123 protein-coding genes, 1 tRNA gene and 1 other RNA gene (1 of these 125 running past the window's edge) are annotated in these 110,461 nt (G+C 63.3%); 65 read left to right on the top strand and 60 right to left on the bottom strand.

Going from position 1 to position 110,461, the window contains the following annotated elements:
- The first annotated feature begins 176 nt into the window (after positions 1-176).
- Positions 177-1,157, top strand: a complete 981-nt coding sequence (locus tag BUC08_RS11745; protein WP_037923583.1) for a M23 family metallopeptidase — start codon at positions 177-179, stop codon at positions 1,155-1,157.
- 212 nt (positions 1,158-1,369) lie between these two features.
- On the top strand, positions 1,370-1,921 hold the full coding sequence (locus BUC08_RS11740; protein WP_037923586.1) for a 2OG-Fe(II) oxygenase: 552 nt from the start codon (positions 1,370-1,372) through the stop codon (positions 1,919-1,921).
- A 69-nt stretch (positions 1,922-1,990) separates the two neighbouring features.
- On the opposite strand, the gene BUC08_RS11735 is transcribed toward BUC08_RS11740, so the two are convergent.
- The 5 genes from BUC08_RS11735 to BUC08_RS11715 form a co-directional block, all read right to left on the bottom strand.
- Entirely contained in the window at positions 1,991-2,320 is a 330-nt protein-coding gene (locus BUC08_RS11735; protein WP_037923589.1) for a hypothetical protein, read from the bottom strand.
- A 24-nt stretch (positions 2,321-2,344) separates the two neighbouring features.
- Complete coding sequence (locus BUC08_RS11730) at positions 2,345-3,079, bottom strand: Hint domain-containing protein (protein ID WP_051694069.1); 735 nt, start codon at positions 3,077-3,079, stop codon at positions 2,345-2,347.
- A 29-nt stretch (positions 3,080-3,108) separates the two neighbouring features.
- Positions 3,109-3,885: a hypothetical protein gene (locus tag BUC08_RS24605; RefSeq protein ID WP_037923591.1), complete on the bottom strand. Its 777-nt coding sequence runs from the start codon at positions 3,883-3,885 to the stop codon at positions 3,109-3,111.
- Complete coding sequence (locus tag BUC08_RS11720; protein ID WP_037923594.1) at positions 3,882-4,400, bottom strand: sigma-70 family RNA polymerase sigma factor; 519 nt, start codon at positions 4,398-4,400, stop codon at positions 3,882-3,884. The genes BUC08_RS24605 and BUC08_RS11720 overlap by 4 nt, the downstream gene beginning before the upstream one ends.
- A gap of 71 nt (positions 4,401-4,471) precedes the next feature.
- On the bottom strand, positions 4,472-4,984 hold the full coding sequence (locus BUC08_RS11715; RefSeq protein ID WP_073194213.1) for a cell wall hydrolase: 513 nt from the start codon (positions 4,982-4,984) through the stop codon (positions 4,472-4,474).
- 290 nt (positions 4,985-5,274) lie between these two features.
- Here BUC08_RS11715 and BUC08_RS11705 point away from each other — a divergent pair, with 290 nt between their 5' ends.
- Both BUC08_RS11705 and BUC08_RS11700 read left to right on the top strand, forming a co-directional pair.
- On the top strand, positions 5,275-5,673 hold the full coding sequence (locus BUC08_RS11705) for a SpoIIAA family protein (protein ID WP_037923599.1): 399 nt from the start codon (positions 5,275-5,277) through the stop codon (positions 5,671-5,673).
- Between the two features lie 149 nt (positions 5,674-5,822).
- Positions 5,823-7,778, top strand: a complete 1,956-nt coding sequence (locus BUC08_RS11700) for a DNA topoisomerase IV subunit B (RefSeq protein WP_037923602.1) — start codon at positions 5,823-5,825, stop codon at positions 7,776-7,778.
- On the opposite strand, the gene BUC08_RS24330 is transcribed toward BUC08_RS11700, so the two are convergent.
- Positions 7,775-8,416 carry a hypothetical protein gene (locus tag BUC08_RS24330; protein WP_073194211.1) on the bottom strand — a complete coding sequence of 214 codons (642 nt, stop codon included), beginning with the start codon at positions 8,414-8,416 and terminating at the stop codon, positions 7,775-7,777. The two genes, BUC08_RS11700 and BUC08_RS24330, sit on opposite strands and share 4 nt — an antisense overlap.
- Positions 8,417-8,418: 2 nt before the next feature.
- Entirely contained in the window at positions 8,419-8,643 is a 225-nt protein-coding gene (locus BUC08_RS11690) for a DUF2188 domain-containing protein (protein ID WP_073194230.1), read from the bottom strand.
- A gap of 222 nt (positions 8,644-8,865) precedes the next feature.
- Between BUC08_RS11690 and BUC08_RS11685 the strand changes: the two genes are divergently transcribed.
- The 4 genes from BUC08_RS11685 (at position 8,866) to BUC08_RS11670 (ending at position 11,289) form a co-directional block, all read left to right on the top strand.
- Positions 8,866-9,276: a PaaI family thioesterase gene (locus BUC08_RS11685; RefSeq protein WP_037923604.1), complete on the top strand. Its 411-nt coding sequence runs from the start codon at positions 8,866-8,868 to the stop codon at positions 9,274-9,276.
- Between the two features lie 107 nt (positions 9,277-9,383).
- A complete protein-coding gene (locus BUC08_RS11680) occupies positions 9,384-9,884 on the top strand; it encodes an alkylphosphonate utilization protein (RefSeq protein ID WP_037923606.1) in 501 nt (166 codons plus the stop codon).
- Between the two features lie 56 nt (positions 9,885-9,940).
- Positions 9,941-10,624: a hypothetical protein gene (locus BUC08_RS11675; protein WP_037923608.1), complete on the top strand. Its 684-nt coding sequence runs from the start codon at positions 9,941-9,943 to the stop codon at positions 10,622-10,624.
- A complete protein-coding gene (locus BUC08_RS11670) occupies positions 10,624-11,289 on the top strand; it encodes a DNA-3-methyladenine glycosylase I (RefSeq protein WP_037923610.1) in 666 nt (221 codons plus the stop codon). Before BUC08_RS11675 ends, BUC08_RS11670 begins: the two co-directional genes overlap by 1 nt.
- Positions 11,290-11,327: 38 nt before the next feature.
- On the opposite strand, the gene BUC08_RS11665 is transcribed toward BUC08_RS11670, so the two are convergent.
- The 4 genes from BUC08_RS11665 to BUC08_RS11650 all read right to left on the bottom strand — a co-directional run bounded on the left by BUC08_RS11665 (position 11,328) and on the right by BUC08_RS11650 (position 15,180).
- Positions 11,328-12,668 (bottom strand): 8-oxoguanine deaminase, encoded by a 1,341-nt coding sequence (locus BUC08_RS11665; protein WP_037923613.1) that lies wholly within the window; start codon positions 12,666-12,668, stop codon positions 11,328-11,330.
- Positions 12,665-13,459: a histidinol-phosphatase gene (gene hisN, locus BUC08_RS11660; protein ID WP_073194209.1), complete on the bottom strand. Its 795-nt coding sequence runs from the start codon at positions 13,457-13,459 to the stop codon at positions 12,665-12,667. The genes BUC08_RS11665 and hisN overlap by 4 nt, the downstream gene beginning before the upstream one ends.
- Positions 13,460-13,521: 62 nt before the next feature.
- Entirely contained in the window at positions 13,522-13,893 is a 372-nt protein-coding gene (locus BUC08_RS11655) for a helix-turn-helix domain-containing protein (RefSeq protein WP_037923615.1), read from the bottom strand.
- Between the two features lie 411 nt (positions 13,894-14,304).
- Positions 14,305-15,180, bottom strand: coding sequence for a LysR family transcriptional regulator (locus tag BUC08_RS11650; protein WP_037923617.1), 876 nt, complete (start codon positions 15,178-15,180; stop codon positions 14,305-14,307).
- Positions 15,181-15,307: 127 nt separating this feature from the next.
- On the opposite strand from BUC08_RS11650, the gene BUC08_RS11645 reads away from it, so the two are divergent.
- The 4 genes from BUC08_RS11645 (at position 15,308) to BUC08_RS11630 (ending at position 17,299) form a co-directional block, all read left to right on the top strand.
- The gene (locus tag BUC08_RS11645; RefSeq protein ID WP_037923620.1) at positions 15,308-15,523 is read left to right on the top strand and encodes a YjiS-like domain-containing protein; all 216 of its coding nucleotides are present in this window, start codon (positions 15,308-15,310) and stop codon (positions 15,521-15,523) included.
- A gap of 159 nt (positions 15,524-15,682) precedes the next feature.
- Positions 15,683-16,423 (top strand): Bax inhibitor-1/YccA family protein, encoded by a 741-nt coding sequence (locus BUC08_RS11640; protein ID WP_037923623.1) that lies wholly within the window; start codon positions 15,683-15,685, stop codon positions 16,421-16,423.
- Positions 16,424-16,508: 85 nt separating this feature from the next.
- Entirely contained in the window at positions 16,509-16,976 is a 468-nt protein-coding gene (locus BUC08_RS11635) for a GNAT family N-acetyltransferase (protein WP_037923626.1), read from the top strand.
- A 14-nt stretch (positions 16,977-16,990) separates the two neighbouring features.
- A complete protein-coding gene (locus BUC08_RS11630) occupies positions 16,991-17,299 on the top strand; it encodes a DUF1272 domain-containing protein (protein WP_037923627.1) in 309 nt (102 codons plus the stop codon).
- Here the strand turns inward: BUC08_RS11630 and BUC08_RS11625 are convergent.
- The 8 genes from BUC08_RS11625 to gatC form a co-directional block, all read right to left on the bottom strand.
- Positions 17,296-17,778, bottom strand: coding sequence for a GNAT family N-acetyltransferase (locus BUC08_RS11625; protein WP_037923629.1), 483 nt, complete (start codon positions 17,776-17,778; stop codon positions 17,296-17,298). The two genes, BUC08_RS11630 and BUC08_RS11625, sit on opposite strands and share 4 nt — an antisense overlap.
- Positions 17,779-17,913: 135 nt before the next feature.
- On the bottom strand, positions 17,914-18,081 hold the full coding sequence (gene rpmG / locus BUC08_RS11620; RefSeq protein WP_028958297.1) for a 50S ribosomal protein L33: 168 nt from the start codon (positions 18,079-18,081) through the stop codon (positions 17,914-17,916).
- A 238-nt stretch (positions 18,082-18,319) separates the two neighbouring features.
- Positions 18,320-19,582, bottom strand: coding sequence for a D-amino acid dehydrogenase (locus tag BUC08_RS11615; protein ID WP_037923631.1), 1,263 nt, complete (start codon positions 19,580-19,582; stop codon positions 18,320-18,322).
- A 167-nt stretch (positions 19,583-19,749) separates the two neighbouring features.
- An RNA gene (gene rnpB, locus BUC08_RS11610) (RNase P RNA component class A) lies at positions 19,750-20,157 on the bottom strand.
- An 82-nt stretch (positions 20,158-20,239) separates the two neighbouring features.
- Entirely contained in the window at positions 20,240-20,896 is a 657-nt protein-coding gene (locus BUC08_RS11605; RefSeq protein WP_037923632.1) for an N-acetylmuramoyl-L-alanine amidase, read from the bottom strand.
- Positions 20,896-21,615 (bottom strand): hypothetical protein, encoded by a 720-nt coding sequence (locus tag BUC08_RS11600; RefSeq protein WP_037923633.1) that lies wholly within the window; start codon positions 21,613-21,615, stop codon positions 20,896-20,898. Before BUC08_RS11600 ends, BUC08_RS11605 begins: the two co-directional genes overlap by 1 nt.
- 49 nt (positions 21,616-21,664) lie before the next feature.
- Positions 21,665-23,152 (bottom strand): Asp-tRNA(Asn)/Glu-tRNA(Gln) amidotransferase subunit GatA, encoded by a 1,488-nt coding sequence (gatA, locus tag BUC08_RS11595; RefSeq protein WP_037923635.1) that lies wholly within the window; start codon positions 23,150-23,152, stop codon positions 21,665-21,667.
- Positions 23,152-23,439, bottom strand: coding sequence for an Asp-tRNA(Asn)/Glu-tRNA(Gln) amidotransferase subunit GatC (gene gatC, locus BUC08_RS11590; protein ID WP_037923643.1), 288 nt, complete (start codon positions 23,437-23,439; stop codon positions 23,152-23,154). The genes gatA and gatC overlap by 1 nt, the downstream gene beginning before the upstream one ends.
- 208 nt (positions 23,440-23,647) lie before the next feature.
- On the opposite strand from gatC, the gene BUC08_RS11585 reads away from it, so the two are divergent.
- Positions 23,648-24,340, top strand: a complete 693-nt coding sequence (locus BUC08_RS11585) for a metal-dependent hydrolase (protein WP_037923644.1) — start codon at positions 23,648-23,650, stop codon at positions 24,338-24,340.
- Here BUC08_RS11585 and BUC08_RS11580 read toward each other — a convergent pair.
- On the bottom strand, positions 24,337-24,786 hold the full coding sequence (locus tag BUC08_RS11580; RefSeq protein ID WP_037923647.1) for a nucleoside deaminase: 450 nt from the start codon (positions 24,784-24,786) through the stop codon (positions 24,337-24,339). The genes BUC08_RS11585 and BUC08_RS11580 overlap by 4 nt on opposite strands.
- A gap of 63 nt (positions 24,787-24,849) precedes the next feature.
- Here BUC08_RS11580 and BUC08_RS11575 point away from each other — a divergent pair, with 63 nt between their 5' ends.
- The 19 genes from BUC08_RS11575 to BUC08_RS11490 all read left to right on the top strand — a co-directional run bounded on the left by BUC08_RS11575 (position 24,850) and on the right by BUC08_RS11490 (position 43,391).
- The gene (locus BUC08_RS11575) at positions 24,850-25,935 is read left to right on the top strand and encodes a pseudouridine synthase (protein WP_037924554.1); all 1,086 of its coding nucleotides are present in this window, start codon (positions 24,850-24,852) and stop codon (positions 25,933-25,935) included.
- 171 nt (positions 25,936-26,106) lie between these two features.
- Entirely contained in the window at positions 26,107-26,304 is a 198-nt protein-coding gene (locus tag BUC08_RS11570; RefSeq protein WP_037923649.1) for a hypothetical protein, read from the top strand.
- Positions 26,304-27,209, top strand: a complete 906-nt coding sequence (locus BUC08_RS11565; protein ID WP_037923651.1) for a 5-bromo-4-chloroindolyl phosphate hydrolysis family protein — start codon at positions 26,304-26,306, stop codon at positions 27,207-27,209. Before BUC08_RS11570 ends, BUC08_RS11565 begins: the two co-directional genes overlap by 1 nt.
- 15 nt (positions 27,210-27,224) lie before the next feature.
- Positions 27,225-28,421, top strand: coding sequence for a toxic anion resistance protein (locus BUC08_RS11560; RefSeq protein ID WP_037923654.1), 1,197 nt, complete (start codon positions 27,225-27,227; stop codon positions 28,419-28,421).
- Positions 28,422-28,432: 11 nt separating this feature from the next.
- Entirely contained in the window at positions 28,433-29,392 is a 960-nt protein-coding gene (locus BUC08_RS11555; protein ID WP_224551836.1) for a DUF2927 domain-containing protein, read from the top strand.
- A complete protein-coding gene (locus BUC08_RS11550) occupies positions 29,393-30,010 on the top strand; it encodes a DUF6338 family protein (protein WP_037923659.1) in 618 nt (205 codons plus the stop codon). It begins immediately after the preceding gene.
- A complete protein-coding gene (locus BUC08_RS24325; protein WP_143186719.1) occupies positions 30,003-30,188 on the top strand; it encodes a hypothetical protein in 186 nt (61 codons plus the stop codon). Before BUC08_RS11550 ends, BUC08_RS24325 begins: the two co-directional genes overlap by 8 nt.
- A 12-nt stretch (positions 30,189-30,200) precedes the next feature.
- Positions 30,201-31,331, top strand: a complete 1,131-nt coding sequence (locus tag BUC08_RS11545) for an SPFH domain-containing protein (RefSeq protein ID WP_037923661.1) — start codon at positions 30,201-30,203, stop codon at positions 31,329-31,331.
- A gap of 3 nt (positions 31,332-31,334) precedes the next feature.
- Positions 31,335-31,649, top strand: coding sequence for a hypothetical protein (locus BUC08_RS11540; protein ID WP_037923663.1), 315 nt, complete (start codon positions 31,335-31,337; stop codon positions 31,647-31,649).
- 33 nt (positions 31,650-31,682) lie between these two features.
- Positions 31,683-32,255: a cytochrome b/b6 domain-containing protein gene (locus tag BUC08_RS11535; protein WP_051694074.1), complete on the top strand. Its 573-nt coding sequence runs from the start codon at positions 31,683-31,685 to the stop codon at positions 32,253-32,255.
- Between the two features lie 64 nt (positions 32,256-32,319).
- Positions 32,320-33,432, top strand: a complete 1,113-nt coding sequence (locus BUC08_RS11530) for a TFIIB-type zinc ribbon-containing protein (protein WP_037923665.1) — start codon at positions 32,320-32,322, stop codon at positions 33,430-33,432.
- 8 nt (positions 33,433-33,440) lie between these two features.
- The gene (locus BUC08_RS11525; RefSeq protein WP_037923667.1) at positions 33,441-34,112 is read left to right on the top strand and encodes a nitroreductase; all 672 of its coding nucleotides are present in this window, start codon (positions 33,441-33,443) and stop codon (positions 34,110-34,112) included.
- Positions 34,112-34,555 (top strand): D-aminoacyl-tRNA deacylase, encoded by a 444-nt coding sequence (gene dtd / locus BUC08_RS11520; protein ID WP_037923669.1) that lies wholly within the window; start codon positions 34,112-34,114, stop codon positions 34,553-34,555. The genes BUC08_RS11525 and dtd overlap by 1 nt, the downstream gene beginning before the upstream one ends.
- Positions 34,556-35,005: 450 nt before the next feature.
- Positions 35,006-36,097, top strand: a complete 1,092-nt coding sequence (locus BUC08_RS11515) for a DUF4147 domain-containing protein (RefSeq protein ID WP_037924558.1) — start codon at positions 35,006-35,008, stop codon at positions 36,095-36,097.
- Between the two features lie 40 nt (positions 36,098-36,137).
- Positions 36,138-38,153: a CocE/NonD family hydrolase gene (locus BUC08_RS11510; protein WP_037923672.1), complete on the top strand. Its 2,016-nt coding sequence runs from the start codon at positions 36,138-36,140 to the stop codon at positions 38,151-38,153.
- A 149-nt stretch (positions 38,154-38,302) separates the two neighbouring features.
- Positions 38,303-39,907 (top strand): ABC transporter substrate-binding protein, encoded by a 1,605-nt coding sequence (locus tag BUC08_RS11505; protein WP_037923675.1) that lies wholly within the window; start codon positions 38,303-38,305, stop codon positions 39,905-39,907.
- A gap of 13 nt (positions 39,908-39,920) precedes the next feature.
- The gene (locus BUC08_RS11500) at positions 39,921-40,877 is read left to right on the top strand and encodes an ABC transporter permease (protein WP_037923677.1); all 957 of its coding nucleotides are present in this window, start codon (positions 39,921-39,923) and stop codon (positions 40,875-40,877) included.
- Positions 40,878-40,941: 64 nt separating this feature from the next.
- The gene (locus BUC08_RS11495; protein ID WP_143186718.1) at positions 40,942-41,757 is read left to right on the top strand and encodes an ABC transporter permease; all 816 of its coding nucleotides are present in this window, start codon (positions 40,942-40,944) and stop codon (positions 41,755-41,757) included.
- Entirely contained in the window at positions 41,754-43,391 is a 1,638-nt protein-coding gene (locus BUC08_RS11490; protein WP_037923679.1) for an ABC transporter ATP-binding protein, read from the top strand. Before BUC08_RS11495 ends, BUC08_RS11490 begins: the two co-directional genes overlap by 4 nt.
- A gap of 40 nt (positions 43,392-43,431) precedes the next feature.
- Here BUC08_RS11490 and BUC08_RS11485 read toward each other — a convergent pair whose 3' ends face one another.
- The gene (locus BUC08_RS11485) at positions 43,432-43,791 is read right to left on the bottom strand and encodes a DUF1428 domain-containing protein (RefSeq protein ID WP_037923682.1); all 360 of its coding nucleotides are present in this window, start codon (positions 43,789-43,791) and stop codon (positions 43,432-43,434) included.
- Positions 43,792-43,864: 73 nt separating this feature from the next.
- On the opposite strand from BUC08_RS11485, the gene BUC08_RS11480 reads away from it, so the two are divergent.
- Positions 43,865-44,311 carry a MarR family winged helix-turn-helix transcriptional regulator gene (locus BUC08_RS11480; protein ID WP_037924560.1) on the top strand — a complete coding sequence of 149 codons (447 nt, stop codon included), beginning with the start codon at positions 43,865-43,867 and terminating at the stop codon, positions 44,309-44,311.
- Positions 44,312-44,380: 69 nt separating this feature from the next.
- On the top strand, positions 44,381-45,217 hold the full coding sequence (locus BUC08_RS11475) for an alkaline phosphatase family protein (protein WP_037923685.1): 837 nt from the start codon (positions 44,381-44,383) through the stop codon (positions 45,215-45,217).
- A 3-nt stretch (positions 45,218-45,220) separates the two neighbouring features.
- Here the strand turns inward: BUC08_RS11475 and BUC08_RS11470 are convergent, their stop codons facing one another.
- The 11 genes from BUC08_RS11470 to urtA form a co-directional block, all read right to left on the bottom strand.
- The gene (locus BUC08_RS11470; RefSeq protein ID WP_037923687.1) at positions 45,221-46,156 is read right to left on the bottom strand and encodes an alpha/beta hydrolase; all 936 of its coding nucleotides are present in this window, start codon (positions 46,154-46,156) and stop codon (positions 45,221-45,223) included.
- 4 nt (positions 46,157-46,160) lie between these two features.
- Positions 46,161-48,059 (bottom strand): acyl-CoA synthetase, encoded by a 1,899-nt coding sequence (locus BUC08_RS11465; RefSeq protein WP_037923689.1) that lies wholly within the window; start codon positions 48,057-48,059, stop codon positions 46,161-46,163.
- Between the two features lie 202 nt (positions 48,060-48,261).
- Entirely contained in the window at positions 48,262-50,088 is a 1,827-nt protein-coding gene (locus BUC08_RS11460) for an ABC transporter transmembrane domain-containing protein (RefSeq protein ID WP_051694076.1), read from the bottom strand.
- Positions 50,089-50,195: 107 nt separating this feature from the next.
- Positions 50,196-50,269: transfer RNA gene (locus BUC08_RS11455), tRNA-Gly, on the bottom strand.
- A gap of 295 nt (positions 50,270-50,564) precedes the next feature.
- Positions 50,565-51,179, bottom strand: coding sequence for a glutathione S-transferase family protein (locus tag BUC08_RS11450; RefSeq protein ID WP_224769683.1), 615 nt, complete (start codon positions 51,177-51,179; stop codon positions 50,565-50,567).
- 239 nt (positions 51,180-51,418) lie between these two features.
- Complete coding sequence (locus BUC08_RS11445) at positions 51,419-52,174, bottom strand: siderophore-interacting protein (protein ID WP_037923693.1); 756 nt, start codon at positions 52,172-52,174, stop codon at positions 51,419-51,421.
- 94 nt (positions 52,175-52,268) lie between these two features.
- A complete protein-coding gene (gene urtE, locus BUC08_RS11440; RefSeq protein ID WP_037923694.1) occupies positions 52,269-52,964 on the bottom strand; it encodes an urea ABC transporter ATP-binding subunit UrtE in 696 nt (231 codons plus the stop codon).
- Positions 52,965-52,966: 2 nt separating this feature from the next.
- A complete protein-coding gene (urtD, locus tag BUC08_RS11435) occupies positions 52,967-53,707 on the bottom strand; it encodes an urea ABC transporter ATP-binding protein UrtD (RefSeq protein ID WP_028958332.1) in 741 nt (246 codons plus the stop codon).
- The gene (gene urtC / locus BUC08_RS11430) at positions 53,704-54,933 is read right to left on the bottom strand and encodes an urea ABC transporter permease subunit UrtC (RefSeq protein ID WP_037923696.1); all 1,230 of its coding nucleotides are present in this window, start codon (positions 54,931-54,933) and stop codon (positions 53,704-53,706) included. The genes urtD and urtC overlap by 4 nt, the downstream gene beginning before the upstream one ends.
- A 4-nt stretch (positions 54,934-54,937) precedes the next feature.
- A complete protein-coding gene (urtB, locus tag BUC08_RS11425) occupies positions 54,938-56,896 on the bottom strand; it encodes an urea ABC transporter permease subunit UrtB (RefSeq protein WP_037923699.1) in 1,959 nt (652 codons plus the stop codon).
- 60 nt (positions 56,897-56,956) lie between these two features.
- The gene (urtA, locus tag BUC08_RS11420; protein ID WP_037924563.1) at positions 56,957-58,240 is read right to left on the bottom strand and encodes an urea ABC transporter substrate-binding protein; all 1,284 of its coding nucleotides are present in this window, start codon (positions 58,238-58,240) and stop codon (positions 56,957-56,959) included.
- A gap of 416 nt (positions 58,241-58,656) precedes the next feature.
- On the opposite strand from urtA, the gene BUC08_RS11415 reads away from it, so the two are divergent.
- Genes BUC08_RS11415 through ureG form a run of 9 tightly spaced genes read left to right on the top strand, consistent with a single transcriptional unit; the run spans position 58,657 to position 64,081 of the window.
- Entirely contained in the window at positions 58,657-59,478 is an 822-nt protein-coding gene (locus tag BUC08_RS11415; RefSeq protein ID WP_051694077.1) for an urease accessory protein UreD, read from the top strand.
- Between the two features lies 1 nt (position 59,479).
- Positions 59,480-59,782 (top strand): urease subunit gamma, encoded by a 303-nt coding sequence (locus BUC08_RS11410; protein WP_028958337.1) that lies wholly within the window; start codon positions 59,480-59,482, stop codon positions 59,780-59,782.
- Between the two features lie 12 nt (positions 59,783-59,794).
- Complete coding sequence (locus BUC08_RS11405; protein WP_037923701.1) at positions 59,795-60,010, top strand: hypothetical protein; 216 nt, start codon at positions 59,795-59,797, stop codon at positions 60,008-60,010.
- Positions 60,007-60,312 (top strand): urease subunit beta, encoded by a 306-nt coding sequence (locus BUC08_RS11400; RefSeq protein WP_037923703.1) that lies wholly within the window; start codon positions 60,007-60,009, stop codon positions 60,310-60,312. Before BUC08_RS11405 ends, BUC08_RS11400 begins: the two co-directional genes overlap by 4 nt.
- The gene (locus tag BUC08_RS11395; RefSeq protein ID WP_051694080.1) at positions 60,312-60,653 is read left to right on the top strand and encodes a hypothetical protein; all 342 of its coding nucleotides are present in this window, start codon (positions 60,312-60,314) and stop codon (positions 60,651-60,653) included. Before BUC08_RS11400 ends, BUC08_RS11395 begins: the two co-directional genes overlap by 1 nt.
- A 22-nt stretch (positions 60,654-60,675) precedes the next feature.
- A complete protein-coding gene (gene ureC, locus BUC08_RS11390) occupies positions 60,676-62,385 on the top strand; it encodes an urease subunit alpha (protein WP_037923705.1) in 1,710 nt (569 codons plus the stop codon).
- Between the two features lie 10 nt (positions 62,386-62,395).
- Positions 62,396-62,842, top strand: coding sequence for an urease accessory protein UreE (locus BUC08_RS11385; RefSeq protein WP_037923707.1), 447 nt, complete (start codon positions 62,396-62,398; stop codon positions 62,840-62,842).
- The gene (locus tag BUC08_RS11380; RefSeq protein ID WP_037923710.1) at positions 62,832-63,470 is read left to right on the top strand and encodes an urease accessory protein UreF; all 639 of its coding nucleotides are present in this window, start codon (positions 62,832-62,834) and stop codon (positions 63,468-63,470) included. Before BUC08_RS11385 ends, BUC08_RS11380 begins: the two co-directional genes overlap by 11 nt.
- Positions 63,467-64,081, top strand: coding sequence for an urease accessory protein UreG (gene ureG / locus BUC08_RS11375; RefSeq protein WP_037923713.1), 615 nt, complete (start codon positions 63,467-63,469; stop codon positions 64,079-64,081). The genes BUC08_RS11380 and ureG overlap by 4 nt, the downstream gene beginning before the upstream one ends.
- Before the next feature lie 122 nt (positions 64,082-64,203).
- Here ureG and BUC08_RS11370 read toward each other — a convergent pair whose 3' ends face one another.
- The 4 genes from BUC08_RS11370 to BUC08_RS11355 all read right to left on the bottom strand — a co-directional run bounded on the left by BUC08_RS11370 (position 64,204) and on the right by BUC08_RS11355 (position 68,737).
- A complete protein-coding gene (locus BUC08_RS11370; protein ID WP_037923716.1) occupies positions 64,204-65,757 on the bottom strand; it encodes a class I adenylate-forming enzyme family protein in 1,554 nt (517 codons plus the stop codon).
- Between the two features lie 95 nt (positions 65,758-65,852).
- Positions 65,853-66,581: a maleate cis-trans isomerase family protein gene (locus BUC08_RS11365; protein WP_051694082.1), complete on the bottom strand. Its 729-nt coding sequence runs from the start codon at positions 66,579-66,581 to the stop codon at positions 65,853-65,855.
- Positions 66,578-67,708, bottom strand: a complete 1,131-nt coding sequence (locus tag BUC08_RS11360) for a M24 family metallopeptidase (protein ID WP_037923719.1) — start codon at positions 67,706-67,708, stop codon at positions 66,578-66,580. The genes BUC08_RS11365 and BUC08_RS11360 overlap by 4 nt, the downstream gene beginning before the upstream one ends.
- Before the next feature lie 3 nt (positions 67,709-67,711).
- Complete coding sequence (locus BUC08_RS11355; RefSeq protein WP_037924573.1) at positions 67,712-68,737, bottom strand: pyridoxal-phosphate dependent enzyme; 1,026 nt, start codon at positions 68,735-68,737, stop codon at positions 67,712-67,714.
- 328 nt (positions 68,738-69,065) lie between these two features.
- Between BUC08_RS11355 and BUC08_RS11350 the strand changes: the two genes are divergently transcribed.
- Positions 69,066-69,938 carry a delta-class carbonic anhydrase gene (locus BUC08_RS11350; RefSeq protein ID WP_143186717.1) on the top strand — a complete coding sequence of 291 codons (873 nt, stop codon included), beginning with the start codon at positions 69,066-69,068 and terminating at the stop codon, positions 69,936-69,938.
- Between the two features lie 54 nt (positions 69,939-69,992).
- Here the strand turns inward: BUC08_RS11350 and BUC08_RS11345 are convergent, their stop codons facing one another.
- The 4 genes from BUC08_RS11345 to BUC08_RS11330 form a co-directional block, all read right to left on the bottom strand.
- Positions 69,993-70,211: a DUF6500 family protein gene (locus BUC08_RS11345; RefSeq protein ID WP_037923722.1), complete on the bottom strand. Its 219-nt coding sequence runs from the start codon at positions 70,209-70,211 to the stop codon at positions 69,993-69,995.
- Between the two features lie 74 nt (positions 70,212-70,285).
- The gene (locus BUC08_RS11340; RefSeq protein ID WP_037923724.1) at positions 70,286-71,041 is read right to left on the bottom strand and encodes an SDR family NAD(P)-dependent oxidoreductase; all 756 of its coding nucleotides are present in this window, start codon (positions 71,039-71,041) and stop codon (positions 70,286-70,288) included.
- A gap of 13 nt (positions 71,042-71,054) precedes the next feature.
- On the bottom strand, positions 71,055-72,092 hold the full coding sequence (locus tag BUC08_RS11335) for a transketolase family protein (RefSeq protein ID WP_081855338.1): 1,038 nt from the start codon (positions 72,090-72,092) through the stop codon (positions 71,055-71,057).
- Positions 72,089-72,940, bottom strand: coding sequence for a transketolase (locus BUC08_RS11330; RefSeq protein ID WP_037923725.1), 852 nt, complete (start codon positions 72,938-72,940; stop codon positions 72,089-72,091). The genes BUC08_RS11335 and BUC08_RS11330 overlap by 4 nt, the downstream gene beginning before the upstream one ends.
- 154 nt (positions 72,941-73,094) lie before the next feature.
- Between BUC08_RS11330 and BUC08_RS11325 the strand changes: the two genes are divergently transcribed.
- Complete coding sequence (locus BUC08_RS11325; protein WP_037923728.1) at positions 73,095-74,435, top strand: NAD(P)H-dependent oxidoreductase; 1,341 nt, start codon at positions 73,095-73,097, stop codon at positions 74,433-74,435.
- A gap of 43 nt (positions 74,436-74,478) precedes the next feature.
- On the opposite strand, the gene BUC08_RS11320 is transcribed toward BUC08_RS11325, so the two are convergent.
- The 6 genes from BUC08_RS11320 to BUC08_RS11295 form a co-directional block, all read right to left on the bottom strand.
- Positions 74,479-75,216 carry a hydroxypyruvate isomerase family protein gene (locus BUC08_RS11320; protein WP_037923730.1) on the bottom strand — a complete coding sequence of 246 codons (738 nt, stop codon included), beginning with the start codon at positions 75,214-75,216 and terminating at the stop codon, positions 74,479-74,481.
- Positions 75,216-76,706: a UxaA family hydrolase gene (locus tag BUC08_RS11315; protein WP_037923732.1), complete on the bottom strand. Its 1,491-nt coding sequence runs from the start codon at positions 76,704-76,706 to the stop codon at positions 75,216-75,218. Before BUC08_RS11315 ends, BUC08_RS11320 begins: the two co-directional genes overlap by 1 nt.
- Before the next feature lie 4 nt (positions 76,707-76,710).
- The gene (gene otnC / locus BUC08_RS11310) at positions 76,711-77,358 is read right to left on the bottom strand and encodes a 3-oxo-tetronate 4-phosphate decarboxylase (RefSeq protein WP_037923733.1); all 648 of its coding nucleotides are present in this window, start codon (positions 77,356-77,358) and stop codon (positions 76,711-76,713) included.
- A complete protein-coding gene (gene otnK / locus BUC08_RS11305; protein WP_037923735.1) occupies positions 77,355-78,602 on the bottom strand; it encodes a 3-oxo-tetronate kinase in 1,248 nt (415 codons plus the stop codon). Before otnK ends, otnC begins: the two co-directional genes overlap by 4 nt.
- Positions 78,599-79,498: an L-threonate dehydrogenase gene (gene ltnD / locus BUC08_RS11300; protein ID WP_037923736.1), complete on the bottom strand. Its 900-nt coding sequence runs from the start codon at positions 79,496-79,498 to the stop codon at positions 78,599-78,601. The genes otnK and ltnD overlap by 4 nt, the downstream gene beginning before the upstream one ends.
- Before the next feature lie 84 nt (positions 79,499-79,582).
- Positions 79,583-80,314, bottom strand: a complete 732-nt coding sequence (locus BUC08_RS11295; RefSeq protein ID WP_037923738.1) for an SDR family oxidoreductase — start codon at positions 80,312-80,314, stop codon at positions 79,583-79,585.
- 87 nt (positions 80,315-80,401) lie between these two features.
- Here BUC08_RS11295 and BUC08_RS11290 point away from each other — a divergent pair, with 87 nt between their 5' ends.
- On the top strand, positions 80,402-80,869 hold the full coding sequence (locus BUC08_RS11290) for a hypothetical protein (RefSeq protein ID WP_143186716.1): 468 nt from the start codon (positions 80,402-80,404) through the stop codon (positions 80,867-80,869).
- 110 nt (positions 80,870-80,979) lie between these two features.
- On the opposite strand, the gene BUC08_RS11285 is transcribed toward BUC08_RS11290, so the two are convergent.
- A complete protein-coding gene (locus BUC08_RS11285; protein ID WP_037923743.1) occupies positions 80,980-81,579 on the bottom strand; it encodes a TetR/AcrR family transcriptional regulator in 600 nt (199 codons plus the stop codon).
- 54 nt (positions 81,580-81,633) lie between these two features.
- Between BUC08_RS11285 and BUC08_RS11280 the strand changes: the two genes are divergently transcribed.
- On the top strand, positions 81,634-82,074 hold the full coding sequence (locus BUC08_RS11280; protein WP_037923746.1) for a VOC family protein: 441 nt from the start codon (positions 81,634-81,636) through the stop codon (positions 82,072-82,074).
- 64 nt (positions 82,075-82,138) lie between these two features.
- Here the strand turns inward: BUC08_RS11280 and BUC08_RS11275 are convergent, their stop codons facing one another.
- Entirely contained in the window at positions 82,139-83,056 is a 918-nt protein-coding gene (locus BUC08_RS11275; RefSeq protein ID WP_037923748.1) for an NAD(P)-dependent oxidoreductase, read from the bottom strand.
- 24 nt (positions 83,057-83,080) lie between these two features.
- Positions 83,081-83,839 (bottom strand): SDR family oxidoreductase, encoded by a 759-nt coding sequence (locus BUC08_RS11270; RefSeq protein ID WP_037923750.1) that lies wholly within the window; start codon positions 83,837-83,839, stop codon positions 83,081-83,083.
- Between the two features lie 171 nt (positions 83,840-84,010).
- Here BUC08_RS11270 and BUC08_RS11265 point away from each other — a divergent pair, with 171 nt between their 5' ends.
- Both BUC08_RS11265 and denD read left to right on the top strand, forming a co-directional pair.
- Positions 84,011-84,607: a LysE family translocator gene (locus BUC08_RS11265; protein WP_037923752.1), complete on the top strand. Its 597-nt coding sequence runs from the start codon at positions 84,011-84,013 to the stop codon at positions 84,605-84,607.
- Positions 84,608-84,666: 59 nt separating this feature from the next.
- Positions 84,667-85,632, top strand: a complete 966-nt coding sequence (gene denD, locus BUC08_RS11260; protein ID WP_037923753.1) for a D-erythronate dehydrogenase — start codon at positions 84,667-84,669, stop codon at positions 85,630-85,632.
- Between the two features lie 147 nt (positions 85,633-85,779).
- On the opposite strand, the gene BUC08_RS11255 is transcribed toward denD, so the two are convergent.
- The 3 genes from BUC08_RS11255 to BUC08_RS11245 all read right to left on the bottom strand — a co-directional run bounded on the left by BUC08_RS11255 (position 85,780) and on the right by BUC08_RS11245 (position 89,384).
- Positions 85,780-86,718 carry a 2-hydroxyacid dehydrogenase gene (locus BUC08_RS11255; protein ID WP_037923755.1) on the bottom strand — a complete coding sequence of 313 codons (939 nt, stop codon included), beginning with the start codon at positions 86,716-86,718 and terminating at the stop codon, positions 85,780-85,782.
- Between the two features lie 69 nt (positions 86,719-86,787).
- Positions 86,788-88,047: a ribulose-bisphosphate carboxylase large subunit family protein gene (locus tag BUC08_RS11250; protein WP_037923757.1), complete on the bottom strand. Its 1,260-nt coding sequence runs from the start codon at positions 88,045-88,047 to the stop codon at positions 86,788-86,790.
- A complete protein-coding gene (locus tag BUC08_RS11245) occupies positions 88,044-89,384 on the bottom strand; it encodes a four-carbon acid sugar kinase family protein (protein WP_037923759.1) in 1,341 nt (446 codons plus the stop codon). The genes BUC08_RS11250 and BUC08_RS11245 overlap by 4 nt, the downstream gene beginning before the upstream one ends.
- A 48-nt stretch (positions 89,385-89,432) precedes the next feature.
- Between BUC08_RS11245 and nanR the strand changes: the two genes are divergently transcribed.
- Complete coding sequence (gene nanR, locus BUC08_RS11240) at positions 89,433-90,140, top strand: transcriptional regulator NanR (RefSeq protein WP_037923762.1); 708 nt, start codon at positions 89,433-89,435, stop codon at positions 90,138-90,140.
- Between the two features lie 3 nt (positions 90,141-90,143).
- Here nanR and BUC08_RS11235 read toward each other — a convergent pair whose 3' ends face one another.
- Complete coding sequence (locus tag BUC08_RS11235; protein WP_037923765.1) at positions 90,144-90,974, bottom strand: phosphogluconate dehydrogenase C-terminal domain-containing protein; 831 nt, start codon at positions 90,972-90,974, stop codon at positions 90,144-90,146.
- A gap of 76 nt (positions 90,975-91,050) precedes the next feature.
- Positions 91,051-91,479, bottom strand: coding sequence for a YqaA family protein (locus BUC08_RS11230; protein ID WP_037923767.1), 429 nt, complete (start codon positions 91,477-91,479; stop codon positions 91,051-91,053).
- A gap of 152 nt (positions 91,480-91,631) precedes the next feature.
- On the opposite strand from BUC08_RS11230, the gene BUC08_RS11225 reads away from it, so the two are divergent.
- The 8 genes from BUC08_RS11225 to BUC08_RS11190 all read left to right on the top strand — a co-directional run bounded on the left by BUC08_RS11225 (position 91,632) and on the right by BUC08_RS11190 (position 99,078).
- Positions 91,632-92,651, top strand: coding sequence for an ABC transporter substrate-binding protein (locus BUC08_RS11225; protein ID WP_174861644.1), 1,020 nt, complete (start codon positions 91,632-91,634; stop codon positions 92,649-92,651).
- Between the two features lie 55 nt (positions 92,652-92,706).
- Entirely contained in the window at positions 92,707-93,474 is a 768-nt protein-coding gene (locus tag BUC08_RS11220) for an ABC transporter ATP-binding protein (RefSeq protein ID WP_037923770.1), read from the top strand.
- Positions 93,467-94,285, top strand: a complete 819-nt coding sequence (locus tag BUC08_RS11215) for an ABC transporter permease (protein ID WP_037923772.1) — start codon at positions 93,467-93,469, stop codon at positions 94,283-94,285. Before BUC08_RS11220 ends, BUC08_RS11215 begins: the two co-directional genes overlap by 8 nt.
- 151 nt (positions 94,286-94,436) lie before the next feature.
- The gene (gene phnC / locus BUC08_RS11210) at positions 94,437-95,231 is read left to right on the top strand and encodes a phosphonate ABC transporter ATP-binding protein (RefSeq protein ID WP_037923774.1); all 795 of its coding nucleotides are present in this window, start codon (positions 94,437-94,439) and stop codon (positions 95,229-95,231) included.
- Positions 95,232-95,300: 69 nt separating this feature from the next.
- On the top strand, positions 95,301-96,212 hold the full coding sequence (gene phnD / locus BUC08_RS11205) for a phosphonate ABC transporter substrate-binding protein (protein WP_037923776.1): 912 nt from the start codon (positions 95,301-95,303) through the stop codon (positions 96,210-96,212).
- 72 nt (positions 96,213-96,284) lie between these two features.
- A complete protein-coding gene (phnE, locus tag BUC08_RS11200) occupies positions 96,285-97,175 on the top strand; it encodes a phosphonate ABC transporter, permease protein PhnE (RefSeq protein ID WP_037923778.1) in 891 nt (296 codons plus the stop codon).
- Positions 97,176-97,225: 50 nt separating this feature from the next.
- Complete coding sequence (gene phnE / locus BUC08_RS11195) at positions 97,226-98,464, top strand: phosphonate ABC transporter, permease protein PhnE (protein ID WP_081855351.1); 1,239 nt, start codon at positions 97,226-97,228, stop codon at positions 98,462-98,464.
- Positions 98,464-99,078, top strand: a complete 615-nt coding sequence (locus BUC08_RS11190) for an LbetaH domain-containing protein (RefSeq protein ID WP_037923780.1) — start codon at positions 98,464-98,466, stop codon at positions 99,076-99,078. The genes phnE (BUC08_RS11195) and BUC08_RS11190 overlap by 1 nt, the downstream gene beginning before the upstream one ends.
- Before the next feature lie 66 nt (positions 99,079-99,144).
- Here the strand turns inward: BUC08_RS11190 and BUC08_RS11185 are convergent, their stop codons facing one another.
- From BUC08_RS11185 to BUC08_RS11170, 4 genes are read right to left on the bottom strand one after another with little or no spacing between them, the layout of a single operon-like run.
- Positions 99,145-100,569 (bottom strand): hypothetical protein, encoded by a 1,425-nt coding sequence (locus BUC08_RS11185; RefSeq protein WP_051694090.1) that lies wholly within the window; start codon positions 100,567-100,569, stop codon positions 99,145-99,147.
- Positions 100,566-101,327: a class I SAM-dependent methyltransferase gene (locus BUC08_RS11180; protein WP_037923782.1), complete on the bottom strand. Its 762-nt coding sequence runs from the start codon at positions 101,325-101,327 to the stop codon at positions 100,566-100,568. The genes BUC08_RS11185 and BUC08_RS11180 overlap by 4 nt, the downstream gene beginning before the upstream one ends.
- A gap of 13 nt (positions 101,328-101,340) precedes the next feature.
- Positions 101,341-101,724 (bottom strand): GtrA family protein, encoded by a 384-nt coding sequence (locus tag BUC08_RS11175; RefSeq protein ID WP_037923783.1) that lies wholly within the window; start codon positions 101,722-101,724, stop codon positions 101,341-101,343.
- Between the two features lie 3 nt (positions 101,725-101,727).
- Positions 101,728-102,678 (bottom strand): glycosyltransferase family 2 protein, encoded by a 951-nt coding sequence (locus BUC08_RS11170; RefSeq protein ID WP_037923785.1) that lies wholly within the window; start codon positions 102,676-102,678, stop codon positions 101,728-101,730.
- 164 nt (positions 102,679-102,842) lie between these two features.
- Here BUC08_RS11170 and BUC08_RS11165 point away from each other — a divergent pair, with 164 nt between their 5' ends.
- The gene (locus BUC08_RS11165) at positions 102,843-103,169 is read left to right on the top strand and encodes a PRC-barrel domain-containing protein (protein ID WP_037923788.1); all 327 of its coding nucleotides are present in this window, start codon (positions 102,843-102,845) and stop codon (positions 103,167-103,169) included.
- A gap of 214 nt (positions 103,170-103,383) precedes the next feature.
- Here the strand turns inward: BUC08_RS11165 and BUC08_RS11160 are convergent, their stop codons facing one another.
- Positions 103,384-104,073, bottom strand: a complete 690-nt coding sequence (locus BUC08_RS11160; RefSeq protein WP_037923790.1) for a D-lyxose/D-mannose family sugar isomerase — start codon at positions 104,071-104,073, stop codon at positions 103,384-103,386.
- An 18-nt stretch (positions 104,074-104,091) separates the two neighbouring features.
- Positions 104,092-105,279 carry an ROK family transcriptional regulator gene (locus tag BUC08_RS11155; RefSeq protein ID WP_037923793.1) on the bottom strand — a complete coding sequence of 396 codons (1,188 nt, stop codon included), beginning with the start codon at positions 105,277-105,279 and terminating at the stop codon, positions 104,092-104,094.
- Between the two features lie 164 nt (positions 105,280-105,443).
- Here BUC08_RS11155 and BUC08_RS11150 point away from each other — a divergent pair, with 164 nt between their 5' ends.
- From BUC08_RS11150 to BUC08_RS11125, 6 genes are all read left to right on the top strand, one after another.
- Entirely contained in the window at positions 105,444-106,463 is a 1,020-nt protein-coding gene (locus BUC08_RS11150) for a sugar ABC transporter substrate-binding protein (protein ID WP_037923795.1), read from the top strand.
- 104 nt (positions 106,464-106,567) lie between these two features.
- On the top strand, positions 106,568-107,629 hold the full coding sequence (locus tag BUC08_RS11145; RefSeq protein WP_037923798.1) for an ABC transporter permease: 1,062 nt from the start codon (positions 106,568-106,570) through the stop codon (positions 107,627-107,629).
- Positions 107,629-108,393, top strand: a complete 765-nt coding sequence (locus tag BUC08_RS11140) for an ATP-binding cassette domain-containing protein (RefSeq protein WP_037923800.1) — start codon at positions 107,629-107,631, stop codon at positions 108,391-108,393. Before BUC08_RS11145 ends, BUC08_RS11140 begins: the two co-directional genes overlap by 1 nt.
- 11 nt (positions 108,394-108,404) lie before the next feature.
- Complete coding sequence (locus tag BUC08_RS11135) at positions 108,405-109,058, top strand: nucleoside/nucleotide kinase family protein (protein ID WP_234973754.1); 654 nt, start codon at positions 108,405-108,407, stop codon at positions 109,056-109,058.
- Positions 109,059-109,062: 4 nt separating this feature from the next.
- On the top strand, positions 109,063-109,992 hold the full coding sequence (locus tag BUC08_RS11130; protein WP_037923803.1) for a carbohydrate kinase family protein: 930 nt from the start codon (positions 109,063-109,065) through the stop codon (positions 109,990-109,992).
- A 270-nt stretch (positions 109,993-110,262) separates the two neighbouring features.
- Positions 110,263-110,461 carry the 5' portion of a hypothetical protein gene (locus tag BUC08_RS11125; protein WP_037923806.1) on the top strand. Its footprint extends 152 nt past the window's final position, so 199 of the gene's 351 nt are visible here — the first part of the coding sequence; it begins with the start codon at positions 110,263-110,265; the stop codon falls past the right edge of the window.

Here is a 110,461-nt window from a genome sequence, read left to right as displayed (position 1 = left end):
CTTTGCAGCATCGGTGAACGTGGGTTCAAACCGGACTTGCGGCGGCACAGCGCAGTCGGCCATAGCCAAGCCAGGCCGAGATTGCATGCGCAGCGACCCGCTCAGTGGACCGACCGGCGCGTTGCGGGCGGTTCGTATCTGGCCGAGGGTGCGATCAGACAAAGACGGAGAAAGACATGATTCGCGTATTCGCTGCGACCTTGGCTCTGGTCGGCCTGTCGGTCGCCGCACAGGCTGATCCGATGTCGGCAGGGCAGCGGACGGCGGAGCGGTTGTTGCGTGGGGATGTGGGTGCAATCTGGTCGGCATTGACGCCGGAGATGCAGGAGAGCTTTGGATCGGCGCAGAACCTGGCCGCGTTGCGTGACGACCTTTTGGCCGGTTTCGGAAACGAAGACGCCATCCTGACCGAACGCACGGACGTGCAGGCGCGCCACGATGTCTATACGCGTGTCTCGCGCTGGACAGAGACATCGGAGCCGCTGGAGCTTGTCATCGTCTTCGACGACGCGGAACGGATCGCGGGATTCTCCCTGAGACCCAAGCCCGTCGCCGCACCGAGCCCGTTTCTGGATTACGAGACCAGGGCGACGCTGCGGCTGCCGGTCGATGGAGATTGGTTCGTTTACTGGGGCGGACGCGACATCGATGACAATTACCATGCCGTGGATGTGGGGCAGCGGTTTGCCCTGGACCTGCTGGTCATGCGGGATGGGCAAAGCCATTCGGGCGATCCGTCGCAGCTGGAAAGCTACCATTGCTGGGGACAGGCGATCCTGGCACCTGCGGAGGGTGTCGTGGTGGGGGCCGTCGATGGCCTGCCGGATCAGGCCATCGGCGCGTCCGACCCGGCGAACCCGGTCGGCAACCATGTCGTCATTGATTTCGGGAACGAGGAATACGGGTTCCTTGCGCATCTGCAGCACGGCAGCCTTCGCGTTGCGAAAGGCGATGTCGTGACGGCGGGTCAGGAAATCGGCCTGTGTGGGAACAGCGGAAACTCGTCCGAGCCGCATCTGCATTTTCACATGCAGACGCAACCGGGGCTGGGCCAGGGTGAGGGCCTGCCGGCGCAGTTCACGCACTATCGGGCAGACGGTGTGCGGGTCGACCGAGGCGAGCCCCGGAAGGGGGAAACCATCCAGCCTGCCGAATGACCGCCCTGCCCGCATCGCGGCCCATTGGTTCACAAACTCCCACGCGCGACGTCCAGCTTACGTAACCCCCCAAACACGCGCAGGATTTCGCCTGTCTGCCCCCCTCGGGACAATCGAATTTTCGGACAGGGATGCGGCGCGGTGCTATGATGCGCGACCGCCTGTCTGGCCCTGTTTCGGGGGCCGGCGCACCCTTTTGAAAGATCCAAAGAATGCTTTCCATGCATACGATTCCGCAGGCCTTTAGCGTCGGCGAATGCGACGCGATCGTGGCTGCGATATCGCAAGCCCCCAGTGACCCCGCCCTGCTGGTCGGGCGCAACCGGGACCACAACATGCGCAGTGCCGATCTGGTGTGGACCGACGAGGTCGAGGGGCTGGCTTGGGTGATGGACCGGCTGATTGATCTGGTGCGGGTGGCGAACCGCGATCACTTTGGGTTTGACCTGACGGCCTTCGAGGAAAGCCCGCAGGTGGCGATCTACCGCGCCAGTGCGGCGGGGCATTTCGTGTGGCATTCGGACATTGGCGGCGGGCCGATCTCGGCCAAGCGCAAGCTGACGCTGGTGCTGCAACTGTCGCAGCCCGAGGATTACGAAGGCGGCACGCTGGAGGTGATGCCGGGCGCGCAGGTGCTGGAGGCCAGTCGCGCGCAGGGCTGTGTGACCGTGTTCCCCAGCTTTATGCTGCACCAGGTGACGCCGGTGCGCAGCGGCGTGCGCCATTCGTTGACGGTCTGGGCGCACGGGCCTGCGTTCCGGTGAAACTGTAACCCACCACCACGCCTGCGCGCGACGGTGGGACATGGCGCGCAGGCGGTTTCGCCGTTCGTATCAGCGCAGCAATTTGCCGCGCGGTGGGGACTGGCGCATTTTGTCCAGAAGTGCGGTTTTCAGCAGCTCGCTGTGTCCGATCAGGCTCTGGTCCTTGCAGACCGACCGCGCGATGGCGTCGGCGTTGGCAAAGTCATAGCCGAAATCCACCAGGTCCTGGACAAAGTGGCCTTCGGGGGCGTCCCAGATCGTGGCCTGCAGCGGGCCGCGGTAGCAGGCGATGCGGATGGGCTGTTGCGCGCCCAGCGCTGATCGGCCGCTTTCGGCCGCCAACACAGGCTGCGCGGTGAATGTGCCGACGACAAGCGCGGCAAGCACGAGAGATTTCATGATGGTCTCCTGACGGGACACTGCCTAGCCGATTTCGAATGCGGCCAGCATTTCCCTGGGTTTCAATGTAGGACGGGCAGAGGCAAATGCAGTTTGTGTGGACCTGTCTCTGTCAGGGTCGCGCAGGCAGGGAAACAGGCTGTGCAGTTCGGTTTGCACGCGACGTTCCATGCCATCAACCATGCGCGCGGCAGGCTGAAAGCTTTCGGTCCACAGGCCATCAGATAGCACGATTTCATGGCGTTTGAACAGGAGATGAATGTAGCTCACGCCGATGTCAGGTGCGATTTGTGTGACACCTTTGCGGGCCTTGAGACCCGTTGCGGGGACCAGCATTTCGGGTTCGCTGAACGCGACCGCCAGACCGGGACCGCGCACCAGAAAGCGGTGTTGGGGTGACACCAGCATGTCGCGGCATGGCAGGTCATCGCCCAGCGCCCCGCGTGCGATGCGGATCGGGGCCAACGCCGGTTCGGCGGCGATTTCCGCGGCGGACAATGTGCGCCGTCCGACCCAGACCACCTGTTGCATGCCGCTGTCACGGGTCAACAGATGGTCACCGGGCCGCACGTCCTGAACGGCGATGCTGCCTGCGGGGGTGTAGACGCGCGTGCCGGGGGTAAAGCAGGGCACCGGATCGCAGTCATCCTTGCCGCCGCCCCAATGCGGCGGGTGCCAGGGCTTCCACCAGTGGAACCAGTGCCATTTGGCGTGCCCCGGTAGGCGCGAAAACGTGCAGTGTTTGAAGTTCAGGGTCATGGCAGCGGTCCGTGAGAGGGAAGCGGAAATTACGCGGGTGTGAACGAGGCCATCAGTTGCGTGGCGTCGTCGTCCAGCGGGTCGCGGGCCTGGCGGCCGATCAGCACATAATCGGCGCCGCCGTGACGGAACCATGCGCCCCTGCCGTCGGCCAGTGTCAGGCGGCTGGGCGCGTGGGGGGCGTCGTCCTGTGCCTGTGCGACATAGAGGGTCACCATGCCGTCGGCGCCTGCGTCGAATGTCATCAGCACCGACGCGCCGCTGTCCGAGGGGATCACCTGCGTGTCGCGCAGGACCCATGTCGCGGGGTGACCGGGCAGCGACAGGCCCGCCAGACGTTTGATTTCGGCCAGATCGACCGAAGTGTCTTCGTCCATCGAGGCCATGTTGAGGCGCAGTTCGGCCAGGGCGTTGGCGCGCAGGGCTTCGCCGATCAGGTCGTCGCCCGCGCGCGGGCTGGTCGCGAAAGGCAGCAGCGTCAGCCCCGCCACAAGGACGACCGAGGCCAGCGAGACGCCAAAGCCGAAGCCCACGGCCATCCGGCTGAACGCCTTGGGTTCGGGCGCTGTCGGCAGCGGTCCCGGCAGCGTCGGGTAGTCACCCAGCACCTTGCGCAGGCCCAGCGCCAGAAGCAGCTCTTCGCGTTCGGCGATGTGGCGAAAGGTTTCGGCGGCGGCCTGCGGCTGGTCGGCCAGCACGCGGGCGACGGTGATCCGGTCCTCGACGTCCAGCGTGTCGTTGGCAAAGTCCAGCATCAGGTCCGGGCGCAGAGCGGTCTGATCCTGCGGCGCGTTGTGATCGGTCATGGTTTGGGTCCTTTCACCATTTCGATGGCGGGGTCGTTTTCAAAGGCGCGCAGGCGCTGGCGGGCGCGGGCCAGCCGTGACAGCAGGGTGCCCATGGCGATGCCTTCGAGGTCGGCGGCGTCGCGGCAGCTGAGCCCGTCGATGGCCACCAGTTGCAGGGCGCGGCGCTGGTCGGGGGGCAGATGGGCAAAGGCGGCGCGGATCTGGGCCAGCCGGACCTGCATGTCCTGCATCGCCGGTTGGTGGTCGTCCTTGATCCATTGCAAGGCGTCCTCGCGGCCTGCGCGCGCCTGTGCGGTGCGGCGCAGGTCGATCAGGCGGCGGCGCATGATCTGGAACAGCCATGCGCGCAGGCCCTCGGGGTCCTTCAGCAGGTCCCGGTTTTCCAGCGCGCGCAGCACCGTTTCCTGCACCAGATCGTCACGCATCGCCGGATCACGCGTCAGCATCATCGCGAACCGGCGCAAATCGCCCATCACGTTCGTGATCGCCTGAGGAAAGGGTGCCTGTGTCATATGAGAGTAACGGAGCCGCGGCGGGGTTTAATCCGCGCGGCTTCAAATTTTTTTCGCGGGTGTCGCCCGCCCTAGCCCTGGAACGCCGGAAGCGGGAACGGCGAGGTCACATCCTCGGGGCGGCGCTTTTCGTAGAACGCGTTGCCGCCGGTGGTCACCACGTAGTGCATGTTGTTGTAGGAGGTCTGATACCACGCCGCGTGAAAGAACTTTGCGCGTTCGATCTTGGGGTGTCTTTCGCCGGCGTAGACCGACAGCGCCGCCTCTCTGGCGAGTGTGGCAGAGGGGCCGGACATTGTCTTGGTCATCACGCCGGGGGCGAACTGGTTCGGCTGGCCGACCACGCCGCAGACGGTATTGGGGAAGGCATCCGAGCCCACGCGGTTCATCACCACGGTGCCGACCGCGATCATGCCGTCGCGGCTGGAGCGGTGGGATTCGAAATACATGGCCCGTGCCAGGCATTCGACCTCGGCCGCGGGGGCCGCTGTCCGCGTGTCACGACCGCCGCACCCGGCGAGCACCGCCAGGCTGGCCAGAATGGCGATGATCCGTCCTGTGGAGTTCCACTGCTGCAAATTCACGGGCGTCCCTGCGCTATGGCTTTTGTTCTGATTGCGGGGCAATCTTTCAGCAATACCTGCGCGCAGGCAAGAGCGCCGCGCGGCTTTTCCGCGCGCAATGGCCCCCGCCCTGCGCGACAGGCCCAAGTCGGCAGATGTCCGCTTGCAGGCAAGGGGATGCCGATGCGGTTTCGGCGGTGGTTGCGCGCGGGGCCGCTGTGGTATGCTGCGGGTGACGCCCTGCCCTGCGCCCCCGTGCAACGACAGGGCAACGTGCCTGTCTTGTCCACCTAACAGAAAGGCCTGATACCATGATGACTGTGACCAAGCCGGCGGCCAACCGTGTCGATGTCATTCTGTCCGGTCCATTGGATTCCGAGATGATGGGCGATGCGCTGGACCGGATCATCGCCGCGTCTGAGGATGTCAGGAACGGGCAGATGCTGTTTGCCATCGAACGTTTCGAGATGCCGACGATGGGGGCCTGGGCGGCAGAGCTGGTGCGGGTGCCAAGTTTGATGGCGGCGGTGATGCGGTTTGACCGCTGTGCGGTGCTGTCGGATGTGGCGTGGCTGCGGACGACGGCAGAGATCGAGGGCAAGGTGATTCCGTCGCTGGAGATCAAGAGCTTTGCGCTGGCGCAGGGGGATGCGGCGGAGGCGTGGCTGTCGGGGGAGGACGCGGATGAAGACGAGAATTTTCCGGTCTAGCGGCGCGTTGTGTCCGGGCATTGGGCCGCCCTGCCTGCCCGCGTGATGTGCGCGCAGCGGTTGCTTGCGGCGCATGGTCTCTTCCCTCTTTCGTCATCCGCCCTGCTCTGCCATTATACCCGCCAAGTATAAAAAAGTGAGCAGCCCCTATGAGCGACCTTCTGTCCGGGTCCGAACCCGCTTCGGATTATGATGCCTCCTCGATCCAGGTGCTGGAGGACATGGAACACGTCCGCCTGCGCCCCGGCATGTATATCGGCGGCAAGGACGACCGTGCGCTGCATCATATGGTGGCCGAGATCATCGACAACTCGATGGACGAGGCGGTGGCGGGACATGCCACGTGGATCGAGGTGGAGCTGCACGAGAACGGCCATGTGTCGGTGCGCGACAACGGGCGGGGGATTCCCACCGGGCCGCACCCCAAGGACCCGACGAAATCGGCGCTTGAGATCATCTTTTGCACGCTGAACGCGGGCGGCAAGTTTTCCGGCGACAGCTATGAGACCTCGGGCGGTCTGCACGGGGTTGGCTCGTCGGTGGTGAACGCGCTGTCGGATCATCTGCGGGTCGAGGTGGCGCGCAACAAGGAACTTTACGCGATGGAGTTCTCGCGCGGAATCCCGCAGGGCAAGCTGGAGCGGATCGGCGCCGCCCCCAACCGGCGCGGCACGGCGGTCACGTTCCACCCGGATGCGGAAATTTTCGGCTCGCTGAAGCTGAAACCCGCGCGGCTGTTCAAGATGGCGCGGTCCAAGGCCTATTTGTTCTCGGGTGTCGAGATTCGCTGGAAAACCGCGATCAACGACGGCGAGACCCCGCAAGAGGCCAAGTTCCACTTTCCCGGCGGTCTGGCGGATTACCTGAAAGAAGCGATGGGCGGGGCCAGCACATATTCCGAGGCGCCGTTCGCCGGATCGGTGTCGTTTGAAAAGTTCAAGGTGCCGGGCAAGGTCGAATGGGCGATCAACTGGACGCCCGCGCGCGACGGCTTCATCCAGTCCTATTGCAACACCGTGCCCACGCCCGAGGGCGGCACCCACGAGGCCGGGTTCTGGGCGGCGATCCTGAAAGGGATCAAGGCTTACGGCGAGCTGGTGAACAACCGCAAGGCCGCGACCATCACCCGCGAGGATCTGGTGGCCGGTGCCGGTGCGCTGGTGTCCTGTTTCATCCGCGAGCCGGAATTCGTGGGCCAGACCAAGGACCGCCTGGCCACGGTCGAGGCGCAGCGGATGGTGGAAAACGCGGTCCGGGACCACTTCGACAACTGGCTGGCGGCGGATACGAAATCGGCGGGCGCGATCCTGGATTTCCTGGTGCTGCGCGCCGAGGAACGGCTGCGGCGGCGGCAGGAGAAGGAAACCTCGCGCAAGACGGCGACGCAAAAGCTGCGCCTGCCCGGCAAGCTGACGGATTGTTCGTCGAAATCGCGCGAGGGCACAGAGCTGTTCATCGTCGAGGGCGACAGCGCGGGCGGGTCGGCCAAGATGGCGCGCGACCGCAAGACGCAGGCGCTGCTGCCGCTGCGGGGCAAGATCCTGAACGTGTTGGGCGCGGCGTCGTCAAAGCTGGGGTCGAACGCGGAGATTTCCGATCTGTCTCAGGCGTTGGGCGTGTCGCTGGGGGCGAAGTTCAACGTCGATGACCTGCGCTATGACAAGGTCATCATCATGACCGATGCGGACGTGGACGGGGCGCATATTGCGGCGCTGCTGATGACGTTCTTTTTCACCCAGATGCGCCCGATGATTGATGCGGGGCATCTGTATCTGGCCTGCCCGCCCTTGTACCGGCTGACGCAGGGGTCGCGGCGGGTGTATTGTCTGGACGAGGCCGAGCGCGATGTCTGGCTGGAGAAGGGTCTGGGCGGGTCCGGCAAGATCGACGTGTCGCGGTTCAAGGGTCTGGGCGAGATGGACGCGAAGGATCTGAAGGACACCACGATGAACCCCGCCACGCGCAAGCTGATCCGGGTGACCATCGACGAGGACGAGCCGGGGCAGACCGGCGATCTGGTCGAGCGGTTGATGGGCAAGAAGCCGGAGCTGCGATTCGAGTATATCCAGGACAATGCGCGGTTTGTTGAGGAGCTGGATGTTTAAACGGGTTGGCCACTCTCCATCCAAATGAACATTTCTGATAACAGTTCACTTGTTGGATACTCTGTTATCTCATCTTCACTAGCACCTTGTTCCCGCTTCTTTTCCCAATACCACTCTTGGAAATCAGCGTATTTCCCAAGAACCCTCTTTGCACCGACTGGCTCCACGCTCGCCTCTGAAACCAGCCAATTTCTAACATGTTTGACCGCTTTCTGCGGTGCAAGTTGTATGTCGTCTCCGTATGCGTTGATATCGCAACCTGAAATGTCGGAAAGAGCGGCTTGAAATCGATATTGTTTTTCTTCGAGGATGAGAAATCTCTTAGTTTGACGACCGCTGCCATAATATTGGCGACAGCCAAAATCTATGCCCAATTCGAAAGGCATATTAAGACGAAAATGTTCTCCAACATGCTTGGCTTGGCATCTGCTCAGATCATGAATTGAATACTTGGAGCTTTCGATAAGTCCACGAATTTTTTCGAGCCTATTTTCGCCACTATCATTGCGTTCAGAAGCTAATCGAGGCGTCAAGCCAAAATAAACCACGCAAAACATCATTGCTTGAAGAATTGGAGCGAAGTCTTCATCAAATGGGCAGTTAATAAAAACGCAATTTTCAAAATCGTAACTAGGCAATGTTATCCTTTAGAACGTTTTGGGTCATTACCATAAGAATCCCGTTCGCGGATTCGACCATCCCTTCCGTGGATGTAGAGTTCAGATCCTTGATTCTTTGCTATTTTGCGTGCCTCTTGGATTGCCTCGCCTTGAGTCGAGTACGTCCCTGTCGCACGCGAAGCACCCGCTTTACGAACGCTCCACTTTCCGCCATTCGGGACAACGTGCTGACCCTTGCTGCTCATCATAGCCCTCTAAGAAAATAATTTGGATGCCGTGGTTGCTAAGATAATCATACGCTACAAAGATAAAAGATGAAAGCAAGCGACACTTCAAATAAAAAATCTTTGCACAAGCAAGTTTAATGAAATTTACTATTTTTTACATACACTTAAATGAAATTTCACCCAATGTTGCACAGTCGATCGAAAAATTCAACTAAGGAACCCCACCACAGGACACCCCCGATGACCCCCACCGCTGCCCAAGACATCCTTGATACCATGTTCGCCCCCTGGGTGCTGGCCTTGCAGCCGCGCGTTGCCTCGATTGACGCGGAGCATTGCACGCTGACCATCCCGATCACCGCTGATATTGCGCGGGCGAGCGGGATTGTGTCGGGGCAGGTCATGGCGACGCTGGCCGATACCGCGATGGTGCTGGCGTGCATGGGGCACGCGGGCGCGATGATCCCGGTGTCGACCGTCACGCTGGACACGCAGTTCCTGCGCCCCGGCAGCGGCGACAGCATCACCGCGCGGGCCGAGGTCACGCGGGCTGGCAAGGGCACGATATTCACGCGCTGCACGCTGACGGCACACCCGTCTGGCAAGGATATCGCGCTGGCGACGGCCACTTTCGCGAAGCGTGCGGGCTGAAACGACACATTAGATAATTGATGGGTCATCTTTTTACGGCGCGGGCGGGCATTCCCCTGTCCCTGCCCTGCGATCCGTGGCAGAGCGAGGGAAAAGAGGAGACCGCCATGCCCTGCCCCCTGTGTGACACCGACGCGCCGCTGAATGACACCACCGTGACCGGTGGCCCCACGGGCCGCGTGGCGATCTGTGCGACCTGCGCCGAACAGCTGGACGCGCCGCAGGCCGACCATTTCCGCGCGCTGTCGTCGACCATGTGGTCCGAGGACCCCGCCGTGCAGGTGCTGGCGTACCGCATTCTGAAAAAGCTGGACACCGACTGGGCGCGCGATGCGCTGGACATGCTGTATCTGGACGAGGACACGCTGGCCTGGGCGCAGGATGTGCCTGCCGACACCGGCCACCGCGATGCCAACGGGGTGCCGCTGGCCGTGGGCGACAACGTGGTGCTGATCAAGGACCTGCCGGTGAAGGGCGCGAATTTCACCGCCAAACGCGGCACGCCCGTGCGGGGGATTTCGCTGGTCATGGACAACCCCGAACACATCGAGGGCCGCGTCGAGGGCCAGCGCATCGTGATCCTGACCCAGTTCGTCAAGAAAAAGTAAGGCGGCGGGCGGTTTACCCCCTTGCCCGCGGTCACGAATGCCGCCTTAGTTGGGGCATGAGAACACGCATTGTAATCGCCTTTTTGCTGCTGCTGACCGCTTGTGGTCGGCCGATGACGCCGACGGAAGTGGCGTTCTCGAACACCATTCTGGGGACCGGGCTGGACACGTCCAAGGTGCGGCTGGTGAACGGTGCGCCGACGCGCTCGGTCACCTTTCAGCGCAAGGCGCGGCCGCGCACGACCTGTCGCGAGCTGATCCTGCCGCCGCCGACCACGGCGATGGTCACGGCCAAGCCTGCGGCGGTCACCCTGTTCAACCATGTGCTGTTCGACGAGGATTGGTATCTGGACGATTACCTGCCGGACTACCCCGACAAGATCGGCCTGATCGCGGCGATGCTGCTGAGCCACGAGCTGACGCATGTGTGGCAATGGCAGAACCGCAAGACCACGGGGTATTCCCCGCTGAAGGCCGCGTCGGAGCATGAACGCGGGGCCGATCCCTATCTGTTCGATCTGGAGCGCAATCCGAAGTTTGGCGATTACGGATATGAACAACAAGGCTCGATCGTCGAGGAATTCGTCTGTTGTCGCGCGCTGGCCCCCACCGCGCCGCGCACGAAACGGCTGCACGCGCTGATCGCGCAGGTGATGCCGGTGGCCCCCCTGCCCGACCGCCGCCAAAGCGATGTGCGGATGCCGTGGGACGGAGTCGAGCTGAAAGGCATTTGCGACTGATGCGGGATTTTCACCAGATTTTCGACATTGCCGCCGAGCGCAAGGGCGGCGCTGGGGCGCTGGAGGAAATGTTGGGCGATGGTCCGCTGTCTGCGCAGGCACTGGCTGCGATCCCCGAGGACCGCTGGCTGTCCCAGATGACGCGCTGTGTGTTTCAGGCCGGGTTCAACTGGAAGGTGATCGAGGCCAAATGGGAGGGCTTTGAGGCGGCCTTCAAGGGCTTTGACGTGGGCGCCTGTGCGATGATGGACGACGACTGGTTCGACCGGCTGATGGCGGACAAGGGCGTGGTGCGCAACGCACCGAAGCTGGCCACGGTGCGCGAGAATGCGGCGTTTCTGCTGGAGTTGCGGGCCGAGGGCGGCGCGGGTGCGGTGCTGGGCGGTTGGCCGTCGGGGGATTACATCGGGTTGCTGGAGATGCTCAAGACGCGCGGGGCGCGGTTGGGGGGCATGACGGGGCAATATGCCATGCGGTTCATGGGGCGGGACAGTTTCATCCTGTCGCGCGACGTGGTGGCGCGGCTGGTGGCCGAGGGGGTGGTGGACAAGGCCCCGACCTCGAAAGGGGCGATGCGGGCGGTTCAGGGTGCGTTCGATACGTGGATGGACCAATCGGGGCGCGGGTTGACCCAGATCAGCCGCGTTCTGGCGATGAGCGTCTGATCGGCGCGGGGCGACCGTGCCTTTGGCTTTTCGCCGCGTTACAACGCGTCCCGCAGCCGACGGGCGAGCATGGTCTGCCGCGCGATCACCGCGCCCATGTCCAGAGTGGTGACCTGTCCGTCACGCACGATCTGGCGGCCTTCGACAAACAGGTCGCGCACGGCTGTCGGTCCCGCCAGCAAGAGCGCCGCCGGGTCCCAGCTGCCTGCGCTTTCGATACCGCTGACGTCCCAGATTGCGAGGTCGGCGCGTTTGCCCACCGCGATGCGGCCACAGTCGGGACGGCCCAGCACATCGGCCCCGCCACGGGTGGCAATTTCGAGCGCTTCGCGCGCGCTCATGGCGTCGGCCCCGTTCGCAACCCGTTGCAACAGCATGGCCTGACGCGCCTCGGCCACCAGATTGCCGGCGTCGTTGCTGGCCGAACCGTCGACGCCAAGGCCCACGGGCACGCCTGTATCGCGCATTGCACGGACCGGTGCGATGCCGCTGCCCAGACGGCAGTTCGAGCACGGGCAATGCGCCACGCCGGTGCGGGTGCGGGCGAAGAGGTCAAGCTCGGACGCGTCCAGTTTGACGCAATGGGCGTGCCAGACATCCGGCCCGACCCAGCCCAGGTCCTGCGCATATGCGCCGGGGCGCTTGCCATAGGCTGCGAGGCTATAGGCGATGTCCTCTTCGTTTTCGGCCAGATGGGTGTGCATCATCACGCCCTTGTCCCGCGCCAGCAGCGCCGCATCGCGCATCAGCTCGGTGCTGACCGAAAAGGGTGAACAGGGGGCGACGCCGACGCGGCACATGGACCCTTCGGCGGCATCGTGAAAGGCGTCGATCACGCGGATGCAATCGTTCAGGATCGCGGCCTCGTCCTCGACCAAGGTGTCGGGGGGCAGGCCGCCCTTGCTTTCGCCGATGCTCATCGCGCCGCGCGTGGGGTGAAAGCGCAGGCCCAGTTCGGCGGCGGCGCGGATCGTATCCTCGAGCCGTGATCCGTTGGGGTAGAGGTAGAGGTGATCCGACGACAGCGTGCAGCCCGAGAGCGCCAGTTCGGCCAGCCCGACCTGCGCCGAGGTGAACATATGGTCGGGGGTGAAGCGTGCCCAGATCGGATAGAGCGTTTTCAGCCAGCCAAACAACAGCGCGTCCTGCCCGCCGGGCACGGCGCGGGTCAGCGTCTGGTAGAGGTGGTGGTGCGTGTTCACGAGGCCGGGGGTGACGACACAGCCCTGTGCCTGCACCGTCTCGCCGGTGGTGGTCAGCCCCTGCCCCACGGCGGCAATCTGTCCGTCGCGCAGCAGGATGTCGGCACCGGAAAGCTCGCGGCGGTCATCATCCATTGTCAGGATGTGGTCGGCCCCCTGTATCAGCACCTCGGTCATGCGTGTTTCGCCAGGATGGCCAGCGCCTCGGCGTGGATATCGGCGTTGGCGGCGGCCAGCACCCGCCCGCCGTTGTGGGCCGGGCCACCCTGCCAGTCGGTGACGATGCCGCCCGCCGCCTGAATCAGCGCGATGGGTGCCTGGATGTCATAGGCGTTCAAACCCGCCTCGATCACCAGATCGACCTGCCCCGCCGCGACCAGCGCATAGGCGTAGCAGTCCATGCCATAGCGCGTCAGCCGCGCGCGGCTTGCCACGTCCGCAAAGGCGGCGGCGTCGGCGGGGGTGCCGACCTCGGGGAAGGTGGTGAAGACCGTGGCCTGCGCCAGCGGACGGGCGGCACGGGTCTGCAGGGGTGCCTGCCCCTGGGGGCCGTGGAGCCATGCGGCCTGGGGTGTGCCGATGAACCGTTCGCCGATATAGGGCTGGTCGATGATGCCGATCTCGGGGCCGTCTGGCCCGCCCACGGCAATCAGGACGCCCCAGGTGGGCGTGCCCGATACGAAACCGCGCGTGCCGTCGATGGGGTCCAGCACCCATGTCAGGCCGCTGGTGCCATCTACCGTGCCGAACTCTTCGCCCAGAATGGAGTCGTCGGGGCGCAGGTCGGCCAGCACCGCGCGCATCGCCTCTTCGGCGGCGCGGTCGGCTATGGTCACGGGATCATAGCCGCCGTCCAGCTTGTTCTCGGCTGTCAGCGCGGAGTTGCGGAAATGGGGAAGGATCGCCGCGCGGGCCGCATCGGCCATCTGTTGCGCCACGTCCAGCAGGGCATCATGTATCTGTGTCATTATGCCGAGGTGCCAGTTTGCCCGACGCAAAGCAAGTGCATCCGTCCGGCTGCCCCAGAGGTTTATGCAACGTCGCTGAGAACGCGGGCCAATTCAAACAGGCGGCGGCGCTGGTTCTGGGGAATGGCGTAGTAGCACCGCACCAGGTCCATCGCGTCCTTGTCCTCGAGCAGGTCGCCCGAGATGAAACGGCTGGCGGCCGATCCGCTTTGTGCGCCATCAAGACCCTCGAAGAAGAAACCGACGTTGACGCCCATCGCCTCGCCGATATCCCAAAGGCGGGATGCGCTCACACGGTTTGCACCGGTTTCGTACTTCTGGATTTGCTGGAATTTGATCCCAACCATCTCTGCCAGTTTTTGCTGGGTCATGCCAATCAGCCAGCGACGCTGGCGAATACGTTTCCCGACATGCTCGTCAACTTTGTGAGCCACTTGATACCTCCTAAAACACGCCGCACTGAAAACGAAGCACTCAAATTCAGGACCGCACACATACAGTTTTGTAGCCAAGAAAATACGTGATTGACGGTTAAAAGCAACTGTCCCGGCATACAACTTAAGGTGTTTTTGACCAATTGGACACAATAAATGGTCATTTCCGGGGGTGACCTTCTTCCAGCGGTTGAGGTGACCTTAGGTAAAGAAAGCCTGTCACTGCCTGCCCTTTTGCTGCCATGATTCGCACATGACAGACAGTGACTTACACTGCGCTACGGTGTTAAATCTGACTTTTTGATGGCACATACCGGAACGGAAGGCCGGACTTTTCACCTGGCAGACAGGGCGCCGGCGCGCTCAACCTGAGGTATATTTCTGCCCCGCCACCTCACCTTTCAAGAGGCATCAGACAGCCCGCAGCCTGGCCTGCTCCTCGACCCCGAAAGACCGCCGCAACAGGTCCGCCAACGCATCGTGCACCACGTTTTTTGATGTAGTCGCCCCATAGAGGTTGATCATCTGTGCGGGCAGTTCGGGCAGATGGCCGCCGTGGTCGATCCGCTCGAGATGCGGCGGTTCGGTGCCTTCGAGCATGGTGTTGATGGCCAGGTCGGCGCTGACCGTGGCCTCGATGGTGCGGTCGCTGTCGGTTTCCACGATCACGTCCCAGTCGATGCCTGCCTTGTCCAGCCGTTCGATGACACGGGGGCGGAATGTGCAATGGCGGCCAAAGGCCAGTTTCAGCGGGCGTTGCCGCCATGCCGACCCGTTGGGTGCCCCCAACCAGCACAAGGGTTTGACGCAGAGGGTTTCGCCGCCCGCATCCACATAGGTTTCGGTGGTCAGGATCAGGTCGCATTCGCCTTTGCCAAAATCCTCTTTCAACGCCTTGGTGTAGCAGGAGATCAGATGCACCTGCACCCGCGGGAAAGCGGCGTTGAACTGTTTCAGCACACGCGGGATCGCCGGGTAGACGATATCGTGGGGCACGCCCAGCCGGATCTGGCCGACAAAGGCCTGATCGGTCAGGCGCACGATCACCTCGTCGTTCAGCGCGACCATACGTTTGGCGTAGACCAGCAACTGTTCGCCCGCCGAGGTCAGCGCGATGGTGCGCCCCGAGCGGTCCAGCAGTTCCAGCCCCAGCGTTTCCTCAAGCCGCTTGAGCTGCATCGACACCGCCGATTGGGTCAGATGCAGGAATCCGGCCGCACGGGTCACGCCCCCGGTTTCGGCGACAGCGGCGAAAGACCGCAGCGTGGTAATGTCCAGATTTCTCATACATCAAGCTCCTTGATATGTCGCAGCACAAACATTCGTTTTAAAAATGTTACATGAATTGGCATATACATCAACAGAATTGATGGAAACCCGATGTTTCATGACTCGATATGAAGGAAAGACTCTCATGACAATGTTAGATGCAATTGCCCGTTCGACCTTGTTTACAGCCACCAAACAGACCGGCCCGACCCGTGCCAGCCTGCTGGGCCTGTGGCGGTCGCGCCGCGCGCTGGCGCAACTGGATGCCGCCGCGCTGGACGATATCGGCGTGACCGCGCAAGAAGCGCACGCAGAGGCCACACGCCCGGTTTGGGACGTGCCGGCCAACTGGAAAAAATAATCCCTGCGTCGGGAAAAAACATTCGGTGATCGCCTGCAAAAAGCAGGCGATAACGCACCGAAAACACTTGAAACCTTGGCCATGCATCCCGATATTTAAACCACCTAACGCCGCAGGCTGAAATCTGCGGATCATCAGTGTTTTAAACGGAGGCTTTCAATGGCTGACATCAACACGATCCGGACAGCAGCAGCTGGCACACGCTCTGCCGAGATCGACGCCGGGCTTCGCGCCCACATGAACAAAGTCTACGGCACCATGTCCGTGGGCATGTTGCTGACATTCCTCGTGGCATGGGCTGTGGGGTCGAACCCCGACCTGTTGGGGATTTTCCGTGATCCCGCGACGCTGCAACCCAACATTCTGGGCTGGATCGTGATGTTCGCGCCGCTGGGCATGGTTTTTGCCTTTGGTGCCGCGATCAACCGTCTGTCTGCGGCGGGCGCACAACTGTTCTTCTACGCCTTCGCGGCCGTCATGGGCCTGTCGCTGAGCTGGATCTTTGTCGCCTTTACCGGCATGTCCATCGCGCAGGTGTTCCTGATCACCTCGATCGCCTTCGCGGGTCTGTCGCTGTGGGGCTACACCACCAAGAAAGACATCTCGGGTTGGGGTTCGTTCCTGATCATGGGTGTGATCGGTATCCTGGTGGCCTCGATCGTCAACATCTTCCTGCAATCGCCGGCGATCATGTTCGCCGTGTCGATCCTGGGCGTGCTGATCTTTGCCGGTCTGACCGCTTATGACACGCAGAAGATCAAGAACGACTACATCCAGCACGCGGCGCAAATGGACAGCGAATGGCTGGGCAAAGCGGCGATCATGGGTGCGTTGAACCTGTATCTGGACTTTATCAACATGTTCATGTTCCTGCTGCAGCTGTTCGGCAACCGCGAATAACGCGCTTTCCAACAGAACCTCTTTTGAAAGGGCTGGTCGCAGGACTGGCCCTTTTTCTTTGTCCATATCCCAAGAGGATCACGCCATGATCACCACCCTGCCCCCCGACCGCGCCGCCGTGCTGGAGCCACTGTCGCGGCAGGTGCATGACCTGCATGTCGCGCACCAGCCACAAAACTATCTGCCCACGCCTGCGCCCTCGGTGCTGCGCGGGTTCCTGAGCGACTGGCTGGCGCAACCGCAGGTGACGGCGCTGGTGGCTGGGGATATCGCCGCGCCAACCGGCTATCTGATCTATGAGGAGGAGCGGCGCGCGGCCTCGGTTCTGAAACCTGCCATGCACCACGCGGTGCTGCACCACATTTGCGTGGACGCGGCGCACCGCCGTCAGGGGATCGCGGCGGCGTTGATCGCGCAGATGCGGGTGCAGTGCCGTGACGCGGGCATAGAACGCATCCGGGTGACCTATGCCGCGTTCAACACCGCCTCGGCGCGGACGATGGCGCAGGCGGGGCTTGACCCGGTTACGATCATTGCCGACGGTGCGGTATAGACAGGAGGACGACGATGCTGGAACTGCGCCCCAATTGCGAGATGTGCGATGTGGACCTGCCGCCAGAGGCGGAAAACGCGCGCATCTGCTCTTACGAGTGTACCTTTTGCGCCGATTGCGTTGACCAGCATCTGCACAACGTCTGTCCGAACTGTGGCGGTGGCTTTGTCCCGCGCCCGATCCGGCCCAAGGGCGCGCATCGTACGGGCACGGGGCTGGGCCACCATCCGGCAGGCACCAAGCGTCGGACGATGAAGCAACCGCCCGACGCAGTGGCGGCCCTGTCGGCGCGCTTGCGCGACCTGCCGCCCGCCGAACGCTAGGCTTCCAGCGCCCGCTCCATCCGGATCGCGGGAAAGCGGACCTGCGCGCCCATGTCCACGTCCAGCGGCCCCAGCGTGCGAAAGCCCACCGCGTGATAGAACCGCTCGGCTGTGCGGGTGGCGCGGCATTCAATGCGCTGCACGCCCGCTGCGCGGGCCGCATCAAAGCTGTGGTGCATCAGCCAGGTGGCCACGCCTGCGCGCAATTCGCGCGGGTCGGTCGCCAGATGGCGGATGTGGCCCAGCGTCGGGTCGTCGGCATCGGGGGTCCAGCCCCCTGCCCCGATCACCACATCGCAATCCTCGACGACATAGTAGGTGCCACAGGCCAGCAATTCGGGACGTGCACGGGTCATCATCGGCAAGGCCGGGGCAAGCTCGTCAGGCGCGTAGTCGCGGGCCAGCAGAAGCGGGTAGCTGCGCGCCAGAAGCGCAGTTACAGCGTCGCTGTCTGCGGCTGTGGCGGGACGAATGAACATGGTCGGTCTCCTGTCGGGCGGCCAGAGCGCGCCGTGCGGGGGGATGGGGACCGTGCCTGTGGTGCAAGGGGGGCAGATACGCAAAAGGCCGCGTCCTTGCGGCGCGGCCCAGCGTATTGAAATCTGAAAGCGATCTTACTTGATCTTGCCTTCTTTGTATTCAACGTGCTTGCGCGCAACGGGGTCGTATTTACGGACCGACATTTTCTCGGTCATCGTGCGTGCGTTTTTCTTTGTCACGTAGAAGTGGCCTGTGCCCGCGGACGAGTTCAGACGGATCTTGATCGTGGTTGGCTTCGCCATGTCTCTTCTCCTGCTGCGCCGGTGACCTCGGTAGGCGGGCGCGTAAATCCTGAACCCCGCCTTCTAAGCAGATCGCGGGGTGAGTCAACCGCAAAAGAGGCACGCAGGCCGGAATTGCAGCAAGTTCTGCGCGCGGGGCCGGTGCCGTGGTTTTGCAGGCCGCGTGCGCTCGCGTCATCTATCCTGTCACATCGGGCGACACAACGGGAATACGGCGCGTGGCCCTCAAGATTGCGAACTAGTTTCCGGCAAATCTGGCGGCTGTCAGACCGTCAAAGGAAATCTCGGGCGTCTTGCCCATGACCACGTCCGCCACCGCCCGGCCCGACCCGCAGGCCATGGTCCAGCCCAGCGTGCCGTGGCCGGTGTTCACGAAGAGGTTTTCGTATTTGGTCGGCCCCAGCACGGGCGTGCCGTCCGGCGTCATCGGGCGCAGGCCGGTCCAGCCCTCGGCGCGGGAAATATCGCCGCCCTTGGGAAACAGATCGCTGATGACGTGTTTCACCGTGTCCGTGGCATGTGGCCCCAAACGGTTGGAATAGCCTGCAATTTCGGCAGTCCCTGCCACGCGGATGCGGTCGCCCAGACGGGTGATGGCAACCTTGTGCGTCTCATCCATGATCGTCGACTGCGGCGCGAATGCGTCGTCGGTGACGGGCACGGTGACCGAATACCCCTTGACCGGATAGACCGGCAGGCGCACCCCGATGGGGTTCAGCACGTTCACCGCATAGCTGCCCATGGCGCAGACGTAAGCGTCGGCGGTGATGCGGCCCGCAATCTCGGTGTCGACGCCTGCAATCTTGCCATCCTCGACCGCGATGGATTTGATCGCCTGGCCGTATTGGAATTCAACACCCATTTCCGCGCATTTTTCCGCCAGGGCGATGGTGAACATGCGGCAATCGCCTGTGCGGTCCGCGGTCAGGCGCAGCCCGCCCACGAATTTATTGCGCACCTCGGCCAGTGCGGGTTCGACGGCGATACAGGCGTCGCGGCCCAGAACCTCGTAGGGGGAATCATATTCGGCCAGAATCTCCTGATCGGCCTTCGACGCCTTCATCTGCTTGGCGGTGCGGAACAGCTGCAAGGTGCCCTGTTCGCGGCCATCATAAGCGATACCCGTCTCGGCGATCAGCTCGGGCATCACGTCGCGCGAATAGTTCGACACCCGCACCATGCGTCCCTTGTTGATACGATAGCTGTCTTCGTTGCAGTTGCGCACCATGTCGATGCACCATTTCCACATGGTCGGGCTGATCAGCGGCCAGATGAACAGCGGGCGGCGTTTCATGAACAGCCATTTGACCGCCTTCATCGGGATGCCCGGTGCGGCCCAGGGCGAGGTCATGCCATAGCTCAGCTCGCCCGCGTTGGCATAGCTGGTTTCCAGCCCCGGCCCGATCTGGCGGTCGATGACCACGACCTCGGCCCCTTGCCGGGCCAGATAATACGCGGTGGTGACGCCAATGACGCCCGCGCCCATTACGACAACCTTCATCTGGTCAGCCTTTCGATTCCACCAAGAAAACAACAGGATTCGGCGCGATGTTAACACGGCTTTCGGCGCGTGGGCGTTTATTTGCCCTGCGGCGACGCTCATCGGATTGGTCCGTGGTCGGTGGCCGTGGCGCTGCTGGAAAAAGATGCAGATGTAAAAAAGGCCAATTGCGCGGAAGGCCTGTAAGCCGGATTTTGTCCAGGGGGTTGCCCCCCGTGGATGGCCATTCATCTTGGCACAGAGTTACCCCTGCGCCTCTAGCTGCCAACCCGGACCTGCTCGGGCCAAAGCAGCCCTGCGGCTTGCGCCGCACGCGGTCCCTATTTGGCATTGCTCCCGGTGGGGCTTGCCGTGCCGGTCCGGTTGCCCGTCCCGCGGTGGTCTCTTACTCCACCGTTTCACCCTTACCCCTATGTGATGTCGGTTGCCCGATCCGCATAAAGGCGGTCTGTTCTCTGTGGCGCTTTCCCTGGGGTTGCCCCCGCCGGGCGTTACCCGGCACCGTGTCTTTGTGGAGTCCGGACTTTCCTCGGACGCGAAGTTGCCCCCGCCCCCGCGGCCATCCAGCCTTCCGCGCAGGGGCGGCTTAGACGCTTGCAGGTGCGCGCGTCAATGGGGCGTCGGGCGTTTGTTGCGAAACGGCCCTCCGGGGGGAGTTTATCTGGCAAGATGAAGGGGGATGTAGTCGTCTGGCGTCAGCGGTCCCGTGGCGTTGGGACGATAGCGCAGGCGCACCGCGTTCAGCAGCGCGTCGTCGGTGACATCGGCGGTGTAGCCTGCGGCGCGGGCGGCGGCGCGGAAGGTTTCGGGGGTTGGATCGTCCGGGCCGGACCCGGTGCCGCGCGGGGCGGCAAGGCCTGCGGCCTCGAGCCGGGGCCAGTCGAAATGCGGGCCGGGGTCGAATTTGCGATCGGGTGCCATGTCCGAATGGCCGATGACACCCTGCGCAGGGATCGACCAGCGGTCGAGGATGTCGCGCAGCAGGATCATAAGGTTTTGCATCTGCGCCTCGGCAAAGGGACGCTGGCCGTCGTTGTCCAGTTCGATCCCGATCGAGCGCGAGTTGACGTCGTCACGCCCCGCCCAATGGCCCGCGCCCGCGTGCCAGGCGCGCAGGTGTTCGGGTACCAGTTGCGTCACGGTGCCATCTTCGGCGATCAGGTAATGGGCAGAGACTTCGAATTGCGGATCACACAGGCGTTCCAGCGCGGCATCCGCGCTGTGCATCGCGGTAAAGTGGATCACCACCAGCTCGGGCACCAGCCCGTCCCTGCGGGGGCCGCAGTTGGGGGACGGGTGGCTGTGGATCTGCATCAGTTCTGGGCGGCGCGCCGGAACGGGCTGGGGTCCCAGTTGCAGGCAAAGCCGTCGCCATCGGGGTCAAGTCCCATACGGTCGCGGGACGGTCCGCCGCTGGCCAGGAAATCAATCTGCGCGTCGTCGTCATTGGGGTATTTCGCACAGTTGCGCGCCATCTTCGACTGACCGCCAAAGCCAAGGCGCGTGTACACTTTCGTGCCGCGCGCATGTTTGGTCTGCAAGGCGTATTCGACGACATTCGGGCCACCCGACCCGTCGCGTGCGGGCAGTGCCGTGGGTTGCACGACCTCGTATTGCGCGGCGTTCTGGGCGATCCGGGCCTTGTCGCTGGCGATGGTCTGGCGCGAGGCCACGGCGTCAAAGTCGTTTTCGTCCGAGATGCCGGGATTGCTGACCGGCGCGGGCGCGGGGTTCGAGGGGCTGGCATTCACCACCTCACGGCCCGAGTTTGCAGCGGCCGCGCGTTCGTCCTCGGCCAGCGAGGCGGCGACCAGATCGGGGTCAAAGCCACCGGTTGCGGCGGGCGCGGGCGCAGGTGCCGCGGCGCCGTCCAGCGTCTGGCTGGAGACGGAAGGCGCGGCAGGCACGGATTGCGCGTAGCTGTCAAATCCAACACCGCGTCCGGGGTCGCCGACACCGGCGGCACTGTCAGGAACGGCCGGCTGGCACGCTGCCAGGGCACCCATTGCCGCAGCCATCAAGTAAAATCTCATGCGTTTCTCTGCCCGATTGCGTGGGTCTGCGCCCACTGATTGAGGCCTTTTACCACCATTTGACCGGTTTTGCCACAAATCCGGCCGCCTGCTCCAGTGCATAAGCGGAAGACAGCAGATCTGCCTCTTCCCAAGGGCGTCCGATCAACTGCAGACCCAGCGGCAAACCTTGCTTGTCCACACCCGTGGGCACGGCAATGCCCGGCAGGCCGGCCATGTTCACGGTGACGGTGAAGACGTCGTTCAGGTACATCTGCACCGGATCGGCATCGGTCATCTCGCCCAGACCAAAGGCCGCCGACGGGGTGGCCGGTGTCAGGATCGCATCGACGCCTTGCGCGAACACGTCCTCAAAGTCCTTCTTGATCAGCGTGCGCACCCGGCGGGCCCGGTTGTAATAGGCGTCGTAGAAGCCTGCAGACAGCACATAGGTGCCGACCATCACGCGGCGCTGCACCTCGGCGCCGAATCCTTCGGCGCGGGTTTTCTCGTACATCTCGGTGATGCCGTCGCCCTGCTCCAGCTTGGCGCGGTGGCCGAAGCGCACGCCGTCATAGCGCGCCAGGTTCGACGAGGCCTCGGCGGGGGCGATCACGTAATAGGCAGGCAGCGCGTATTTGGTATGCGGCAGCGAGATGTCGACGATCTCGGCCCCCGCATCGCGCAGCATCGCCGCGCCGTCGTCCCACAGCTTTTCGATATCCTCGGGCATGCCGTCCATGCGGTATTCACGCGGGATGCCGATTTTCTTGCCACGGATGTCGCCGGTCAGGGCCGCCTCAAAGTCCGGCACGGGCAGGTTGGCGCTGGTGCTGTCCTTGGGGTCGTGGCCGCACATCGCGCCCAGCATGATCGCGCTGTCGCGCACGGTCTTGGTCATCGGGCCTGCCTGATCCAGCGAGGAGGCAAAGGCCACGACGCCCCAGCGCGAGCAACGCCCGTAGGTCGGTTTGATCCCCACGATGCCGGTAAAGGCCGCAGGCTGGCGGATCGACCCGCCGGTGTCGGTGCCGGTCGCCGCAAGGCACAGGTCAGCCGCCACGGCAGCCGCCGAGCCGCCGGACGAGCCACCGGGCGTCAGTTGCGCGTCGTCATTGCCGCGCCGCCAGGGGTTCACCGCGTTGCCGTACACGGATGTTTCGTTGGACGAGCCCATGGCGAATTCGTCCATGTTCAGCTTGCCCAGCATCACGGCACCGGCAGATTTCAACTGTGCGGTGATGGTGGATTCGTATTGCGGCAGGAAGCCTTCGAGGATGCGGCTGCCCGCTTGCGAGGGCACGCCTTCGGTGCAGAACAGGTCCTTGATGCCGATGGGCAGGCCGCACATGTCGGGCGCGTCACCTGCCGCGATGCGCTTGTCCGCTTCGGCGGCGCGCTCCAGTGCGATCTCGGGTGTGTGGTGGACAAAGGCGTTCAGCGCCCCTGCCCCGTCGATGGCCTTCAGGCAGGCTTCGGTCAGCTCTTTCGAGGTCGTCTCGCCTGCGCGCAGCGCGTCGCGGGCATCGGCCAGTGTCAATGTGTTGAGATCGGTCATTATTCCACCACCTTCGGCACGGCAAAAAATCCTTCGCGGGCGTCGGGGGCATTGGCCAGAACCTTGCCCTGCACATCGCCATCGGTCACCACGTCCTCGCGGCGCGTCAGGCGCTGCGGGGTCACCGAGGTCATCGGTTCGACGCCGTCCACATCCACTTCGTTCAGCTGTTCGATGAAGCCGAGAATGGTGTTGAATTCAGCCGCCAGCGCGGGCAACGCGTCTTCTTCCACCTTGATCCGGGCCAGCTTGGCCACGCGGGCGGCCGTGCTTGTATCAATCGACATCGGAACTCTCCTTCATCTGCTTGGACAGGGCTTTACCGCCCCGCCCGCCACGCTGCAAGGGCCACGCCGCCACGGGGCCAGCCCAATGCGCGCCATCGCTGTAAAAACACGCGGAGTTCCCCTTGCGAGGTTCAAAAAAATCGCGGGCCAAGGCTCCCCAAGGCGTCAACATGCGCTACCATCGGCGGGGAACAAAAGGAGACATCACATGAACATCATCTGGCTGGGCCACGGATCATTCCGCATCGAAATCGAGGATCAGGTTCTGCTGATCGACCCATGGCTGAGTGGCAACCCGATGCTGGACACGGACAAGGCGCGCGCCGCCTGCGAGGGGGCCACGCAGATTCTGGTGACCCACGGGCATTTCGACCACACGCAGGACGTGGCGGACTATAGCAAGGACAGCGGCGTCCCGATCTCTGGCATTGTCGAACTGGTCGGCTATCTGGTGTCCAAAGGCGCGGTCGAAGGCAGTGCGTTCAACCGGGGCGGCACGATCCAGCTGGGCAAGGTCTCGGTCACGCTGGTGCCTGCCTCGCATTCCTCGTCGATCATGGACGGCGATGTGCCGCTGTACATGGGTCAGGAATGCGGGTTCATGATCCGGGGCGAAGGCAAATGCGTCTATGTCTCGGGCGACACCGATATCATGGCCGACATGGAGTGGATGGGCGATTATTACAAACCCGACGTGGGCATTCTGTCGGCGGGCGGGCATTTCACCATGGACATGAAGGCGGCGGCCTATGCGGCCAAGCGCTATTTCAACTTCTCGACCGTGATTCCCGCGCATTACCGCACCTTCCCGCTGCTGGCGCAGGATGCGAAACCATTGGTGGACGGGCTACCGAACGTCGATGTGATCGAGCCTCAGGTGCTGGAGCCGATCAAGATCTAACGGCGCGCGGCAAAGAACGCTTTCAGCATCGCCTCGGCTTCGGCTGCGGCGATGCCGTCGTAGACCTCGGGGCTGTGGTGGCTTTGCGGATGGCTGAACACCCGCGCCCCTTGGGCCACACCGCCCGATTTGGGGTCAGACGCCCCGTAATACAGCCGTCCGATGCGCGCAGCGGCGATGGCGGCGGCGCACATGGCACAAGGCTCTAACGTCACATACAGATCATAGCCCGCCAGCCGTTCCGACCCCGCCGCGGCGCAGGCTGCGCGAATGGCCAATATCTCGGCATGGCCTGTCGGGTCGCACATCTCGCGGGTGCGGTTGCCTGACACGGCCACCACCTGACCCGCCGGGTCCACGATCACGGCACCCACAGGCACCTCGCCCCGCGCGGCGGCGGCGGTGGCGGCATCCAGTGCCTGATCCATGAAGCTGCGAAAACTCATGTCGTCACATGGCCCGATAAGGGACGCTTTCGCAAGGTCGCGAATTGCTCTATGCCGCGTGACATGAGCACAGACACACCCCAGGGCGACCGCATCGCCAAAGTCCTCAGCCGCGCAGGCGTCGCAAGCCGCCGCGAAGCCGAACGCATGATCGAAGCCGGACGGGTCACCGTCAACGGCGTCAAGATCGACAGCCCCGCGCTGAACGTCACACCCGGCGACATGATCGCGGTGGACGGCAAGCCGGTGGCCGAGCCGGAACACGAACGGTTGTGGCTGTATCATAAGCCCGTGGGGCTGGTGGCGACGGATTCCGACGAAAAGGGGCGCAAGACCATTTTCGAGGACCTGCCAGAGGATATGCCCCGCGTGATGAGTGTCGGGCGGCTGGATATCAATTCCGAGGGGTTGCTGTTACTGACCAACGACGGTGGCATCAAGCGCAAGCTGGAATTGCCGTCGACCGGCTGGCTGCGGCGCTACCGCGTGCGGGTGAACGGTCGGCCCACCGAAGACACATTTGCCCCACTGCGCGACGGCATCACCGCCGATGGTGAACGGTTCCAGCCGATGCAGGTGACGCTGGACCGCCAGCAAGGCGCGAACGCGTGGCTGACCGTGGGCCTGCGCGAGGGCAAGAACCGCGAGATCCGGCGCGCGATGGAAGAAGTCGGGCTGAGCGTGAACCGTCTGATCCGGGTCAGCTATGGCCCTTTCCAGTTGGGCGATCTGAAACCGGGTGCCGTGGAAGAAGTCCGCCGCAAGATCCTGCGCGATCAGTTGGGGCTTGAGGCGCTGGACGTGGCACCCACCGGCACCGCCGTGAAAAAGCCCACCGTCAAACGCCCCGGCGGTCCGAAAACATCCGGCCAGCGCCCCGGCGCTTCCGGCGCTCGGTCGGGCGGGAATTTCGCGGGTGGCAAGCCTGCGGGGCGCACGTTCAGCTCGGGCGGTAAATCCGGTGTGGACAGGTCCGAGCGGCCGGACGGCGCACGCACAGGCGGGGCCAAGCCTTCGGGGGCGGGCCGGACGTTCAGCAGCGGCAAACCAGCGGGCGGCAAACCGACGGGCAGCAAACCTGGCGGCGCGCGTCCCGCACGCGGCGGCCCCGCGCGCCCCGCTAAACCGGGCAAACCGCCACGGCGCTAGGCAGACACGCGCCGTGCAGCGCCCGCGCGCAGTTTCCCCCTTGCGCCCTGATCTGATTGTCACAATCCTGCTGTAGCCGAAAACCACGACGACACGCCCCGCACGCAGACCACTGGTAAAATCCGGCAGTGTGCGTATGTATGAAAGCACTGTTGAACAAAGGCCCTGCGGATGTCTCGACTGATCCTGTTTGTGATATTGATCCTTGCCGTGGTGGTGGCGGCCAGTGCCGTGGCATCGGTGTTTCGCCAATCGCCCAAACCGGCAACGCCCGGCGGCGCGCCCTCGGGTGCGATACCCAAGGTGGCCTTTGGGCTGCTGATGGTGGTGATGCTGGGCGTAGGCTCTGGCTGGTTGGGGGCTGACTGATGGCGCAGCGGTATGGCGGCAGGTTCAGCACGCAGGGTGACACGTCCAAGGACACCGGCAAGAGCCGCGGTTTCGTGCAGGCCCCGGCACAGGTGGATGCTGCGGGACTGCGGTCGAACCTGATGTTCCTGCCGCCGCTGGCGCTGGCGCTGACGTCATTCGGGGGTGGTCCGGTCTATCTGGCGACAGGTCTGGTCGGGGCTGCTGTCTGGGCGCTGGCCGCGGTGCTGACCCGCGAGGGGTTGCGGGCCGAGGCGGCCTATCACGACCGCAAGGTTGCACGCCGCCCTGCCCTGCCGCGCAAGATGCTGGCCAGTGTGGCCGTTGCCGCCGGTGCGGTTCTGGCGGGGATCACGCACCAGTCCGACGTGATTTCATCTGTCATTTACGGAGTGATCGCAGGCGGGCTGCATGTGGCCGCATTCGGCATAGATCCGCTGCGGTCCAAGGGCATGGAAGGTGTCGACACGTTCCAACAGGACCGCGTCGCCCGCGTCGTCGATGAGGCCGAGAATTACCTGCGCGAGATGTCCGACGCCCTGTTGCGCGCGAACGATCGCAAGATGGAAACCCGGCTGGCGCAGTTTCAGGCCAAGGCCCGTACGCTGATCCGCACGGTCGAGGAAGACCCGCGCGACCTGACCGCCGCGCGCCGTTACCTGGGGGTTTACCTGATGGGTGCCCGCGACGCGACGGTCAAGTTTGCCGATATCTATGCCCGCACCCGCGACGCACAGGCGCGTGCCGATTACGCCGCGCTGCTGGACGATCTGGAACAGAACTTTGACGCGCGGACCCAGTCGCTGTTGTTGGATGACCGCAGCGACCTGAACATTGAAATCGACGTATTGCGCGAACGCTTGCAGCGCGAAGGCGTGCATATCGCCTCGCAGAAACACGAGTAAGGTAAGGAACAAGTCATGTCCGAGAATGTGCGCCAACAGGCGGAAAAATCACTGGCCGAGGTCGAACAGATCAACGCGGTTGTCCTGCCCGAACCCAAGGAGGCGACTGCGGTTGTGTCCCTGAAAGAGGCCGACGCCCCCGTCAGCGCCGAGATCCGCAAGCGCATGGACGAGATTGACATGACCGACACCCAGTCGATTGTCTCCTTCGGGTCGGCGGCTCAGGCCGAGTTGCAGACCATCTCGCAGGCGATGCTGACCGATGTGCGCAACAAGGATGTGGGCCCCGCGGGCGACAGCCTGCGCAGCATCGTCTCGACCATCCGTGGTTTCAGCGTGTCGGAACTGGACGTACGCCGGGAACGGTCGTGGTGGGAAAAGCTGTTGGGCCGCGCCGCACCTTTTGCCAAGTTCACTGCCCAGTTCGAAACCGTGCAGGCGCAGATCGACAAGATCACCGACAATCTGCTGACGCATGAGCATACGCTGCTCAAGGACATCAAATCGCTGGATGTCCTCTATGAGAAGACCCTGAATTTCTACGACGAACTGGCGCTTTATATCGCGGCGGGCGAGGCCAAGATCGAAGAGATGGATGCGGAAGTGATCCCGGCCAAGGAGGCCGAGGTAAACGCCGCCCCCGAGGACGAACAGGTGATGAAAGCGCAGGAGCTGCGTGACCTGCGTGCCGCGCGGGACGACCTGGAGCGCCGGGTGCACGACCTGAAGCTGACGCGTCAGGTCACCATGCAATCGCTGCCCTCGATCCGGCTGGTGCAGGAAAACGACAAGTCGCTGGTGACCAAGATCAACTCGACCCTCGTGAACACCGTGCCGCTGTGGGAAACCCAGCTGGCGCAGGCCGTGACCATACAGCGCAGCGCCGAGGCGGCGGCGGCCGTGCGGGATGCGAACGACCTGACCAACGAGTTGCTGACCGCCAATGCGAAGAACCTGCGCGAAAGCAACACGATGATCCGCACCGAGATGGAGCGCGGTGTGTTCGACATCGAAGCGGTGAAACAGGCCAATGCGGACCTGATCGGCACCATCGAGGAAAGCCTGAAGATCGCCGACGAAGGCAAGGCCAAGCGCGCGGCTGCCGAGGCGGACCTCAAGAAGATGGAAGCAGACCTGCGCGACACGCTGGCTTCGGCCAAGGCGCGCAAGGACGGCACCGGTGATGTCGCCGCCACATCCGTTCCCCGCTAAGGCAAGGGCAAATGACTGAGAAGGGTGCAACGCGGTGGATACGCGGGCTTGGGGTGATGGCCCTGGGCCTGCTCGCGGTGGCTTGTGATATCGTTGCTCCGGTCGAGCCTGTGCTGACGCCGCGCGCGCGGCCCGACCGTCCGGCAGCCCCCATCGAGGTGGCCAAGCCCACGTCGGAACGCAGCGCTGCCAAACGCAGCTATCTGGCGCGGGTGCAATCGGCACAGCTTTCCCAGGGTTTGCTGCGTCAGGACGGGGGCGGGCCGGACACGCCGTTCAGCCCCGACATGCTGGCGCGCAACTTTAACCAGATCGTGTTTTACAACGAATATGGCGCCGGAAATCTGGCCTCGGGCGTCTCGGGCAACCTGCGCCGCTGGGCGGGTCCGGTGCGCATGGGCGTTGACTTTGGCGGCTCGGTGCCCGCGTCGCAACAACGGCAGGATCGCAGCGATGTGACCCGCTATGCCGCGCGGCTGGCGCAGGCGACAGGCCACCCCGTGACGATGAGCAACGCGCCCAATTTCATGGTCCTGTTCGTGTCGGAAGACGACCGCGCCGAGGTGCTGGCCCGGCAGGCGGCCCGCATCCCCGGCATCACCAAGGCGTCGCTGGCACCGTTGCTGAACCTTGGCGATGACATCTATTGCGCGGTTGCCGCCTATGCCACCGGCCCGGACCCGCACACCTATACGGCGGCCATCGCCGTGATCCGCGCCGAAAACCCCGACCTGATGCGCCTGTCGTGCATTCACGAAGAGCTGGCGCAGGGACTGGGGGCCGCCAACGACAGCCCGCAGGCGCGTCCGTCGATCTTTAACGATGACGACGAATTCGCACTGTTGACCGATCACGACGAGATGCTTTTGGGGATGCTCTATGACCCGCGCCTGAAGATCGGCATGACCCTGCCTGAAGCCGAACCCATCGTACGCATTCTGGCGCGGGAGCGCACGGGCGGACCGATTTAGATGTCCAGCCTTCTCAACCCGGCAACCTTTGAGTTTTTCGCAACCTACTTACTTGCCGGTTACGTCATAATAATCGTGCGTTCGCGGTTCGTGTCGACCCAACGCCCCGCGACAAGCGATGTGCTGGTTGAAGCGGTTATATTCTCGCTTATCAATCAATTGCTTTTCAGATTTCTTTTGTGGCTTGCGCCTGCTCGTTGGGAAGAGGTTCTAGGAACCCAAACCCTATTCTTTACGCAAGTTTTGCTTTTGCCCGGGATATTGGGCGCACTCTTTGGGTACAATTTGTCAAAAGGGTGGAACGAAGCTTTTTGGCGGCGCTTGTCATTGCCAATCGCAAGACCAAGCCAGCGCGCCTATGACTTTGCTTTCTCGGAGGATCGTGAGGTTGGTTTTGTCATAGTCACATTTGGGGATGGATCGCAGGTTTTCGGACTGTTCGGGGAACATTCCCTGGCCGCTTCTGATGCAGAACATGGCGACATTTACCTGGAACGCATATATGATGTTTCTGAAGACGGGCAGTGGCAGGAAACCACCCCGCCGAGAAGTGCGTTGATGTCTTTGAAAGACATGAAATCAATCGAGTTTCTGACCAATGAGGACACCGATGACTAAAAGCTCAAGAAAAGTGCTGGTCGAAGGCTACAGCGCAAAGCCTGTGCGCCGTTCTGGTGAGCAAAGCGTGCGTGATGCAGCGTCCGATAAAGTCTTGCGCACTACGAACATCAACAAAAAGCTGCCCAAAACCGGGTCAGCAGTTGTCACTCAAATTCATTCACGACGCAGTAAATAAACAGGAATTCACATGGGCATTTTCGATTTCCTCTCCGGCGAATTCATCGACGTTATCCACTGGACCGACGACACCCGCGACACGATGGTCTGGCGGTTTGAACGGCAGGGTCACGAGATCAAGTACGGCGCCAAGCTGACGGTGCGCGAGGGTCAGGCGGCGGTGTTCGTGCACGAAGGGCAACTGGCCGATGTGTTCACGCCGGGCCTGTACATGCTTGAAACCAACAACATGCCCATCATGACGACGCTTCAGCACTGGGATCACGGCTTCAAATCGCCCTTCAAATCCGAGGTCTATTTCGTCAACACCACCCGTTTCAACGACCAGAAATGGGGCACCAAGAACCCGATCATGGCCCGCGATCCCGAGTTTGGCCCCGTGCGCCTGCGCGCCTTTGGCACCTATTCGGTCAAGGTGTCGGACCCGGCCAAGTTCCTGCTGGAGATCGTCGGCACCGACGGCGAATTCACCATGGACGAGATCAGCTTTCAGATCCGCAACATCATCGTGCAGGAGTTTTCGCGCACGCTTGCAGGCTCGGGCATTCCGGTTCTGGACATGGCCGCCAACACGCGCGAGTTGGGCACGCTGGTGTCCAAGCAGATCGCGCCGGTGATTGCCGAATACGGGCTGATGCTGCCCGAATTGTACATCGAAAACATCTCGCTTCCTCCTGCGGTCGAGGCGGTGATGGACAAGCGATCGTCGATGGGCGTGATCGGCAATCTGTCCGAGTACATGCAGTTCCAGACCGCCGAGGCCATGGGCCGCGAAGGTGCGGGTGCTGCAGCCATGCAGACCGGACTGGGTGCCGGTCTGGGGATGCAGATCGGCCAGCAGGTTGCCGGCGGTGCAGGCCCCTGGGGCGCGCGTCCCCAAGCGGCAGCACCAGCCCCCGCCAGCGTGGCCCCGCCCCCGCCGCCGGTTGAGCATGTCTGGCACCTTGCCGATGGCGGCAAGACCACCGGCCCGTTTTCCAAGGCGTCGTTGGGCCGTATGGCCGCCGATGGCACGCTGACGCGCGACAGCTATGTCTGGACAGCCGGGCAAGACGGGTGGAAACGGGCCGAGGATGTGGCCGAGTTGGCGCAACTCTTTACCATTCTGCCGCCGCCCCCACCGCCGCCTCCGGCAGCCTGAACCATGACCGGGATGGAGGCGCTGTTTGCCCCGCCACCCGGACATTGGGGCCTGCGGGGCGATCCGCTTTTGTGGGACGCGCTGCGCAGGCTGTTTGACGGCGTGGCATTGCCGGATGATCCGGACGCGCTGAATCGCGCGCTGGACACCGGCTTTGCCGAACTGACAGGCACGGCGCTGGCCGATGCGCCAGACAGCTTGCCCGTATCGTGGGCAAAGGGCACGCAAGGCGGCCTGTCCAACGGCCTTGTCTCGCCCCCCTTCTGGCGCGAGATAGGTTTTCCCCTGATCCGCGACCGCTGGGCGGCGTTGCGATGAAACTTTTGCCGCCTGCCTTGCGTGTCATGTGACATGGCCACAGCCCCCCATATCCCGGCGCGCCTGCGTGCGCGACTGCCGTCACGGCGGGTGGCGTTGAAATGGCTGCACTGGATCATGGTGCCGCTGTTCATCTGGTTCCTGCTGGTTCAGCCCAAGGATGTCGTCCCCTTTGGCCCCCGCGCCTTTCAGGTCCATTCCACGCTGGCGCTGGTCTTTGTGTCGCTGTCGCTGGCGTGGACCGCCGACCTGATGCGGCGCGGGCTGGCCAGCCGTCCGGGGCCGAAACTGCGCGGCTGGATGCGCCCCGCCCATCGGTGGGTGCATCTGACGCTGATCTGGGGGCTGTTCTTTGTCGCCTTCACCGGTTTCCTGCTGGGGTTGACCTCGACTGTGCTGCTGAAGGCGGGCGGCTTTCTGCCCATCGCGCCGCCTTTGGGCTTGCGCACTGCCAACCAGATCGTAGGAACGGTGCATATCGTGCAATTCTACGCCCTGGGCGTGGTGGCAGGCGGCCATGCGCTGTTCCACATCTGGCGCCATTACCGGTTGCGCGACAACGCCCTGCGGATCATGGTGCCGCAACGGTTTCACCGCTATCTGTAACGGCCTCAGCCACGGACAATGACACCTGATGACACCCCTGACGATCAATGGCATGGTCTGACCCATGAGCTTTGCAGACGATCCGAACAGCCCCGCCGACGAACACCGCTTTCCCTGTGATGCCTGTGGCGCCGACATGCGGTTTTCGCCCGGACAGGGGCAGCTGAAATGCGACCATTGCGGCCATGTGCAGGCGCTGGACAGCGCCAGCCCCAAGCGTCAGGCGATCCGCGAACTGGACTTTCGCGCGGCACTGGATGCGCGCCTGCCCGAGGCCGAGATCGAAGAAACACGTATCTCGAAATGCCCAAACTGCGCCGCCGAGGTCGCCTTTGACCCAAAGGTACACGCCACCGAATGCCCGTTCTGCGCCACGCCGGTGGTCGCGGACACCGGGCTGAGCCGTCATATCAAGCCGCGCGGCGTGCTGCCCTTTGGCCTGACAGAAGCGGCTGCGCGCGATGCGATGACCGACTGGCTGGGCAGCCTGTGGTTCGCGCCGAACGGCTTGCAGGACTATGCGCGCAAGGGGCGCGCGATGCAGGGCATTTACGTGCCTTACTGGACCTTCGATGCGGACACGAAAACCGCCTATACCGGCGAGCGTGGCACGGTCTATTACGTCACCCGCACCGTCATGCGCGACGGCAAGCCGACCATGGTTCAGGAAGCCAAGGTGCGCTGGAACCGCGCCGCAGGTCGCGTGGCGCGGTTTTTTGACGACGTGCTGGTGCTGGCCTCGACCAGCCTGCCGAAGCGCTACACCGACGCGCTGGAGCCTTGGGACCTGGCAGCCCTTGAACCCTATGCACCCGAATACCTGGCAGGCTTTCGCGCCGAGGCCTATTCGGTCGAGCTGAAAGACGGATATGCCGAGGCGCGCGCCCATATGGACCGGGTGATCGAACGCGACGTGCGGTTCGATATCGGCGGCGACCGGCAGCGCATTCACAACATGGACACGACGCTGGGCGAGGTGACGTTCAAGCACATCCTGCTGCCGGTCTGGCTGGCGGCGTACAAATATCGCGGAAATACGTACAGATTTGTCGTCAACGGACGCACCGGCCGGGTGCAGGGCGAACGGCCCTATTCGGCGATCAAGATCACCATCGCCGTGATCCTTGGCCTGATTGCCGCGGCGGCCATCGGCTTTGTCGTGGCGCAGAACCAATAGAGGCAGACATGACCCACATCGACACATTGAACGCAATCATGGACACGCGCCATTCGTGCCGCGCCTTCCGTCCCGATCCGGTGGACCGCGCGACGATTGAAACCATCGTGGCCACGGCGCAAAAGGTGCCCAGCTGGTGCAACGCGCAGCCCTGGCAGGTGACCATTGCCAGCGGTGCGGCTGCGGACAGATTTCGCGAGGCACTGTATGCCCATGTGATGACGGCCACCCCGGCCCCTGACCTGGACTGGCCCGAGAAATACCAGGGCGTCTACCTGGATCGCCGCCGCACCTGCGGCTTTCAGCTGTACAGCGCCATGGGCATTGAAAAGGGCGACCGGCCTGCCGGGGCCAAACAGATGATGGAAAACTATCGCCTGTTCGGCGCGCCGCATGTGGCATTGATCACCGCCCCCAAGGAACTGGGACCATATGGCGCGATGGATTCGGGCGGCTTTGTCGCGGCCTTTACGCTGGCAGCCGCCGCGCAGGGCGTGGCCACGGTGCCGCAAGCGGCCATCGCCGCCTATGCGCCGATGGTGCGCGACCACTTTGGACTGCCCGACGACCGCAACCTGCTGTGCGCCATTTCCTTTGGCTATGCCGACCCCGACCACCCCGCCAACAGTTTTCGCACAGAACGGGCAACGCCCGCCGATGTGATCGACTGGAAAGACTGATGCGTGCGCTGCTGCAAAGGGTGACAGAGGCATCGGTGCACGTGGACGGGGTCGAGGTCGGCGCCACCGGTCCCGGCCTGCTGATCCTGGTCTGTGCGATGCCCGAAGACGACTTTGACACCGCCCGCGCGCTGGCGGTCAAGATTTCGAAACTGCGGTTGTTCAAGGATGAGGCGGGCAAGATGAACCTGTCGGTCCTGCAGACCGGCGGCTCGGCCCTTGTGGTCAGCCAGTTCACGCTAGCCGCCGACACCAGCCGCGGCAACCGCCCCGGCTTTTCCGGCGCAGCCCGTCCCGATCAGGCCGAAACGTTGTATCTGCAATTCGCCCAGGCCCTGCGCGATCTGGGCATTGCCACGCAAACCGGCCAGTTCGGCGCGGATATGGCGGTGAGCCTGACCAATGACGGCCCCGTCACCCTGTGGATCGACACCGCCGACTGAACACGCGGGTCGCATTTCCGTGGTTCAAAAAACGCTCGTTCAAGGCGCGCGCGGACGACAGGGGGACAGAGGCCAAACCGGGTCACGAACGCAACGCGGGGGCGGTTGGGCCGCTTGCCCTCCACCCCTCACGTGCCTGCCAATCTGATCTGCCGCGCACCCCGAAAGATGCCACCGTCTGCGCCTGTATCGGACTGAATAATATGATGTTTTTCACTTCGCCCATAGGATCATGGGCGGCACAAAAGCACCAGGTTACACCGTCCGGGGTCAGTACCGCCGCCCGTCTGATGCGGGCTGTGGCGTGATTTGCCTGACTTGAGGTGATTCTAACCGAATCATGATTCGGCGCATAGAGTCTTTTTGAATTTTTTCATCTTTCCTTGGTGGCTTGCCCTGCCCCTGCGCGCTACCATTGCCGAAAGGCGCGGTCCCAACACCAAGGACATCATGACACGGCTTACAGACCTCTGGCAGATCGGCGTGGATGCAGTGGGCGGCGACACCAGCGTGCGCCAGTCGCTGCGCGCGCATCCCATCCCTTCGCCCGACCGCATCATCGCCGTGGGCAAAGCGGCCACCGCCATGGCCCGCGCCGCCGCCTCGCTGTTCCCCGATGCACCGGTGCTGATCGTCACCAAGGACGGCCATGCGGACGGCGCACCCGCCCATGCAAGTGTGATCGAGGCCGCGCATCCCGTGCCCAATGCCGCCAGCCTGAAAGCAGGCGCCGCGATGCTGGACGCGGTGCAGGGTTGCGGCCCCGGCACGCACCTCTTGATGCTGGTCTCGGGCGGCGCATCGGCGCTGGCCGAGGTGCTTGAGGACGACCTGACGCTGGACGATCTGGCGCAGCGCACACGAGACAAGCTGGCCTCGGGGGCGGATATTCATCAGATCAACGCCATGCGGCGCGGGCTGTCGCGGATCAAGGGGGGCAAGTTGTTGGGGGCCTTTCGGGGCGCGCGCGTGACCACGCTGGCGATTTCGGACGTCGAGGGCGACAGCCTGGGCGTCATCGGCTCGGGGATTGGCGATGCGCCCGAAAATGCAGCATTTGCCCATGATGCGCGCATTGTCGCATCGAACGCCATCGCGCGGGCGGCCATTGCCGATGCTGCCGGGGCGGAGCTGCGCAGCAATGCCGAGACGCTGTATGAGGATGTCGCAACCCTTGCCCCGCGCATCGCGGCGGACCTGAAAGCGGCGCCCGATGGCCTGCACATCCTGGGCGGCGAACCCACCGTGATCCTGCCCGAGACACCCGGTCTGGGCGGGCGGAACATGATGCTGGCCTTGCGGTTGGCCCGTGAGATCGCAGGGGCGGACGACCTGCATATTCTGGTGGCCGGGACCGACGGATCGGACGGCCCCACGGACGCGGCGGGGGCCGTTGTCGACGGAAAAACATGGGATTCCAGCGGCCAGGCCGCCATTGAGTCCGCCGCCCCCTACGATTGGTTGGCGGCGCGCGGTGCGCTGCTGAAACCCGGCCCGACTGGCACGAATGTGATGGACCTGCTGATCGCGCGCAAAGGGTGATCGCCTTGACATCCGGCCCCAGACAGGAAAATCAACGCCCATGAGCGACGCATCCAACGCCCCCCGCGACATCACCGAAGACCCTGACCACGCCATCGTCATGTCTGATGGCACACGTTTGTCGGCCCGCCTGTGGCGCCCCGAAGACGACAGTGAACAGGTCCCGGCCATCCTGGAATTCCTGCCCTACCGCAAACGCGACGGCACATGTGCGCGCGACGCGCTGACCCATCCCTACTTTGCCCGCCACGGCTATGCCTGTGCGCGCGTGGACATGCGCGGCAATGGCGACAGCGAAGGGATCATGGAAGACGAATACAGCCAGCAAGAGCTGGACGACGCTGTCGAGGTGATCCGCCATCTGGCCGCGCAGCCCTGGTGCAACGGCAATGTGGGCATGATGGGAATCAGCTGGGGCGGCTTCAATTCGCTGCAAGTGGCGGCCATGACCCCGCCCGAGCTGAAGGCGATCATCACCTTATGTTCGACCGTCGACCGCTTTGCCGATGACATCCACTACAAGGGCGGCAACCTGCTGAACGAAAACCTGGGCTGGGGGGCGACGATGTGGTCCTATTCCAGCCGCGCGCCGGACCCTGCCTTGCGCGAGAACTGGCGTGAGATGTGGCTGGAGCGGCTGGAAGCCGAGCCTTTCCTGCCGTCACTGTGGCTGCGCCACCAGCGGCGTGACAGCTATTGGGAGCACGGCAGCGTCTGCGAAAGCTATGACACTATCAAGGCCAAGGTTCTGGCCGTCGGCGGCTGGGGCGACAGCTACAAGAACACCGTCCCGCAGATCGTGAAGAACATTCCCGGGTCCAAGGGCATCGTCGGTCCGTGGGTGCACAAATATCCCCACTTTGCCGTGCCCGAACCGCGCATCGGCTTTCTGCAAGAGGCCCTGCGCTGGTGGGACCGCTGGTTGAAGGGCATCGACACCGGTGTCGAGGACGATCCCGATTACCGCGCCTATGTGATGGACGGCGTGCGCCCGGCCACGTGGTACACCGACCGCCCGGGCCGCTGGGTCACGCAGGACGGTGCGGTTGCGGGCCGCGAGACGATGCATGAAGAGCCGGTGATGAACCGCAGCTTCTGGCTGGGTGACGGCGTGCTGAGCACCGACGTCGATGTGGCCGACACCACCGTGCAATCGCCTGCGCACACCGGCGCGGATGCGGGGGAATACTGCGCCATCTGGCTGGGCCCGGAAATGCCTGGCGACCAGCGCCGTGACGACGGCTTGTCGGCGACGTGGACCTCGTCCCCGCTGGACAGCGACATGGACATACTGGGCGCGCCAGCTCTCGAAATAATGCTGCGCAGTGACGCCCCGCAGGCGCAGATCGCCGTGCGGCTGTGCCATGTGCACCCGGACGGGGCGTCCACGCGGATCACCTATGGCGTGCTGAACCTCAGCCACCGCGACAGCGCGTCGGACCCCAGTGCGATGCCCGTGGGCGAGGACCAGTTCGTGACGCTGGCGCTGGATCACGTCGGCTATCGTGTGCCCAAGGGGCACCGGCTGCGGGTGTCCATCTCGACCGCCTACTGGCCGCTGATGTGGCCCACGCCCACCGCCGCCGCCGTGCACATCCACCGCGCGCAACTGGGCGTGCCGCTGCACGAGCCGCGGGCACAGGACGCGTCGGTCGCCTTTCCGCCCCCTGCTGCTGCCGAGCCGTGGGAGGTTGAGGAACTGCGCCCCGAGAACCACGTCCGTCGCCAGGACACGGATATGGTGACCGGCACGACAACGCTGGTGATCGAGGATGATTTCGGCAAATGGCGCGACTGCGATCACGGGCTGATCAACGGATCTGTTGCCCGCGAACGATGGTCGATCCATCCCGACGATCCGCTGAGCGCGCGGGGCACCTGCCACTGGACCGACGAGATCGAGCGCGGCGACATCCGCCTGCGCACCGAGACCTACAGCGAAATGTGGTCAGACGAGACGACTTTCTACCTGACGGCGAAAGTCGAGGCATATGAGAATGACACATTGATATTCGACAAAAGCGTCGAGGACAGCATAGCGCGTGATCACCTCTGAACACGGACCGGTACGGCGCGGGAATAATCCTTGCGACAACGCCACAAATGCGCAACGTTGACTCCATAGTCAATAATAACGCGCGCGACAGTCGGGCGACTGGCTGGATTGCGCTGATGCGCGATAACACTCAACGGGAGACCTAAAACATGAACGAACAACTGCAACATATGACCCGCGAAGTGGCCAAGGGCCGCATGACGCGCCGTGAATTCGTGGGCCGCGCCGCAGCTCTGGGTGTGACGGCTGTTGCCGCGAACGCCATGCTGGCAGGCCACGCACAGGCCGCCGCTCATGAGGCCCCCAAACGCGGTGGCACGATCAAGATCGGCTCGTCGGGCGGTGAATCCACCAACACCCAAGACCCTGCGCTGACCGCATCCGAAGTTCCGCTGAACAACTTGTATGCCTGGGGTGAAACCCTTTTGGATGTCAATCCCGAGGGCAAGATCGAGCCGCGTATGGCCGAAAGTGTCGAAGCTTCGGCGGATGCGAAACAATGGGTGTTCAAGATCCGCAAGGGCATTCCCTTTTCCAACGGCAAGGACATGACCCCCGAGGACGTGCTGAAAACCATGCAGCGCCACTCGAACGAGGAAAGCAAATCGGGTGCTCTGGGCATCATGAAGGGCATCGCCGACATGAAAGTGGACGGCGACAATTTTATCGTCGATCTGGAATCGCCCAACGCCGACCTTCCCTATCTGATGGCCGACTATCACCTGATCATCCAGCCGGACGGCGGCATGGACAATCCGGGTGCTGCAATCGGCACCGGCCCCTATACGCTGGAAATCGACGAGCCGGGCGTGCGCCATGCCTTCAAACGCCGTGACGATTTCTGGGACGCGGAAAACCGCGGCTTTGCGGACGAAGTCGAAATCCTGGTGCTGAACGATGCCACGGCCCGAACCGCCGCCCTGCAGTCGGGTCAGGTGCACGCGATCAACCGCGTTGACCCCAAGGTTGCCAGCCTGCTGGACCGTGCGCCCAACCTGTCGGTGCAATCGTCGTCGGGTCGGGGTCACTATGTGTTCATCGCACATATCGACACGGCACCCTTTGACAACAACGAACTGCGTCTGGCGCTGAAATATGCGATCAACCGCGAGGAGATGGTGGACAAGATCCTGCGCGGCTATGGTTCGATCGGCAACGACTTCCCGATCAACGCCTCTTATCCGCTGTTCGACGATACGATCCCGCAGCGCGAGCATTCCATCGAGAAAGCCAAGGAACATTACGCCGCATCCGGCCACGATGGCAGCCCGATCATCCTGCGCGTGTCCGATGGGGCATTCCCCGGTGCGGTCGATGCCGCGTCGCTGTTCCAGCAGTCGGCACAGGCGGCTGGCATCCCGCTGGAAATCAAGCGTGAGCCGAACGACGGCTACTGGTCCGAAGTGTGGAACGTGCAGCCCTTCTGCGCCTCGTACTGGGGTGGCCGTCCGGTACAGGACCAGATGTACACCACTGCCTATCTGTCGACTGCAGACTGGAACGACACACGCTGGAAACGCCCCGAGTTCGACAAGATGCTGAACGAGGCCAAGGCCGAACTCGACGACGCCAAGCGCAAGGAAATCTATTCCCAGATGGGTCAGATGCTGCGCAACGAAGGCGGCCTGATCCTGCCGATGTTCAACGATTTCGTGAACGGCGTCAGCAACGATCTGGGCGGCTGGATCAACGACCCGAACGGTGAAATGATGTCGAACCAGGCCGCGATCAAGTGCTGGCTGAAGTCGGCGTAAGGGCGCAAAGTAGATGCACCCTGTTTTAAAACTGATCACCCAGCGCGTCGCGCTGGGTGTGGTTTTGCTGTTCGCGGCCTCGATCCTGATCTTTGTTGGCACAACGATCCTGCCGGGCGACGTCGCGCAATCCATATTGGGGCAGTCCGCCACCCCCCAATCCCTGGCCAACCTCCGTGCCGAACTGGGTCTGAACGATCCTCCTGTTACCCGCTATTTCGCCTGGCTGGGCGGCGTGTTGCAGGGTGATCTGGGCACCGCGCTGACCAACGGGCGTGACATTGCCGAAAGCCTGGGCGGGCGGTTTGCGAACACCATGTTCCTGGCCTTCTGGGCCGCGCTGATCTCGGTGCCGCTGGCGATCCTGCTGGGGCTGATCGCGGTGCGTTACCGCGACCGCTGGCCGGACAAGGTGATTTCGGGCATCACGCTGACGTCCATTTCGATCCCCGAATTCCTGATCGGCTATGTGCTGATGTTCTTTGTCGCCGTCAAACTGGGCTGGGCGCCTTCCGTGGCGATGATCAACGACACCATGTCGCTTGGGCAGAAACTGAACGCCATTGCCCTGCCCGTCGCGGTTCTGACGCTGGTGGTTCTGGCGCATATGATGCGCATGACCCGTGCGGCGATCCTGAACGTGATGCAATCGGCCTATATCGAAACCGCCGAGCTGAAGGGGCTGAGCACCTTCGAAGTCATTCGCAAACACGCCTTTCCGAACGCCATCGCCCCCATCGTCAACGTCGTGATGCTGAACCTGGCCTATCTGGTGGTGGGTGTCGTGGTGATCGAGGTGGTCTTTACCTATCCCGGAATGGGCCAGTACCTGGTCGATCACGTCTCCAAACGCGATGTGCCTGTGGTGCAGGCCTGCGGGCTGATTTTTGCAGCGGTCTACATTGTGCTGAACATGATCGCGGACATCGTGTCGATTCTGGCGAACCCAAGACTGAGGCATCCGAAATGACACATGCAGTCTTCAACACCGCAAACGTCGTCCGGTCTGGGGCTTTGGGCACAGGGGGGCTGATCTGATGCGCATTCCCCTGTCTGCCCTGATCGGGCTGTTTTTCACCATAACCTATTTCCTGATGGCCATCCTTGCGCCATGGATCGCCCCCTATGGCATGGCCGAAGTCGTGGGCGATGTCTGGGAGCCGTCATCGGCCGAGCATCTGCTGGGCACCGACACCATCGGGCGCGACCTGCTGAGCCGGATGATTTATGGCGGGCGCACCACGATCTTTATCGCCACCATGGCGACCGCGCTGTCGTTCATCACCGGATCGGTGCTGGGCTTTGCCGCCGCTGTGCTGGGCGGCTGGCCCGATCAGCTGCTGTCGCGGTTCGTCGATCTGATCATGTCGATCCCGTCGCTGATCTTTGCGCTGGTGGTGCTGTCGGTCATGCCGGTCACCGTGCCGGTGCTGATCGTGGTCATGGGCTTGCTGGACAGCACGCGCGTGTACCGTCTGGCGCGTGCCGTCGCGGTGGACATCACCGTCATGGACTATGTCGAAGCGGCGCGCCTGCGCGGCGAGAAACTGGCGTGGATCATCTTTCGCGAGGTTCTGCCCAATGCGCTGTCACCGCTGGTGGCGGAGATGGGCTTGCGGTTCATCTTTGCGGTTCTCTTCGTATCGACCCTGTCGTTCCTGGGCCTTGGCGTGCAACCGCCGCAAGCTGACTGGGGCGGCATCGTGAAGGAAAACAAGGAAGGCATCGTTTACGGCATCGGGGCCGCACTTTATCCGGCGGTGGCCATCGCCACGCTGGCCATCAGCGTCAACCTTGTGGCCGACTGGGTTCTGAACCGAACCACTTCACTGAAAGGGGGCCGGGGATGAGCGATCCACTGGTAAAAGTCCGCGGCTTGAAAATTGGTGCAACGGTCTATCCGCCGGGCGAAAAGCCGCATGATATCGAGATCGTCCATGGGGTCGATTTCGACCTGAAAGCGGGTGAGGTTCTGGGGCTGATCGGGGAATCCGGTGCGGGCAAGTCCACCATCGGCCTGGCCACGCTGGCCTATGGCCGGGGCGGCGTCGAGCTGACCGGCGGCGAGGTCTGGGTGAACGGGCGCGACCTGTTGCAGGCCAAGCACCGCGACATCCGTCGTCTGCGCGGGGCCGAGGTCACCTATGTGTCGCAATCGGCGGCGGCGTCCTTCAACCCGGCCAAGAAGATCATGGAACAGGTGACCGAGGCGGCGATCAGCCAGGGCAAGTTCGGCAAGAAAGAGGCTGAAGCCCGCGCGGTCGAGCTGTTCAAGGCGCTGGGTCTGCCCAACCCCGAAACCATCGGCAACCGCTATCCGCACCAGGTGTCAGGCGGACAGTTGCAACGCTGCATGACGGCGCTGGCGCTGTGCCCCGAGCCGGATCTTGTGATCTTTGACGAGCCCACCACGGCGCTGGATGTCACGACGCAGATCGACGTGCTGAAGGCGATCAAGGATGCGATTGCCGTCACCGGCGTCGCGGCGCTGTATATCACGCACGATCTGGCGGTCGTGGCGCAGGTGTCCGATTATATCATGGTGCTGCGCCAGGGGGACATGGTCGAATATGGCACCACCGACCAGATCATCAACAACCCGCAGGAAGAGTACACTCAGGCGCTGGTGTCCGTCCGCTCGATCAAGCACCTCGAAAAGGAACCGACCGATCAGCCGGTGCTGCGGGTCCAGAACATCACGGCCCGCTACAGGGGCACCAATTTCGACGTGCTCAAGAACATCAATGTGGACCTGCATCCCGGCCAGACGCTGGCCGTCGTCGGCGAAAGCGGATCGGGCAAATCCACGTTGGCGCGGGTGATCACCGGTTTGCTGCCCCCCACAAAGGGCAGAATCCACTTTGCCGGCCGCGACCTGTCGCCCGACCTGCCCTCTCGCTCGCGCGAGGATCTGCGCGAATTGCAGATGATCTATCAGATGGCCGACACCGCCATGAACCCGCGCCAGACTGTCGGCACGATCATCGGGCGGCCGCTTGAGTTCTACTTTGGCATGAAGGGACGCGAGAAACAGGCGCGCATCCAGGAACTGCTGGACGAGATCGAGTTGGGCGAAGGCTTTCAAGACCGCTATCCGGCGGAGCTGTCAGGCGGGCAGAAACAACGTGTCTGCATCGCACGCGCGCTGGCGGCCAAGCCCAAGCTGATCATCTGCGACGAGGTCACGTCGGCGCTGGACCCGCTGGTGGCGGACGGCATCCTGAAGCTGCTGCTCAAGCTGCAAAAGGTTGAGGATGTAGCCTACCTGTTCATCACCCACGATCTGGCGACCGTGCGCGCCATCGCGGACAGCATCGCGGTGATGTATCGCGGTGAGGTCGTGCGGTACGGATCGAAATCCACGGTTCTGTCACCGCCCTTCGACGCCTATACCGACCTGCTGCTCAGCTCGGTCCCCGAGATGAAGATCGGCTGGCTGGAAGAGGTCATCGAACACCGCCGCATGGAAAGTGCGGGCAACTGAGGTTCAGGCGGGGCGCGCCTGCGCCCTGCCCGTTGTCCGATCAGTCTGCGGTCAACGTGACCAGCGGCTCGAACCCGCCCCACATCATGCGCATCCCGTCGAACGGCATTTCCGTCATCTCTTTCATGCGCGGGTCGGTCATCATTTTCTCGAACCCCTTGTCGGCGGTCGCCTTGTCGGGCCAGATCATCCATGAGAACACGACCACCTCGCCCTCTTCGCGTTTGACGGACATCGGGAAGGATGTGACCTTGCCGTCCGGCGTGTCGACGCCCCAGTTTTCCTGGATCGACAAGCAGCCGTATTCCTTGAAAAGCGGCCAGGCCTTCTCGGCCATTGCCTTGTAGGCGGCCTTGTTCGCCTCGGGCACGGCCAGCAGAAATCCAGATACATATGACATCACGTCACCTCCTCTTGCTAGATTCGTCTTTCAGATTGACATTTATATAGGTTGATATCAACATATATCTATGATGGACGCTTCCCTCCCCCTTTCGGTCACCCATGAAATCCGCGACCGCTGCCTGTGCCTGTATGTGCAGCGCGCGGCGCGGGTGCTTGCGCGTCGTTTTGATGATGCGTTGCGCCCCTTTGGCCTGACCAACGGGCAATTTTCCCTGCTCATGTCCCTGAACCGGCCTGATGGGCCACGGATCAGCGATCTGGTGGATCTTCTGGGCATGGACCGCACCACGCTGACGGCGGCGCTGAAACCGCTTGAGCGCAAGGGGCTGGTCACGGCAAAAGCCGACAAGGACGACCGCCGCGCCCGCCGTCTGCACCTGACCGATGCGGGCCGTTCGGTGCTGAAACAGGCGCTGCCCACGTGGCGGGCGACCCATGATGCCGTTGACGCGGCACTGGCCCCCACCAGCCCTCAGGATCTGCGCGACGGCCTGATGGCGCTTGCCGGGGCGTAATCCGGCTTTTGCCATTGCCCCTGTGCGGCGCCTGCGGTCAAATGCGGTGCAAACACGCAGGGGGCTTTCATGGACAAGAAACTGTTGCTGATCATTCTGGACGGGGTGCCATGGCGCAACTGGCGGCGGCTGTTCGGCAATCTGGAAGGCTGGGTTGATTCAGGTGATGCCCGCGTGTGGAAACTGCGCGCGGTGCTGCCGTCGATTTCGGCGTCGTGCTATGCGTCGATCCACACCGGCGTGGCCCCTGCCGCACACGGCTGCACCGGCAACGGGAATGTTTTCCGCCTGTCCCATCCCGACGTCTTCTCGGCCACCCGCGCCGCAGGCGGGGTCACGGGGGCGGTCGCGCACAGCTTTTGGTCCGAGTTTTTCAACCGTCACCCTTTCGACTACGTGCGCGACATCGAATATGACGAGGCCGACAGCGACACCATCAACCATGGGCGGTTTCACACGATGACCGGCTATGGGCACAACAACCAGATGACCCCGTCGGACGTGGACCTGTTCGGCACGTTGACCAACCTGTGCCTGCGGTTCGGGCTGAACTATGGCATGTTGCACACCTGTACGCTGGACAGCATGGGCCACCGGTTCTTCCATGAAAGCCAGGAGATGGACAACGCCTGTTTCGTCATGGACGAGATGCTGGCCCCGTTCATCCCACGCTGGCGCGAAATGGGCTATGAGGTGATCGTGACCGCCGACCATGGCCAGGACGAGCGCGGCCACCACGGCGGGCGCGGTGCCTTGCAGCAAGAGGCGGCGCTGTATTATTTCGGAGAGGCCGAAGGACCGCACGAAGATACGGTGATCGACCAGCTGCAACTGGCCCCCACCATCCTGTCGCGGCTGGGCGCGCCGATCCCCGACACGATGAAGGCCAAACCGTTCCTGACCTGACGGTCAGTCCAGATCGGTGATCTGACCCGTGCGCAGCAGCGTCAGCGCCTGTATCATCCGCGCAAAGCTGGTGGCGGCACGTGTCGACATGTGCCGCGCCCGCAGGTGGGCATGAATCAGCCCCGCCTCTTCGATCCACACGGCACGGCCTCCGGCATCCTGAATGGCATCGCGGTAGGCCTCGCCATCGCTGGACAGCGGGTCGAATTCGGCGGTCAGGATCACCGTGGGCGGCAGGCCGGAAAAATCGGTGTCCTGCAAGGGCGCAAACCGCGGATCTCCGGTGTGGTCCTGCCCGCCCGAGCGCAGCGTTTGATAGAACGCCATGTCCCGCACGCTCAAGCCCGGTGCGTCGGCGTGGGTGACATAGCTGCCCCGCGTGCGGTCGCCGCCCAGTCCGGGATAGATCAGCAGGCTGCCTGTGATACGCCCGTCGATGCGACCGCGCGCGTAATGGGCAATTGCCGCCACCAGATTGCCGCCTGCGCTGTCACCGGCCAGCACGATTGCGCCATCGGTTTCGGCACAGACCGCTTCGAACGCGGCCCAGGCGTCTTCGAAATCACCGGGAAAGGGACGTTCGGGCGACAGGCCGTAATCGACCGCAATCACCTGCATCCCCGTGCCTGCGCAGAACTCGGCGCAGATGCTGTCGTGGCTGTCGAGCCCGCCGACGACAAAACCGCCGCCGTGGCAATAGAACACCGTGCCCACAACGGGGGCTGCACGGCTGTAGACGCGGCACGTCACACCGCCAAAGGCGCGGTCCTGCGCTGTCACATCGTCAGGATAGCCCACATCGAAATCGGCACACATCGCGTTGTAGACCCGCCGCTGGTCCTGAACGGTCAGGTCCACCGCGTCGGGCGGATAATGCTGTTCGGTCCGCGCCAAGAAGGCACGGACCTCGTCGTCCATCAGTTTCTCATAGTCGGGCACAGGCCTATTCCGCCGCGACGGCTTGTGTTTCCAGCTCCCAGCCCTGAATGAACGGCCCCAGCACCTTGCCGATGGCCTCCTGGCTGTCGCCGTTGGCCGCCACCTGCGCTGTCAGCCCGCGTTTCTTGTCATCCAGAACCGAGGTGACCCGCGCCTTCAAACCTGCATCTGACAGGGCCGCGTTATAGACCCGCGTGATCGCATTCTTGCGCAGGTCGGGCTTGAACACCTTGCCCACCGCCGTCTTTGGCAGCTCGTCCATGATCGTCATATGCTTGGGCTGTGCGGCACGTTCGTGGACATGCTTCTTGCAATACTCCATCAGCTCGGCCTCGGTCACGGTGGCACCGTCCACCAGTTCGACGTAGGCGCAAGGCACCTCGCCGGAATGGGCGTCAGGCTGGCCGATGGCACCGGCAAAGGCCACGGCCTTGTGACCCTGCAATGCGTCCTCGATCTCGGCGGGGTCGATGTTGTGCCCGCCGCGAATGATCAGATCCTTGGCCCGGCCGGTGATCCACAGATAGCCGTCGCTGTCCATTCGGCCCAGATCGCCGGTGCGCAGGTGGGTGTCGTTGTAGAACAGATCCTTGTTCTTGGCCTCTTCGGTGTAGGTGTGGCCGGTATAGACGCCGGGATTGGCGATGCAGATCTCGCCGATCTCGTCGACGGCGCATTCCAGCGGCCCTTCGTTGGTCTGCTTGATGATCTTCACGTCCGTATAGGGGAACGGGATGCCGATGCTGCCGATTTTCTTCAGCCCGTCCACGGGGTTGCCCGACACAAGACAGGTCGCCTCGGTCATGCCGTAGCCTTCGACGATGGTGACGCCGGTGGCCTCTTCAAAGCGTTTGAACAGTTCCTTGGGCAGCGGGGCCGAACCGGAGAACGCGGTTTTGACCGTGCTGACATCGGCATCAATCGGGCGTTGCATCATCGCGGCAAGGGCCGTGGGCACCGACACGATAAAGGTGATCTTCCACCGTTCCGTCAGCTTCCAGATGTTGTCGAACACGCCTTCGCCACGATAGCCCTGCGGCGTCGGGAACACCACATGCGCACCGCTGAACACGGCGCCCATCAGGATCACATGCACCGCCATCACGTGGAACAGCGGCAGCGGACACAGCAGCACGTCATTCTCGTTCAACAGCAACTCGCCCCCGACCCAGCCGTTGTAGACCAGCCCCGAATAGCAGTGCTGCGCCACCTTGGGCATGCCGGTGGTGCCGCCCGTGTGGAAATAACAGGCGACGCGGTCCTGTTGCACGTCCTCGAAATCCAGGCTCGTGTTGTGCTTTTTCAGCTCGGCGCTGAAGCTCAGGTAATCGGCGTGGGGCGCGCGCGCGGATTTGGGGCGGATCAGGGGAATGATCCACGACTTCGGCGGCGTCACATAGCGCAGCAGGTCGACCTCGAGCACGGTTTTCACGCCGGGCGCATGGGCCACCGCACTTGCGACCTTGTCTGCCACATCCGTCTTGGGAAAGGCGCGCAGCGTCACCACGACCTTGGCCCCGGTCTCGCGCAGGATCGACGCGATCTGTTCGGGGTCCAGAAGCGGGTTGATCGGGTTCACGATGCCCGCCGTCGCCCCGCCCAACATGGTCAGGATCGCCTCGTTGCAGTTGGGCAGCACATAGGCCACCACATCCGTCGGGCCAATGCCCATGCTGCGCAACATATTGGCGGTCTGGGCCGTCTTGGCCTTCAGTTCGCGCCAGGTAAAGGTTTCGGCCTTGTCTTTGGGGCCCGAAAAGATCTGGTAGCTGACCGCATTGTGATCCGGAAATTTCGCAGCCGTATCGCTGAGCATTCCGAACAGCGTCACGGGCACATTGCGCGACGCCCACGGGCCTTCGGCTTCGATGCGCTTGCGGTCTTCGATCCCTGCATAAGTCATGGTATATCCTCCCTGTCGCCACCGCTCCCGTGTGGCTTTTTCCTTACCTGACAAGATGCGGTGGTTTCAGCAATTGCGCAAGCATATCAGGCGCAAGGCAGCCATCGGCCGACGCAGCGTAAGCCTGACACCCTTCATCTTGCCAGATAAACTCCGGGGGGAGACGCGCCAGCGTCGGGGGGCTGGCCCCCTGCCCGCCTTGCTATTGCGCCGCCAGATCTGCGGTGAATTGCAACTTGGCCAGGCGTGCGTACAGCCCGTCCTGGGCCACCAGTTCGTCATGGGTGCCCACGGCCACGATACGGCCTTGCTCCATCACCACGATCCGGTCGGCTTTCTTCACCGTGGCCAGCCGGTGTGCCACGATCAACGTGGTGCGGCCCCGGCTCAGCGTCTCGAACGCCTCTTGCACCGCGCGTTCGCTTTCGGCGTCCAGCGCGCTGGTCGCTTCGTCCAGCAACAGCACGGGTGCGTCGCGCAGGATGGCGCGGGCAATGGCGATGCGCTGCTTTTGCCCGCCCGACAGCATCACGCCACGCTCGCCCAGATAGGCGTCATAGCCCTCGGGCAGGCCCATGATGAACTCATGCGCCGCAGCGGCGCGGGCTGCGGCTTCGATCTCGGTCTCGGTCGCACCGGGGCGGCCAAAACCAATGTTGTCGCGGGCCGAGGCGGCAAAGATCACCGGGTCCTGCGGCACCAGCGCGATATGGCGGCGGAAGACGTCGCGCGCCACTGTGCTGAGGTCCACGCCGTCGATCATGACCCGCCCCGACTGCGGCTCGTAGAACCGCAAGAGCATCTGGATCACGGTTGTCTTGCCCGCGCCGGACGGGCCGACAAAGGCCACGGTTTCACCGGGTGCAATCTCAAGCGTCACATGATCCAGCGCCGAAACATCGGGGCGCGCCGGATAGCTGAACGAAACATCGTCAAAGCGGATGCTGCCCCGAACCGGTGTCGGCAACACGGCAGTGGTCGCCGCGTCCTGCACGCTGTCCTCGACGGTCAACAGCTCGACCAGCCGCTCGGTGGCCCCTGCGGCGCGCTGCAACTCGCCCCAGATTTCCGACAGGGCCGCGACCCCGCCCGCGACCATGACCGCGTAGATCACGAACTGGATCAGCGCGCCCGAGGACATCACGCCTGCGCGCACGTCATTGGCGCCGATCCACAGCACGCCGACAACGCCCGAAAAGACCAGGAATATCACGATCATCGTCATCAGCGCCCGCGTGCGAATGCGTCGCCCGGCGGCATCATAGCTGCGTTCGGTCACGTCGCTGAACTGCGCGCGCGTCGCCGCCTCCTGGGTGAACGCCTGTACGGTCTGAACCGCCCCCAGCGCCTCGGAGGCACTGCCCGAGGACGCCGCGATCCAGTCCTGGTTTTCGCGGCTGATGACCCGCAGGCGTCGCCCCAGCACCAGGATCGGAATGACCACGGCGGGCACGATCAACAGCACCAGCCCCGTCAGCTTGGCCGAGGTCAGCAGCATCAGCACGAGGCCGCCCGCGAAAATCAGCATGTTGCGCAGGGCGATCGACGCGCTGGACCCGATCACCGACAGGATCAGCGTGGTGTCCGTGGTGATCCGGCTGAGCACTTCGCCGGTCATGATCTTTTCGTAGAACGCAGGGCTCATACCGATCACGCGGTCAAAGACCGCCTTGCGGATGTCCGCCACCACCCGCTCGCCCAGCCGCGTCACCAGCGCATAGCGCAGCGCGGTCCCCACGGCCAGCAATCCGGCGATGCCGATGGCGGCCATGAAATACTGGTTCAACAGCGCGCCGTCCTGCGTGCGAAAGTTGTCGACCACGCGGCGCACGGCCAGCGGCAGGGTCAACGACACCACGGCGGTCAACACCAGCGCCGTGATCGCCGCGACCATCAGGCGACGATAGGGCGTCACGAATGGCCAGAGCGCGGCCAGATTGCCAATGCGCTTGGAGGCAGCACGCTGGTCATCGCCTTTGCCGGGCACGGGGGTGGTGGTTTGGACGGTCTGCGGGGTCTGCTCGGCCATGACGGCTCCTGAATTCACTTCGGCCCGACTTGTGGCGGCTGTGCGCCATGGGGTCAATGCGACAAAGGCCCCACTTTCGCAGGCAAATCGGTCAGGAAGGGGAAGGCTGGAGCGGGCGGCGGGAATCGAACCCGCGTCATTAGCTTGGAAGGCTAAGGTCTTACCACTACACAACGCCCGCGTAGCACCGGTTAGTTATGGCATGGGCCGACAGAGGTCAAGAACGCCTGCGGGGGGTGGGCGCACAAAATCCGCCTTGCCCGAATGCACGCGGGCCTTGCGGACCGTCGCGCATCTTTGGCGGCTTGGGCTGATTTGACGGATTCCGGGCCGCACGCCGCATGACGCAATATTGACGCTTGGGGTGGGTATTGTTGATGCACAGCGGATTTAGCTGCCGCCTGATGTTCCAGAGACATTATCCTTATTCAGCGAGATGCGGCTAACCCGATAGAAATTATGGTGGTCCTCCGCAATCAAGTTCCGGCCTTGTTCCGCGCAGCGTCGGCGGCTTCAAAATGCGCCATCTGCGCCGCGTATGCTTTTTGAAATGCAGGACGATTCGTCACGCGCTGGATGTAAGCCTCGGATGCCGGACGATCACCAAGCGCCCGGATTTTTTCTACGCGCAGCACATCAGCCATCAGCAGATCAGCGACGGTGAAGCGATCCGATACCAACCACTCGCGTTCGCCAAGAATTCCCTCAAGATAAGAAAGGCGGCTTTCAAGCCAATTGGTAAGGCCATTTTCCTTTGCGCCGGTGACTTCGAGAAACCACCACGGAACAGAAATCGTTTCCACGGAATTGAGCGCGGCGATTGTCCATTGAAGTGTTTCAGCCTCTCCGAAAGGATCGCGCGGCATCAGAACCTCGCTTTTGCGCGCGATGTGCAGCAAACAAGCCCCGCTTTCAAATATCTCGATCTCGCCGTCCTTTATGAACGGGACCTGACCAAAGGGCTGACGGGAGAAATGTTCCGCGGTTTTCTCTACGAGCGGGACGGTTTTGACATCATAGTCGATACCGGCCTCTTCACATGCCCATCTGAGCCGCAAGTCCCGCACGAAGCCCGCGGGACCATTGGTCATTCGCACCCATTCAAACGTCCATATTACAAGCTTGTCTGTCATTTCAGTCTCGCACATCTGAAGTTCAACATGTGAGGAAAGCTCTCACAAAACTGGCATTTACGCAAAACGCAACTTTGGCCGCTAAGGGCGCAATCCTGCTATGCGCTGCAATGTGCACGAACGTCTGGATTTCCATCTCGAGCCTGCGCGCGAAAGGAAGGTCATCTGACCTTCGGCACATCCAAACCAGTGTGGGGTCAGTCCTCGATGCCCTTGTCCGACGCATCCGCCTGCCCCGCCACCCAATAGCCCGAGGCCTTGATCCACTGTTTGTGGTGCCCGTTTTCCAGCAGGTGCGTGCGGATGGCGCGGGCCACCATGGCTTCGGCTGCAACCCAGACAAAGGTGCGCGGGCCAAGGGGCATGGCGTCGAGCGCCGCGAGATAGGGCGCGGGATCGGTTGCTTGATCCAGCGGACGGTGCAGCCAGTGTGCCGTCCAATCGGCAGCGGTGGTCACGGTCTGTTCGTCCGCCGCATCCGGCACGCCGACGATGCTGGTCACGCGCGTCGCGGCGGGCATCTCCTCGATCCAGCGACCGATGGCGGGCAGCGCGGTTTCATCGCCGATCAACAGCCAATGGTCGATGTCGCCCTCGATCCGCTGGCTGCCGCGCGGGCCGCCGATGGTGATCGCGTCGCCCACAGCGGCGGCACGCGCCCAGTCGGCGGCGGGTCCGCCGGGGTGGTCGACCACATCCACCACCAGTTCCTGCGCGTTGAACCGGCGCGGGGTATAGTCGCGCATTTGCGGGCTGTCGCTGTCGGCGTTCAGGACCAGCTTCATGTGATCGTCCGGTGCGGCACTGGCAAAGTCGTGCAGGTCCGCCCCGGTCAGGGTCAGGCGGATCATGTGCGGGGTCAGCCGTTCGGTCGCCGCGACGGTCAGGTGCCTGCGGCGCAATTCGTGGCGGGTGCGCAGGATGCGAGGCGCATCAATGGTGTGATCTGTCATGGCAGGGTCCTTGCAAAAGCATTTGCGCCAATACCTGCCTATTTTTGTCAGGAATTGCAAGTGCGCCAGCGCACAGCCCTTCACGCATCCCGGCTCAGACGGACACGCCGCGCAGCACCTCGGATTTGGGCACGTCTGCCTTGGACCCTTCCAGCACCACCGCGCCACGGCGCAGCACCACGAAACGGTCTGCCAGATCATAGGCGAATTCGAAATATTGCTCGACCAGCACGATCGCCATCTCCCCCTGATCGCGCAACAGGCGGATCACGTTGCCGATCTGCTGGATGATGTTGGGCTGAATGCCTTCCGTCGGTTCGTCCAGCAGCAAAAGCTTGGGCTTGGTGATCAGCGCCCGCGCGATGGCCAGTTGCTGTTGCTGCCCGCCCGACAGATCGCCGCCGCGCCGCGATGTCATGTCCTTGAGCACGGGAAACAGCTCGTAAATATGATCCGGGATGAAATGTTCATCAGGCGGCAGGCAGACAAAGCCGGTTTCCAGGTTTTCCTTCACCGTCATCAGCGGAAAAATCTCGCGGCCCTGCGGAACATAGGCCACACCCAGATGCGCCAGTTTGTGCGCAGGCAGCACTGGCAGGTCCTGCCCGTCCAGCGACAGCGTGCCCGCCGTGCGCGGATGGGTGCCCGAAATGGCCTTGATCAGGCTGGTCTTGCCCACGCCGTTGGTGCCCATCACGCAGGTCACCTCGCCCTGTGCCGCCTGCATCGAAATCCCGTTCAGGATCTGGCTGTGGCCATAGTGCAGCGTCAGGTCATTCAAACTCAGCATATTCAGCGCCCCAGATAGACGTCGATGACGTCCTGATTTGATGTGACGTGGTCCAGCGATCCTTCGGCCAGAACCGAGCCTTCGTGCAGCACGGTGACCTTGCAGTTCAGGCGGCGCACGAACTCCATATCGTGTTCGACCACGACCACGGCGCGGGTCTTGGCCGCCTCGACCAGGATGTCGGTGGTTTTTTCGCGCTCCTCCGGCGTCATGCCAGCGGCAGGTTCATCGACCAGCAGCAGGCGCGGCTCCTGTGCCAGCAGAATGCCGATCTCAAGCCATTGCTTTTGCCCGTGGCTCAGCTCGCCCGACTTGCGCAGCAGCGCGTCACCCAAGCCGATGTCGTCTGCCAGTGTGGCGACCTTGGCCAAGTCTTCCTCGGAGGGCCTGTATGACAACACGGGCAACCAGCCGCGCGGCTTTTTCAGCGCCATCAGCAGGTTCTCCTGCACGCTTTGATCTTCGAACACCGTGGGCTTCTGAAACTTGCGCCCCACGCCCGCCTGCGCGATCTTGGCCTCGGACATCTTCAGCAACGACACCGATTTTTCGCCCCACAGCACCCTGCCCTCGTCGGGCTTGGTCTTGCCTGTGACAATGTCCATGAACGTGGTCTTGCCCGCGCCGTTCGGCCCGATCACCGCCCGCATTTCGGCATCCGCGATGCGGAAGGACAGGTTGTTGATGGCGCGAAAGCCGTCAAAGCTGACCGAGACACCGGAGACTTCCAGAAGCGTGCTCATTGCTGGGCCTCCTTCTCGCGCAGCGATCCCTGATCGGGGCCAAGGTCGGCGCCGTGCCGGTTCGGGCGCAGCCGGTCGCTGATAAGGTCAAACAGCCCGCCGATGCCTTGCGGGGCAAACAGGGTGACGCCGACAAAGGACAGCCCCAGCAGCACCAGCCACCAGTCGACCCATTTGATCGTGTAGAACCCCAGCGGCACGTCCGGTGCCTGCCCGCCGGTGAACCAAGTGGACAGCAGGCTGACCACGGCTGCACCGATCACGGCACCATACAGCCGCCCGCGCCCGCCGATGGCCACCCAGACGGCCAGATAGATCGACGCGATGGGGGCAATCTCGGCCGGGTTGATGATGCCCGCCTGCGGGTAATACAGCGCCCCCGCGATGGCCGCGATACAGGCGGTCAGCGTGAACATCGCCAGCTTGTAGGCCTCGACCGAATAGCCCAGGAAGCGCACGCGCGCCTCGTTGTCGCGGATGCCGCGGATGACCGAGCCGAATTTGCCCGACACCACCCATGCCGCCAGCAGATAGCCCAACCCCAGCGCCAGCGCCGAGGCCCAGAAGAACCACATCGACACCACGTCCTGCGACGCATTCACGCCCGGAAGGTTCTGCAGGCCCGACAGGCCGTTGTTGCCGCGCAAACCGCTGTCGTTCTGGAACAGGTACAGCGCCAGCGCCAAGGTCATCGCCTGTGTCAGGATCGACAGGTAAACGCCCGTGACGCGGCTGCGGAAGGCCAGCCAGCCAAAGACCAGCGCCAGCAGGCCCGGCACCAGCACGACCATCGCCAGTTGCAGCGTCAGACTGTCGGCAAAGGACCAGATGACGGGGAAATCGCTGCTGCCGACCACGCCGAAAATCTGGTTGCCGATGCCATCGACAACCTCTTGGGGCGTGGGGGGCAGTTGGCCCTGCGCCAGCGCATCCACCACGATCAGGCGGGTGCGTTCATACATCAGCCACATGCCGATCATGTAGCCGCCCAACCCGAAGAACGCGAAATGTCCCAGGCTGAGGATACCGGCATAGCCCCAGATCAGGTCCATTGCCACGGCCACCAGACACAGGCACAGCGTCTTGCCCAAGGTCTTGACAAAACTGGTGGACACCATGCCCACGCCAAAGCCCTCGGACAGGATCGTGACCCCCAGCGTAAACAGCGCCAGCAGGGCAAGGAAGATCAGGACCGACGGGTTTCGTGCAACGAATGAACGGTTCATGGTCTCAATCCCCCGCCGCGCGGCCTTTGAGGGCGATGATACCCCTTGGCCGGAACTGGATGAAAATGATGATAAAGACGATCATATAGGTCTGTGCCGCCAGCGTGTTGCTGGGGTTGCCCCATTCGATGCCCTTTTGCAGGAACCCGATCATCGTGGCCCCCGCCAGCGTGCCCCAGATGTTGCCGACGCCGCCGACGACCACGGTCATGAAGCTTTGCACGATGTAGTCTGATCCCAGTTCCGAGGTCACCTTGGCGAAGAGGCCAATCGCCACGCCGGCAACACCCGCGATGCCTGACCCCAAGCCAAAGGTCAGCATGTTCACCCGCCCCGGATTGATCCCCATCGACGCCGCCATGCGCGGGTTCTGCGTCACCGCGCGGGTTTCCAGCCCCAGCCGCGTGCGCTTCATGATGAACAGGAACACCGCGAGGAAGAACAGCGCCAGAAAGAAAATCGCGATGCGGATATAGCTGATCGACACCACGTCGTTCAGCGTCAGCGCCCCGTCCAACCACGCGGGCGAGGTCAGCGGGCGGGCTTGGGTGCCAAAGATGTTCTTGGCCAACTGTTGCAGCGCAATCGAGATACCAAAGGTCGCCAACAGTGTTTCCAGCGGACGGTTGTACAGCCAGCGGATCACCAGCCGCTCCATCGCCACCCCGGCGGCAAAGGTCACAGCAAAGGCCAGCGGGATCGCCACGAGGATCGACACGGTGTGGTTGGGAATGACCTGCTGGACCACATAGCCGGTATAGGCGCCCATCATGATGAACTCGCCATGCGCCATGTTGATCACCCCCATCACGCCAAAGGTGATGGCAAGGCCGATGGCGGCCAGAAAATAGATCGACGCCAAAGACAGCGCGTCCAGCGTCAGGTCGGCGGCCTGGTTCATCCCAACCTTCAGCTTGATCGCGTTCAGCGCATCATTGGCCGCGTCGGTCACCTGTGCAGAGGGATCGAAATAGGCGTCATAGAAGGTAAATTCATCCAGCGTGGCTTGAACCTCGTCCTCGGAAATGAAGGGCGGCACGGTGCCTGCTTCGGCCAGCGTGATGTAAGCCGTGCGACGCGCCGCGTCGGTGTTCAGTTGTTGCACGGCCACGCCGCCCACGCGGCCATCGGTGATGTTGGCCTCGAGCGCCGCACGGATGGCCGCATCCGTCACACGCGGAGGGGCCAGATCGGCGGCGACCAGCATATCGTAGGCCGCAACCTTGCTGAGTGCGTCCGAGCCGGGCTTAAGGATCGCGGCGACGTTCGTGCCCTCGGGCACACCGCCCTGCGCCACGGTGCGGCGGGTGGCCACCAGCGGATTCAGCGTGGCGCGCACGTCAACGCCCAAGTCGCCCGACATATCGGCCATCGCCTGCACCCGCGCATCCGGGTCTGCGTCATAGCCGATGGTCAACAGGCGTTCCAGCCGCAGCTTTTGCGCCTTCAGGGTCGCGTCGGTCTCCATCTCGATGGAATTGCGCAGCGGTTTCAGCAGCGCTTGGTCAGGATCGCGGGAAATCGAGGTCAGCGCATCCTGGCGGCGCCTGGGGTCGGGGTCTTTCAGTTGGAACTGCACCAGCGCCGTGCCGATCAGCGCGCGGATGCCGCTGTTGGGTTTGATCTGGTCCAGCGCGTCCTTGTCGACCACGCCGACCACTTCACCGCTGTCGAAATCCGTCAGCGCATAGCCGCCCTCTGCCTTTTCCGCGCGAAAAAACAAACCGTCCGCCTCGCGCAGCCACATGTTCTTGTCCGACCATGCCTCGAGCACTGCCTGCGCCTGCGGAAGACCGCTGTCGGCCACGGCGTCAATCGCCGGACCAATGGTCGTGCGCGAGCTTTTGAGGATCGTGTCGCGGTGCTCTTGCAGCACCTGCTGGATCGGTCCGGTCGCGTCCTGTGCAAAGGCACTGACACAGGTCAGCAACAGGGCCAGCGTGGCGGCAATAAGTCTGGTCATGTGAAGGAATTCCGCATTGGGTCAGAGAGGGCGCGGGATGCGCGCCCTCTCAGGTCAAGCTCAGTAGTTCGACAGGATCTGAACGCAGGTCTTGGTTTCGGTGTTGTACATACCGCAGCCCAGATCTTTCCAATCCGATTCCAGCACGGCGGATTCGGGCAGGAAGTCGGTCCATGCGTCGCCCGGAACCGGATCGGTTTCCGAGATGATGTCAAACTGGCCGTCGGCCTGGATCTCACCGATCAGCACGGGTTTGGACAGGTGGTGGTTCACGCCCATCACGGCGGTGCCGCCGGTCAGGTTCGGGAATTCCTGCCCATACATTTCGGCGCGCACGGCGTCCACATCGGTGGTGCCTGCCGCCTCGACCGCCGCAACCCACATGTTGAAGCCGATGTAATGCGCCTCCATCGGGTCATTGGTCACACGCTTGTCGTCACCGATGAATGCATGCCAAGTCTTGATGAATTCGGCGTTTTCCGGCGTGTCGGCGGACATGAAATAGTTCCACGCGGCCAGGTGACCGACCAGGTTCGACGTGTCCAGACCCGACAGTTCTTCCTCACCCACCGAGAAGGCGACGACCGGAATGTCATCCGCTGAGATGCCAGCCGCTGCCAGTTCCTTGTAGAAACCGATGTTGGCGTCACCGTTGATGGTCGAAATCACGCCGACCTTCTTGCCGTCCGCACCCAGAGCCACGACGTCGGCCACGATCTTGGACCAGTCCGAGTGCCCGAAGGGTGTGTAGTTCACAAAGATGTCTTCGGACGCGATGCCTTTGCCCTTGAGGTAGCTTTCAAGGATGTTGTTGGTCGTGCGCGGATAGACATAGTCGGTGCCCAGCAGCGCGAATTTCTCGATACCCAGTTCGTCCAGGAAATAGTCGGTCGCCGGGATCGCCTGCTGGTTCGGGGCCGCGCCTGTGTAGAACACGTTCTTGGACGATTCCTCGCCCTCGTATTGTACCGGATAGAACAGCAGGCCGTTCAGCTCTTCGATCACCGGCAGAACCGACTTGCGGCTGACGGAGGTCCAGTTGCCAAAGATCACGTCGACATTGTGCACCGTCAGCAACTCGCGCGCTTTTTCCGCGAACAGCGGCCAGTCGGATGCGGGATCGACAACCACCGCCTCAAGCTGTTTGCCCAGCACGCCGCCCTTGGCGTTTTGCTGTTCGACCAGCATCAACATGGTGTCTTTCAGCGTGGTTTCCGAAATCGCCATGGTCCCGGACAGCGAGTGCAGCACACCCACCTTGATCGTGTCATCCGCCGCCATCACGGCCGAGCCAAGCGATGCAGCCACAATCGTGCCGCTCAGCATGGATTTAAGAAATGTCATATCTGTCTCCAAAGCGGGCCAGCCGGACAGCAGCGGCTTGCGCCGCATCCACAGTCCCCTTAACTGATCCCGCAACTTTAGCGTTGCATTACCGTGTGGCGGCCTCTCGAAGTCCAAGTCGCAAGGTCGCCACACACCCCCCCGTTGGCACTTGTCTCGCGCAATCAGGTGGGCTCAGCGTCAGTTCAAGTGATTGTGAATGGCAAATGAGGATGCAGGTGCAGCATCCTGAGGCGCGGGAAGTCGCACAATTATTGGGCGAGTAACCCTAAAATGTTCATTTATTGGGCGATATAAACCGGAAATGCCTCGCGTGGATGGGCAAGGCTGCGATCCGGTGCTCTATTGAACCCACGCAGCAAGGGCGACTCGGGCGCGCTTGTCGGCAATCGGGGAAAAGACAGATAACGCATCATATGGTCATACCGCAGGCAAAGGCCCGCCAGCCCCGTGCGCTCGGGCGCATTGCCGTGTCGTCCAAGCTGGCGCGCGGGCGATCCGTTCTGGGCGGGTTGCATCAGGCCGGTTCATCAAAATGCCTGTTTCCGCGCAACAATACCGCATCACTGGATGCCGTGGTGCTGAACACGGCAGGCGGGATCACCGGCGGTGACCGCTTTGCCGTAAGTGCCGAGGCCGAGGCCGGCACCCGCCTTTGCCTGACCACGCAGGCCTGCGAACGTGTCTACCGCGCCCAGACCGGCGAAGTGGGACAGGTGCGCAACGCTCTGACCGTGGGACCGCAGGCGCGAATCGAGTGGCTGCCGCAGGAGACGATTCTCTTTGAGGGCGCGGCGATTGACCGCCGTTTGCAGATTGATCTGAGCAAAGATGCACAGTTGTTGATGGTCGAACCGCTGGTCTTTGGCCGTGCCGCGATGGGCGAACGGCTGGGCACGCTGGACCTGCGCGACCGCATCATGATCAACCGCGCGGGCGTTCCCCTGTACCACGACGCGATTGCGCTGACGGGCGATGCCAGCGCGCATCTGGCCAAAGCCTTTGTCGCAAGGGGCGCGGGTGCGATGGCTGCAATGGTCTATATTGCCCCCGACGCCGCCGGACAGCTTGAACCCGTACGCGCCATGTTGCCCGACACCGCAGGGGCCAGCCTGATCGGTGACGATATGCTGGTGGCAAGATTCCTCGCCGCCGACAGTTTCGAGTTGCGGCGCAGCCTGCTGCCCGTTCTTATCCGCCTCAAGGGTGGACCCCTGCCAAGAACCTGGATGATCTGACATGAACCTCACTCCCCGCGAAAAAGACAAACTGCTGATTGCGATGGCCGCCGTGGTCGCCCGCAAACGGCTGGAGCGCGGCGTAAAGCTGAACCATCCCGAAGCGATTGCGCTGATCACCGATGCGGTGGTCGAAGGCGCGCGCGACGGGCGCAGCGTGGCCGACCTGATGGAGGCAGGCGCGCAGATCATCACCCGCGATCAATGCATGGAAGGGATCGCCGAGATGATCCACGACGTGCAGGTCGAGGCCACCTTTCCCGACGGCACCAAGCTGGTGACCGTCCACAACCCTATCCGCTAACAGGAGCCTGACATGATGAAATCCGTAACAATCGCCCTTGGCCTTGCCGGTCTTGCTGCCCCCGTGGCCGCACACACCGATGCGGGCCTGCACCTGCACCCCCACGTCACGGACGGCGCGGCATGGCTGCCGGTTCTGCTGGGCATGGCGGCCATCGTGGTGGCCGTGGCCCTGACCGCCACCCGCGCGACAATCCGCGCACGCAGCGCGCGGAAATCCCGCAAATGATCCCCGGCGAGTTGATACCGGGCAGCGGCGACATCATCTTGAATGAGGGTGCCACGGCCATCACGCTGATGGTTGCCAACACCGGTGACCGCCCTGTTCAGGTCGGCTCGCACTATCATTTTGCTGAAACAAACGCTGCGTTGGACTTTGACCGCGATGCCGCACGGGGGATGCGCCTGGACATTGCGTCCGGCACCGCCGTGCGCTTTGAACCCGGTCAACGGCGCGAAGTCTCGTTGATCCCCTATGGCGGGGCGCGGCGGGTGTTCGGGTTCAACCAGCAGATTATGGGAGACCTTTGATGGTCACGAAACTGCCGCGCCTTGCCACCCCTGCCGATCTGATGGGCTCGTGGATGAATATGTCGATGCTGATGATGGAAACCGCCAGCGTCATGACCATGCGGATGATGGGAATGGCGGGCCTGTGGTCGGTCACCAAGTCCGAAAACGAACGTATGGTATCGGAAAAATCTTCGGCGTTCCTGGACAGCGCCGCCGCCGCGTCGGTCGCCACCATGACCGGCAAGCGCCCCGACGAGGTGATGAACGCCGCCCTGCGTCCGCTGCGCCGCAAGACCCGCGCCAATGCCCGCCGCCTGGGCAAACGCGGCCCCGCCCTGCCCGGCCCCAAGAAACGCTGACGCCCACTAAAGGACATAGCCCATGCCCAAACCCATTGCCCGCGCCGACTATGCCGCAATGTTCGGCCCCACCACCGGCGACCGGATGCGCCTGGCCGACACCGACCTGATCATCGAGGTCGAGCGTGACCTGACCACCTATGGTGAAGAGGTCAAGTTCGGCGGCGGCAAAGTGATCCGCGACGGCATGGGACAGTCACAGGTGACACGCGCCGAAGGGGCGGTTGATACGGTCATCACCAACGCGCTGATCGTGGACCATACCGGCATCTACAAGGCCGACGTGGGCCTGCGCGAGGGGCGCATCCACAAGATCGGCAAGGCGGGCAACCCCGACACCCAGCCGGGCGTCGACATCATCATCGGCCCCGGCACCGAGGCCATCGCGGGCGAGGGCCGCATTCTGACCGCAGGCGGGTTCGACAGCCATATCCACTTTATCTGCCCGCAACAGATGGAGGACGCGCTGCATTCCGGTGTCACCACCTGTCTGGGCGGCGGCACCGGCCCCGCACATGGCACGCTGGCCACCACCTGCACGCCGGGGCCATGGCACATTGGGCGGATGTTGCAGGCGTTCGACAGCATCCCGATGAACATCGGCCTGTCGGGCAAGGGCAACGCCAGCCAGCCCGCCGCATTGGTCGAGATGATCAACGCCGGTGCCTGCGCGATGAAGCTGCACGAGGACTGGGGCACCACCCCCGCCGCCATCGACTGCTGCCTGTCGGTGGCCGACGACATGGACGTGCAGGTGATGATCCACACCGACACGCTGAACGAAAGCGGCTTTGTCGAAAACACCGTGGCCGCCATGAAAGGCCGCACGATCCACGCCTTTCACACCGAAGGTGCAGGCGGCGGGCACGCGCCGGACATCATCAAGATCTGCGGCGAAGAACACGTTCTGCCCTCGTCCACCAACCCGACGCGCCCCTTTACGGTGAACACGCTCGAAGAGCATCTGGACATGCTGATGGTCTGTCACCACCTGGACAAATCCATCCCCGAAGACGTCGCCTTTGCCGAAAGCCGCATCCGCCGCGAGACCATCGCCGCCGAGGATATCCTGCACGACATGGGCGCGTTTTCGATCATCGCCAGTGACAGTCAGGCGATGGGCCGCATCGGCGAAGTGCTGATCCGCACATGGCAGACCGCCGACAAGATGAAGAAACAGCGCGGGCGACTGGCCGAGGAAACCGGCGACAACGACAATTTTCGCGTGCGCCGCTATATCGCGAAATACACCATCAACCCCGCCATCGCCCACGGCATCAGCCGCGAGATCGGCAGCATCGAAGAGGGCAAGCGCGCCGATCTGGTGCTGTGGAACCCTGCGTTCTTTGGGGTAAAGCCGGAAATGGTGCTGATGTCGGGCACCATCGTCATGGCGCAGATGGGCGACCCGAACGCATCGATCCCCACCCCGCAGCCGGTCTATTCGCGGCCCATGTTCGGGGCCTTTGGCCGGTCGGTCGAACATTCGTCGATCACCTTTGTCAGCGCCGCCGCACAGGACGCCGACATTCGCGGCACGCTGGGTCTGGCCAAACAAACCGTGGCGGTCAGCAACACCCGCAACATCGGCAAGTCGGACCTGAAGCTGAACACCGCCCTGCCCCGGATCGAAGTGAACCCCGAAACCTACGAAGTGCGCGCCGACGGCGAGCTGCTGACCTGCGAGCCCGCCGAGGTTCTGCCGATGGCGCAACGCTATTTCATGTTCTGAAAGCCCGATCATGCACACCCTGACCGCCCGCACCTATCACGACCACAGCCACACAACGCCCTTCGCGCAGATCACGCTGGACTATGACACCCGCTTTTTGCGCCGCAAGATGCTGGAAACCGACGACGGCCAGCCGATCCTGATCGACCTGCCGCAAACCACATCGCTGGACCACGGCGGGGTCTTGGTGCTGTCCGACGGGCGCGAGGTGCTGGTGCAGGCAGCCGCCCAGGACCTGCTTGAGATCAGGGCCGACGACCTGACACGCATCGCATGGCACATCGGCAACCGCCACACCCCCTGCCAGATCGAGGACCGCCGCCTGCTGATCCAGCCCGACCACGTGATCCGCGACATGCTGGCCAAGATCGGTGCAACGGTGCGCGAGGTGAACGAACCCTTTATCCCCGAAGGTGGGGCTTACGGACACGGACGCACCCACAGCCATGCCCACTGACGCGGCGGTCCTGACGCTGGCGCAGTGGTTTTCGCCGTCCTTTCCGGTGGGGAGCTTTGCCTATTCGCATGGGTTGGAATGGGCGGTGCAGGCGGGCGATGTGGCCGATGCAGCCCAAACGCAGGACTGGATCGACACGGTGCTGCGGCATGGTGCCGGCTGGAACGATTGCCTGTTCATCGCGGCCAGCTATCGCGCCGATGATGCGGGCACGGTCGATGCGACGGCCCGCGCCTTTGCCGCTTCGGCGGAACGGCTGCGCGAGACCGACCTGCAGGGGGCGGCCTTTGCCACGGCCGTGGCCAACCTGACCGGCGCGCCTGCCACACCGCGCACCTATCCCGTGGCAGTCGGTGAAGCGGCGCGCAACGCGGGCCTGCCGCTGGAGCTGACGGTCAAGATGTACCTGCACAGCCTGACCAGCAACCTTGCAGGGGCGGCCATGCGATTGGTGCCCCTGGGGCAAAGCGACGGACAGGCCATCATTCGCGCCCTGACACCCGCCGCACAGGACATCGCCACCCGCGCCTGTGCCGCCAGCCTGGACGACCTGACGGCCACGGCCTTTGCCACCGACATCGCGTCGATGAAACACGAAACCCAATATTCAAGGATTTTCCGCACATGACCCAGATGAACGGCCCCCTGCGCGTTGGCATCGGCGGCCCCGTGGGCGCTGGCAAAACCACGCTGACCGCTGCCCTTTGCGAGGCCCTGCGCGACAGCCATTCCGTCGGCGTGATCACCAATGACATCTACACGCAAGAGGACGCCGAGGCGCTGATGCGGATGCAGGTGCTGCCGCAGGACCGCATCATCGGTGTCGAAACCGGGGGGTGTCCGCATACGGCCATCCGCGAGGATGCGTCGATCAACCTGGCCGCAGTCGACCAGATGGTGAAACGCCACCCCGAGATCGAAGTGCTGCTGATCGAAAGCGGCGGCGACAACCTGTCGGCGACCTTCAGCCCGGAGCTGGCGGATGTGACGCTCTATGTGATCGACGTTGCGGCAGGCGAGGAAATCCCCCGCAAAGGCGGGCCTGCGATCACAAAATCCGACATCCTGATCATCAACAAGACCGACCTTGCGCCCTATGTGGGTGCATCGCTGGACGTGATGGAACGCGACGCCACGCGGATGCGCGCAGGGCGGCCGTTCTTGTTCACATCCCTGCGCCAGCGCGAGGGCGTGGCGGAGGTTGTGGCGGAGTTGAAGAAGGTGGGCGGGCTGGTTTGACAGCCAATCCTCGGCAATAGAAACACCAATGCCAAATCAAAGATTTGGCAGCGCCCGAACCGCCCCCACGGGGCGGGCGCTTCTCGCCCACCCCTCGGTTCGGGCGCAACAAACCTGAGGGGTCACGGCCAATACGCCGCCCGCAAATCCTTTTTCAGAATCTTCCCGATCGAACTGCGCGGCAGCACGTCGCGCACTTCGACCGCGCTCAGCCGGTGGCTCTTGCCCAGCTTCTCGTTCGCCCGTGCGCGGATATCGTCCCCCGTCGCATCGGACCCTTCGCGCAGCACCACCAGCCCCAGCGGCGTCTCGCCCCATTGCTCGGAGGGCACGCCGATCACGGCGGCGTCGGTCACGTCCGGGTCGGCCAGCAGGATCAGTTCCAGATCGTTGGCATAGATGTTCAGACCGCCCGAGATGATCATGTCCTTCTTGCGGTCTGACAGCACCAGAAAGCCGTCTTCGTCAAAGGCCCCCATATCGCCCGAGCGGAAGTAGACCTCGCCCTCGGCGTTGCGCCACAGGGTCTCTTCGGTCAGGTCGTCGCGGCCGAAATAGCCCGCCATCATCGTCGGCGACCGCCCACAGATTTCGCCCACCTCACCGGGGGCCACTTCGCGCCCGTCCTGTCCGATCAGGCGGATGTCACAATTGGGTGCGGGTTTGCCAACGGTGTGCAGCTTGGTCGGGTTCTCGTCCGCGATCAGCACGGTCACCCCGCCGCCTTCGGTCAGCCCGTAGTATTCCACCAACTTGCCCGGCATCTGCGCCAGAACCTTCTGTTTCACATCCGCCCGCAGCGGGGCCGACGTGGACAGCTTCAGGCGCATCGCGCTGAGGTTATAGTCGGCAAAGTCAGGCAGTTCGACGATGCGCTTGTATTGCACAGGCACCAGCATTGTATGCGTGGCCGCCTCGGCTTCGGCCAGCGCCAGCCAGCCTTGGGCGTCGAACTTGGACATCAGGATCACGGTCGATCCGCCCACAAGCGTCGGCAGAAAGGCCACGATGGTCGTGTTGGAATACAGCGGCGTGGAAATCAGCGTGCGTGCGGCATCGTCATAGCCGTTGGCGGTCACGCGGTCCATCTGGGCGGCCCGCAGGAAATGGGTGTGAAAGATGCCCTTTGGCGTGCCCGTGGTGCCCGAGGAATAGATCAGGTTGAACCCGTCGCCCATCTCGACCGGCACCATAGGGTCGATGGTATCAGCTGCCTCCATCACCGCCGGATAGCTTTCGAACCCGTCAGCGTCGAAATCCAGCGCGATGCGTGTGATGTCCATCCCATCGATGAAGGGCACCAGATCGCGGTAGGTCTCGGCCAGGCAGAACACCCGCGCGCCACAGTCCTGCACCATCTTCTCCAGCGCCGAGGAGGACGCCATCGTCGACAACGGCACCACACATCCACCGGCCCGCAGGATGCCCATGAACAGCACCGCATAGGCTGCCGAGTTCGGCGACAGCACCGCCACCCGGTCGCCCCGCGTCACGCCCCGCGCGATCAGCATGTTGGCAGCCCGGTTGATGGCCGTATCGAACTCTGCCCAGCTCAGCCGTGTGCCGTCGCAGACCACCGCGTCGCGGTCGGGGTTGATCTGTGCCACCCGGCGCACCGCTGCGACCACCGTTTCGCTGGGAATGTTTTCCGGCATCTTCGGGATGATTTCTAGCATGGGGCCTCCTCCGCTCCGTGTCGGCGCGATCCTTGCGCGGGACGCGCGCGATTTCCAGCCCCCAAGCGGTCGGCGGACCGCACCGTGACGCAGGGTCAGGCCGTGGCCAGAAACCGCCCCGGCCCCGCAACCCGAACCGAGGCCAGCTGTGCCATATGCCAGGCCAGAACCAGGTTTGACGACAACACCGGCAGGTCAAGCGCGGTTTCCAGCCGGTCGATCACCGGCAACGTCCGCAGGTTGGTGCAGGACAGGAACAGACCGTCCACCTCGGCACCGGCGCACAGGTCCATAGATGCGTCGACAATCGCCTCCGGCGCGATGCGCACGACCTTGGCCTCTTCGGCCTCGGCAAAGGTGCCAAAGACGGGAGTGTCCACGCCCTGTTGCGCCAGAACGTCGCGCAACTGTTCCGACACCGCCTCGACATAGGGGGACAACAGCGCCAGCCGCCGGATGCCCAAATGCGCACAGGCCGCAACCAGCGCGGATACGGGATCGGTCACCGCCCCGACCTGCCTGCCCTGCCGGACCAGCCGCGCGATCTGCACTGGCCCGATCTGGGCTGCACCCGACGTGCAGCCATAGGCCACCGCCGCAAGATCCGCAGCGGGCGGCAACAGCGCCGCCGCACTGCCCAGATGCGCGGCCATCTCGGCCAATGTCTCGCGGGTCACGCGTGCATCACTGGGCACGCGGCTGACATAGAGTTGCGCATCGCCCAGCAAGCGGCGCATGTCGCCCTCGATCGTCTCGTCCACCTGCAACACCACCAACCCCAGCGACGGCCCCACGTCGACGCTGTCATAGGGATATGTGGTCACAGCTGAACCATATGTTCGTCACTGGGAATGCTCAGCCATTGCGGGCCATCTGCGGTGATCACGATGTTTTCCTCGTGCACCAGCATCCGGCCCGGTGCCACTGCGATCCCCGGCTCCAGCGTCAGCACCATGCCCGGCTCCAACACTGTATGATCGGCGGGCATAAGCGACGGCCATTCCGTCAACTGCATCCCCAACCCATGCCCCGAGCGTCCCGCGTCCGATCCGCCCGCGCCACCCGTCACCACGCGGTCCATGGCGTGAAACAGGTCTGCTGCTGTGGCGCCGGGTTGGGCCGCCTCGAACCCCACTTCGGTCGCTTCGATCAGCCGAGCGTGGGCGTCGTGCGCCGCTTGACCCACGTCGCCCACCGCAAAGTTGCGGTCGAAATCGCAGAAATACCCCGCCTTGACCGCACCGGTGTCCAGCATCAGCACATCGCCGTCCATCAACGGCGCATCGGTCGCGGGCGAGATCACGTCACCATAGCCACCCTGCCCTGCGGCCCCTGCCAGATAGGGCACCCAATCGGCCCCTTCGGTCAGCAACAGGATCTGAAAGCGGCGGAACGCCTCGGACAGCGGCAGGCCCGCGCCGATGACCTCGGGCACCCGGTCGAATGCGGCGTTGGCGATCTGGCAGATGGTGGCAATGCGGTCGATTTCGGCGTCGGATTTGATCAGCCGCAGGCGGTGCATGATCCCCGCGTCGTCGCGAAAGGTGGCGGCGGTTTGCAGCGCGGCCCATGTGTCCAGCGGCATCCTCAGGTGGGTCTCCGCGCCGCTGGGCACACCGACAGGGCCATCAACCTCGGCCAGCGCATCGCGCAGCAGGCTGATACCGTCATCCCCGGGCTGCGGGCTGCGCCACGTGCGGATGTCGGTGATCCAGCTTTGCCCCATCAGATGCGCGCCAATGGACGGGATCACCGCGACCGGATCGCCGCTGGCCGGCACGATCAGAAACCACGGGCGCGCCGGGCTTTCCCAGAAACGGGTCAGGAAACCGGTGAAATAGCGCACTTCGGGTTCGGTGGTCAGCAGCAAGGCCGCCAGCCCGGCGCGGTCCATCATCGCCTGGGCGCGGTGCAAGCGGGCGCGGTATTCTTCGGGGGCGAAATCGGTCATCGGTTATTCGGGTCCTTCGCTGAGAATACACAGAGCACGGGCGCTTTCATCAAGGCCCAGAGCCTGCGCCCCGGCCAGCAGCCCGGCCACCCCCGCAGCCCCCGAAGGTGTCGAGGCCAGCCCATGCTGTGCGCAGGCCGCAGCCCCAGCCGCGCCCTCATCCTCGGAAATCAACGCGAACACGTCCGCATCCCGCGCCAGTCCTTTCAAGGCGATCAACGACGGCGCCTTGCAGTCCAGCCGCCCCATGGCGGACACCGGCCCCTGGGCCGTCACGGCCTTGCCCGCGCTCACCGACGCGTGCAGCGCAGGCGCGGCCTCGGGTTCCACCACGATGATCTGCACCGCTTCGCCCCACGCCTTGCGCGCCAGCGCAGCACAGGCTCCGGCCAACCCGCCGACACCCGCCTGCAGGAACAGATGAGTCGGCGGCTGGGGCATCTGGCGGATCGCCTCATCCATCAGCACAAGGTAACCCTCCATCAGCCGGTGTGGGCGGTCGTAATAGTCCTCCCACGAACTGTCGGACAACAGGGCGAACCCTTCGCTTTCGGCGGCGGCCATTGCGGCGGCCATGCTGTCTTCGTAAATCGCGCCTTCGCGGCGCACCTCGGCCCCGATGTCGCGCAACCGCGCGGCAAAGGCTTCGGGCACTGTCTCGGCGATATAGACCACCGCCCGCGCGCCAAAGGCGGCGGCACCTGCGGCCACGCTCATCCCGTGATTGCCCGCGCTGGCGGTCACATATGTGCGCCCCCTTGCCATCCCGTCACTGGCGTCGCAGGCAATGACATAGGCCGCGCCCAGCGCCTTGAAGCTGCCCAGCCCCATGCGGTTCCGCTCGTCCTTGATGTGCAGGCTGCCAACACCTGCCGCTTCGGCCAGCGCCGGGGCGTCCACCAAGGGGGTCGCCCCCGCCACGGGACATTGCGCCACCAACAACGCCGCCCGTGCGGCATCGACCGAGGGGGCGGGCACATCCAAGGGGACATCGACAGGGCGGCGCGGGGTGTTGTGCAGGATGTTCATCATCCCATTAGGGGCGGCGACAGGCATGGGCGTCAAGCGGCAATGAGCGGAACGGGCAAAGCGACGCGACCTGTGCGCAAAACACACCTCAGCCGAACGAGTCGTGTTCACGAAACGATCACGCACTCCATCGATTGCGTCGCGCAAAATGAAATAACTTTATATGATTTCAGCATCTTAATCTGCGAAATTCCACCACACAACAGCGTGAATTTACTTTCCGATCCGCGAGGCGCTGATTTGTGAAAGATGCCGTCCTGCGGGGGTTGGTCACGACACCCCCCTGCCCAAAGAACCGCATCACCGTAAAAAGTATGGGAAAATCATCATGACCAAAAGAACGCTCCCGGTGCTGGCCACAGCCACTGCCGCCCTTTTCGCGTTGAACAGTTTTGCCATGGCAGCCGGCGCAGTCCACACTGCCGTATCCGACGACGTCATCGCACAACAGCGTGCCGCATTGGCAAAGAACACCGAGAGCGCAGGCTTTGGCCCGCAGGCCCCGCGCGACATCGACTCGGTCGCGGGCACCAACCACCGCGTTTTTGCCCCGGCCCCCGCCTATACGCAGATGAACCTGTGCGACATCCACTTTCACGAAAACGCCGAACATCGCGGCGGCGAGTTCACCCATTACGCGGGCAACGGCGACGGTCATGGGTATGACACCGGCTATCAGTACACCGGCCAGTTGACGCCGGAAGAGTTGAAACCGCTGGATCATCCCGTGGGCAAGACCGAACACGGCGACCTGCAGCCGGGCGACACCATCGAGGCGCATTTCGTCTATTCCACCGCACAGGCCAAGCCTGGCCCGACCCTTGGCACCTGTCTGAGCGATGCGATCAGCAACCCGCAACTGCGCGTCGAGGCACAGGTTTTCGTGCTGGTGAACGATCCGAATGCGCTGGATTTCAATACGCTGGCGGATGTGGAGACCGTGAACGGCTTGTATCAGGCGCCCAACATCCCCACCGACACCGGCACGCCGGTGGTCTATGCAGGCTCGACCACCGGTCCGGGCTATGACGAGACCGGCTCGCCCTATGAGGTGACGTGGAGCGTGCACCCCAAGGTGGCGCGCGTTGACATCAACTCGGTGGACAAATGGCTGGGCCATAACGTGTTCGAAGAAGACCACGCACATGGCGTGCGCAATCTGGTGACAAACCCTGCGTTGTTGTCGCAGATCGACCAGTAGTCAAAGGTCTGGTCGCGAAGATACCCGAGCGTCTGAGACAACGTTGCACGCCGGTCAGCGACCTGCGTGCAGCATCTCGCGTATCTTCGCGGCCTTTTCAAAATGATCAAGCTGGTGGGTCTTGATCCACCATGTTGCCGCTTCCATCAACAAATCGGGATCGTCATTGCGGTTCGCAAAGAACGCATAGAACGACAGGCCGACGCTTTCGCCCTTTTGCGCGATCTTGCGGTCGCAGATGGCGATGGCCTTTTGGCGCAGGTCCGGTCTCATGGCGGCGGGTCCTTTGGGAGGGCAACATATCCGGCCCTTATTGCCTGCGACCCATTCGGGAAACAAGCTGCGCGCTAGTGGATCAATGATCCGCCGTTCACGTCCACCTCGGACCCGGTGACATAGGCGGACAGGTTCGACGCCAGAAACAGCGCACAGCCTGCCACATCCTCCGCCGTCCCAGCGCGCCCCATCGGGATGCCTGCCAGCACCTGCGCACGCATGTCGTCGGTCAGCTTGCCCGCCGTGATGTCGGTGGCGATAAACCCCGGACAGATCGCATTCGACCGCACCCCTGCAGCCGCCAGTTCACGCGCCATCGCCTTGGTCAGGCCCAATATCCCCGCTTTGGCGGCGGAATAATGCGGCCCGCCAAAGATGCCCCCACCCCGTTGCGCCGACACGGACGACATGTTGACGATACTGCCCTGCCCACGGGACCGCATATGCGGGATCACCGCCTGTGACATGTAAAGCGTCCCGCGCAGGTTCACATCCAGCACCGCGTCGTAATTGTGCGGCGTGATTTCCATCAGCTTCAGCGGTTGGGTGATGCCCGCGTTGTTCACCAGAACATCCACCTGCCCCCATTGCGCGATGATGTCCGCCACCACCGTGTCGCAGGCGGCCTTGTCCGTCACGTCGCACACGCCCGAAGTGTGCCCCGCCCCGGGCAGGTCTGCCGCCGCCTCTGCCGCCTCGTCCGCGTCCAGATCCAGTATCGCCACCCGCGCGCCATGCTGTGCGAACAGCCGCGCGGTGGCCTTGCCCAGACCGCGCGGGCTGGCCGCACCCGTAATGATCGCCGTCATTCCATCCAGAAGTTTCATCGCCTCTTCCCCCTCACAGCCATGATTTCACCGCAGCCGCGACCGCGCTGACCGAAATCCCGTATTGGTCGTGCAACGTGGGCAACGCCCCCGCGTCCAGAAACGCATCGGGCAAGCCGATCTGGCGGAACGGCACATGCACGCCAGCCCGCATCAGCGTGGCAGCCACCGCCTCGCCCAAGCCGCCCGTGACCGAATGGTTCTCGGCCGTCACAACCAGTCGGCCACCTTTGGACGCCTCGGCGATGATGGTTTCCGTATCCAGCGGCTTGATCGTCGGCACGTGCAGCACCGCGCAATCCACGCCGTCCTTTTGCAGCGCCCTGGCCGCGTCCAGCGTGCGCATGGTCATCAGCCCGGACGACACGAACAAAACATCGCACCCGTCGCGGAGCACCTGCGCGCGGCCCAGCTTGAACTGATAGCCGTATTCGCCCAGCACATTCGGCACCTGCCCGCGCAACAGACGCATATAGACCGGCCCCGGCGTATCCGCGATGGCGCGCGTGGCCTGATCGATCTCGACCGCGTCGCAAGGGTCGATGATGGTCAGGTTCGGCATCCCCCGCATGATCGCCATATCCTCGGTCGCCTGATGGCTGGGGCCATAGCCCGTGGTCAGGCCGGGCAGCGCGCAGACGATCTTGACCGGCAGGTTTTCCTCGGCAATCGCCATGATGATGAAATCATAGGCGCGGCGCGACGCGAACACCGCGTAAGTGGTGGCAAAGGGCGTGAAGCCCTCGCGCGCAAGACCGGCGGCGGCGCTGATCATCACCGCCTCGGCCATGCCCATCTGGTAGAACCGGTCGGGGTAGGCGTTGGCAAAGACATGCAGATCGGTGTATTTCGACAGGTCCGCCGTCAGCCCGACAATGTCCTCACGGGTTTTGGCGATGTCCACCAACGCGTGCCCGAACGGGGCGGCAATGGTGTCGCGCCCTTCGGCGTCCAGCGAGGCGATCATGGCCGATGTGGCCACCCGTTCGCCCTGTGGCACGCTGCGGGCCGTGTATTTCGACTGGCGGCGGGACAGTTCCTGCGGTTTCATTGCGGTTTCTCCCCGTCCAGTATCTCCAGCGCCTTGGCCCATTCCTCTGGCTCGACCCGCACGAAATGGGTGATCTCGCGGCTTTCCAGAAAGGGAATGCCCTTGCACATGGTGGTGTTGCAGATGATCACGCGCGGCTGTGCGCCGTCGTGGTTGCGTGCCGCGTCAAAGGCCGCGACGACCGCGTCCAGGTCGTTGCCGTCCACCTCTTGCGCATGCCAGCCGAAAGCCTGCCATTTGGCCGCCTCGGGCACCTGCGCCAGTGCCGCGCGCGTGGGCCCGTCCGCCTGCTGGTTGTTGAAATCGACAATGGCAATCAGGTTGTCCAGCTTCCACTGCACCGCCGACATCACCGCCTCCCATGTCGATCCTTCGCCCAATTCGCCATCGGACAGCATGTTGTAGACAAAGGCCGGGTTCTGCTTGCGTTTCAGCCCCAGCGCCATGCCCACCGCAATGCCCAGCCCGTGGCCCAGCGAACCGCCGGTGATTTCCATGCCGGGCGTATAGGCGGCCATGCCCGACATCGGCATCCGGCTGTCGTCCATGCCATAGGTTTCCAGCTCGTCCTCGGGCAAAATCCCGGCCTCGATCATCGCGGCATAAAGCGCGATGGCATAGTGTCCGATCGACAACAGGAACCGGTCGCGCCCTTCCCATTCGGGCTCGTCGGCGCGGTAGGTCAGCGCGTGGAAATAGGACACCGCCAGCACATCCGCCACGCCCAGAGCCTGACCGATGTACCCCTGTCCCTGCACCTCGCCCATACGCAGCGCATTGCGCCGGATCGCCCAGGCCCGCCGCGCCAGGCTGACGTTCGATCCATGCTTGGCAGCACCCGTGGTCATGGCTGTGTCCTCTCCCTTGGTCCAGGATCAGATGGCATCATGCAGGGGCATCAAACAATTAAATTTTCTTAACTATTTCATAAGAACCGCTTCAATGTCATGCCCTGCCCCTCGTGCTAGCGTCAGCGCAAACAGCACGAAAGGACAGCCGCCCATGAACCTCAAACCCCTTCTCGCCGCGCGCCGCGACGCGGGCCGCCCCGTGCGTGTCGGCCTGATCGGAGCGGGCAAGTTCGGCTCAATGATCCTGGCGCAGGCGCGGTTCATCGATGGCTATCACATTGTCGGCGTCGTCGATCTGGACGTGGACAAGGCACGCGGATCGTTCAAACGCACAGGCTGGGATAACGCGCAATACGCCGCGCCCACCATGGCGCAGGCGATCCAGACCGGCACCACCTGCATCACCGACGACGTGGCCGCCCTGCTGGCCTGCGACGACATCGAATGCATCATCGAGGCCACCGGCCACCCCCTTGCAGGCACCCGTCACGCGATGGCCGCCATCGACGCGGGCAAGCACGTGGTCATGGTCAATGTCGAGGCCGACGTGCTGTGCGGTGCCGTTCTGGCCAACCGCGCCGCGCAACAGGGCGTGGTCTACTCCATGGCCTACGGCGACCAGCCCGCCGCGATTTGCGAGCTGGTGGATTGGGTCCACGCCTGCGGGTTCGAACTGTGCGCCGCTGGCAAGGGCATGAACTTTGCCCCGCCCTACCGCTATTCCACCCCCGACACGGTCTGGGGCTATTTCGGCTGGAGCGAAGAAGAGGTGGCCGCAGGCGACTTTAATCCCAAGATGTACAATTCATTCACCGATGGCACCAAGGCCGCCATCGAAATGGCCGCTGTCGCCAATGCCACCGGCCTGGATTGTCCCGAGGATGGTTTGGCCTTTCACCCCGCAGGGCTGCACGATCTGGCCACGGTATTTCGCCCCGAAAGCGAAGGCGGCAGGCTGGCGCGGGCAGGTCTGGTCGATATCGCCTCCAGCCGTGAACCGGACGGGCGCGTGGTGCTGAACAACATCCAGTATGGCATGTTCGTCACCTTCCGCGCGCCCGATGAATACACCCGCGCCTGCTTTCAGCAATACGGCCTGCTGACCGATCCGAGCGGCTGGTACGGGTCGATGTGGCGGCCTTTCCACCTGATCGGGCTGGAAACCTCGGTATCGGTGCTGAACGCCTGTTTGCGCGGCGAGGCAACGGGGTCGTCCACCCGCTGGCGCGGCGACGCGGTGGCCACTTCCAAGGGCGATTTTGCCGCCGGTGACACTCTGGACGGCGAAGGCGGCTTCAAGGTCTGGGCCAAGGCGATCCCCGCCAGCCAATCCCACCGCCTGAACGCCCTGCCCATCGGGCTGGCACACCATATCAAGCTGAAACGCCCGATCAAACGCGACCAGATCGTGTGCCTGGACGATGTGGAGATCACGGACGACAAGGACATCTTCGAGATGCGCGCGGCACAGGCGGCGTTTCTGGAGGGGTAAGCGGCCTTCAGCATTGATCTCACAAGAGGCCGATGGCGCCCCCTCACATCCAACCCAACGTCGCCTCCGTCGGCCCAACGGGCCGATACTCCGCCCCAACGGGCGTATCCCAGCCCAGCCGCTCCAGCACCTCCCAGACATGGGGGTAATGCAATTCCCCATGATCCGGCGCACCGCGGTCGGGGACCGAGGCCACCTGCACGTGCCCGATCAGCCCCAGCAGCCGTTCCAGCCGGTGCGTCACGTCGCCCTCCATCAGTTGCACATGGTAGCAGTCGAACATCAGCTTCAGGTTCGCGGCCCCCACCTCGGCAATGATCGCTTCGGCCTGCGTCGTGGTGCGCAGGAAATAGCCCGGCGCGTCGTAGTGGTTCAGCGGCTCGATCAGGATCGTCCTCCCGTCAGCCCTGTCGCAGGCATAGCGCAGGGTCTCGACAAAGGCCGCATGGGCCTCAGGGCCTTCGGCAAAGCCCGCCATCACATGCACGGCCCCGGCGTCGGTCGCGGCAGCATAGGCGAGCGCCTCGTCCACCGCCGCGCGGGCCTCTGCCCCGCGACCGGGCAGCGCAGACAACCCGTTTTCGCCCGCCGCCCCGCGCCGCGTGTTCAGGCCCAGCATCGGCAGCCCCGTCTCGCGCAGCGCCGCAGCCACCTCTTGTGCAGGCACGTCATAAGGCCAATGGCATTCCACCGCCTGAAACCCCGCTGCCGCCGCCGCGCGGATCGCATCGGGCAGCGGCAGCTCTGTCCACAAAAAACCCAGGTTTGCCGAAAACCGCATCACATCACCGCCCCGATCTGCCAAGGCACGAATTCATAATCGCCCAGCCCCTGCGCCTCGGATTTGCTGGCCTCGCCCGAGGCCATGCGCAACCACATTTCGTAAATCTCGCGCCCCACCTCCTCGACGCTGCGGCCTTCGGACAGGATGGTGCCTGCGTTCACGTCCATGTCTTCGTGCAGTCGGGTGTACATTTCGGTGTTGGTCGCCACCTTCATCGACGGCGAGGGTTTCGCGCCAAAGGCCGAGCCGCGACCCGTGGTAAAGCACACCAAGGTGCAACCGCTGGCGATCTGGCCGGTGACCGACGCTGGGTCGTATCCGGGACTGTCCATGAACGTGAACCCGCGTGCCGTCACGGGTTCGGCGTATTTATAGACCCCCATCAATGGGGTCGTGCCCCCCTTGGCCACCGCCCCCAGCGATTTTTCAAGGATGGTGGTCAGCCCGCCCGCCTTGTTGCCGGGGCTGGGGTTGTTGTCCATCGAGCCACGATTGCGGGCTGTGTAATCCTCCCACCAGTGGATCAGGTCCACCAGCTTGTCGCCCGTGGCGCGGTCGTGGGCGCGTGCGGTCAGCAGGTGTTCGGCGCCGTAAACCTCGGGCGTTTCGGCCAGCACGCCGGTGCCGCCCTGCGCCACCAGCAGATCGCAGGCATGGCCGACAGCCGGGTTCGCCGTGACCCCCGACCACGCGTCGGACCCACCACATTGCAGCGCCACCATCAACTCGGACGCAGGTGCAGGTGCGCGCGTGGCCTTGTTCACCTCGGGCAGCATGGCGGTGATCTTCTTCACCCCCAGTTCGACACAGCGGCGCAGGCCCCCCACGTCCTGAATGTTCATCGTCTGGAACAACGGGCCCGGCGTCAGGCCATAGGCCTCGATCAGCCAGTCGATCTGCATCATCTCGCAGCCCAGACCCGCCAGCAGCGCGCCGCCCACGTTGGGATTGCGCGCATAGCCCCACAGCGTGCGCTGCAACACCTCAAAGCCGGTGCCATCGCCGCCCATCGCGCAGCCGGTGCCATGGACAAAGGCCACCACGCCGTCGACATTGGGATAATCCGCCAGCTTGTCCGGCGTGAAATGCGCCGCGATCTGGCGCGCCGCCGTGGCCGAGCAGTTCACCGAGGTGAGCACCGCGATATAGTTGCGCGTGCCGACACGGCCATTGGCGCGGTGATAGCCCTGAAAGGTGTCCTGCGTGGTCGCGGGGGTCACGGGCCGCAGGTTGGTGCCGAATTCATATTCGGTATCGACGGCGCGGAATTCCAGATTGTGCGTGTGCACATGCGCACCTTGGGCAATGTCCTCGGCGGCATAGCCGATCAGGTTGGCGTATTTGCGCACGGCTTGCCCTTTGGCGATGGGCTGCGTCGCCATCTTGTGGCCGCGCGGGATCAGCATGGTGGCGCCTTCCTCGCCCACTTGCAGCGGCTGGGTGGCGGTGACGACATTGTCGTCGGCAGACAGTCGAACGGTCTTCATGGTCTCACTCCCAATCCACGTCAAAGCGGGTGACGATGTCGTTGATCTGCGCATCGCTCAGCGGACGGCGCGGCAGGCCATGCGTCAGCAGCGCCAGCCGTGCGGTGTCTTCCAGTTCCTCGATCGCGTAACAGGCGGCTTCCACGTCCTTGCCCGCCACCACCGGCCCGTGGTTGGCCAACATCACCGCCGAGCGTTTCCCCGCCAGTCCGCGCACTGCGTCGCCCATCGCCGGATCGCCGGGCAGGAACACCGGCAGCAGCTTGACCTTGCCCAGTTTCATGATCGCATAGGGTGTCAGCGGCGGCAGGAAATTGTCGGGGTCCACACCCTCAAGCATCGACAAAGCCACCGCATGGCACGAATGCAGATGCACCACCGCGCCTGCCGTGCTGCGTGTCTCGTAGAACGCCGAATGCAGCGGCATTTCCTTGGTCGGCTTGTCACCGCCCACATGGATGCCTTTGCTGTCGAACAGCGACAGCCGCGCCGGGTCAAGGCGGCCAAAGCTGGACCCCGTCGGCGTCACCAACAGCCCGCCATCGCCGGTACGAGCTGAGATGTTGCCCGAAGAACCACCCGTAAGCCCCCGATCATACAGCGATTTCGCCAGCGTACAGATCAACTCGCGCAGGTCGGCCTCGGCGCTCATGTGTCCAATGTCCCCAATGCGGTGGCAAAGAAATCTTCCGTGCCGAAATTCCCCGATTTCAACGCCAGCGCCACGTCATACCCGCCGCTGCTGGCTGCACACCACGGCACGCCGGGGGCGATCTCGGGACCGATGTCCAGCCGCGTCACGCCCAGCGCCTGTGTCACTGCGCCCGCGCTTTCACCGCCCGCCACCACGAACCGCCGTGTGCCCGTGTCGCGCGCGGCGATGGCGATCTGGCCCAGCGCGTCCTCGACCACCGCGCCGGCCTTGTCACGGCCCAGCTTGTCCTGTGCGGCGCGCACCACGTCGGGGGCCGCCGTCGCGTAAATCATCGGCGCGCCCGATTGCACCGCCAACCAGTCCAGCACCGGCTGCACCCCGTCGCGCACCAGCGCCAGCGGGTCCAACTGATAGCTGGGGTTGGCAGCAGCATAGCGCGCCACCTGCGCCTGTGTCATGGCCGAGCACGACCCCGACAGCACCAGCGCAGGCCCCTCCGCCGCGCGCCACGTTGCCGCCGCGCCGCCGTCCTGCAAAAGCCCCGCCGCGCGGTAGAGATCCGGCAGCGGCATCGCCACCGCACTGCCTCCGGTCATCAGAACCGCATCGCGGCAGGCCTCGGCGATCACATAAAGATCACTGTCCGCCACCGCATCCACAACCACATGCGGCGCGGCCAGCGCCAAGGCATCGCGCAGCGCATCCGCCCCGCGCGCCACCGTCAAACGGTCGATCAGCCCCACGTCCCGCGTCACCTGCGGGGCCAGCAGCCGCATCAGATTGCTGTCGCGCATGGGTGTCAGCGGATGGTCCTTCATCGGGCTTTCGGCCAGCGGCACCTGCCCCACGAACAGGTTGCCCATGAAAATCGTGCGCCCGTTTTCAGGAAAAGCCGGGCAATAGATCGTCTGCCGCGCCCCTGTGGCCTCCATCAACGCCTCGGCCACGGGGCCGATGTTGCCCTGCGCCGTGCTGTCAAAGGTCGAACAATACTTCCAGAAGAACCGCTTTGCCCCCGCCTGCGCCAGCCATCCCTGCGCCGCGCGCGCCTGTGCCACAGCCTCGGCCACAGGGGCCGTGCGGATCTTCAGCGCGATCACTTCGAACGGCGCGGCATCCTGCACCGGTCCCTCGGGCACGCCGATGCGCAAAGACACCCGCGCCCCGCTGCGCGCCAGCAAGCCGGCCAGATCGGTGGCCCCGGTAAAATCGTCGGCAATCGCGCCCAGAACCGTGCTCATGCGTCCCCCGGCAGGGTGATCCCGGCGTTGCGGGCGTAAACCTTGGCCACCGCCGCGTCATCCTCGCGGCCCAGACCCGAGCCCGACGCCGCCAGCCATTGCTGCAAAGCCGCCGCCGTGATCGGCGCACCGAACTTCGCCGACTTGGCAATGTCCATGACAATCCCCAGATCCTTGGGCCAGATGTCCACCGCACTCAGCGGTGTGTAATCCCCGTCACGCACATGCGGCCCGCGACTTTCCAACGCCCAGGACGTTCCGGCACATTGCGAAATCACCTCCAGAAACTGATCCGGTTCAACCCCTTGGGTCATGCCGAATGTCATCGCCTCGGCCATGGCGGCGATGTGGATGCCCACCAGCATCTGGTTCACCGCCTTCATCGACGATCCGGCACCGACCGTATCGCCCAGTTCGAACACCCGCTCGGCCATCGCCTCGAGCGCGGGGCGCGCACGGTCAAAGGCCGCTGCCGATCCCGACGCCAGAATCGACAAGGTTCCGTCGGCTGCACGGATGGTCCCACCCGACACCGGCGCATCCAGATATTCCAGCCCCAGGTCCGCGCAACGCGCCGCCATGTCGCGCGCAAACTCCGGCGGCACCGTGGCGCAGGCCACCACGACCGTGCCCTTGGCCAGCTTGCCCGCGATGCCGTTGGCCCCGAACAACACGTCCTCGGTCTGCGCCGCATTCACCACCACGACCACAACCGCGTCCAGCGTCGCGGCCACCTCTTCCAGCGTGCCCTCTGCCCCGCCTGCAGCCCGGAACCGCGCCACGGCGTCGGCGTTCACGTCAAAGCCGTGCGTCACCAGACCGGCGCGCACCAAAGCCCCCGCCATGCCGCCGCCCATCGCACCAAGACCAAAAATGGCCACCGTCCCTCGTGTCATCCGACACCTCCTCGCTTGAACCTTGCAGGTCCGGCCCCCGACGACCTTGACCGTCGCAGCGCCCGCTGACCGCCCCGCCGTATGTCAGCCGCGCCCGATATAGGGCATGTTCGTCGCCATCACGGTCATGAACTGCACGTTCGCGTCCAGCGGCAGGCTGGCCATATGCAGCACCGAGGAGGCCACGTTGGCCACATCCATCACCGGTTCGATCGCATTCGATCCGTCCGCCTGCGGCACGCCCTTGGTCATCTTCGCCGCCATGTCGGTCAGCGCGTTGCCGATGTCGATCTGCCCGCAGGCAATGTTGAACCGCCGTCCGTCCAGCGAAATGGTCCGCGTCAGACCCGTCACCGCGTGTTTCGACGCCGTATAGGGCGCCGAGCCCCAGCGCGGGACATAGGCGCTGACCGAGCCGTTGTTGATGATGCGCCCGCCCTGCGGGTCCTGTTTGCGCATCTGGCCAAAGGCGGCACGCGCCGCGATGAACGCCCCCATGATGTTCACGTCCAGCAGGTTGCGAATATCCGCCACCTTCAGCTCGTCCAGCGGCGCACCGCCCAGCGACACGCCCGCGTTGTTGAACAGGGCATCAAGCCGCCCCCAGGCCTGCACGGCCTTGCCAAAGGCCGCATCCACTGCATCCTCGTCGGTCACGTCACAGGGCAGCACCAGCGCGCCGCTGTCACCTGCGGTCTCCTCCAGCGCCGCCGCGCGCCGCCCGACCAGCCCCACGTCCCAGCCTGCGTCGATAAAAGCCCTGGCCGTGGCGCGTCCCACGCCGCTGCCGGCGCCGGTGATGATGATGGATGGCATATTCACTCTCCCGATGTGCTCAGTGCTTGCCGCAAACTGGCAACTTGGTATACCATTTGCAAGAAGAATACGCAGCAAGGGCCCCCGATGAGATTAATGACATACACCGCGATGCTTGCCGCATTGTGCAACCCTGTCGCGGCACAGGTGGCGGGGGCCGAGGCCTGCCTTGCCGCAGCGCTCAAGGATGGCACCGACCCCACGCTCTGCGTCGAGCCGTCGGATGCCGCCTGCATGGACAGCGCGCCCGAAACGCCTGCGGTCAGCACCGCCTGTTTTGCGGAAACCCGTGCGCAATGGGGGGCGGCCATCGGCAAACGCGTGAAAGCGCTGCCCGAGGACACCGCCGCCACCGTCGCCCGGATCGAGGCCAAATACGAAGTGATCGGCGGCATGGTGCAATGCGACCGGATCGAGGCATTGGCCAAGGCGGCCTCGGACCTCGACGGCGCGCAGATCGCGCTGCAAAAGGAACGCTGTCTGTCCCGCGCCACCGCCCTGACCTATGTGCGCCTGTTCGCACGCACGCATCCTGAAGAGCCCGCATCGGACTGATCCGCAGCGCAAAAGATCACACCGATGGGTTCGCCCCCTCCGCCCGGTGGGATGGCCCTCGCCTTGTGGGCTGTCAGAATACGTGCAGGGTGCCGAACAAATGCAAATGGCTAACCCCGTTGATCCCCCGCTCCCAACAGTGCCAGCCCCTGTGCAACCAAGGCCGCTGCAAAGTCCCTGTCCAAAGGCAAGTGGCCCACAAGCAGACGGTAGAATATGGGGGCATAGATCATGTCCAGCACGACTTCGGTGTCGCGGGGGGCTGCGATCTCTCCTGCTTTGACGGCTTGAGATATGGTCGCCCGGCCGATCTCACGCCCTGACAGGATCACGCGATTGCGAAAGGCGCGGGTCATTTCGCTGTCCCGATCCGCGGCCGCAAGCGCAAGTCCGATTTGCCGCCCCCGCGTGGTCGCAAAAGCCGTCACGATGGACATAACCTGATGTTCCAAACGCTCGGACAGCGCACCTGTTGCCTGCACGGGCTCTGTCGGCTGGCTTTCCATGAGCGCCGCCATCGCCAATTCACTGGCATTGGCCCAATTCCTGTAGATGGTCGGCTTGCCGACACCCGAACGGGCAGCGACCGCATCAATGGTCAGCCGTCCGAAGCCCAGATCCATCAGGATTTCAACAGCCGCTTTCAGCGCCTTTGATCTGGCGGCCTTGCTGGGGGGGCGACCGCGGGTATTTGGTTTGTCTTGACTCATTTAATTACGAAACGTAACGTAAATAAAAATCCGGTGCAAGCAGAGGATTCCCTGATGTCTCTTTCAATCGTCCCGTACCTCGTCACAAAAGGCGCAAAAGACGCCATCCAGTTCTACACCACGGCATTCGGCGCAGTGGAAGAGTTCCGCATGACGGACCCCGGCGACGGCAGGATCGGCCATGCCGAGTTGCTGATTGGCGCCTCGCGCATCATGTTGAGTGACGAATACCCCGATTTCGGTGCGATCAGCCCCGACATGCTGGGCGGAACCGCCGTCACGTTTCACCTGGCAACATCCACAGTTGATGCGGATGTCGAACGGGCCGTGGCCGCCGGAGCGATATTGTTGCGCGCACCTGCGGATCAATCCTTTGGCGAGCGCACCGCGACCCTTCTGGACCCATTCGGCCACAGGTGGATGGTGTCGCAGACCATCGAGGCTGTCTCGCCCGAGGAAATGCAAAAGCGCTGGAACGACGACACGTCGGCCTGACTGGCGGCGTTGCCGAGCTTCGACAGGCCAGGCGCAACCCGGCCCGCCGCGCTTCATGGCTTTCTCAGCCCCGCCCCTTCTTCGCCTCTTCTTCCATGTCCATCCCGTTCAGCGCCGCCACGTGGTCGGTGATCTTGGGCACGTAATCCTGCCCCTTCCCGCTGGCGTCGACATGGGCGAAATACTGTTTTGCTGCCGACGCCATCACGGTCATGATCCCCGCACCATCCGCCATCGCGTTGACATAGCGCAGGTCCTTGGCGGCATTCGAGATGGTGAACTTGTGCACCTCTTCGCGGTCCACGGCATAGGTCATGAACGTCTCGAAAAATCCGTTGGTCAGCCGCGATGACCCGATCACCTCGCGCAGCTTAGCAGGCGGGATGCCCACGCTGGCGCCCAGCACCGTGGTTTCGGCATAAAGCGCCGCATACCCCATCGAGATAAAGTTCATCAGCAGCTTCATCTTGTGCCCTGCCCCCGTGTCACCGACATGGGTGATATTGCCCGCCCAGCACTCCAGCACCGGCCTGATCCGGTCGAATGTCGCATCGTCACAGCCCACCATCGCGTCCAGCGTGCCGGCCTCGGCCTCTTTCGGGGTCCGGCCCAGCGGCGCATCCACCAGCGTGCCGCCCGTCTGCGCCAGTTCCTCGGCCAGCACGGCGGTCGAGGTCGGGTCCGCCGTGGTGGTATCAATCACGATCAGCCCGGCCCGCGCGCCTGCCAGAATACCATCCGGCCCGCGAAACACCGCCTCGACCTGTTCCGAGTTGGACAGGCACAGATGGATCACATCGCAATTCTGCGCCAGTTCCCGCGCTGTCGCGGCCTCTTGCGCGCCCATGCCCACCAGATCCTCCACCGGCGCACGGTTGCGGTTGCCCTTGACCCACAAGGGATAGCCCTTTTGCAGCAGATTCTTGGCCATGCCATGACCCATGAAACCGACGCCGATGAAACCGATGATGCTCTTGCTCATGTGATGCTCCTCCCAAAGCTGTGCCTAAAGACTGGCGGTGATCCCGCCGTCGACGAAAATGGTCTGCCCGTTCACGAAACTCGACGCCTTTGACGACAGGAACACCGCCGCCCCCACCAGCTCCTCGACCCGCCCCCAGCGACCTGCCGGGGTGCGTTTCTCCAGCCACTCGGTGAATGCAGGGTCCGCAACCAGTGCCGCGTTCAGCGGGGTCTCGAAATAGCCCGGCGCGATGGCGTTGCAGTTCAGCCCGTGCCGCGCCCAATCGGTCGCCATGCCCTTGGTCAGGTTGGCAATCGCGCCCTTTGAGGCGGTGTAAGGCGCGATGCCGGGACGCGCCAAGGCGGTCTGCACCGAAGCGATGTTGATGATCCGCCCGTGCCCTTGCGCAATCATATGCCGCGCCGTGGCCTGACCCACGTAAAAGGCCGAATTCACGTTGGTCCGCATCAGCCGGTCAAAGGCTTCGACCTCGAAATCCTCCAGCGGGCCGCGATGCTGCATCCCTGCGTTGTTGATCAGGATGTCGATGGGCCGCGTCTGCACATAGCCGTCGATCGCCGCGCGCACCGCATCGGCGTCGGTCACGTCAAAGGCCAGCGTATCCACATCATGGCCCGCATCCCGCAGCCCCTGCGCCGCCGCCTCCAGCCGCGCGGCATTGCGTGCGTTCAGGACCACCCACGCGCCCGCCTCGGCCAGGCCGCGCGCCAGCGCTGCACCGATGCCCATCGACGCGCCGGTCACCAGCGCCGTGCGCCCGCCCAGATCAAACAGGTCCATATATCCCTCCCAAAGGCATGCAGGTGCCATTGACACCCCGCCTGAATCCGCATTTGATGAAATGGTATACCATTCCATCCCGGTTGCAAGAACCACCGAAAGGCCCGCGATGCTCCATGCCCTGTTCGCCCACGCCGCCCCTGTTCTGCGGCAGGCCGAAGTGTTCGGCGCATGATCCTGTTCGCGGCAGCGGTGTTTTTCCTGCTGATCACCCCCGGCCCCGGCGTGCTGTCCACGGCGGGCGTCGGTGCAGGCCACGGGTTTCGCGCCGGACTGCGCTATCTGACGGGGCTTTTCATCGGCACCAACGTCGTGGCCTTCGGCGTGATCTCGGGACTGGCGGCGGTGATACTGGCCGAACCGGTGGTGCGCTGGGTGCTGATGGGGGCCTCGATTATCTACCTGCTCTATCTTGCCGCCCGTATCGCCTTTGCCGGCAGCAAGGTCGCCTTTATTGCCGCCGCCACCGCGCCGGGGATCGGTGCGGGCCTGCTGTTGCAGGCGATCAACCCCAAGGCCTATGCCGTCAACACCACGCTGTTTGCAGGCTTTCCCTATGCCCCCGACAGCCTGCTGTTCGAAACGATCACGAAACTTCTGATCGTCAACGCCTTCTGGATACCGATCCATCTGGGATGGCTCTGGGCCGGGGCCAGCCTGCACCGCCTGAACCTGTCCGACACAGCCCAGCGGCGCATCAACTATGCAATGGCCGCCGCCATGCTGGGCGTCGTGGCGTTGGCCCTGATCGCGGGCGACACGAGATGACCCGAACCCAACCCCGGCACCGCGTTGCCGCAGACGACTGACCACGAAAAGGGAGAGAGATGAATATTCTGATTATAGGCGGCGGCGGTGTCGTCGGGCAGAAACTGGCCAAGGCACTGGCCGCCAAGGGCACCCTGCGCGGCGCGCCGATCACCCGCCTGACACTGGCCGATGTGATTGACCCCGCGCCAGTCGAGGCCGGCTTTTCGGTCGACACCACCCGCTGCGACATCGCGGATGCGGCCTCTGTCGCTCAGATCGTGACCGCGGACACCGACGTGATCTACCTGCTGGCCGCCATCGTCTCGGCCCACGCGGAGGAGGATTTTGACGCAGGCATGCAGATCAACCTCTTTGGCACCTACAACGTATTGGAACGCTGCCGCACCCTGGGCCACAGGCCGGTCGTGGTCTTCACCTCTTCCATCGCCGTTTACGGCGGCGAGGCGCAGAACCCCTTGGGCGACCACAGCTATCCCAACCCGCAAACCTCCTATGGCGGGCAAAAGGCAATTGGCGAGATCCTCATCAACGACTATTCCCGCAAGGGCTTCATCGACGGGCGCGCCTTCCGCCTGCCCACGATCTCGGTGCGCCCGGGCAAACCCAACCGCGCGGCGTCGTCCTTCATGTCGTCCATCCTGCGCGAACCGCTGAACGGGCAAGAGGCGGTGTGCCCCGTCGATGGCGATTTCCTGCACTATTACCTCAGCCCCCGCAAATGCGCCGACAACCTTGTCAAAGCCGCCGAACTGGACGCCGCCGCCATCGGGCAGAACCGCGCGATGCAGATGCCGGGCAAGGTCTGGTCCATTGATCAGGTGATCGCCGCCATGACCGCCGTGGCAGGCCCCGAACCCGCCAAGCTGATCCGCTGGGAAGCACAGCCCGAGGTCCAGGCGATTGTCTCGGGCTGGCGTTGGGACATCCATGCCGACAAGGCGCTGAGGCTTGGGCTGGAGGCAGATGAGTCATTCGAGGACAACATCCGCTATTACCTTGAAGACGATAAGCCCGCCGGCTGACCCTTTTCCACAGAGCAGCGCCCGATCAAGGACGGGCGCTGCCCCAAACCGCCGCGCCTCATGTCAGAGGCATATGTGCGGCAAGACAGGCCGTCCCAAGGCCCGCCAATCCACGACTTGGCGTTTCAAAAAGAACCCACCGGTCCCTCAATTCACCGGCGTCAGCAACTCACGCCCCGCCAGATGCGCCGCCACGTTGTCGCGTTGCAGCTTGGCCATTGCCGCCCGTGTCTCGTGCGTGCCAGACCCCTGATGCGGTTGCAGCACCACGTTGTCCAGCTTCTGGAACCGCGGGTTCAAATGCGGCTCGCCCACGAACACATCCAGCCCGGCCCCCGCCAGCGCGCCGGTTTCCAGCGCATCCAGCATCGCCTCTTCGTCAATCGTGCTGCCGCGTGAGATGTTGATGATCACACCCTTGTCGCCCAGCGCCGCGATCACCTCTTTCGAGACGTATTTTTCAGTTGCGGGGCCACCGACCAGCGCCACGAACAGGAAATCCACCGCACGCGCCAGATCGACCGGGTCGGCGTGATAGGTCCATCCGGGCGTCTCTTTCTCAGACCGCGCGTGATAGTGGATGTCGCATTTGAACGCCGCCAGCCGATCGGCAATGTCGCGCCCGATGCGACCCATACCCATGATCCCGACCGTGCCGCCGCTGACCTTGCGGTTCAGCGGCACCGGACCCTTTTCGCCCCAGGACCCGTCGCGCACCCATGCCTCGGCCTGCCGCATTTCGCGGCCTTGCATCAGCCACATGGCAATCGCCAGGTCCGCCACATCGTCGTTCAGCACGTCGGGCGTGTTCGTCACCTTGATCCCGCGCGCGCTCGCCGCATCCACGTCGATGGCATCATAGCCCACGCCAAAATTCGCAATCAGGCCAAGGTTGGCAAAGCGGTCCATCTCGGCCCCGCCAAAGGCATGGTGCCCCTTGTAGGCAATCGCCTTGACCGCCTCACATGTCGCGGCGTCCAGCGCCGCCAACTCGTCACGGGTGCCGACAAAGGCAGGCTTCAACTCCGCTGCAAAGGCTGTGCGTTCAGCGTCGGTATAGGGGCCGATGGCGAGGATGGCGGACATGGGTGGCAACTCCTGTGCGAAATGGTATACCAACGTGTCGCGACATTTGTCGTCCATGTCAACACAAGCTCAGCCGCGCGTCACCGCGCCCTTGAAGGCATCCAGCGCAGCCGCCAGCTCGGGATGGTCCGCCGCATAGGTGCGCACATCCACGCCCTGTGCCTGTGCCGCCGCTGCCTGCCGGAAACTGGTGATGCCCGCCGCAGGCCCGCCCGGGTGGCTCATAATGCCCCCGCCCGCGCAAATCAGGAAATCATCATTGCCCAGCGCATCGGCACTTGGCCCCACCTGCCAAGCGGTCTGGCCGGACGAAAACACCGGCAGTGCTGCGTGGTCGTGGCTGTCAGAAACCGGTGCCTGCACCGCCTGTGCCGCCTCGATCACCACGTCGTCGGGTTCGGTAAACTTGCTGGCCAGCCCGTTCACATGCAGATGATCCGCGCCCGCCAGCCGCCACAGCTTTTGCATCGCTGGGTACGCGATCCCGATGTGCGGCGAGCGGGACAACAGCCCCCAGCCGTTGCGATGCGCGTGGATCGGCAAGGGCGAACGGTCGCGCACCGCGCGCAGCCCCGCCAGCCCGACCGAGTTCAGAGACACCATCGCACAGGTCGCCCCCAGCCCTTCGAGCATTTCAAGATGTCGCCACATATCAGTCACTTCGTCGGTGATGTTAAACGCATACATCACCTTGCGACCGGTCACTTGCGCCGCTTCGTCCAGCGCCTGCATCACCAACCGCGCGCGCTCTTCCAAGGGGCACGCAGGCCCGTTGCCCTGCAATTCGTCGTCCTTGATGAAATCGATCCCCGCCCGCGCCAGATCACCGGCCAATGCGGCGGTCTCCGCCGCACTCAGGCCCACGCTGGGCTTGACGATGGTGCCGATCATCGGCCCCGTTTCCACCCCCACCAGCGCCCGCGTGCCCGCGATGCCGAACTGCGGCCCCGGACAGGCGGCGGCGATGCTGTCGGGGATCTCCAGCGACAACAGCCGAATGGCCGACACTTCGGCCAGCTCGAACAGGTTGCCCGCCACCGTCGCCAGAATGTTGGGCAGCGACGGGCCGAACGTGTCCACCGGCCAGCTCAGCGTGATACGTCCCTGCTCGTATCGGTCGGCCTTGAGCCTACAAGGCAGCCCCGGATGGTCCGACGCGCCGGTTATCTCGACCGCCTCGACCCGTGCGGCAGAGCGCGCGCGCAGGTCGTCGGTCTCCGACGCCAGCCGGATAAAGGTGCCGGTGGATTGCTCCCCTGCGATCACCTCCGCCGCGCGGGCCACGCCCACCGGGCTTTCAATCTCATATGTCGCTTGCAACCGTGTCATCGCGCGCCGCCTCCGTCCCGTACCCATCCAAAATAATCGCGGCTGCCCATCTGCCCGCCCTTCAACGCCAGATGCAGCCCGTCCATCGCCCCCGTCGCGTGGGCGCGGCAAATCGCGGCCCCTGCAATGGTCGGCGCCACCGCCGTCAGCGCGTCGATGCCCAAAGCGTGGCACACATGGCCCGAAGTGTCGCCGCCCGACACCACGGCACGGGTCAGCCCGCCGCGTTCGATCAACGCCCGCAACACCCGCCCCAGCGCCGCGCCGATGCGGTCGTTCACCGCAGGCAGATCGCCCCCCGCCGACGCGCGCAAAGCCGCCACCACCGGATCGTCCGGTCCCTTTGCGCTATAGATCAACGGCACCTGTCCCGCGTCCAGGGCCGCCAGCCCTGCCTGCACCGCCGCGTCCTCGGCGGCGGGCAAACCGTCACCACAAGCGGCGAGGACATCGAACGCCACACCGGCAAACCCGTTGTCACAGGCCCATGTAATTTGGTCCGCCGTGGTGGGCGAAACCGATCCGCTGACCACCGCCATCCGTTCGACACGCCCCAACCCGGCAACTGGCGCAGCCTCGGGCAGCCACCCTTGCGCCCGGAAATAGGCGACCAAAGCATAAGCCGTTCCCTGCGAGCCGACCACAAAGCGGTTGGCCGCGCGGTTCTCCCACAGCAGCCGACCCACCGCGACCTCGTCCGCAGGCCCCATCATATCCACCGTCACGCCCTGCCCCGCGATCAGCATCGCATCGGCCCGCGCCGCATCGTGCAACCCTTCCAGATCCAGACAGCCCAGCGGCATATCCGTCTGCGCCGACAGATGCCGCGCCACGTCGGCCTCGTCCATTGGCGTCACAGGATGGCGCGCCATCACCGGATGCCGGTCCAGCCGGAACACACCCGCATCGGTGCCCGCGAACAATTGCCCGAACGCCTGATACCGGCGCATCTGCGGGGCTGCGACCACCACCGGAACCGCGCCACAAAAGCGCGCCTGCCCGATCTCCATCGCCCGCCCGATGCTGCCCACATGCGGCGCGGAATCGAGCGTTGAACACACTTTGTACTGTACCAGCGCCGCCCCCGTCGCATCCAGCGCGTCGAACAACGCAGGCAATTCTGCATCCATCCAGTCGGGTGAGCGCGTGCGCGCCATGCTGGCAATGCCGATCCCCCGCAGGTCAGAGAACTGCGCCAGCCGGGCCGCATCGGGCACCTGCAAGAACAGCGTGGTCGGCAGTCCGGCAAAGGCCAGCACCTCCATCACCGCCGCCGCACCGGTGAAATCATCGCCCAGCCACGCCATAACCGGTGTATCCAAGACTTGACCAATCATCGCTTATCTCATCATACCAGTTGCAGCACCCAGAACACCGGAGCCGCCATGTCCACGCCCACCGATCCGATCCCGCGCCGCAAGCTTTCGGACGAGGTCTTTGACCGTCTGCACGCCATGATCGTCGAAGGGGCCGTTGCCCCCGGCGACCCGATGCCGTCGGAGCGCGCGCTGATGGACCGGTTCGGCGTCGGCCGTCCCGTGGTGCGCGAGGCCTTGCAGACCCTGAACACCATGGGGCTGATCACCGTCAGCCATGGCGAACGCAGCCGCGTCAACGCCATCACCCCGCGAAGCGCGCTGGCGCAGCTGGACAGCATGGCGCAAACCCTGCTGTCCATCGCACCGGAAAATCTGGGGCACCTGAAAGACGCGCGGCGCATGTTCGAACTGGGTCTTGTCCGTGTCGCAGCCCAACAGCGGACCGACGACGACCTGACCGCCCTGCACCACCTGATCGCCATGCAATCCGCCGCCCGTGATGTGCCCGAGGATTTCGTCGCCGCCGACATCGCCTTTCATGCGCGCATCATCGCGATTGCGGGCAATCCGGTGATCACGGCGCTGGCGGATGCCATGCTGAAATGGATTTTCCACAACCACGGCACATTGCTGCGCTGGTCGGGTCACGAGGACACCACCTTGTCCGAACACCGCCAGATCGTCGCCGCCATCGCCGCGCGCGATGCCGACGAGGCGGTGGCGCAGATGGCCACGCACCTTGACCGTTCTGCCGGATTGCAACCGCGCGACTGACATTCAGGTGATGCGCTGGATGCTGGCGGCAATCTCGTCGGGTTCAAACACCCGTTTCCAGTCGTCGCGCATCAGCATCGGCTTGCCGAAGGTGATTGCCTTGTTGCAGGCATCAGAGAACACGCCGTCGATCTCGTCAAAGATCACGGCCCCCAGAATGTTCATGTGCCCCAGCAGGAAATCCCGCGCGGCCTCTTTCGGCACACCGCGCCGCACGACCTCTTCCATCGCCTCGCGCATGACGTCCAGCAGCGATGCACAGACGGTTTCGGACAGCCCTGGCTCCAGCAGCGCCATCTGCTCGACCGTCACACGGTGACTGCGCGCGACGGGTGCATAGATCGCGCGGCCCACTTTTTCGCCCAAGGTATAATGCTCTTCCGGCCCCTGCATCAGCGCGTTCACGATGCCCTGCTGCGCGGCAATCCCGCCGAAGTAATCCTTGCGGCCCGCTTCGGTCTGTTCATCGTTGTAGATCGGCGGGTGGCACGGGTGGGTGACGAAATAGGTCACGTCTTCCCGCGCGGGCAGATGCCCTGCAAAGGGGCCCGCCGCGTCCAGACAGACCACCATTGCACCCGCTGGCACCATGTCGATGATCGAAGCCGCCACTGCGCGGATTGCCGTGTCGGGCACCGCCAGCAGCACCACGTCGGCATCCTTCAACGCTTCTTCGACGGGTACGCAGTCGACGCCGATGGCATCTTTTAGGCGTGCTCTGCCAGCCTCCGAAATCTCGACGTGCGCCACGTCAAAATCCGATTGCAACAGGTTCGTGGCACTGCGCACGCCCATTTTGCCGCCCGCGCCCATCAACGCCAGTTTGTATGCCATGTCTTCTGTCCCTCTGTGCACATATCAACTGGTATGATGAGATGATATATTCACCAGTGGGAGTCAAGTACGCCCGTCACACCCAAGCCAGCGTCAGCGCCGCCGACACCAGGTACCGTGCGCCCTTGGCCACCGTGACCAGCATCAGGAAGGTCCCGAAGGGTTCGCGCATGACCCCCGCCACCACGGTCAGCGGATCGCCGACCAGTGGCAACCAACTGCCCAGCAGCGACCAGCGGCCATAGCGATGATACCACCCCTGCGCGCGATCCAGTTGCCGGTCCGACGCGGGAAACCAGCGCCGGTCCCTGAAGCGCAACAGGTAACGCCCCAGAACCCAGTTGATGACAGACCCCAGTACATTGCCCACCGTCGCCACCAGCAACAGCGCCACGACAGGATGCTGGCCCGCCACCAGCAGGCCAACCAGAACCGCCTCGGATTGCATCGGCAGGATCGTCGCCGCCACCAGTGCGGATGCGAACAGGACAAGATAGGCGGTCATGTGAATCTGCCTGTGGCTCCAAGGGTGCGCCCCTGATAGCCGCCCCCATCCCGCCCGCATAGCGGGTAATATGCCCAGAACACTTGAAAATCCCGCCCCTTTGGATCACTGCAGTGCCAAGCACACAGATCATGCACTTCAGGGAGGATACGATGATCAACTTCAACCGCCGCCAGACACTGGGTCTGATCGGGGCCGCTGCCGCCACCGGCCTTGCCGCCCCTGCCATCGCGCAGAACAAGAAAATCGTCGTGGGCGCGCTGCGCTTCACCTCGCATTCCGCGAGCTTTGTCGCGGTCGAGCGTGGCTATTTCGCCGAGACCGGACTGGACGTCGAACTGCGGTTCTTCCAGGCGGCACAGCCGATGGCCGTGGCCATTGCCTCGGGTGACGTGGACTATGCCGTCACCGCCATTTCGGGCGGCCTGATCTCGTTGGCCGACAAGGGCGCGGTCAAGGTCATCGGTGGCGGCCTGACCGAAGAGCCGGGCATTGACGGCCAGAAAATCCTGGCCTCGGATGCGGCGTTTCAGGCCGGCCTGACCGCGCCTGCGGGCCTTGCCGGCAAGAAATTCGGCATCACCACCGCCGGATCGTCGTTCCACTACATGGGCTCCAGGGTCGCACAGGCCGAGGGCATCGAGATGTCGTTCACGCCCCTGCAAAAGGTCGGCGCGATCATCGGTGCGCTGAAATCGGGCCAGATCGACGCGTGGTCCATCGTGCCCCACATCGCCAAGCCGCTGGACGGTTCGGGTGCGGTGCACATCATCGGCAACATCTCGGATTACCTGCCCAACTATCAGGTGACCACGGTCTTTACCTCGACCGACAACGCCGACAACCAGCGTGACCAGACACAGGCGTTCCTGAACGGTTTCTCGAAAGGCGTGGGTGACTATAACGACGCGATGATCGAAAAGATCGGCGGCGAAGAAAGCGAAAAGGATATGGTCGAGCTGATCCACAAATATGTCTACGAGGACCAGCCCATCGAAAAGGCATCCAAGTCGATCATCAACGGCACCATGCGCCTGAACGAAGGGGCCAAGATGAACGTGGCCTCGCTGCGCGACCAGCTTGAGTGGTTCCAGTCCGAAGGTCTGGTCGATGCGTCGATCACGCTGGATACATTCGTCGACACCTCTTACGTCGAAACCTACGAGGCCTAAGGCCCCCTGCGGCGGGCATTCCGGCCCGCCGCACCCCATTTCCCAAGGACCGCCCATGGACATCCGCCTCGACGCGATCAGCCACAGCTATGGCGACACAGAAGTGTTGCGCGACATCTCTCTGGATATTCCGGCAGGACGCATCGTCTGTCTGGTCGGTCCCTCGGGCTGTGGCAAATCCACGTTGCTGCGCCTGATCGGCGGGCTGGAACGTGCGGATAAGGGCCGCGTGTTGCAGGTCGGCACGCCGCCAGCCGACAGCCTGAATCCGCTGACTTATGTGTTTCAGGATTTTGCCCTGCTGCCCTGGCGCACGGTGCACGGAAACATCTCGCTGGTGCTGGAAGATCACGGGATACGCGGCAAAGCCGCCGATGCGATCATCGGTGATGTTCTGGCCCGCACCAAGCTGACCGATTTCGCCCGCGCCCTGCCCCGCCAGCTGTCGGGGGGCATGAAACAGCGCGTTGCCATTGCGCGTGCGTTGGCGGTGAACCCCGCCGTGATGCTGATGGACGAACCGCTGTCCGCCCTCGACAGCCAGACGCGTGAATTGCTGATGGACGATCTGGTGGCCCTGTGGATGCGCCAGCCGTTCACATCCGTCTATGTCACCCACAACCTGGCCGAGGCCGTCCGGCTGGGTCACAAGATCGTGGTGCTGTCACGCCGTCCGGGACAGATTTGCGAGGTCGTCGAGATCGACAAGCCGCTGGACCAACGCGGCTATGCCGATCCGGAACTGGAGCAGGTGCAAAAACACCTTTGGACGCTGATGCGCGACGAAGCCCGCGCTGCCGATGCGGAGCTGTTGCATGTCTGACACCACCACACCCGAGACCACCCACACTGCCGTCGAAGTCCGCTTTCGCGGCGGCGGCTTTGCGCCCTCGGCCCGGCGTGGGGTTGGTGTAGCCGTCTTCGTGTTGCTGATCCTGTTGGTCGAATGGGGCACGCGGGCAGGCTGGATTTCCGCCCTGACGCTGCCCAAGCCGTCGGACGTGGCCGCCACATTCGTCGAGCTGTGGCAAAGCGGGCTGTTGTTCAAGCACCTGATCCCCTCGCTCAGCCGTCTGGCGGTCGGGACGACGCTGGGCGCCAGCATTGGTATTGGCGTGGGCATCCTGATCGGGCTGTTTTCCTATGTGCGCGCAGGGCTGGTCCCGCTGGTTGCCGCCCTGTTCCCGATCCCGAAGATCGCCCTGCTGCCGCTGTTCGTGATCTGGTTCGGCATCGACGAGACATCGAAATACGCGCTGATCGCCTTTGGCACCTTTACCCCCACGGTCGTGGCCACCTATGGCGCGGTTGACAACGTGGACCGGTCGTTGATCCGCATGGGGCAAAGCTTTGGCCTGTCGTGGCTGTCCATCGTGCGCAAGATCGTGTTGCCCGGAGCGATGCCCGGCATCCTCTCGGGGCTGCGGATTTCGCTGGCGATTGCCATCATCCTGCTGGTGGCGGCGGAAATGCTGGGGGCCGAATACGGCATCGGCGCTTATATCCTCGAGGCTGGATCGCTTTATGATCTGGAGCGGCTGTTTGCAGGCGTGCTGATCCTGTCGGTGCTGGGCGTGACGCTGAGCATGGTGATCGGGTTGATCGAGAAACGGCTGCTGGCGTGGCGCGGCTGAACTGACGAAACCATCGCGCCACGCGGGAGCGGGACATGCGGAAAGTGATCTTTATCTACACGCTCCCCCCTGTCATATAACTTTCGCAAATCTGAAACATTTCTGAATCCTGCATCCAGTACGTCCGCCTCAACAAGACTTGGGGACATAAATGCTGGAAATCACCAACCTGACGAAAACCTTCGGCGCGAACATCGCCGTGGACAACGCCACGCTGTCGGTCAAGCGCTCGTGCATGATCGGGATCATCGGGCGCTCGGGTGCCGGCAAGTCGACCCTCCTGCGGATGCTGAACCGCCTGACCGACAGCTCGTCCGGCAGCTTTACCGTCGAGGGTCACGACATGACCCACCTGCGTGGCGCGGCGCGCCGTCGCTGGCAGTCGCAATGCGCGATGATCTTTCAGCAGTTCAATCTGGTCCCCCGCATGGACGTGGTGTCGAACGTGTTGCACGGCACGCTGAACCGCCGTTCGACCATAGCGACCATGTTCAACCTGTATCCCACATCGGACGTGCACCGCGCCATCGACATTCTGGACCGTCTGGGCATCGTGGAACACGCCCAGAAACGTGCCGAGGCGCTTTCGGGTGGCCAGCAGCAGCGCGTCGCCATCGCCCGCGCCCTGATGCAAGACCCCAAGATCATCCTCGCGGATGAACCCATCGCCTCGCTGGACCCGATGAACGCCCAGGTCGTGATGGAAGCCTTGCGCCGCATCCACGAAGAAGATGGCCGCATGGTCATCGCCAACCTGCACACGCTGGACACCGCGCGCCGCTATTGCGACCGCGTGATCGGCATGCGCGACGGGCGTATCGTCTTTGACGGCACGCCCGAACAGCTGACCGTGGGAGCCGCGCGCGACATCTATGGCGCCGATGCCTCGTTTTCCGAAGCGGCCACATCGACAGCCATCGAGACGCTCGAACAGGTACCCGCCTGACAGATCACCGCCCCGGCCGCGCTCAACGGTCGGGGGTTTTTCGTTTCACACCAGGAAAGAGAATATCTCATGAAACGCATCCTCGCGGCCGCACTGGCCACAACTGCTCTCGTCACACCCGTGCTGGCCGACGAAACCCCCATCACCGAATTCCGCATCGGCATCCTGGGTGGCGAAAACGCCCAAGACCGCATGAACAGCTTTCAGTGTCTGGCCGACTACACCACCGAAGAGCTGGGTGTTCCCACCAAGCTGTTTGCCCCCGCCGACTACAACGGCGTGATCCAGGGCCTGTTGGGCGGCACGCTGGACATGGCATGGCTGGGCGCGTCGGCCTATGCCGCCGTCTACCTGCAGGACCCCGAAGCGGTCGAGCCGGTGCTGATCAAGATCAACCTGGACGGCTCCTACGGCTACCACTCGATCGGCTTTGCCCGTGCCGACAGCGGCATCACCTCGCTGACTGACCTCAAAGGCAAGGTTTTCGGCTTCGGTGACCCGAACTCGACATCCGGCTACCTGATCCCCTCCATCGAAATCCCGCAAGCGGGCGACGGCATCACCATGGAAAGCGGTGCGTATTTTGGTGAGGTCAAATTCACCGGCGGCCACGAGCAGACCATCGTTGCGGTGAACAACGGCGATATCGACGCAGGCGTGACCTGGGCCGACGGCCAGGGCAACTGGGAAGACGGCTACAACTCGGGCGCGCTGCGCAAGGCTGTGGATGCCGGTCTGGTCGACATGAACGACCTGGTCGAAATCTGGCGCTCCAAGCCGATCCCCGAAGGCCCCGTCGTCCTGCGCAAGGCCCTGCCCGCCGAGGTGAAGGCCAAGATGACCGCGATGGTCGACGGTCTTTATGACGTTGATCCCGATTGCGCCTATGGCGTGGCCTCGGGCGACACGCTGGGTTTCGATCCGATCACCCACGAAGCTTACGAATCCATTATCGAAGCGCGCAAAGCGAAATCGAACTGAGGCCTCTGGCCCTGATGATCTCTTGCAGGCCCCGACATCCCGTCGGGGCCTGCGCCACATGAAGGACACCCCATGACATCCGCCGCCGATACCGACCCCAGCCCCACGGACATCCGCACCGACTATCTCGCACAGATGCGTCAAAAGCGGATGCTGAACATGATCCTGCTGCTGATTTTTGCCACCCTGATGGTGGCCGGTTTCTACACCGCCGACCAGCGCAACGCCGGTGGGTTCTGGAACGGCTGGCGGCACATCCTGGATTTTCCCGCGGACGTGGTTGGCGAAGCCTATGAGCGTGCCCACCTGCTGCCTGGGTACTTCGTGAAATACCTGCCCTCGCTGCTGGAAACCATCAACATCGCGGGCGCTGCGACGTTGATCGGCGCGATGCTCGCGCTGGTGGCGTCGATGCTGGCCACCCGGGGGCTGGCCCCTGCCGGCTGGTTGATTGCCCCGGTGCGCCGCCTGCTGGATATCCTGCGCGCGGTGCCGGAAATCGTCATTGCACTGGTGCTGATCTTCTTGCTGGGCGGCGGTCCCGTGCCCGCGATGATCGCGATCGCCCTGCACACCGTCGGCGCATTAGGCAAGCTGTTCTCGGAAGTGAACGAAAACGCCTCGCTGAAACCTGTCGAAGGCCTTGCCTCGACCGGCGGATCGTGGATGCAGCAAATGATGCTGGGCGTGGTGCCGCAAGTGGCCCCGAACTACCTCAGCTATGCCTTGCTGCGCTTTGAAATCAACATCCGCGCCTCGGCCATCCTCGGCTTTGTCGGCGCGGGCGGTATCGGTTACGACCTGCGCAACACCATGTCCTGGGGACAGGGCAAATTCGACGAGGCCGCCGCGATCTTTCTGCTGCTGTTCGCCGCCATCGTCATCGTCGACCAGCTTTCCAGCACTTTCCGCAACCGCCTGACCCACGGGAAGGCGTACAAAGACAAAGGGGCCGTGCTGTGACCGACGTTGCCATCTATGCCGCCGCCGACCGTTCGCTGACCCGCAAACGCATGTTCACACTGGCCGCCCCGGCGGTCATCCTCGCCTATCTGACTTATGTCTTTATCGCTTTCGACGTGGCGGGCCTTGCCGACCGCGTCAGCCTGAGCAACATGCAGACGCTGGTGTCCGACACCTACAGCTACAAGGTCCACGTCACCCGCGACAACCGCGACGGGGCCACTTCCGTCGCCATCGAGGGCGAGCGCAAGGGCGAATACCCCGAGGGCACCGCCCCCGACTGGGTCACCCTGTCTGACACCACCCGCGTCGATCTGGCCAACGGGGCCTTTATCACCCTGGGCGACACCACCACCTTTGACATCCCCGGCTATGGCACCGTCACCGCCACCCCCGGACGCAGTGGCGTCAACGCCACCTTTCCGCCGGGCGACATCCCCGAGTGGATCAATGCTTCGAAGAACCGTGTGGCCATCACTGCCGACGGCGCACGGCTGACCATCACCCGCAACCGCACCGAGGTGTTCCGTTATTTCTACGGCTGGGAGCTGTTCTTTTTCACCCTCGACAGCCCCTTCCACGGCAAAAGCGTGACCGAACTGCTCAGCTCTGGCCAGTACGGTGCAATCTGGTCCGATTTCTGGAGCAACAAGATGTGGCGCCACGCCGACGTGGCATGGGCGTTGTTCGAAACCGTGCTGATGGCCTTCCTTGGCACCTTTGGTGCGGCGATGATCGCCCTGCCCTTGGGCTTTCTCGCGGCCAAGAACTTTACCCCCTTGGGCAGCCTGCGCTTTGCCGCGCGGCGGGTGTTCGATTTCCTGCGCGGGGTCGACGGGCTGATCTGGACCATCGTGCTGAGCCGTGCCTTCGGCCCCGGCCCGCTGACCGGCTCGCTGGCGATCATGCTGACCGACACCGGCACCTTCGGCAAGATCTTTTCCGAGGCGCTGGAAAACGTCGACGACAAACAGATCGAAGGCATCGCCTCGACAGGCGCCAAGCCGCTGCAGCGCTACCGCTTTGGCGTCATTCCGCAGATCACGCCGGTGCTGCTGAGCCAGGTTTTGTACTATCTGGAAAGCAACACCCGCAGCGCCACCATCATCGGCGCGATCACCGGCGGCGGTATCGGGTTGCTGCTGACCCAGGCGATCATCACCCAGAAGGACTGGGAAGAAGTGTCCTATTACATCATCCTGATTATCCTGATGGTCATGGCGATGGACAGTTTCTCGGGCTGGCTGCGCCGTCGCCTGATCCAGGGCACCGGCGAGGGCACGCATTGATGGCCCGCCTGAACGCCGACGCGCCCTTTATCCACCCCGACTGCGAGATCACCGACGCGCGGTTCGGCGCCTATGTCGAGATCGGCCGCGCCAGCCGCGTGGCGCACAGCACCATCGGCGATTATTCCTATTGTGACCGGATGGCCGACATCGCCAATGCCGAGGTCGGCAAGTTCTCGAACATCGCAAGCTGCGTGCGGATCGGGGCGACGGACCATCCGATGGACAAGGCCAGCCTGCACCATTTCCACTACCGCTCGGCCGATTATTTCGACGACGCCCACCACGATGCCGCATGGTTCGACCACCGCCGCAGCCGCCGGGCGACCATCGGTCACGACACGTGGCTGGGTCACGGCGCACAGGTCCGCCCCGAGGTTACCATCGGCCACGGTGCCGTGGTGGCGGGCGGGGCCATCGTCACCCGCGATGTGCCGCCCTATATGATCGTGGCGGGCATTCCGGCGGTGCCCCTGCGCGCCCGCTATACCCGCAAGATCGCCGAACGCATGATGGCGCTGGCATGGTGGGACTGGAGCCACGACCGCCTGCGCGAGACGCTCGACGATTTCCGAACCCTGTCCGCCGAGGCATTTCTGGAAAAATACGAATAGCTTGCGAACGCCTGCGCCCGGGCGGCGGGCTTATTCTGGCCCGCCCCTCTGGCCCGGCGCGTTATTCTACTTCGGGTAGCTCAGGTGAACCTGCGCGCCGGTTGTCGCAACCTCGACCGTGAAGACGGGCGCGCCACTGTCCTCCGCCTTGGCACATTGGTCCGGCGCAGTCTGGCACAACATGATCCTTTGCCCGGTCAATTGCTCCATCCGAAAGGCCAGCGCCCTTTCAGACAAAAGGCCAACCGCTTTGGCAGTGCTCAGCGATGTCACGTCGCCATAGACCAATACGGGCCCTTCAGCCGCCTTGATCGCCTGCGCCATCGCGCGGGTTTCGACCTGCCACGGGCGATAGACCGTATACAGGCTGAACGTGTGCACCATGTAGCTCAGCACAATCAGCAGCGTGAAATTGCGCGCCATGCGGTCCGCGATCCCGGGGGTCCGAGCCAGCAACGCCGCAGCCCGCACAACCATCACCGCATAAAAGATCCACACGAACAGGAAGGACCGCGACGGGGCCACAACGCCCAACTTCAGCACCTGAAGCATCATCAGCGCCATGCCCAGCCACAGGCCCGCGTGCAGGTACATCGCCTCGCGCGGGGCCTGACGGATCAGCACCAGCGTGGCACCGATCAGCATGGCCACGTGAAAATAGGCCGCCGGTGTGAACATGAAGCTGAACTTGACCATCAGGAAGGACAAGGTCTCGGCCAGAATGGGCAGGTTGGCGATCATCCCGCTCAGGTCCGTTGCCGGGGTCGCCTGACGCCAATCGTCCAGCGGCACGCCAAAGACACCGTGGAACTGCCAATTCAGCGTATAGGTCAGCAGGATCGCGGCGGCAAAGCTGACCACGAACAGAACGCAGAGCCCGATCAGGTCGCGCAGGCTGCGGCGTTCGGTGCGCACAAGGCACACTGCCAGCAGGATCAGCGGATATGTCGTATAGGCCCAGAAGCTGAGGATCACAAAAAACGGCAACAGCGCACGGTGCGTGCCGATCGACAGCCGACAGCCCAACACGGCATAGACAGCAACGATAGCCAGGCCCGGGATCAACGTGTTGAACCACAGCGAAATCAGCGTGGCTGGCGGCGCCACGAGGATGAACAGCGCCAGCACGGCAACATACCACGCCCGGCCCTCGCGTCCCATCGCGGCCACGGCCAGTGCACCGGCCAGCACGGCCCACAAAACCTGGTAGACGGCAAAGTTCAGCCAGGCCGGCGTGACCACCTCCCGCAGGTGCCACAGGTAATTGATCCACCGTCCCTCGTGCAGCGTCTTTCCCCAGAACAGCTCTGGCTGGGCCAGCAAGGCGGGGTAATCGTCATAGCGGATAAAGGGATCAGCAAGGTTCGGCAGCGACATCACAAGGACCGCCGCCACCGTGATCGCCACCACCGGCCACAGCCGCAACGCCTGTGCGGTGCGGTCCCGGCTGTGCGGCGCGATGCCTTGCAACGCTGTGGCGACAGTTGTCATGCGGCGGACCGTTTGGCACCGGCGCGCGCGGCGATGATGCCCGCACGGGCCTGTGCGATGCGGGTCACGGTGCCTTGCGGCAACATCGACACGACATTGCGGCGCAGACGCCACATCGCATCCCCGCCATTCTGCAGGGCCTTGTCCGCGTCCACCACGTGATCTGTCACGGCCGCAGGCAGTCCGGCGCGTCCGGCCTCGTTCACATAAAGCACGGTGTTATAGCGATACCACGGTTCGATCTCGCGGTTCTTCGACAGGTTCGGGCGGACGCAGTCATAGGCGGTGTAACCACGTGCTGCGAACAGGTCCTGCCAGAAGGCAAGCGGCTGCTCGTTGACATGAAATTCGCCGCCCTGCCCGTTTACGGCTGCGGAAAACAGCACCCGGTTCGACGCCCGTGTCAGGCTGTCCACCAGTGTTTCCGAGGCAGATGTGGGCAGGTGCTCGCCCACCTCAAGGCTTTGAGCCAGATCGAACCGACGGTCGGTGCACACGGGCGCGGTCAGATCGGCGGCCATGAAGTTGCCGCGCGGCACTGCCAGTTGATCGACATTCACATAATCGCCATCAACCGCCAGAACATCCGCCACCCCGGCCTTGTGCCATTCATCCAGCCACACGCCCCGGCCTGACCCAAGGTCCAGAACCGACGCAGGCGCAAGCCAGGGGGCCAGCAACCCGATCACATGCTGCGCCGAGCGGCGTGCACCCTGATCGATATAGTCGAAAAACGTATCAGAATAGATATGTGCCATGGATAAACTGCCTTCAGGTCGAGGGATGGGAAAAGACCCAGAGGGTCATGAGAACAAAATTCTGAACCGGCAGGATCACCGTCACAGCGGCGGCGGCGAACCAGTCGTCCAGCGCCAGAGCCGGCGCGACAAGGCCCGTGATCAAGGCCGACGTTATCAAACCGCACCCGGCCATGATGCCAAAACGCAAAATTTGCGCGGGGTTCGCCAGGTCCTTTTGAAAGGTAAACCTTGCCTGTCCGCCGTATTGCGCCGCAATCGCCAGCCCAAAGGCCAGCACATTGGCCACCCCGCGTGGCATCCCGATGTGCAGGAACGCAAGGTACAGCACGACATAGAGCCCGGCGATCAGGACGCCAACCAGCGCAAAGCGCGATATGCGATGGGTGTGGCTCACGGCTCAGATCACCTTGCGCAGCGGCAGCACGTCGGCGGCGCGCGTGTCTTCGGACACGAAATAAAGCGGGCGGTTCTTGGCCTCGACGTACAGCCTGCCGATGTATTCACCCAGGATGCCCAGTGTCAGCAGTTGCACGCCCGAAAACAGGCTGATGGCCAGCACAACGGACGCCCAGCCCGGCGCTGTCTGGTAGACGATCAGCGAATGCAGCACATAGATCATCATCAGCGCGGAAAAGCCCAGGCTGGCAAAAGACATGCGCGTCGCGAACTTGAGCGGCTTGGTGGAAAAGGCGGTCATCGCATCGACGGCAAACCGCACCATCTTGCGCAGCGGGTATTTCGTTTCGCCCATCGCGCGCGGCGCGCGGGTGTATTCGATGCCGATCTGTTTGAACCCCGCCCAGGCGAACATGCCCCGCACGAAACGTGCACGCTCCGGCATCGACAGAACCGCATCCAGCGCCTTGCGGCTGACCAGACGAAAGTCGCCCGTGTCGCGGGGAATGTCGACGTCGGACATGGCATTCAACACTCGGTAAAAGGCCCAGGCGGTTGCGCGTTTGAACACCGTCTCGCCCTGACGTTCGCAGCGGCGGCCGTAGACCACGTCATAGCCGCGGTCCATCATGCCCATCATATCGCCCAACAGTTCGGGCGGGTCCTGCAAATCGGCGTCCAGCATAAAGATCCGCTCGCCCTGCGCCGCCTCAAGCCCGGCGGTCAGCGCCACCTGGTGCCCGCGGTTCGCAGACAGACGCAAACCGCGCAATTGTTTGCAGCTCTGCTGCGCCGTCTGGATCGCAGCCCATGTGCCATCGGTCGAGCCGTCGTCGACCAGCAAAATCTCGGCGCGGTCCTGATAGGGCGCAACCGCCAGCGCCAGCCGTTCGACCAGATGCGGGATCGACGCCTCTTCATTCATGCAAGGCACAACAACAGAGATCAACATAACAGCCACCTTTCGTTGCTTGCCGGAGTAGCGGTGAAAAGTGACCGGAATGTGGGCGCAATTGGGCCGTTTCAGGAAACAATGGGTTTCAGGTCTGAATCTCGCGGGCGGAACATCCCAGCGCGACCAACGTTAAAATCCTGACCGACCAAAGGAGAAATCACATGCTAAAAAGCCTGATCGTTGCCGCCGTCACCCTCCCCCTCGCCAGTGTCGCGATTGCGCAGACGGCGAATGTTTCCGGCTATACCAACATCGACGACATTGATGTCATCGGAAGCGATGGTGGCAAGATCGGCGAAGTTGAAACTGTCCTGGTTGACGACGCTGGCATGCCTGTCGCCGTGGTCGTCGAAATCAACAACGGCTTTCTCGACCTCGGAGACTCGGACGTCATCATGCAGATGGACACCCTGACATGGAAAGACGGACGCTATGCGACGACCATGACATCTGAAGACATCGGTGGTCTTCCGATGTGGGACGACTGATCTACAAGCTTAGCAAGCGCATTGGGGGCCGTGAGTGCGGCCCTCTTTGTTATGCAGCCCTAAGATCGCGCGCCAATTCTTGGCGACCGATTTCAATGCGAACTGTGCAACTGGAAATCGCGTCAAAAATTGGACGCGGGGGCTGCTTTAAGCGCACTTCCACTTTGTCCGCGTCAAAATCATGGATAGCGAGCCGCCCATTTTGATCGGATGGTTATCCGATGAGGTGCGCCGGATAGTCGCTGACCAACAGGTGCGCAGGGTTTGCATCCTCTTCGATCTGCGAAAAACGCGTGATCGGTTGGTGGAAGATATTGTCGGTCTCATCATCATTGACGGTGCTGACCTCGCCGATCAGGACGTCCGCATCTTCGGCCCAGAACGCATGCCAGTCACCGGGGCGCAGCGTGATGCTTTCGCCGGGCGCGAGCCGCAGTTTGTCGCCCGCCTTGAACGGAACCACGAGCCCATCGCACATGACCGCACCGCCGCCCTGCGGGTCCAACTGCCCCGTGGCATCAGAACCGAAAAGCTCGACCACCAATGTGCCGCCAGCACGGTTGATGATGTCTTCGGCTTTCACCCTATGTGTGTGCATCGGAGAGAGCTGGTCCCGCCGCGTTATCAGCAGTTTCTCGGCGTAGCACATGCCACGCCCGGCGTTCAGATCACTCAAAAGACCGTTGCGCAGAGTGAACAGAACCAGGCCCATCTCATCAAAACGTCCGGCGCCATAGTCGGTGACATCCCAACCGCAGCGTGATCGGATCAGATGCGCGGCATTGTCCTGACGCGCGACAAATTCGGCCGGAGACCACTGCGCAAAGGGCGGCAGGCTGAAACCGTGCCGTTCAAAAAACGCACGCGCCTCTTCAAGAAGTGCATTAATCTCAGACCGCTTCATTCCCATAAGTCCTGTCCGTCAGGCGAGATGCGTCGTTGTGAAAAACTGGCTGTAGATCGGGTCACAGGCAGCGCCGATTGCGCGTGCCTCGCCTCCGATGACGCCCTCTGCGACATCCGGCACAAGCAATCCGCGGCTGTCTTCATTCGGGAGTTTTTCGCGCACGGCTTCGACCAGACGGTGGCGCACATCCTCGGGCAACGCACCATCAATGATCACTGCCTCAAAGTCGATGACCGCACAGGCGGACATGCAGGCCTGCGCGATCGCATAAGCCGCAGCGTCGATCCAATCGCTGACCTCTTCTTCAAAGCCGGACCAGTCCTGCGGTTGCTTCCAAAGGTCACGATAATCCTTTCCGGCCTTGGCAAGGGCGGTTTCAAGAACATGAACAGAAGCCACATCAAGCAGCTGTTGGGTTCGGCCGGCACGGTCCCCGACCCGCAGCGGGGCGAAGGAGCCTGCATTGCCCCGGCTGCCTTCGTACACGGACTGGTTCAGAACGATACCGCCCCCGATAAAAGTCGAGACGAAGAAATAGGCATAATCGTTGAATTCCCGCCCCCTCCCATAGACCTGCTCGGCCCAGCACGCGCTTGTCGCGTCGTTCAGCATGAACACCGGCAGATCGGTGAAGCGGGCGATTTCACGTTCGAACGACAGATCTTTCCAGGACAAAAATTCGTCCGGTGTGTTGCCGTCCGAGGCCCCCCATTTCCAGATCTCGAACGGCGCTGCGATGCCAAAGCCGCATAGCCGTTCAGCAGCCTTTGCACCAAGTTCCTCAAGAGCATCGACATAGCTTGCCTCCAGAAAGGCAAAGACGGTCTGCGGGATGGCGATATCGTAGGTCAGGTTGCGCTTGAACAGGGTCTTGCCGCAAAAATTCAGAACAATCAGATCACAGCTGCGCCGCCCCAGCTTGCACCCGACAGAGAGCGCGCCGAGAGGGTTCAGCGTGATCGGGATCGAAGGCTTGCCAACCTTACCGCGCACCGGTTTGCCCTGCCGGGTCAGCCCATCGCTTTTCAGCTTGCGTAAAATGACCGAAATCGTCTGTGCGGACAGTCCGGTTTGCCGCGCCAGATCGCTGCCGGGCATCGCGCCGTTGCGCTGTAGAAGAGACAGGATAGCCCGCTCGTTCGGGCTGCGCAGCCGCTTGTCATCTGCGCGGCTCGCGACGCCTATAGCTTTTATCTGGTTCATCAACTGCGCCCACGCAACTCCGGTTCCACTTGGCAAATTTCCACTGGCGCAATTAATAAGTCAAGATGATTTATTAATTGACAGAATGAGGCTTTCCATGAATTTTGATCCCATCGCGACGCTCCGATTCGTGACGTTGGTCGAAACATTCTGGGAGGAATATCATGAAGAAACTTATCGCTGGGACAGCGTTGGGTCTGATCGCCATGGCAGGCACGGCATCGGCCGACGCACATTCTGTATCTGCCTGTCTGATCACGAAAACGGACACAAACCCCTTCTTCGTGAAGATGCGCGAAGGCGCGCAAGCCAAGGCCGAAGAACTGGGCATGGAGCTGAACACCTACGCAGGCAAGATCGACGGTGACCACGAAACCCAGGTTGCCGCCATCGAAACATGCATCGCCAACGGCGCAAAAGGGATACTTCTGACGCCTTCGGACACCTCGTCGATCGTGCCCGCCGTGCAGCAGGCCCGCGATGCGGGTATTCTCGTGATCGCGCTGGACACGCCGCTTGATCCGATCGACGCCGCCGACATGACCTTTGCAACCGACAACTTTCTCGCCGGTGAGCTGATCGGCCAGTGGGCAGCCGCCGCTTTGGGTGATGGCGCTGCAAATGCAAAGATTGCCATGCTTGATCTTGCCGTCAGCCAACCGACCGTTGGCGTTCTGCGCGATCAGGGCTTCTTGCAAGGCTTTGGCATCGACCTTGGCGACCCCAGCAAATGGGGCGATGAGACCGATCCGCGCATCGTCGGCAACGACGTCACCGCAGGCAACGAGGAAGGTGGCCGAAAGGCAATGGAGAACCTTCTGGCGCAGGATCAGGACATCAACGTTGTCTACACCATCAACGAACCAGCCGCAGCCGGTGCCTATGAGGCGCTCAAGGACATTGGCCGTGAAAACGACGTGCTGATCGTTTCCGTCGATGGCGGGTGCCCCGGTATCCAGAACATCGAAGATGGCGTCATCGGGGCCACATCCCAGCAATACCCGCTGTTGATGGCCTCCAAGGGGATCGAAGCGATTGCGGCCTTCGCCAAGGACGGCACAAAGCCACAGGCGACAGAGGGCAAGGATTTCTTTGACACCGGCGTGGCACTGGTCACCGATCAGCCGGTCGAAGGTATCGACAGCATCAGCGTCGCCGAAGGCAAGGACCTTTGCTGGGGCTGATCCTCGCAAACGGAACCTGAACACTTCTGCCGGGCGGATACAATCGCCCGGCACCTACCTCGCACGCGAGGCTCCAGACACAGTCGAATGAATGGGAGCGGGCAATGTCCACCGGAGATAATTACGAGGCTGCAGCCTCGAACAGCGCGACCGATGTCGCCCGTTTCGATGAAACCTCTTCCGGATTTGTCGGAAAGATCCATCACGCATTGCATGTGACGCCTGCACTTGTCCCGCTGATCGTCCTTTTGGCTTCTATCGTTGTTTTCGGGCTGCTGCTGGGGTCAAAGTTCTTTTCGCCCTTCGCGCTGACGCTCATCTTGCAGCAGGTGCAGATCGTCGGGATCGTCGCCGCAGCGCAAAGCCTTGTCATTCTGACAGCGGGCATTGACCTGAGCGTCGGCGCAATCGCCGTCATCTCGTCTGTGGTGATGGGTCAGTTTACCTTTCGCTACGGATTGCCGCCGGGACTCGCAGTTGCGTGCGGCCTTGGCTTTGGCACGCTGATCGGCACGATCAACGGCTGGCTCGTGGCCGTGATGAAACTGCCCCCTTTCATCGTCACGCTCGGCATGTGGCAGGTAGTTCTGGCGGCCAACTTCCTCTACTCGGAAAATGAGACAATCCGCAGCCAGGAGATCGCAACGCAAGCGCCCCTGCTCCAGATCCTGGGCACGAAATTCAACGTCGGCGGTGCGATTTTCACGCTCGGTGTGATCTTCCTGCTGGTTCTGGTCTTTTTGCTGGCCTACGTGCTCAAGCACACCGCCTGGGGCAGGCATGTCTACGCTGTCGGTGACGACCCCGACGCGGCCGAACTGTCCGGCGTTAATGTAAAGGGAACGATCATCTCGGTTTACGCCCTCGCAGGCCTGATCTGCGCCTTCGCGGGCTGGGCCCTGATCGGGCGCATTGGCTCGGTATCCCCGACCTCCGGCCAGTTGCTCAATATCGAAAGTATCACCGCTGTTGTGATCGGCGGGATTTCCCTTTTCGGGGGCCGCGGGTCGATCCTCGGCACATTTTTCGGGGCTCTGATCGTCGGGGTCTTTACGCTGGGTCTGCGTCTGGCGGGCGCGGATGCACAATGGACGTATCTGCTGATCGGTCTGCTGATCATCGCCGCCGTGGCAGTCGACCAATGGATTAGAAAGGTAGCAGCCTGATGGAACCGATGTTGAAAGCCCGCGGACTGGTCAAACGCTACGGCAAGGTTACGGCCCTTGATCACTGCGATTTCGATTTGATGCCAGGTGAGATCCTTGCGATCATCGGCGACAACGGTGCGGGCAAAAGCTCGTTGATCAAAGCGATCTCGGGCGCCGTTGTTCCGGATGCGGGCACTGTCACGCTTGAGGGCAAAGAGATTCATTTCCGCTCTCCGATCGATGCGCGCAATGCTGGTATCGAAACAGTCTACCAGACCCTTGCCATGTCACCTGCCCTGTCGATTGCCGACAACATGTTCATGGGGCGGGAATTGCGCAAACCGGGGTTTCGCGGCTCGGTCCTGCGACAGCTTGACCGCAAGCGCATGGAAGAAGTTGCCCGCGAAAAGCTGTCAGAGCTTGGATTGATGACGATCCAGAATATCAACCAGGCGGTGGAAACCCTGTCAGGCGGTCAGCGCCAAGGCGTCGCCGTGGCCCGCGCGGCGGCATTCGGCTCCAAGGTCATCATCCTGGATGAACCGACAGCCGCCCTGGGGGTGAAGGAAAGCCGTAAGGTCCTTGAGCTTATCCTCGAGGTCAAAAGCCGCGGTATTCCGATCATCCTGATTAGCCATAACATGCCCCACGTGTTCGAGGTCGCCGATCGCATTCACGTTCACCGCCTTGGCAAGCGGTTGTGCCTGATCGATCCCAAAGAGCATTCGATGTCTGACGCAGTGGCCTATATGACAGGTGCCGCCGTGCCCGAAGCCGCATAGGCAGCGGTCCCGTGCTCACAGATCTGTTCAAGAGGATCAAGGCGACACCTTTCACCGGAAAGCGGCGGTTGGTCGCCCTGGTCGGCGCGCCGGCAAGCGGAAAATCGACACTGGCAGAAGCCCTCGCCCAAATGGACCCGTCCATCCAGGTCGTCCCGATGGACGGCTTTCATCTCGACAATTCCATCCTTTCCGAGCGCGGGATATTGCACCGCAAGGGCGCGCCAGAAACCTTTGATGCGGCGGGGTTCGTTCACCTGGTCAGACGGCTCAGGACAGAGGACGGTGTCGTCTTTCCCCACTTTGACCGATCCCGTGACCAATCCATTGCCGGTGCAGGTGCGGTGCGGCCGGAGACCGAAACGATCCTCGTGGAAGGCAACTATCTGATGCTGGATATCGCGCCCTGGCAAAAGCTTGCGCCCCTGTGGGACCTCTCCGTCAAGATCGATGTCCCGCTTGCGGTGTTGCGACAACGCCTGCTGCAACGCTGGACGGATCATGGCTACACTCAGGCGGAAGCGGCAGGGAAAGCGGATGGCAACGATTTGCCAAACGCGACATTCGTGCTTGAGAACAGCCTGCACTGCGATGTCGTGGTGACCGCGGATCAGGTCACCGACGCACCACCCTCCCCGCCAACACCCACTCACAAGGTCGAATGATCCGATGATTTTATGCTGTGGTGAAGCTTTGATCGATATGATCCCCGCTCCGACCCTTACGGGCGCGCAGGGGTTTGTGCCGCACGTCGGCGGGGCCATATTCAACACCGCCATCGCGCTGGGGCGGCTCGGCGCGCCGACCGGGATGCTGACCGGTCTGTCGACGGACCTGTTCGGCCAGCAGCTTGCCGCAGAGCTTGAAGCCAGCCAGGTCGACACCTCCCGGATCATCACCTCCAGCCGTCCGACGACGCTTGCCTTTGTGCAGCTCGACGGCGGTCACGCGACTTACACCTTCTTCGACGAACGCTCTGCGGGGCGGATGCTGACACCCCGGGACATGCCAAGCCTGAACGCCGACATATGCGCGCTCTACCTTGGCGGGATCAGCCTCGCGTGTGAACCGGGCGCCGATGCTTATGCGGCGCTGCTGAGACACGAGGGGCCGCACCGTCCCGTCATGATCGACCCGAATATCCGCCCGGGGTTTATCGACAATGTTCCCGCGTTCCGGTCGCGCCTCGAAGAGGCCATGACCTTTGCCGATATCATCAAGGTGTCCGACGAAGACCTTCACTGGCTTGCACCAGAGCCTTCGTCACTGGCGGATAAAGCCCGCTCATTGCTGCAAAAAGGACCTGTCGCAGTGATCCTGACGCGTGGCGCGGACGGCGCAACCGGCTATCTGAGAACGGGCGCTGAAATCCATGTGCCCGCCATCCGGGCCAAGGTTGTGGACACGGTCGGTGCCGGGGATACGTTCAACGCGGGCGTTCTCGCATATCTTCATGAAAACGGACATCTGACCACATCGGGTGTCTCGGACGTGTCGGCGGAAACCCTTCAACACGCGATCGCATTTGGTGCGAAAGTTGCAGCAATGACAGTATCGCGCGCCGGAGCAAATCCACCTTGGGCCAGCGAAATCAAATGAAAGCGCCGGTTTGACAGCTCGCGCGGCGGTAGATCCTGACCTGCGCGGTCCTGTTGTTGGAGCCCAGCCCCTTCAAAGCAAGCTTGGGCGCGGTAGCCGTCCAACCATGCTTCCGTAACATCGCAAGTGGGTTGTGAGCCCTGATCGACGATGGGCCAAGGCGGCGATACGCACTTAGGCACCTTTTCGCTGAGGCTCCGCTTGGATGGCAACACTTTGCAGTAGCAATGGTTATCCTAGTGTCACAGCAGAACGAAACGGAGTTACATCATGAGACGGTTATTGGTTCTTTTCGCGGTCGCGGTGGCCTCCGTCGGGGTGGCTGCCGAAGCAGGCAGCCACAAAACCGGAAAAGAGCACTCGGGCGGTGCGTACAAAACAATCAATTGCCCTCCCGGTCTGGCTAAAAAGAACCCGCCGTGCGTGCCGCCTGGCCAAGCCCGCAAGTACAACCGTGGAGACGTGATCA

This window comes from Pseudosulfitobacter pseudonitzschiae (assembly GCF_900129395.1).
Classification (GTDB): Bacteria; Pseudomonadota; Alphaproteobacteria; order Rhodobacterales; family Rhodobacteraceae; genus Pseudosulfitobacter; species Pseudosulfitobacter pseudonitzschiae.
The sequence above is the reverse complement of the archived record's forward strand: the minus strand, read 5'-3'. Positions and strand labels throughout refer to the sequence as shown.

Bases quoted from the DNA above. Each gene is read 5' to 3' on its own strand.
- BUC08_RS11745 (WP_037923583.1), top strand. From the start codon at position 177: ATGATTCGCGTATTCGCTGCGACCTTGGCTCTGGTCGGCCTGTCGGTC.
- BUC08_RS11740 (WP_037923586.1), top strand. From the start codon at position 1,370: ATGCTTTCCATGCATACGATTCCGCAGGCCTTTAGCGTCGGCGAATGC.
- BUC08_RS11735 (WP_037923589.1), bottom strand. From the start codon at position 2,320: ATGAAATCTCTCGTGCTTGCCGCGCTTGTCGTCGGCACATTCACCGCG.
- BUC08_RS11730 (WP_051694069.1), bottom strand. From the start codon at position 3,079: ATGACCCTGAACTTCAAACACTGCACGTTTTCGCGCCTACCGGGGCAC.
- BUC08_RS24605 (WP_037923591.1), bottom strand. From the start codon at position 3,885: ATGACCGATCACAACGCGCCGCAGGATCAGACCGCTCTGCGCCCGGAC.
- BUC08_RS11720 (WP_037923594.1), bottom strand. From the start codon at position 4,400: ATGACACAGGCACCCTTTCCTCAGGCGATCACGAACGTGATGGGCGAT.
- BUC08_RS11705 (WP_037923599.1), top strand. From the start codon at position 5,275: ATGATGACTGTGACCAAGCCGGCGGCCAACCGTGTCGATGTCATTCTG.
- BUC08_RS11700 (WP_037923602.1), top strand. From the start codon at position 5,823: ATGAGCGACCTTCTGTCCGGGTCCGAACCCGCTTCGGATTATGATGCC.
- BUC08_RS11690 (WP_073194230.1), bottom strand. From the start codon at position 8,643: ATGAGCAGCAAGGGTCAGCACGTTGTCCCGAATGGCGGAAAGTGGAGC.
- BUC08_RS11685 (WP_037923604.1), top strand. From the start codon at position 8,866: ATGACCCCCACCGCTGCCCAAGACATCCTTGATACCATGTTCGCCCCC.
- BUC08_RS11680 (WP_037923606.1), top strand. From the start codon at position 9,384: ATGCCCTGCCCCCTGTGTGACACCGACGCGCCGCTGAATGACACCACC.
- BUC08_RS11675 (WP_037923608.1), top strand. From the start codon at position 9,941: ATGAGAACACGCATTGTAATCGCCTTTTTGCTGCTGCTGACCGCTTGT.
- BUC08_RS11670 (WP_037923610.1), top strand. From the start codon at position 10,624: ATGCGGGATTTTCACCAGATTTTCGACATTGCCGCCGAGCGCAAGGGC.
- BUC08_RS11665 (WP_037923613.1), bottom strand. From the start codon at position 12,668: ATGACCGAGGTGCTGATACAGGGGGCCGACCACATCCTGACAATGGAT.
- hisN (WP_073194209.1), bottom strand. From the start codon at position 13,459: ATGACACAGATACATGATGCCCTGCTGGACGTGGCGCAACAGATGGCC.
- BUC08_RS11650 (WP_037923617.1), bottom strand. From the start codon at position 15,180: ATGAGAAATCTGGACATTACCACGCTGCGGTCTTTCGCCGCTGTCGCC.
- BUC08_RS11645 (WP_037923620.1), top strand. From the start codon at position 15,308: ATGACAATGTTAGATGCAATTGCCCGTTCGACCTTGTTTACAGCCACC.
- BUC08_RS11640 (WP_037923623.1), top strand. From the start codon at position 15,683: ATGGCTGACATCAACACGATCCGGACAGCAGCAGCTGGCACACGCTCT.
- BUC08_RS11635 (WP_037923626.1), top strand. From the start codon at position 16,509: ATGATCACCACCCTGCCCCCCGACCGCGCCGCCGTGCTGGAGCCACTG.
- BUC08_RS11630 (WP_037923627.1), top strand. From the start codon at position 16,991: ATGCTGGAACTGCGCCCCAATTGCGAGATGTGCGATGTGGACCTGCCG.
- BUC08_RS11625 (WP_037923629.1), bottom strand. From the start codon at position 17,778: ATGTTCATTCGTCCCGCCACAGCCGCAGACAGCGACGCTGTAACTGCG.
- rpmG (WP_028958297.1), bottom strand. From the start codon at position 18,081: ATGGCGAAGCCAACCACGATCAAGATCCGTCTGAACTCGTCCGCGGGC.
- BUC08_RS11615 (WP_037923631.1), bottom strand. From the start codon at position 19,582: ATGAAGGTTGTCGTAATGGGCGCGGGCGTCATTGGCGTCACCACCGCG.
- BUC08_RS11605 (WP_037923632.1), bottom strand. From the start codon at position 20,896: ATGCAGATCCACAGCCACCCGTCCCCCAACTGCGGCCCCCGCAGGGAC.
- BUC08_RS11600 (WP_037923633.1), bottom strand. From the start codon at position 21,615: ATGAGATTTTACTTGATGGCTGCGGCAATGGGTGCCCTGGCAGCGTGC.
- gatA (WP_037923635.1), bottom strand. From the start codon at position 23,152: ATGACCGATCTCAACACATTGACACTGGCCGATGCCCGCGACGCGCTG.
- gatC (WP_037923643.1), bottom strand. From the start codon at position 23,439: ATGTCGATTGATACAAGCACGGCCGCCCGCGTGGCCAAGCTGGCCCGG.
- BUC08_RS11585 (WP_037923644.1), top strand. From the start codon at position 23,648: ATGAACATCATCTGGCTGGGCCACGGATCATTCCGCATCGAAATCGAG.
- BUC08_RS11580 (WP_037923647.1), bottom strand. From the start codon at position 24,786: ATGAGTTTTCGCAGCTTCATGGATCAGGCACTGGATGCCGCCACCGCC.
- BUC08_RS11575 (WP_037924554.1), top strand. From the start codon at position 24,850: ATGAGCACAGACACACCCCAGGGCGACCGCATCGCCAAAGTCCTCAGC.
- BUC08_RS11570 (WP_037923649.1), top strand. From the start codon at position 26,107: ATGTCTCGACTGATCCTGTTTGTGATATTGATCCTTGCCGTGGTGGTG.
- BUC08_RS11565 (WP_037923651.1), top strand. From the start codon at position 26,304: ATGGCGCAGCGGTATGGCGGCAGGTTCAGCACGCAGGGTGACACGTCC.
- BUC08_RS11560 (WP_037923654.1), top strand. From the start codon at position 27,225: ATGTCCGAGAATGTGCGCCAACAGGCGGAAAAATCACTGGCCGAGGTC.
- BUC08_RS11555 (WP_224551836.1), top strand. From the start codon at position 28,433: ATGACTGAGAAGGGTGCAACGCGGTGGATACGCGGGCTTGGGGTGATG.
- BUC08_RS11550 (WP_037923659.1), top strand. From the start codon at position 29,393: ATGTCCAGCCTTCTCAACCCGGCAACCTTTGAGTTTTTCGCAACCTAC.
- BUC08_RS24325 (WP_143186719.1), top strand. From the start codon at position 30,003: ATGACTAAAAGCTCAAGAAAAGTGCTGGTCGAAGGCTACAGCGCAAAG.
- BUC08_RS11545 (WP_037923661.1), top strand. From the start codon at position 30,201: ATGGGCATTTTCGATTTCCTCTCCGGCGAATTCATCGACGTTATCCAC.
- BUC08_RS11540 (WP_037923663.1), top strand. From the start codon at position 31,335: ATGACCGGGATGGAGGCGCTGTTTGCCCCGCCACCCGGACATTGGGGC.
- BUC08_RS11535 (WP_051694074.1), top strand. From the start codon at position 31,683: ATGGCCACAGCCCCCCATATCCCGGCGCGCCTGCGTGCGCGACTGCCG.
- BUC08_RS11530 (WP_037923665.1), top strand. From the start codon at position 32,320: ATGAGCTTTGCAGACGATCCGAACAGCCCCGCCGACGAACACCGCTTT.
- BUC08_RS11525 (WP_037923667.1), top strand. From the start codon at position 33,441: ATGACCCACATCGACACATTGAACGCAATCATGGACACGCGCCATTCG.
- dtd (WP_037923669.1), top strand. From the start codon at position 34,112: ATGCGTGCGCTGCTGCAAAGGGTGACAGAGGCATCGGTGCACGTGGAC.
- BUC08_RS11515 (WP_037924558.1), top strand. From the start codon at position 35,006: ATGACACGGCTTACAGACCTCTGGCAGATCGGCGTGGATGCAGTGGGC.
- BUC08_RS11510 (WP_037923672.1), top strand. From the start codon at position 36,138: ATGAGCGACGCATCCAACGCCCCCCGCGACATCACCGAAGACCCTGAC.
- BUC08_RS11505 (WP_037923675.1), top strand. From the start codon at position 38,303: ATGAACGAACAACTGCAACATATGACCCGCGAAGTGGCCAAGGGCCGC.
- BUC08_RS11500 (WP_037923677.1), top strand. From the start codon at position 39,921: ATGCACCCTGTTTTAAAACTGATCACCCAGCGCGTCGCGCTGGGTGTG.
- BUC08_RS11490 (WP_037923679.1), top strand. From the start codon at position 41,754: ATGAGCGATCCACTGGTAAAAGTCCGCGGCTTGAAAATTGGTGCAACG.
- BUC08_RS11485 (WP_037923682.1), bottom strand. From the start codon at position 43,791: ATGTCATATGTATCTGGATTTCTGCTGGCCGTGCCCGAGGCGAACAAG.
- BUC08_RS11480 (WP_037924560.1), top strand. From the start codon at position 43,865: ATGGACGCTTCCCTCCCCCTTTCGGTCACCCATGAAATCCGCGACCGC.
- BUC08_RS11475 (WP_037923685.1), top strand. From the start codon at position 44,381: ATGGACAAGAAACTGTTGCTGATCATTCTGGACGGGGTGCCATGGCGC.
- BUC08_RS11465 (WP_037923689.1), bottom strand. From the start codon at position 48,059: ATGACTTATGCAGGGATCGAAGACCGCAAGCGCATCGAAGCCGAAGGC.
- BUC08_RS11460 (WP_051694076.1), bottom strand. From the start codon at position 50,088: ATGGCCGAGCAGACCCCGCAGACCGTCCAAACCACCACCCCCGTGCCC.
- BUC08_RS11450 (WP_224769683.1), bottom strand. From the start codon at position 51,179: ATGACCAATGGTCCCGCGGGCTTCGTGCGGGACTTGCGGCTCAGATGG.
- BUC08_RS11445 (WP_037923693.1), bottom strand. From the start codon at position 52,174: ATGACAGATCACACCATTGATGCGCCTCGCATCCTGCGCACCCGCCAC.
- urtE (WP_037923694.1), bottom strand. From the start codon at position 52,964: ATGCTGAGTTTGAATGACCTGACGCTGCACTATGGCCACAGCCAGATC.
- urtD (WP_028958332.1), bottom strand. From the start codon at position 53,707: ATGAGCACGCTTCTGGAAGTCTCCGGTGTCTCGGTCAGCTTTGACGGC.
- urtC (WP_037923696.1), bottom strand. From the start codon at position 54,933: ATGAACCGTTCATTCGTTGCACGAAACCCGTCGGTCCTGATCTTCCTT.
- urtB (WP_037923699.1), bottom strand. From the start codon at position 56,896: ATGACCAGACTTATTGCCGCCACGCTGGCCCTGTTGCTGACCTGTGTC.
- urtA (WP_037924563.1), bottom strand. From the start codon at position 58,240: ATGACATTTCTTAAATCCATGCTGAGCGGCACGATTGTGGCTGCATCG.
- BUC08_RS11415 (WP_051694077.1), top strand. From the start codon at position 58,657: ATGGTCATACCGCAGGCAAAGGCCCGCCAGCCCCGTGCGCTCGGGCGC.
- BUC08_RS11410 (WP_028958337.1), top strand. From the start codon at position 59,480: ATGAACCTCACTCCCCGCGAAAAAGACAAACTGCTGATTGCGATGGCC.
- BUC08_RS11405 (WP_037923701.1), top strand. From the start codon at position 59,795: ATGATGAAATCCGTAACAATCGCCCTTGGCCTTGCCGGTCTTGCTGCC.
- BUC08_RS11400 (WP_037923703.1), top strand. From the start codon at position 60,007: ATGATCCCCGGCGAGTTGATACCGGGCAGCGGCGACATCATCTTGAAT.
- BUC08_RS11395 (WP_051694080.1), top strand. From the start codon at position 60,312: ATGGTCACGAAACTGCCGCGCCTTGCCACCCCTGCCGATCTGATGGGC.
- ureC (WP_037923705.1), top strand. From the start codon at position 60,676: ATGCCCAAACCCATTGCCCGCGCCGACTATGCCGCAATGTTCGGCCCC.
- BUC08_RS11385 (WP_037923707.1), top strand. From the start codon at position 62,396: ATGCACACCCTGACCGCCCGCACCTATCACGACCACAGCCACACAACG.
- BUC08_RS11380 (WP_037923710.1), top strand. From the start codon at position 62,832: ATGCCCACTGACGCGGCGGTCCTGACGCTGGCGCAGTGGTTTTCGCCG.
- ureG (WP_037923713.1), top strand. From the start codon at position 63,467: ATGACCCAGATGAACGGCCCCCTGCGCGTTGGCATCGGCGGCCCCGTG.
- BUC08_RS11370 (WP_037923716.1), bottom strand. From the start codon at position 65,757: ATGCTAGAAATCATCCCGAAGATGCCGGAAAACATTCCCAGCGAAACG.
- BUC08_RS11360 (WP_037923719.1), bottom strand. From the start codon at position 67,708: ATGACCGATTTCGCCCCCGAAGAATACCGCGCCCGCTTGCACCGCGCC.
- BUC08_RS11355 (WP_037924573.1), bottom strand. From the start codon at position 68,737: ATGAACATCCTGCACAACACCCCGCGCCGCCCTGTCGATGTCCCCTTG.
- BUC08_RS11350 (WP_143186717.1), top strand. From the start codon at position 69,066: ATGACCAAAAGAACGCTCCCGGTGCTGGCCACAGCCACTGCCGCCCTT.
- BUC08_RS11345 (WP_037923722.1), bottom strand. From the start codon at position 70,211: ATGAGACCGGACCTGCGCCAAAAGGCCATCGCCATCTGCGACCGCAAG.
- BUC08_RS11340 (WP_037923724.1), bottom strand. From the start codon at position 71,041: ATGAAACTTCTGGATGGAATGACGGCGATCATTACGGGTGCGGCCAGC.
- BUC08_RS11335 (WP_081855338.1), bottom strand. From the start codon at position 72,092: ATGAAACCGCAGGAACTGTCCCGCCGCCAGTCGAAATACACGGCCCGC.
- BUC08_RS11330 (WP_037923725.1), bottom strand. From the start codon at position 72,940: ATGACCACGGGTGCTGCCAAGCATGGATCGAACGTCAGCCTGGCGCGG.
- BUC08_RS11325 (WP_037923728.1), top strand. From the start codon at position 73,095: ATGAACCTCAAACCCCTTCTCGCCGCGCGCCGCGACGCGGGCCGCCCC.
- BUC08_RS11320 (WP_037923730.1), bottom strand. From the start codon at position 75,216: ATGCGGTTTTCGGCAAACCTGGGTTTTTTGTGGACAGAGCTGCCGCTG.
- BUC08_RS11315 (WP_037923732.1), bottom strand. From the start codon at position 76,706: ATGAAGACCGTTCGACTGTCTGCCGACGACAATGTCGTCACCGCCACC.
- otnC (WP_037923733.1), bottom strand. From the start codon at position 77,358: ATGAGCGCCGAGGCCGACCTGCGCGAGTTGATCTGTACGCTGGCGAAA.
- otnK (WP_037923735.1), bottom strand. From the start codon at position 78,602: ATGAGCACGGTTCTGGGCGCGATTGCCGACGATTTTACCGGGGCCACC.
- ltnD (WP_037923736.1), bottom strand. From the start codon at position 79,498: ATGACACGAGGGACGGTGGCCATTTTTGGTCTTGGTGCGATGGGCGGC.
- BUC08_RS11295 (WP_037923738.1), bottom strand. From the start codon at position 80,314: ATGCCATCCATCATCATCACCGGCGCCGGCAGCGGCGTGGGACGCGCC.
- BUC08_RS11290 (WP_143186716.1), top strand. From the start codon at position 80,402: ATGAGATTAATGACATACACCGCGATGCTTGCCGCATTGTGCAACCCT.
- BUC08_RS11285 (WP_037923743.1), bottom strand. From the start codon at position 81,579: ATGAGTCAAGACAAACCAAATACCCGCGGTCGCCCCCCCAGCAAGGCC.
- BUC08_RS11280 (WP_037923746.1), top strand. From the start codon at position 81,634: ATGTCTCTTTCAATCGTCCCGTACCTCGTCACAAAAGGCGCAAAAGAC.
- BUC08_RS11275 (WP_037923748.1), bottom strand. From the start codon at position 83,056: ATGAGCAAGAGCATCATCGGTTTCATCGGCGTCGGTTTCATGGGTCAT.
- BUC08_RS11270 (WP_037923750.1), bottom strand. From the start codon at position 83,839: ATGGACCTGTTTGATCTGGGCGGGCGCACGGCGCTGGTGACCGGCGCG.
- BUC08_RS11265 (WP_037923752.1), top strand. From the start codon at position 84,011: ATGATCCTGTTCGCGGCAGCGGTGTTTTTCCTGCTGATCACCCCCGGC.
- denD (WP_037923753.1), top strand. From the start codon at position 84,667: ATGAATATTCTGATTATAGGCGGCGGCGGTGTCGTCGGGCAGAAACTG.
- BUC08_RS11255 (WP_037923755.1), bottom strand. From the start codon at position 86,718: ATGTCCGCCATCCTCGCCATCGGCCCCTATACCGACGCTGAACGCACA.
- BUC08_RS11250 (WP_037923757.1), bottom strand. From the start codon at position 88,047: ATGACACGGTTGCAAGCGACATATGAGATTGAAAGCCCGGTGGGCGTG.
- BUC08_RS11245 (WP_037923759.1), bottom strand. From the start codon at position 89,384: ATGATTGGTCAAGTCTTGGATACACCGGTTATGGCGTGGCTGGGCGAT.
- nanR (WP_037923762.1), top strand. From the start codon at position 89,433: ATGTCCACGCCCACCGATCCGATCCCGCGCCGCAAGCTTTCGGACGAG.
- BUC08_RS11235 (WP_037923765.1), bottom strand. From the start codon at position 90,974: ATGGCATACAAACTGGCGTTGATGGGCGCGGGCGGCAAAATGGGCGTG.
- BUC08_RS11230 (WP_037923767.1), bottom strand. From the start codon at position 91,479: ATGACCGCCTATCTTGTCCTGTTCGCATCCGCACTGGTGGCGGCGACG.
- BUC08_RS11225 (WP_174861644.1), top strand. From the start codon at position 91,632: ATGATCAACTTCAACCGCCGCCAGACACTGGGTCTGATCGGGGCCGCT.
- BUC08_RS11220 (WP_037923770.1), top strand. From the start codon at position 92,707: ATGGACATCCGCCTCGACGCGATCAGCCACAGCTATGGCGACACAGAA.
- BUC08_RS11215 (WP_037923772.1), top strand. From the start codon at position 93,467: ATGTCTGACACCACCACACCCGAGACCACCCACACTGCCGTCGAAGTC.
- phnC (WP_037923774.1), top strand. From the start codon at position 94,437: ATGCTGGAAATCACCAACCTGACGAAAACCTTCGGCGCGAACATCGCC.
- phnD (WP_037923776.1), top strand. From the start codon at position 95,301: ATGAAACGCATCCTCGCGGCCGCACTGGCCACAACTGCTCTCGTCACA.
- phnE (WP_037923778.1), top strand. From the start codon at position 96,285: ATGACATCCGCCGCCGATACCGACCCCAGCCCCACGGACATCCGCACC.
- phnE (WP_081855351.1), top strand. From the start codon at position 97,226: ATGTTCACACTGGCCGCCCCGGCGGTCATCCTCGCCTATCTGACTTAT.
- BUC08_RS11190 (WP_037923780.1), top strand. From the start codon at position 98,464: ATGGCCCGCCTGAACGCCGACGCGCCCTTTATCCACCCCGACTGCGAG.
- BUC08_RS11185 (WP_051694090.1), bottom strand. From the start codon at position 100,569: ATGACAACTGTCGCCACAGCGTTGCAAGGCATCGCGCCGCACAGCCGG.
- BUC08_RS11180 (WP_037923782.1), bottom strand. From the start codon at position 101,327: ATGGCACATATCTATTCTGATACGTTTTTCGACTATATCGATCAGGGT.
- BUC08_RS11170 (WP_037923785.1), bottom strand. From the start codon at position 102,678: ATGTTGATCTCTGTTGTTGTGCCTTGCATGAATGAAGAGGCGTCGATC.
- BUC08_RS11165 (WP_037923788.1), top strand. From the start codon at position 102,843: ATGCTAAAAAGCCTGATCGTTGCCGCCGTCACCCTCCCCCTCGCCAGT.
- BUC08_RS11160 (WP_037923790.1), bottom strand. From the start codon at position 104,073: ATGAAGCGGTCTGAGATTAATGCACTTCTTGAAGAGGCGCGTGCGTTT.
- BUC08_RS11155 (WP_037923793.1), bottom strand. From the start codon at position 105,279: ATGAACCAGATAAAAGCTATAGGCGTCGCGAGCCGCGCAGATGACAAG.
- BUC08_RS11150 (WP_037923795.1), top strand. From the start codon at position 105,444: ATGAAGAAACTTATCGCTGGGACAGCGTTGGGTCTGATCGCCATGGCA.
- BUC08_RS11145 (WP_037923798.1), top strand. From the start codon at position 106,568: ATGTCCACCGGAGATAATTACGAGGCTGCAGCCTCGAACAGCGCGACC.
- BUC08_RS11140 (WP_037923800.1), top strand. From the start codon at position 107,629: ATGGAACCGATGTTGAAAGCCCGCGGACTGGTCAAACGCTACGGCAAG.
- BUC08_RS11130 (WP_037923803.1), top strand. From the start codon at position 109,063: ATGATTTTATGCTGTGGTGAAGCTTTGATCGATATGATCCCCGCTCCG.